Origin of the sequence: Paracoccus alkenifer, assembly GCF_900108405.1 — a bacterium.
GTDB classification, from domain to species: Bacteria; Pseudomonadota; Alphaproteobacteria; order Rhodobacterales; family Rhodobacteraceae; genus Paracoccus; species Paracoccus alkenifer.
Window position 1 is genome coordinate 275,953 of sequence record NZ_FNXG01000001.1, and the last position, 114,296, is coordinate 390,248.

Annotated in this window: 100 protein-coding genes, 1 tRNA gene, 1 other RNA gene, 1 pseudogene and 2 riboswitches (2 of these 105 only partly in view); of the genes and pseudogenes, 38 read left to right on the plus strand and 65 right to left on the minus strand. The window is 66.9% G+C overall.

Annotated elements, in window-relative coordinates; all coding sequences use genetic code 11:
- On the plus strand, positions 1–21 hold the final stretch of the coding sequence (locus tag BLW83_RS01365) for a sulfotransferase family 2 domain-containing protein (protein ID WP_090844835.1). Its footprint begins 645 nt before the window's first position; 21 of the gene's 666 nt are visible here — the last part of the coding sequence; the start codon falls outside the window, past its left edge; it ends in the stop codon at positions 19–21.
- A gap of 64 nt (positions 22–85) precedes the next feature.
- On the opposite strand, the gene BLW83_RS01370 is transcribed toward BLW83_RS01365, so the two are convergent.
- Entirely contained in the window at positions 86–523 is a 438-nt protein-coding gene (locus BLW83_RS01370) for a Fur family transcriptional regulator (RefSeq protein WP_090844837.1), read from the minus strand.
- A 139-nt stretch (positions 524–662) separates the two neighbouring features.
- On the opposite strand from BLW83_RS01370, the gene BLW83_RS01375 reads away from it, so the two are divergent.
- From BLW83_RS01375 to BLW83_RS01395, 5 genes are all read left to right on the plus strand, one after another.
- Complete coding sequence (locus tag BLW83_RS01375) at positions 663–1,559, plus strand: metal ABC transporter substrate-binding protein (protein WP_090845825.1); 897 nt, start codon at positions 663–665, stop codon at positions 1,557–1,559.
- The gene (locus BLW83_RS01380) at positions 1,556–2,440 is read left to right on the plus strand and encodes a manganese/iron ABC transporter ATP-binding protein (RefSeq protein WP_090844839.1); all 885 of its coding nucleotides are present in this window, start codon (positions 1,556–1,558) and stop codon (positions 2,438–2,440) included. The genes BLW83_RS01375 and BLW83_RS01380 overlap by 4 nt, the downstream gene beginning before the upstream one ends.
- Entirely contained in the window at positions 2,440–3,294 is an 855-nt protein-coding gene (locus tag BLW83_RS01385; RefSeq protein ID WP_090844841.1) for a metal ABC transporter permease, read from the plus strand. Before BLW83_RS01380 ends, BLW83_RS01385 begins: the two co-directional genes overlap by 1 nt.
- Positions 3,291–4,127: a metal ABC transporter permease gene (locus tag BLW83_RS01390; protein WP_090844843.1), complete on the plus strand. Its 837-nt coding sequence runs from the start codon at positions 3,291–3,293 to the stop codon at positions 4,125–4,127. The genes BLW83_RS01385 and BLW83_RS01390 overlap by 4 nt, the downstream gene beginning before the upstream one ends.
- A 135-nt stretch (positions 4,128–4,262) precedes the next feature.
- Positions 4,263–5,471 carry an NnrS family protein gene (locus BLW83_RS01395; RefSeq protein ID WP_090844845.1) on the plus strand — a complete coding sequence of 403 codons (1,209 nt, stop codon included), beginning with the start codon at positions 4,263–4,265 and terminating at the stop codon, positions 5,469–5,471.
- Here the strand turns inward: BLW83_RS01395 and pqqE are convergent.
- The 7 genes from pqqE to rpsB all read right to left on the minus strand — a co-directional run bounded on the left by pqqE (position 5,468) and on the right by rpsB (position 10,678).
- Complete coding sequence (gene pqqE / locus BLW83_RS01400; protein WP_090844847.1) at positions 5,468–6,607, minus strand: pyrroloquinoline quinone biosynthesis protein PqqE; 1,140 nt, start codon at positions 6,605–6,607, stop codon at positions 5,468–5,470. The genes BLW83_RS01395 and pqqE overlap by 4 nt on opposite strands.
- A complete protein-coding gene (gene pqqD, locus BLW83_RS01405; RefSeq protein WP_090844849.1) occupies positions 6,604–6,888 on the minus strand; it encodes a pyrroloquinoline quinone biosynthesis peptide chaperone PqqD in 285 nt (94 codons plus the stop codon). Before pqqD ends, pqqE begins: the two co-directional genes overlap by 4 nt.
- Positions 6,885–7,631 (minus strand): pyrroloquinoline-quinone synthase PqqC, encoded by a 747-nt coding sequence (gene pqqC, locus BLW83_RS01410; RefSeq protein ID WP_245728567.1) that lies wholly within the window; start codon positions 7,629–7,631, stop codon positions 6,885–6,887. Before pqqC ends, pqqD begins: the two co-directional genes overlap by 4 nt.
- Positions 7,628–8,506, minus strand: coding sequence for a pyrroloquinoline quinone biosynthesis protein PqqB (gene pqqB / locus BLW83_RS01415; protein ID WP_090844850.1), 879 nt, complete (start codon positions 8,504–8,506; stop codon positions 7,628–7,630). The genes pqqC and pqqB overlap by 4 nt, the downstream gene beginning before the upstream one ends.
- A 9-nt stretch (positions 8,507–8,515) precedes the next feature.
- Complete coding sequence (pqqA, locus tag BLW83_RS01420; RefSeq protein WP_073066373.1) at positions 8,516–8,617, minus strand: pyrroloquinoline quinone precursor peptide PqqA; 102 nt, start codon at positions 8,615–8,617, stop codon at positions 8,516–8,518.
- Between the two features lie 285 nt (positions 8,618–8,902).
- Positions 8,903–9,790: a translation elongation factor Ts gene (gene tsf, locus BLW83_RS01425; protein ID WP_090845829.1), complete on the minus strand. Its 888-nt coding sequence runs from the start codon at positions 9,788–9,790 to the stop codon at positions 8,903–8,905.
- A 78-nt stretch (positions 9,791–9,868) separates the two neighbouring features.
- Positions 9,869–10,678 (minus strand): 30S ribosomal protein S2, encoded by an 810-nt coding sequence (gene rpsB, locus BLW83_RS01430; RefSeq protein WP_177172454.1) that lies wholly within the window; start codon positions 10,676–10,678, stop codon positions 9,869–9,871.
- Positions 10,679–10,913: 235 nt separating this feature from the next.
- On the opposite strand from rpsB, the gene BLW83_RS01435 reads away from it, so the two are divergent.
- Positions 10,914–10,990: transfer RNA gene (locus tag BLW83_RS01435), tRNA-Arg, on the plus strand.
- A 58-nt stretch (positions 10,991–11,048) separates the two neighbouring features.
- Here the strand turns inward: BLW83_RS01435 and BLW83_RS01440 are convergent.
- A complete protein-coding gene (locus tag BLW83_RS01440; RefSeq protein WP_090844854.1) occupies positions 11,049–12,485 on the minus strand; it encodes a helix-turn-helix domain-containing protein in 1,437 nt (478 codons plus the stop codon).
- Between the two features lie 131 nt (positions 12,486–12,616).
- Between BLW83_RS01440 and aceB the strand changes: the two genes are divergently transcribed.
- Positions 12,617–14,239, plus strand: coding sequence for a malate synthase A (gene aceB / locus BLW83_RS01445; RefSeq protein ID WP_090844856.1), 1,623 nt, complete (start codon positions 12,617–12,619; stop codon positions 14,237–14,239).
- 116 nt (positions 14,240–14,355) lie between these two features.
- Entirely contained in the window at positions 14,356–15,963 is a 1,608-nt protein-coding gene (locus BLW83_RS01450) for an isocitrate lyase (protein WP_090845833.1), read from the plus strand.
- Positions 15,964–16,055: 92 nt separating this feature from the next.
- Here BLW83_RS01450 and nrdF read toward each other — a convergent pair whose 3' ends face one another.
- From nrdF to nrdH, 4 genes are read right to left on the minus strand one after another with little or no spacing between them, the layout of a single operon-like run.
- Complete coding sequence (nrdF, locus tag BLW83_RS01455) at positions 16,056–17,027, minus strand: class 1b ribonucleoside-diphosphate reductase subunit beta (RefSeq protein ID WP_090844858.1); 972 nt, start codon at positions 17,025–17,027, stop codon at positions 16,056–16,058.
- Between the two features lie 9 nt (positions 17,028–17,036).
- Complete coding sequence (gene nrdE, locus BLW83_RS01460; RefSeq protein ID WP_090844860.1) at positions 17,037–19,172, minus strand: class 1b ribonucleoside-diphosphate reductase subunit alpha; 2,136 nt, start codon at positions 19,170–19,172, stop codon at positions 17,037–17,039.
- The gene (gene nrdI / locus BLW83_RS01465; protein ID WP_090844863.1) at positions 19,154–19,570 is read right to left on the minus strand and encodes a class Ib ribonucleoside-diphosphate reductase assembly flavoprotein NrdI; all 417 of its coding nucleotides are present in this window, start codon (positions 19,568–19,570) and stop codon (positions 19,154–19,156) included. Before nrdI ends, nrdE begins: the two co-directional genes overlap by 19 nt.
- Before the next feature lie 5 nt (positions 19,571–19,575).
- Positions 19,576–19,797, minus strand: coding sequence for a glutaredoxin-like protein NrdH (gene nrdH, locus BLW83_RS01470; protein ID WP_090844865.1), 222 nt, complete (start codon positions 19,795–19,797; stop codon positions 19,576–19,578).
- A gap of 94 nt (positions 19,798–19,891) precedes the next feature.
- Positions 19,892–20,081, minus strand: a riboswitch (cobalamin riboswitch).
- 303 nt (positions 20,082–20,384) lie between these two features.
- Between nrdH and BLW83_RS01475 the strand changes: the two are divergent.
- Positions 20,385–22,550 (plus strand): annotated as a pseudogene (locus tag BLW83_RS01475) (ribonucleoside triphosphate reductase).
- Complete coding sequence (locus tag BLW83_RS01480) at positions 22,537–23,178, plus strand: anaerobic ribonucleoside-triphosphate reductase activating protein (protein ID WP_090844870.1); 642 nt, start codon at positions 22,537–22,539, stop codon at positions 23,176–23,178. Before BLW83_RS01475 ends, BLW83_RS01480 begins: the two are co-directional and overlap by 14 nt.
- Before the next feature lie 64 nt (positions 23,179–23,242).
- On the opposite strand, the gene metE is transcribed toward BLW83_RS01480, so the two are convergent.
- Positions 23,243–25,567 (minus strand): 5-methyltetrahydropteroyltriglutamate--homocysteine S-methyltransferase, encoded by a 2,325-nt coding sequence (gene metE, locus BLW83_RS01485; protein WP_090844872.1) that lies wholly within the window; start codon positions 25,565–25,567, stop codon positions 23,243–23,245.
- 97 nt (positions 25,568–25,664) lie between these two features.
- On the opposite strand from metE, the gene BLW83_RS01490 reads away from it, so the two are divergent.
- Positions 25,665–26,555, plus strand: a complete 891-nt coding sequence (locus tag BLW83_RS01490; RefSeq protein WP_090844874.1) for a LysR family transcriptional regulator — start codon at positions 25,665–25,667, stop codon at positions 26,553–26,555.
- Here BLW83_RS01490 and BLW83_RS01495 read toward each other — a convergent pair.
- Positions 26,498–27,916 (minus strand): short-chain fatty acyl-CoA regulator family protein, encoded by a 1,419-nt coding sequence (locus BLW83_RS01495; RefSeq protein ID WP_090844877.1) that lies wholly within the window; start codon positions 27,914–27,916, stop codon positions 26,498–26,500. The genes BLW83_RS01490 and BLW83_RS01495 overlap by 58 nt on opposite strands.
- A gap of 118 nt (positions 27,917–28,034) precedes the next feature.
- Here BLW83_RS01495 and BLW83_RS01500 point away from each other — a divergent pair, with 118 nt between their 5' ends.
- From BLW83_RS01500 to prpB, 4 genes are read left to right on the plus strand one after another with little or no spacing between them, the layout of a single operon-like run.
- Positions 28,035–28,436 (plus strand): acyl-CoA thioesterase, encoded by a 402-nt coding sequence (locus tag BLW83_RS01500; RefSeq protein WP_090844879.1) that lies wholly within the window; start codon positions 28,035–28,037, stop codon positions 28,434–28,436.
- Positions 28,433–29,947 (plus strand): MmgE/PrpD family protein, encoded by a 1,515-nt coding sequence (locus tag BLW83_RS01505; protein ID WP_090844880.1) that lies wholly within the window; start codon positions 28,433–28,435, stop codon positions 29,945–29,947. Before BLW83_RS01500 ends, BLW83_RS01505 begins: the two co-directional genes overlap by 4 nt.
- Positions 29,944–31,116, plus strand: a complete 1,173-nt coding sequence (gene prpC, locus BLW83_RS01510) for a bifunctional 2-methylcitrate synthase/citrate synthase (protein WP_090844882.1) — start codon at positions 29,944–29,946, stop codon at positions 31,114–31,116. The genes BLW83_RS01505 and prpC overlap by 4 nt, the downstream gene beginning before the upstream one ends.
- A gap of 1 nt (position 31,117) precedes the next feature.
- Complete coding sequence (gene prpB / locus BLW83_RS01515; RefSeq protein WP_090844884.1) at positions 31,118–32,029, plus strand: methylisocitrate lyase; 912 nt, start codon at positions 31,118–31,120, stop codon at positions 32,027–32,029.
- Positions 32,030–32,095: 66 nt separating this feature from the next.
- On the opposite strand, the gene BLW83_RS01520 is transcribed toward prpB, so the two are convergent.
- From BLW83_RS01520 to BLW83_RS01570, 11 genes are all read right to left on the minus strand, one after another.
- Positions 32,096–33,043 carry a DUF6925 family protein gene (locus tag BLW83_RS01520; RefSeq protein WP_090844886.1) on the minus strand — a complete coding sequence of 316 codons (948 nt, stop codon included), beginning with the start codon at positions 33,041–33,043 and terminating at the stop codon, positions 32,096–32,098.
- On the minus strand, positions 33,040–33,771 hold the full coding sequence (locus BLW83_RS01525; protein ID WP_090844888.1) for an ABC transporter ATP-binding protein: 732 nt from the start codon (positions 33,769–33,771) through the stop codon (positions 33,040–33,042). Before BLW83_RS01525 ends, BLW83_RS01520 begins: the two co-directional genes overlap by 4 nt.
- On the minus strand, positions 33,768–34,748 hold the full coding sequence (locus BLW83_RS01530; RefSeq protein ID WP_245728568.1) for a FecCD family ABC transporter permease: 981 nt from the start codon (positions 34,746–34,748) through the stop codon (positions 33,768–33,770). Before BLW83_RS01530 ends, BLW83_RS01525 begins: the two co-directional genes overlap by 4 nt.
- A complete protein-coding gene (locus tag BLW83_RS01535; RefSeq protein ID WP_245728569.1) occupies positions 34,745–35,584 on the minus strand; it encodes an ABC transporter substrate-binding protein in 840 nt (279 codons plus the stop codon). Before BLW83_RS01535 ends, BLW83_RS01530 begins: the two co-directional genes overlap by 4 nt.
- Positions 35,578–37,488 carry a TonB-dependent receptor plug domain-containing protein gene (locus tag BLW83_RS01540; RefSeq protein WP_090845834.1) on the minus strand — a complete coding sequence of 637 codons (1,911 nt, stop codon included), beginning with the start codon at positions 37,486–37,488 and terminating at the stop codon, positions 35,578–35,580. Before BLW83_RS01540 ends, BLW83_RS01535 begins: the two co-directional genes overlap by 7 nt.
- A 127-nt stretch (positions 37,489–37,615) precedes the next feature.
- Positions 37,616–37,811: riboswitch (cobalamin riboswitch) on the minus strand.
- 155 nt (positions 37,812–37,966) lie between these two features.
- Positions 37,967–39,031, minus strand: a complete 1,065-nt coding sequence (locus BLW83_RS01545; protein WP_090844892.1) for an ABC transporter ATP-binding protein — start codon at positions 39,029–39,031, stop codon at positions 37,967–37,969.
- 16 nt (positions 39,032–39,047) lie between these two features.
- The gene (locus BLW83_RS01550; RefSeq protein WP_090844894.1) at positions 39,048–40,775 is read right to left on the minus strand and encodes an ABC transporter permease; all 1,728 of its coding nucleotides are present in this window, start codon (positions 40,773–40,775) and stop codon (positions 39,048–39,050) included.
- 71 nt (positions 40,776–40,846) lie between these two features.
- Entirely contained in the window at positions 40,847–42,157 is a 1,311-nt protein-coding gene (locus BLW83_RS01555; RefSeq protein WP_245728570.1) for an ABC transporter substrate-binding protein, read from the minus strand.
- A 173-nt stretch (positions 42,158–42,330) separates the two neighbouring features.
- A complete protein-coding gene (locus BLW83_RS01560; protein WP_090844898.1) occupies positions 42,331–43,614 on the minus strand; it encodes a sigma-54-dependent transcriptional regulator in 1,284 nt (427 codons plus the stop codon).
- Positions 43,586–45,592 (minus strand): ATP-binding protein, encoded by a 2,007-nt coding sequence (locus BLW83_RS01565; protein ID WP_245728571.1) that lies wholly within the window; start codon positions 45,590–45,592, stop codon positions 43,586–43,588. Before BLW83_RS01565 ends, BLW83_RS01560 begins: the two co-directional genes overlap by 29 nt.
- The gene (locus BLW83_RS01570; RefSeq protein ID WP_090844902.1) at positions 45,589–46,800 is read right to left on the minus strand and encodes an ABC transporter substrate-binding protein; all 1,212 of its coding nucleotides are present in this window, start codon (positions 46,798–46,800) and stop codon (positions 45,589–45,591) included. Before BLW83_RS01570 ends, BLW83_RS01565 begins: the two co-directional genes overlap by 4 nt.
- 131 nt (positions 46,801–46,931) lie before the next feature.
- Between BLW83_RS01570 and BLW83_RS01575 the strand changes: the two genes are divergently transcribed.
- The 8 genes from BLW83_RS01575 (at position 46,932) to pdeM (ending at position 56,276) form a co-directional block, all read left to right on the plus strand.
- A complete protein-coding gene (locus BLW83_RS01575) occupies positions 46,932–47,273 on the plus strand; it encodes a zinc ribbon domain-containing protein YjdM (protein ID WP_090844904.1) in 342 nt (113 codons plus the stop codon).
- Between the two features lie 193 nt (positions 47,274–47,466).
- The gene (locus BLW83_RS01580; RefSeq protein ID WP_090844906.1) at positions 47,467–48,576 is read left to right on the plus strand and encodes a helix-turn-helix transcriptional regulator; all 1,110 of its coding nucleotides are present in this window, start codon (positions 47,467–47,469) and stop codon (positions 48,574–48,576) included.
- A gap of 107 nt (positions 48,577–48,683) precedes the next feature.
- A complete protein-coding gene (locus BLW83_RS01585; protein ID WP_143042710.1) occupies positions 48,684–49,331 on the plus strand; it encodes a transferrin-binding protein-like solute binding protein in 648 nt (215 codons plus the stop codon).
- Between the two features lie 8 nt (positions 49,332–49,339).
- A complete protein-coding gene (locus BLW83_RS01590; RefSeq protein ID WP_090844909.1) occupies positions 49,340–50,395 on the plus strand; it encodes a hypothetical protein in 1,056 nt (351 codons plus the stop codon).
- Positions 50,396–50,568: 173 nt separating this feature from the next.
- On the plus strand, positions 50,569–51,564 hold the full coding sequence (locus BLW83_RS01595; RefSeq protein WP_090844911.1) for a ligase-associated DNA damage response exonuclease: 996 nt from the start codon (positions 50,569–50,571) through the stop codon (positions 51,562–51,564).
- Positions 51,561–53,111, plus strand: a complete 1,551-nt coding sequence (locus BLW83_RS01600) for a cisplatin damage response ATP-dependent DNA ligase (RefSeq protein ID WP_090844913.1) — start codon at positions 51,561–51,563, stop codon at positions 53,109–53,111. The genes BLW83_RS01595 and BLW83_RS01600 overlap by 4 nt, the downstream gene beginning before the upstream one ends.
- Positions 53,108–55,510, plus strand: a complete 2,403-nt coding sequence (locus BLW83_RS01605; RefSeq protein WP_090844915.1) for a ligase-associated DNA damage response DEXH box helicase — start codon at positions 53,108–53,110, stop codon at positions 55,508–55,510. Before BLW83_RS01600 ends, BLW83_RS01605 begins: the two co-directional genes overlap by 4 nt.
- Positions 55,497–56,276, plus strand: a complete 780-nt coding sequence (gene pdeM, locus BLW83_RS01610) for a ligase-associated DNA damage response endonuclease PdeM (protein WP_090844918.1) — start codon at positions 55,497–55,499, stop codon at positions 56,274–56,276. Before BLW83_RS01605 ends, pdeM begins: the two co-directional genes overlap by 14 nt.
- A 98-nt stretch (positions 56,277–56,374) precedes the next feature.
- Here pdeM and BLW83_RS01615 read toward each other — a convergent pair whose 3' ends face one another.
- The 5 genes from BLW83_RS01615 to BLW83_RS01635 form a co-directional block, all read right to left on the minus strand.
- Positions 56,375–57,502 (minus strand): acyl-CoA dehydrogenase family protein, encoded by a 1,128-nt coding sequence (locus BLW83_RS01615; RefSeq protein WP_090845836.1) that lies wholly within the window; start codon positions 57,500–57,502, stop codon positions 56,375–56,377.
- A gap of 227 nt (positions 57,503–57,729) precedes the next feature.
- Positions 57,730–58,281 carry a sarcosine oxidase subunit gamma gene (locus tag BLW83_RS01620; protein WP_090844920.1) on the minus strand — a complete coding sequence of 184 codons (552 nt, stop codon included), beginning with the start codon at positions 58,279–58,281 and terminating at the stop codon, positions 57,730–57,732.
- 13 nt (positions 58,282–58,294) lie between these two features.
- Positions 58,295–61,285, minus strand: a complete 2,991-nt coding sequence (locus BLW83_RS01625) for a sarcosine oxidase subunit alpha (RefSeq protein WP_090844922.1) — start codon at positions 61,283–61,285, stop codon at positions 58,295–58,297.
- Positions 61,282–61,593: a sarcosine oxidase subunit delta gene (locus BLW83_RS01630; protein WP_090844924.1), complete on the minus strand. Its 312-nt coding sequence runs from the start codon at positions 61,591–61,593 to the stop codon at positions 61,282–61,284. The genes BLW83_RS01625 and BLW83_RS01630 overlap by 4 nt, the downstream gene beginning before the upstream one ends.
- Before the next feature lie 38 nt (positions 61,594–61,631).
- On the minus strand, positions 61,632–62,885 hold the full coding sequence (locus tag BLW83_RS01635; protein ID WP_090844926.1) for a sarcosine oxidase subunit beta family protein: 1,254 nt from the start codon (positions 62,883–62,885) through the stop codon (positions 61,632–61,634).
- A gap of 98 nt (positions 62,886–62,983) precedes the next feature.
- On the opposite strand from BLW83_RS01635, the gene BLW83_RS01640 reads away from it, so the two are divergent.
- The gene (locus BLW83_RS01640) at positions 62,984–64,045 is read left to right on the plus strand and encodes a GlxA family transcriptional regulator (protein ID WP_090844928.1); all 1,062 of its coding nucleotides are present in this window, start codon (positions 62,984–62,986) and stop codon (positions 64,043–64,045) included.
- A 97-nt stretch (positions 64,046–64,142) separates the two neighbouring features.
- On the opposite strand, the gene BLW83_RS01645 is transcribed toward BLW83_RS01640, so the two are convergent.
- The 3 genes from BLW83_RS01645 to BLW83_RS01655 all read right to left on the minus strand — a co-directional run bounded on the left by BLW83_RS01645 (position 64,143) and on the right by BLW83_RS01655 (position 65,920).
- The gene (locus BLW83_RS01645) at positions 64,143–64,811 is read right to left on the minus strand and encodes an adenosylcobinamide amidohydrolase (protein ID WP_245728572.1); all 669 of its coding nucleotides are present in this window, start codon (positions 64,809–64,811) and stop codon (positions 64,143–64,145) included.
- Positions 64,812–64,889: 78 nt separating this feature from the next.
- The gene (gene zapA / locus BLW83_RS01650) at positions 64,890–65,252 is read right to left on the minus strand and encodes a cell division protein ZapA (protein WP_090844930.1); all 363 of its coding nucleotides are present in this window, start codon (positions 65,250–65,252) and stop codon (positions 64,890–64,892) included.
- The gene (locus BLW83_RS01655) at positions 65,252–65,920 is read right to left on the minus strand and encodes a hypothetical protein (protein ID WP_177172455.1); all 669 of its coding nucleotides are present in this window, start codon (positions 65,918–65,920) and stop codon (positions 65,252–65,254) included. Before BLW83_RS01655 ends, zapA begins: the two co-directional genes overlap by 1 nt.
- A 304-nt stretch (positions 65,921–66,224) precedes the next feature.
- Between BLW83_RS01655 and ileS the strand changes: the two genes are divergently transcribed.
- A complete protein-coding gene (ileS, locus tag BLW83_RS01660; protein ID WP_090844932.1) occupies positions 66,225–69,149 on the plus strand; it encodes an isoleucine--tRNA ligase in 2,925 nt (974 codons plus the stop codon).
- A 194-nt stretch (positions 69,150–69,343) separates the two neighbouring features.
- On the plus strand, positions 69,344–69,511 hold the full coding sequence (gene rpmG / locus BLW83_RS01665) for a 50S ribosomal protein L33 (RefSeq protein ID WP_011750518.1): 168 nt from the start codon (positions 69,344–69,346) through the stop codon (positions 69,509–69,511).
- A 191-nt stretch (positions 69,512–69,702) separates the two neighbouring features.
- On the opposite strand, the gene BLW83_RS01670 is transcribed toward rpmG, so the two are convergent.
- From BLW83_RS01670 to BLW83_RS01680, 3 genes are all read right to left on the minus strand, one after another.
- A complete protein-coding gene (locus BLW83_RS01670; protein WP_090844934.1) occupies positions 69,703–70,299 on the minus strand; it encodes an inner membrane-spanning protein YciB in 597 nt (198 codons plus the stop codon).
- Between the two features lie 19 nt (positions 70,300–70,318).
- Positions 70,319–72,715: an ATP-dependent helicase gene (locus tag BLW83_RS01675; RefSeq protein WP_090844936.1), complete on the minus strand. Its 2,397-nt coding sequence runs from the start codon at positions 72,713–72,715 to the stop codon at positions 70,319–70,321.
- Between the two features lie 75 nt (positions 72,716–72,790).
- Entirely contained in the window at positions 72,791–73,768 is a 978-nt protein-coding gene (locus BLW83_RS01680) for a TerC/Alx family metal homeostasis membrane protein (protein WP_245728573.1), read from the minus strand.
- Between the two features lie 149 nt (positions 73,769–73,917).
- Between BLW83_RS01680 and BLW83_RS01685 the strand changes: the two genes are divergently transcribed.
- Together BLW83_RS01685 and folE2 are read left to right on the plus strand one after the other, a co-directional pair.
- Positions 73,918–75,084, plus strand: coding sequence for an aminotransferase class I/II-fold pyridoxal phosphate-dependent enzyme (locus BLW83_RS01685; protein WP_090844938.1), 1,167 nt, complete (start codon positions 73,918–73,920; stop codon positions 75,082–75,084).
- 6 nt (positions 75,085–75,090) lie between these two features.
- Positions 75,091–76,134, plus strand: a complete 1,044-nt coding sequence (gene folE2 / locus BLW83_RS01690; protein WP_425433928.1) for a GTP cyclohydrolase FolE2 — start codon at positions 75,091–75,093, stop codon at positions 76,132–76,134.
- Positions 76,135–76,182: 48 nt separating this feature from the next.
- On the opposite strand, the gene rnpB is transcribed toward folE2, so the two are convergent.
- Together rnpB and BLW83_RS01700 are read right to left on the minus strand one after the other, a co-directional pair.
- Positions 76,183–76,567: RNase P RNA component class A (gene rnpB / locus BLW83_RS01695), an RNA gene on the minus strand.
- Positions 76,568–76,651: 84 nt separating this feature from the next.
- Positions 76,652–77,668, minus strand: a complete 1,017-nt coding sequence (locus BLW83_RS01700) for a DUF1223 domain-containing protein (protein ID WP_245728574.1) — start codon at positions 77,666–77,668, stop codon at positions 76,652–76,654.
- Between the two features lie 222 nt (positions 77,669–77,890).
- Between BLW83_RS01700 and acnA the strand changes: the two genes are divergently transcribed.
- Positions 77,891–80,665, plus strand: a complete 2,775-nt coding sequence (gene acnA, locus BLW83_RS01705; protein WP_090844944.1) for an aconitate hydratase AcnA — start codon at positions 77,891–77,893, stop codon at positions 80,663–80,665.
- A 102-nt stretch (positions 80,666–80,767) separates the two neighbouring features.
- On the opposite strand, the gene ggt is transcribed toward acnA, so the two are convergent.
- The 10 genes from ggt to yajC all read right to left on the minus strand — a co-directional run bounded on the left by ggt (position 80,768) and on the right by yajC (position 89,133).
- On the minus strand, positions 80,768–82,579 hold the full coding sequence (ggt, locus tag BLW83_RS01710) for a gamma-glutamyltransferase (protein ID WP_090844946.1): 1,812 nt from the start codon (positions 82,577–82,579) through the stop codon (positions 80,768–80,770).
- Between the two features lie 211 nt (positions 82,580–82,790).
- On the minus strand, positions 82,791–83,339 hold the full coding sequence (locus tag BLW83_RS01715; RefSeq protein WP_090844947.1) for a DsbE family thiol:disulfide interchange protein: 549 nt from the start codon (positions 83,337–83,339) through the stop codon (positions 82,791–82,793).
- Positions 83,332–83,478: a heme exporter protein CcmD gene (ccmD, locus tag BLW83_RS01720; protein ID WP_177172456.1), complete on the minus strand. Its 147-nt coding sequence runs from the start codon at positions 83,476–83,478 to the stop codon at positions 83,332–83,334. Before ccmD ends, BLW83_RS01715 begins: the two co-directional genes overlap by 8 nt.
- Complete coding sequence (locus BLW83_RS01725) at positions 83,475–84,200, minus strand: heme ABC transporter permease (RefSeq protein ID WP_090844951.1); 726 nt, start codon at positions 84,198–84,200, stop codon at positions 83,475–83,477. Before BLW83_RS01725 ends, ccmD begins: the two co-directional genes overlap by 4 nt.
- Positions 84,201–84,241: 41 nt before the next feature.
- Complete coding sequence (gene ccmB, locus BLW83_RS01730; RefSeq protein WP_073066634.1) at positions 84,242–84,898, minus strand: heme exporter protein CcmB; 657 nt, start codon at positions 84,896–84,898, stop codon at positions 84,242–84,244.
- A 193-nt stretch (positions 84,899–85,091) separates the two neighbouring features.
- Positions 85,092–85,730, minus strand: a complete 639-nt coding sequence (gene ccmA, locus BLW83_RS01735) for a heme ABC exporter ATP-binding protein CcmA (RefSeq protein WP_090844953.1) — start codon at positions 85,728–85,730, stop codon at positions 85,092–85,094.
- Between the two features lie 18 nt (positions 85,731–85,748).
- Positions 85,749–86,105: an Mth938-like domain-containing protein gene (locus tag BLW83_RS01740; RefSeq protein WP_090844955.1), complete on the minus strand. Its 357-nt coding sequence runs from the start codon at positions 86,103–86,105 to the stop codon at positions 85,749–85,751.
- Positions 86,105–87,100: a protein translocase subunit SecF gene (gene secF / locus BLW83_RS01745; protein WP_090844957.1), complete on the minus strand. Its 996-nt coding sequence runs from the start codon at positions 87,098–87,100 to the stop codon at positions 86,105–86,107. Before secF ends, BLW83_RS01740 begins: the two co-directional genes overlap by 1 nt.
- Before the next feature lie 13 nt (positions 87,101–87,113).
- Positions 87,114–88,778: a protein translocase subunit SecD gene (gene secD / locus BLW83_RS01750; protein WP_090844959.1), complete on the minus strand. Its 1,665-nt coding sequence runs from the start codon at positions 88,776–88,778 to the stop codon at positions 87,114–87,116.
- Between the two features lie 16 nt (positions 88,779–88,794).
- Complete coding sequence (gene yajC / locus BLW83_RS01755) at positions 88,795–89,133, minus strand: preprotein translocase subunit YajC (protein ID WP_090844961.1); 339 nt, start codon at positions 89,131–89,133, stop codon at positions 88,795–88,797.
- Between the two features lie 240 nt (positions 89,134–89,373).
- Here yajC and mazG point away from each other — a divergent pair, with 240 nt between their 5' ends.
- Entirely contained in the window at positions 89,374–90,180 is an 807-nt protein-coding gene (gene mazG / locus BLW83_RS01760; RefSeq protein WP_090844963.1) for a nucleoside triphosphate pyrophosphohydrolase, read from the plus strand.
- On the opposite strand, the gene BLW83_RS01765 is transcribed toward mazG, so the two are convergent.
- The 5 genes from BLW83_RS01765 to BLW83_RS01785 form a co-directional block, all read right to left on the minus strand.
- On the minus strand, positions 90,177–90,989 hold the full coding sequence (locus BLW83_RS01765; protein ID WP_090844965.1) for a sulfite exporter TauE/SafE family protein: 813 nt from the start codon (positions 90,987–90,989) through the stop codon (positions 90,177–90,179). The genes mazG and BLW83_RS01765 overlap by 4 nt on opposite strands.
- Before the next feature lie 176 nt (positions 90,990–91,165).
- A complete protein-coding gene (gene dusA / locus BLW83_RS01770; RefSeq protein WP_281245505.1) occupies positions 91,166–92,152 on the minus strand; it encodes a tRNA dihydrouridine(20/20a) synthase DusA in 987 nt (328 codons plus the stop codon).
- A gap of 78 nt (positions 92,153–92,230) precedes the next feature.
- Positions 92,231–93,055, minus strand: a complete 825-nt coding sequence (locus BLW83_RS01775; protein ID WP_143042712.1) for an SH3 domain-containing protein — start codon at positions 93,053–93,055, stop codon at positions 92,231–92,233.
- Positions 93,052–95,376 (minus strand): vWA domain-containing protein, encoded by a 2,325-nt coding sequence (locus tag BLW83_RS01780; protein WP_090844969.1) that lies wholly within the window; start codon positions 95,374–95,376, stop codon positions 93,052–93,054. Before BLW83_RS01780 ends, BLW83_RS01775 begins: the two co-directional genes overlap by 4 nt.
- On the minus strand, positions 95,373–96,350 hold the full coding sequence (locus BLW83_RS01785) for a hypothetical protein (RefSeq protein ID WP_090844971.1): 978 nt from the start codon (positions 96,348–96,350) through the stop codon (positions 95,373–95,375). Before BLW83_RS01785 ends, BLW83_RS01780 begins: the two co-directional genes overlap by 4 nt.
- A gap of 262 nt (positions 96,351–96,612) precedes the next feature.
- On the opposite strand from BLW83_RS01785, the gene BLW83_RS01790 reads away from it, so the two are divergent.
- Genes BLW83_RS01790 through BLW83_RS01800 form a run of 3 tightly spaced genes read left to right on the plus strand, consistent with a single transcriptional unit; the run spans position 96,613 to position 99,499 of the window.
- Positions 96,613–97,047: a putative pterin-binding protein gene (locus BLW83_RS01790; RefSeq protein WP_218139061.1), complete on the plus strand. Its 435-nt coding sequence runs from the start codon at positions 96,613–96,615 to the stop codon at positions 97,045–97,047.
- A complete protein-coding gene (locus tag BLW83_RS01795; protein ID WP_177172457.1) occupies positions 97,044–98,843 on the plus strand; it encodes a sensor histidine kinase in 1,800 nt (599 codons plus the stop codon). The genes BLW83_RS01790 and BLW83_RS01795 overlap by 4 nt, the downstream gene beginning before the upstream one ends.
- Positions 98,840–99,499, plus strand: coding sequence for a response regulator transcription factor (locus BLW83_RS01800; protein ID WP_090844975.1), 660 nt, complete (start codon positions 98,840–98,842; stop codon positions 99,497–99,499). Before BLW83_RS01795 ends, BLW83_RS01800 begins: the two co-directional genes overlap by 4 nt.
- A gap of 93 nt (positions 99,500–99,592) precedes the next feature.
- On the opposite strand, the gene BLW83_RS01805 is transcribed toward BLW83_RS01800, so the two are convergent.
- The 3 genes from BLW83_RS01805 to BLW83_RS15390 all read right to left on the minus strand — a co-directional run bounded on the left by BLW83_RS01805 (position 99,593) and on the right by BLW83_RS15390 (position 102,166).
- Positions 99,593–100,318 carry an alpha/beta fold hydrolase gene (locus BLW83_RS01805; RefSeq protein ID WP_090844977.1) on the minus strand — a complete coding sequence of 242 codons (726 nt, stop codon included), beginning with the start codon at positions 100,316–100,318 and terminating at the stop codon, positions 99,593–99,595.
- 260 nt (positions 100,319–100,578) lie between these two features.
- Positions 100,579–101,460 (minus strand): hypothetical protein, encoded by an 882-nt coding sequence (locus BLW83_RS15385; protein ID WP_143042716.1) that lies wholly within the window; start codon positions 101,458–101,460, stop codon positions 100,579–100,581.
- 61 nt (positions 101,461–101,521) lie between these two features.
- The gene (locus BLW83_RS15390; RefSeq protein WP_143042717.1) at positions 101,522–102,166 is read right to left on the minus strand and encodes a HupA family protein; all 645 of its coding nucleotides are present in this window, start codon (positions 102,164–102,166) and stop codon (positions 101,522–101,524) included.
- Positions 102,167–102,446: 280 nt separating this feature from the next.
- Between BLW83_RS15390 and thrS the strand changes: the two genes are divergently transcribed.
- The 3 genes from thrS (at position 102,447) to BLW83_RS01825 (ending at position 106,553) form a co-directional block, all read left to right on the plus strand.
- Entirely contained in the window at positions 102,447–104,399 is a 1,953-nt protein-coding gene (thrS, locus tag BLW83_RS01815; RefSeq protein WP_090844982.1) for a threonine--tRNA ligase, read from the plus strand.
- A 360-nt stretch (positions 104,400–104,759) separates the two neighbouring features.
- Positions 104,760–104,966, plus strand: coding sequence for a cold-shock protein (locus BLW83_RS01820; protein ID WP_090844984.1), 207 nt, complete (start codon positions 104,760–104,762; stop codon positions 104,964–104,966).
- Positions 104,967–105,083: 117 nt separating this feature from the next.
- Positions 105,084–106,553, plus strand: a complete 1,470-nt coding sequence (locus BLW83_RS01825) for a class I adenylate-forming enzyme family protein (protein ID WP_090844986.1) — start codon at positions 105,084–105,086, stop codon at positions 106,551–106,553.
- A gap of 27 nt (positions 106,554–106,580) precedes the next feature.
- Here BLW83_RS01825 and BLW83_RS01830 read toward each other — a convergent pair whose 3' ends face one another.
- Complete coding sequence (locus BLW83_RS01830) at positions 106,581–106,943, minus strand: hypothetical protein (protein WP_177172458.1); 363 nt, start codon at positions 106,941–106,943, stop codon at positions 106,581–106,583.
- Between the two features lie 171 nt (positions 106,944–107,114).
- Between BLW83_RS01830 and BLW83_RS01835 the strand changes: the two genes are divergently transcribed.
- On the plus strand, positions 107,115–109,349 hold the full coding sequence (locus BLW83_RS01835) for an adenosylcobalamin-dependent ribonucleoside-diphosphate reductase (RefSeq protein WP_090844991.1): 2,235 nt from the start codon (positions 107,115–107,117) through the stop codon (positions 109,347–109,349).
- 53 nt (positions 109,350–109,402) lie between these two features.
- Here BLW83_RS01835 and BLW83_RS01840 read toward each other — a convergent pair whose 3' ends face one another.
- From BLW83_RS01840 to BLW83_RS01870, 7 genes are all read right to left on the minus strand, one after another.
- Positions 109,403–110,980 carry a GMC family oxidoreductase gene (locus BLW83_RS01840; RefSeq protein ID WP_090844993.1) on the minus strand — a complete coding sequence of 526 codons (1,578 nt, stop codon included), beginning with the start codon at positions 110,978–110,980 and terminating at the stop codon, positions 109,403–109,405.
- A gap of 12 nt (positions 110,981–110,992) precedes the next feature.
- On the minus strand, positions 110,993–111,535 hold the full coding sequence (locus BLW83_RS01845) for a Twin-arginine translocation pathway signal (protein WP_090844995.1): 543 nt from the start codon (positions 111,533–111,535) through the stop codon (positions 110,993–110,995).
- A 74-nt stretch (positions 111,536–111,609) separates the two neighbouring features.
- Positions 111,610–112,005 (minus strand): VOC family protein, encoded by a 396-nt coding sequence (locus BLW83_RS01850; protein WP_090844997.1) that lies wholly within the window; start codon positions 112,003–112,005, stop codon positions 111,610–111,612.
- A gap of 67 nt (positions 112,006–112,072) precedes the next feature.
- Positions 112,073–112,438, minus strand: a complete 366-nt coding sequence (locus tag BLW83_RS01855; RefSeq protein ID WP_090844998.1) for a ribbon-helix-helix domain-containing protein — start codon at positions 112,436–112,438, stop codon at positions 112,073–112,075.
- A 55-nt stretch (positions 112,439–112,493) separates the two neighbouring features.
- Positions 112,494–113,087, minus strand: a complete 594-nt coding sequence (locus tag BLW83_RS01860; protein WP_090845000.1) for a DUF488 domain-containing protein — start codon at positions 113,085–113,087, stop codon at positions 112,494–112,496.
- Complete coding sequence (locus tag BLW83_RS01865) at positions 113,087–113,296, minus strand: hypervirulence associated TUDOR domain-containing protein (protein ID WP_090845002.1); 210 nt, start codon at positions 113,294–113,296, stop codon at positions 113,087–113,089. Before BLW83_RS01865 ends, BLW83_RS01860 begins: the two co-directional genes overlap by 1 nt.
- Positions 113,297–113,355: 59 nt before the next feature.
- Positions 113,356–114,296: the 3' portion of an acyl-CoA synthetase gene (locus BLW83_RS01870; protein ID WP_090845004.1), read on the minus strand. Its footprint extends 940 nt past the window's final position; 941 of the gene's 1,881 nt are visible here — the last part of the coding sequence; its start codon lies beyond the right edge, outside the window; it ends in the stop codon at positions 113,356–113,358.

Below are 114,296 nucleotides of genomic sequence, written 5' to 3' on the forward strand. Positions count from 1 at the left end.
GATCCCGAGGCCGGGGGCTGAGACGCAAGGACGGGGGCCAGCCCCCGCGCCCCCGGGGTATTTGCACCAGAAAGAAGCCCTAACCCTAACCTTGGCCCTGCCCCGGCTTGCGGATGCGGCGGGCGCGGATCAGGGTGTTCTGGCTGACGATTTCATAGCCCAACCGGTCCAGAAGTTCGCGGCGCAGGCGGTTGATCTCGTCGCAGGAAATCTCGATCACCTCGCCGCTGTCGATGTCGACGATGTGGTCATGTTCGGCCGCCGGGGTGATTTCATAGCGCGCCGGTTCGTTTTCCAGCGACAGCTTGCGGATCAGCCCGGCCTCTTCCAGCGCCGAGAGCGTGCGATAGACGGTGGCCAGCGCCACGGAATCGTCGACCGCCCGCGCCCGCGCCAGCAGCTCGTCCGCGTTCGGGTGGTCGGCCGAGCCCATCAGGATCGACAGCAGCACCATGCGCTGCGGCGTGACCCGCAGCCCCGCATCGCGCAGCGCCTGCGCGAAATCCGTCGTCTCTGCGCCCATCGCCCCCTGACCCTTTGCTTTCCGTCCTGTGCTGTAGCCGGTCCCGGCGGCACAATCAAATGAGAATGGGTCTCATTCGCCTTGACAGTTGCGAATGCGTTGCATTTACATGATGCGGGAACAGCAGAAAGGATTCTTCATGACGGGGCGGATGGCACTGGCGGCGGCACTGGCGATGCTGGCGGGCACGGCCGCGGCCGAGCCGATCAAGGTCGTGACCAGCTTTACGGTGATCGCGGATATTGCCCGCAACGTCGCGGGCGAGCGGGCCGAGGTGGTCTCGATCACCCGTCCCGGCGCCGAGATCCACGGCTATTCGCCGACGCCGCGCGATCTGGTGGGGGCGCAGGGGGCGGATCTGGTGCTGTGGAACGGGCTGAACCTTGAGCTGTGGTTCGAGCAGTTCCTGCGCAACCTGCACGATGTGCCCGCGGCCGTGGTCAGCGAGGGCATCGAGCCGCTGTCCATCGCGGGCGGCGAATATGACGGCAAGCCGAACCCCCATGCCTGGATGGGGTTGGACAACGCGATGATCTATATCGGCAATATCGCCAGCGCGCTGTCCGAACGCGACCCCGAAGGCGCTGCCGATTATGCCGCCAACGCGGAACGCTATAAATCCGAGCTGCGGGCCGCCATCGAGCCGCTGCGCGCGCAGATCGCCGGGATCCCCGAGGACAGGCGCTGGCTGGTCAGCTGCGAGGGCGCCTTTAGCTATCTGGCCCGCGACATGGGGCTGCACGAGCTGTTCCTGTGGCCGATCAATGCCGACCAGATGGGCACGCCGCAGCAGGTGCGCCACGTCATCGACACGGTGCGCGCCCATGATATTCCGACGGTGTTTTGCGAAAGCACCGTCAATGTGGCGCCGGCCCGGCAGGTGGCGCGGGAAACCGGGGCGCTTTACGGCGGGGTTCTGTATGTGGACAGCCTGTCCGAGCCGGACGGTCCGGTGCCCAGCTATCTTGAGCTGCTGCGCGTGACCTCGCAGACCATCGTGGACGGGCTGGCGGCGGGGATCGAGGCGCAGCGATGAACGACGCAAGCACCGCGCAAGGCGCGCAGGGGATCGCCGCGCAGGACGTGACCGTCACCTATCGCAACGGCCATACCGCCCTGCGCCACGCCAGCTTTACCACGCCGCAAGGCACCATCACCGCGCTGGTGGGCGTCAACGGCGCCGGAAAATCGACGCTGTTCAAGGCGATCATGGGGTTTGTCCCGCTGGCGGCGGGCCGGATCGCCCTGCTGGGGATGCCCGTGGCCGAGGCGCTGCGCCGCAATCTCGTGGCCTATGTCCCGCAGGCCGAAGAGGTCGACTGGTCGTTTCCGGTGCTGGTCGAGGATGTAGTGATGATGGGCCGCTATGGCCATATGGGGTTCCTGCGCCGCCCCCGCGCCGCCGACCGCGCGGCGGTGGACGCGGCGCTTGCCCGCGTCGGCATGGCTGACCTGCGCCACCGCCAGATCGGGGAACTGTCCGGCGGCCAGCGCAAGCGGGTGTTCCTGGCCCGCGCGCTGGCGCAGGACGGCCGCGTCATCCTGCTGGACGAACCCTTTACCGGCGTCGATGTGCAGACCGAGGACCAGATCATCGCGCTTTTGGGCGAGCTGCGCGACGAAGGCAGGGTGATGCTGGTGTCGACCCACAACCTTGGCTCGGTGCCCGAGTTCTGCGACCGGGTGGTGCTGGTCAAGGGCACGGTGCTGGCATACGGCCCGACCGCGACGACATTCACCCGCGAGAACTTAGAGCGCGCCTTTGGCGGGGTGCTGCGCCACATCACCCTGGGGGGCGACGCACTGCATGACGACGACGACCCGCGCCATGTCACCATCCTGACCGACGACGAACGCCCGCTGGTCCATTACGACGACCGCACCCATGTGCGAGAGATCGGGGGGGCAGAGCCGTGATGCTGCTTGAGCCCTTTGCCTATGGCTACATGACCAACGCGATGTGGGTCTCGGCGCTGGTGGGCGGCGTCTGCGCGTTCCTGTCGGCCTATCTGATGCTCAAGGGCTGGTCGCTGATCGGGGACGCGCTGTCGCATTCGGTGGTCCCCGGGGTGGCCGGCGCCTATATGCTGGGGCTGCCCTTTGCGTTGGGGGCGTTCATTTCCGGCGGGCTGGCGGCGGCGGCGATGCTGTTTCTGTCCGAGCGTTCGGGGTTGAAACCCGACGTGGTGATCGGGCTGATTTTCACCGCGTTTTTCGGGCTGGGCCTGTTCATGGTGTCGCTGAACCCGATGGCGATTTCGGTCCAGACCATCACCATGGGCAATATCCTGGCCATCGCGCCGGCCGACACGCTGCAACTGGTGGCGATTTCGGTGGTCTCGCTGACGGTGCTGCTGGCGAAATGGCGCGACCTGATGGTGGTGTTCTTTGACGAGACCCACGCGAGATCCATCGGGCTGCGGCCGCGGCTGCTGCGGGCGGTGTTCTTTACGCTGCTGTCGGCGTGCATCGTGGCGGCGATGCAGACGGTGGGGGCGTTTCTGGTGATCGCGCTGGTGGTGACGCCGGGGGCCACCGCCTATCTGCTGTGCGACCGGTTTCCGCGGCTGATCGCGCTGTCGGTGGCCATCGGCACGGGGACCAGCTTTCTTGGCGCCTATATCAGCTATTTTCTGGACGGCGCCACCGGCGGCGTCATCGTCTGCCTGCAAACCGCGCTGTTTCTGACCGCATTTGTCTGGGCGCCGAAACACGGGCTGCTGGCCGCCCGCGCCCGCGCCCGCGCCGCCACCAAGGAGCCGCTGCCATGACCGAGACCCTGCTGCTGCCGTTCCAGTTCCCCTTCATGCAGAACGCCTATCTGATCGCGCTGATCGTGGCGGTGCCGACCGCGCTGCTGTCGTGTTTCCTGGTGCTCAAGGGCTGGGCGCTGATGGGGGATGCGGTCAGCCACGCGGTGCTGCCGGGGATCGTGCTGGCCTATATCCTGGGCCTGCCGCTGATCCTTGGCGCATTCGCCGCCGCCATGCTGACCGCGGGCGCCACCGGCTATCTGACGGAAAACAGCCGCATCAAGCAGGACGCGGTGATGGGGGTGGTGTTTTCGGGCATGTTCGGGCTGGGGATCGTGCTTTACACGGCGATCACCTCGGACGTGCATCTGGACCATATCCTGTTTGGCAACATGCTGGGGGTGGGCGCGGGCGATCTGTGGACGGCGCTGGCGATCGGGGCGGTGGTCTCGGCCGGGTTGCTGGCGTGGTGGCGCGACCTGATGCTGCACGCATTCGACCCGGCGCAGGCGCGGGTGTCGGGGCTGTTTGTGGGGGCGCTGCATTACGGGCTGCTGACCGCGCTGTCGCTGACCATCGTCGCCACGCTTAGCGCCACGGGACTGATCCTGGCGGTGGGGCTGCTGATTTCCCCCGGCGCCATCGCGTTTCTGCTGGTGCGCAGCTTCGGGCGGATGCTGGCGGTGGCGGTGGCGGTCAACGTGGCCTCGATGCTGGCGGGGGTGCATCTGAGCTTTTACCTCGACAGCGCGCCGGCGCCGACGATCATCCTGATCCTGACCGCCGCGTTCATCGCAGCCTTTGTCCGCCGCACGCGGCTGATCCGCCGGGCTCAGGCGCATCCGGGCTGACCGCCTCGGCTTCGGGCGGTCACAAATATCCTCGGGGGTGCGGGGGCAGACAGCCCCCGGCTCCGGCCGCGCCACCGCGACCAGCCTTTGCTGCCCCGCCCTTCCATTCCCCGCCGCACCCCCTATCCTGCGCCCATGGCAAAGCCCCCTCCGCGCCGCGCCGGCGGCATTCCCCGCGGGCTGGACCACGACGGCCCGGCGCTGTTTTCCTATGGATTCCGCCCGTTCTTTCTGGGCGGAGCGGTGTGGGCGGTGCTGTCCATGGCGCTGTGGGTCGCGGCGCTGTCGGGACTGGGTGCGCCGGGGGGCGCTTACGGTGCCGCCCATTGGCACATGCACGAGATGCTGTTCGGCTTTGCCCCGGCGGTGCTGTGCGGTTTCCTGATGACGGCGGTTCCGAACTGGACCGGGCGGATGCCGGTGTCGGGGCGGCCACTGATGGCGCTGGCGGCGCTGTGGCTGGCGGGGCGGCTGATCCTGACCTTTCCGCCGCCGACCGCTGCGCTATGGCCGGCGGTCCTGCTGGAATCGCTGTTCCTGCCGCTGATGGCTGCGCTGTTTCTGCGCGAGATCGCGGCGGGACGGAAATGGCGCGACCTCAAGCTGGTCGGGCTGGTGGCGTTGATCGCGGCGGCGAATCTGTGGTTTCACGCGGCCGTATTGACGGGGGCCGACCCGCGCCCGGCCGCGCGGGCGGCGGTGGCGGGATATGTGGTGCTGATCCTGATCATGGGCGGGCGGCTGGTGCCGAGTTTCACCCGCAACTGGCTGGCCCGAAACCGCCCCGGCCCGGTGCCGGCGCCGCTGGACGGGTTCGACCGCGCATCCGTCGCGCTGTCGGTGGCAGCGCTGGCGCTGTGGGTGGCGTGGCCGGAAACCCGCGCCACCGCCGGGGCCTGCACCCTTGCCGCCGCGGTGAACCTGCTGCGGCTTTCGCGCTGGCGCGGCTGGCGGGCGTGGGCTGAGCCGATGGTCTGGGGGCTGCATCTGGGCTGGCTGATGGTGCCGCTGGGCTTTGCCGCGCTGGCGCTGGCCGCGCTTGGCGGGCTGACGCAGGCCGGCGCGCTGCATGTATTCGCCGCCGGCGCCATCGGGGGCGAGATGCTGGCGGTGATGACCCGCGCCACCCGCAGCCACACCGGCCGCGCGACCGAGGCGAGCCTGCCCACGACGCTGGCCTTCCTCGCCATCGCGGCCTCGGCGCTGCTGCGGGTCGGGGCTGAATTTGTCGCCTGGAACACCCTGATCGCCGCCGCCGGCACCGCCTGGATCGCCGGGTTCACGCTTTACATCGCCGAACATGCGCGGATGCTGCTGGCCGCCCGCAAGCCGCGCGGGCGCTAGGCCCGCCCCATCCGCCGATAGACGAAATCGGGCGGCGGGGCCGAAGATTCCGCCGCGATGATCGCGTCAAGCCGCGCGCGGTGGGGCGAATGGCGGCAGACCGGGTCGGTTGCCCGCGCGTCGCCCGCGATCGCCATCGCCTGGCAGCGGCAGCCGCCATAGTCGATGTCGCGGCGCTCGCAGCTTTGGCACGGCTCGGGCAGCCAGTCGGTGCCGCGAAAGGCGTTGAAGGCCGCGCTTTCGTTCCAGATCTGCGCCAGCGGGGTCGTGCGCACATTGTCAAAGCTGAGCCCCGGGATCGTCGCCGCCGCATGACAGGGCAGCACCGTGCCGTCGGGGGTGACATTCAGCCCGGTCGAGCCCCAGCCGTTCATGCAGGCCTTTGGAAAATCGGCGAAATAATCGGGGGGAACAAAGTCGATGGCCAGTTTCCCCGCATAGTCGCGCCGCGCCTGCGCAACCACGCGCTTGGCCTGATCCACCTGTTCGCGGGTCGGTTGCAGCGCGGCGCGGTTCTTCAGCGCCCAGCCCTGAAACTGCACGCAGGCGATCTCGATCCGCCGCGCGCCCAGGCGGTGGGCCAGCGCGATGGTCTGCGCCAGATCGCCCAGATTATGCCGGTGCATCACCGCGTTGAGGGTCAACGGAAACCCGATGCGGGCGATCTCGGCCGCGACCTGCATCTTGCGGTCGAACCCGCCGCGATAGCCGCCGACGAAATCCGCGATCCCGGCGGTGATGCCCTGCACCGACAGCTGCACATGATCCAGCCCGGCCGCGTCCAACTCATCCAGCCGCGCACCCGTCAGCCCGATCCCCGAGGTGATCAGGTTGGTATAAAGCCCCGCATCCCGCGCCGCCGCGACGATGGCCACCAGATCGGACCGCGAGGCGGGTTCGCCCCCCGAAATATGCAGCTGCAACACCCCCAGCGCCACGGCCTGGCGGAACACCTCGGCCCATTCGGCGGTGGTCAGCTCGCTGTCGCGGGCGGAAAGCTCCAGCGGGTTCGAGCAATAGGGGCAGGCGAGCGGGCAGCGGTGGGTCAGTTCGGCCAGCATCGCGAGCGGTGGCACCGGGGTCGGGCGCACGGGCGCCGCGTCGGTTGAAAGTGCGGGTTGCGGAACTGCGGTCATGCGACCTCCACCAGCCGCTGCGCGGCCATGTTGCCCAGAAATTCGATCACGTCGGCCTGGATCACCTCGACCGGGGCGGCGTAGCGGTCGGCGAGCGCCGCGCTGATGCTGGCGATGTCGCGGGTGCCGTCCACCTCGGCCAGAACCGCGTGGCCGACCGGGTCCAGCATCAGCGCGGTTTCGGGGCCGAGCAGCACCTCGACGCCCCGCACCCGGTCGTGGTGCAACCGCACCCCGCGCGGCAGGAACGGCCGGTCAAGGGGGGTCAGCGCGCCGGTCATCCCAGCAGCCCTTCGCCGGACCGCCAGCCGCCGGGGGGGATGCAGCCGGGGGCGACATAGGCCGAATAAAGCGCGTCAAGCTGCGCCCACAGCACATCGGTCTTGAACACCAGCGCGGCGGCGGCCATGTCCTGCTGCTCGGCGGTGCTTGCGTGATCCAGCACCCAGCCAAGGCCGAAGGCCACGTCCTTGGGCGCCTCGGTCAGGCGGTGCTGGAAATAGCTGATCGTCTGCGGATTGGCGAAGTCGTAATGCGCCAGCAGCCCGGCGATGCGCTGTTCGTGGATCGCGGGCGCGAAAAGTTCCGTCAGCGACGAGGCCACGGCCGCCAGCAGCGGCTGGTCGCGGACATAGCGCACATAGGCATCGACCGCGAAGCGCGTGGCCGGCAGCACGCCCCGGGTCGAGGCGACATAATCGGGGTCGAGCCCCACGCCTTCGGCCAGCCGCAGCCAGCGCCAGATGCCGCCGGGGTGATCCTCGGTGCCGTCGTGATCCTCGATGCGCGAACGCCACGCTCGGCGCAGCGCCGGGTCGTCCACCCGCGACATGAAGGCCGCGTCCTTCATCGGGATGCGCGACTGGTAGTAATAGCGGTTGATCACCCACGCCCGCACCTGGTCGATATTGCAGCCGCCCGAGTGCAGCAGCGTGTGGAACGGGTGCTTGTCGTGATAGCGTTCGGCGCCGATGCGGCGCAGCCGGGATTCAAGGGCGGCACGGTTCGGGATGTGGTCGTTCACGGGTCGATCTCCATTCCGTCATGGGCCAGTTCCCAGCCGGCGGCAGTCAGCCGGGCGCGTTCGGGCGAGCCGGGTTGCAGCACCGGGTTGGTGTTGTTGATATGGGTAAAGACGCGGCGCGCCCGCAGCCCGGCCAGCCGGGCGATGCTGCCTTGCGCGCCGTCCATCGCCAGATGCCCCATGCGGGCGCCGGTCTTGGCGCCGGTGCCGCTGCGTTCCATGTCGTCGTCGGCCCAGACGGTGCCGTCGAACAGCAGCAGGTCGGCGTCGGTCAGCCGGTCCAGCAGCGCGTCGGTGATCGCCGCGCAGCCGGGGATGTAAAAGGCGCAGCGGCCCGCGTGATCAAGCCGCAGCCCCACGGTCTGTTCGCCCATCAGCGCGGTGTCGGGTTCGCCATCTTCCTGCCACAGCGCCACCTTGCCGGGGACGGCAAAGGCGGTGACGGTCAGGCCCGGCAGCGGCTGGAAGGGCTGGTCCAACCGGATCGGCGCGCTTGTGACGTGATCTGGGTTCAGCACCCGAAAGATCGGCTGGTCGAGGATCGCCAGCGTGGACGGGGTGGCGTAAATCGTAAACGGGCTGTTTTCGCGCAAGCTGAGCAGCCCCGCGATATGATCCACGTCGCCATTGGTCAGCACCACCGCCCGCAGCGGGCTGCCGCGCAGCCCCTGCGGCACCAGCCCGCAGGCGGGCAGTTGCGCGCTTATGTCGGGTGATGCGTTCAGCACCACGGTTTCGCCCCCCACCGTCACCGCGACCGAGGATTGTGTCATCGGCGCAATCCGCCCCATGCGCGCGTCACGGCAATTCGGGCAGCCGCAATTCCATTGGGGCAGCCCCCCTCCGGCGGCCGCCCCAAGAATCTTCAGTTTCACTGTGGACGGTCAGAGAACGTCGCGGGCGTCGCGATCATCCTCGGCCGGACCATACATGTTAATTTCCATCCCGCATCTGACTTCGCGGGCGATCGGTTTCGACCAAGCCATGCGTCACCTCCTCCGTTGTCGCATCCGGGATGAAGATTGGAGGCGAGGGCGGGCAAGTCAACGCTGCGGGGCGGGGTGTCCGCCTTTGGTCGCAAGAGGCGGCGTGGGTGCGGGGGGCGCGGCCGGAGCCTCCGGCGGGGATATTTGGGGACAGAAGATGGCACAGGCGCAACCGGAGAGGGCGGCGGGCGATGCAGGGGCGGCAGTCAGCCGCGCGACCAATGCCGGGCACGAAAACGGCCGGCCCCGCAAGGGACCGGCCGGATGTCATGGCAGAGGGTTTGTTCAGGCGCCTTGCAGGGTCTTGGCGACCTCGGCGGCGAAGTCTTCCTCTTTCTTTTCGATGCCTTCGCCGACGGCGACGCGGGCGTAGCCCGTCACCTCAAGCCCCGCGTCGGCCGCGGCCTGCGCCACGGTGACGTCCGGGTTGATGACGAATTTCTGGCCCAGCAGCGTGACTTCCTCGAAGAACTTCGACATGCGGCCGACGATCATCTTTTCGATCACCGCATCGGGCTTGCCGGATTCGCGGGCCTGCTCGGTCAGAACGGATTTTTCACGCTCGACCAGCGCCGGGTCCAGATCGGCCTCGGACAGCGACGCGGGCGAGGTCGCCGCGATATGCATCGCGATCTGCTTGCCCAGTTCCTGCGCCTTGTCCACATCGCCCTTGAGCGCGACCAGCACGCCGATCTTGCCCATGCCGGGGGCGGCGGCGTTATGGACGTAGGACACGACGTGATCGCCCTGCACCGCAACCATCCGGCGCAGCGTCATGTTTTCGCCGATGCGGGCGATGGCGTCGGTCAGCACTTCGCTGACCGGCTTGCCGTTCAGGGGCGCGGCGGCCAGTGCCTCGGTCGAATCGACCGACAGCGCGGTCTGGGCGATGTCGCCGACCATCGTCTGGAATTCGGCGTTCTTGCCGACAAAGTCGGTTTCCGAGTTCACCTCGACGGCGACGCCCTTGCCACCCTCGACGGCGACGGCGACCAGACCTTCGGCGGCGATACGACCGGATTTCTTGGCGGCTTTCGCCAGGCCCTTGGTGCGCAGCCAGTCGACCGCAGCTTCCATGTTGCCCGAGGTTTCCTGAAGCGCCTTCTTGGCGTCCATCATGCCGGCGCCGGTCGCTTCGCGCAGCTCTTTCACCATCGCAGCCGTGATAGCCATGGTCATCTCCTTGCTTGAACGGGTCAGGCGGGGAATGCCCCCGCCTGCGTGTAATTGGTGCCTGCGGCCGGGTGGGGCTCAGGCGTCGACGGCGCTGGCCTGTTCCTCGGCGGCGGCGGCGGCCTCGTCTCCGGACAGATCGTCCAGCTCCTCGACCGGCAGCTCGGCCAGCGCGCCCAGATCGACGCCGGCGGCGCCCATCTGCGCGGTCATGCCGTCCAGCGCGGCACGGGCCACCAGGTCGCAATACAGCGCAATCGCACGGGCCGCGTCGTCGTTGCCCGGGATCACATGCGCGATGCCCTTGGGCGAGCAGTTGGTATCCACGATCGCCACGACCGGGATGCCCAGCTTGTTGGCTTCCTGAACCGCGAGGTCTTCCTTGTTCACGTCGATCACGAACAGCAGGTCCGGCAGGCCGCCCATGTCGCGGATGCCGCCCAGGCTGGCCTGCAGCTTGGCCTGCTCGCGCTCCATCCCCAGGCGTTCCTTCTTGGTCAGCCCTTCGGCGCCGCCGGCCATCTGCTCGTCGATCTGCTTGAGCCGCTGGATCGACTGCGAAACAGTTTTCCAGTTGGTCAGCGTGCCGCCAAGCCAGCGGTGGTTCATGTAGAACTGCGCGGATTGTTCCGCGGCATCGGCCACGGCGCGCTGCGCCTGGCGCTTGGTGCCGACGAACAGCACCCGCCCGCCCCTGGCGACGGTATCGCGGATCACCTGCAGCGCCTGGTCCAGCAGCGGGACGGTCTGGGTCAGGTCGATGATATGGATGCCGTTGCGGTCGCCATAGATGTATTCAGCCATGCGCGGGTTCCAGCGCTGGGTCTGGTGGCCGTAGTGAACGCCAGCTTCAAGCAGCTGACGCATGGAGTATTCGGGAAGCGCCATGTCCATGTCCTTTCCGGTTTGCGCCTTGGGCAAGGGATCAGGGGTGGCCCCCAACCGGTGGACCTGAACGGATGTCTCCCGTCCAAGGCCCGCCCTTGCCTGTGAAGTGCGCGCGATATAGGCGCAATCGCCGCCGCTTGCAAGTCCGGGCCTGCGCGCCCCCTGCCCCCCTGCCCTCTGTCCTGCGAGAATACGGCTTGCGGGCGGCGGGCGCTTGCCCTAAACGACCCGGACGGCACCCGTAGCTCAGCTGGATAGAGTGCTGCCCTCCGAAGGCAGAGGTCACAGGTTCGAATCCTGTCGGGTGCGCCATTTCCCTTGCAGATCAGTCGATTGCGGCCGGGAGCTCGCTGCCCGGGGGGTGCGATGATCAGTCCTGTTCGAACTGGAAGATGGCGAGGCTTCTTTCGCGCTCATTCACCCGCAGGCGGCGATTGATGGGGGCGTGTGCGCGCGCGGCGCAGTCGTTGCGTTCGCAAAGATAGCAGTTCAGGCCGATGTCCACCGGCCGCAGCCGCCCCGGATCCATGCCGTCGGCATAGACAAGCCGCGGCGCATAGGACACGTCGCAGCCCAGCCCGATCGCCAGTCTTTGCGCGGGCCGGCCATGGGTGCCGCCCGCCCGCGTCACCGTGCGCGCGATCGAGAAATAGCTGGCGCCCTCGGGCATGCGGATGATCTGGGTCTGGACCTGATCGGGCGTCTCGAAAGCGGCGTGGATGTTCCACAGCGGACAGGTGCCGCCAAAGCGCGAAAACGGGAAGCGACCCGCGCTGAACCGCTTGGTCATGTTGCCCGCCCGATCCACCCGGACGAAAAAGAACGGGATGCCGCGTGCGCCCTGGCGTTGCAGGGTGGACATGCGATGCGCGACCTGTTCGAAGCTGGAGCCGAAGCGGTGGGACAAAAGTTCGATGTCGTAGCGGGTGGATTCGCAGGCGGCCAGAAACCGGCCATAGGGCATCAGCAGCGCGGCGGCAAAGTAGTTGGCAAGGCTGACCCGCATCAGCGAAACGGCCGCAGGATCGCTCAGCCGCGCCTCATCCACCAGCCGGGCCATCGCGCGTTCCTGTTCCAGCCGGGCCAGCAGCACGCCGATCTGAAAGCGCCGGCTGGACTGGCCCAGCAGCTCTGACAGCAGCAATTCCTTGCGATGCAGGTCGAAACGACGCAGCTGCTCGCCCATGACCTCGGCAGGCAGGATGCGCACGCGGATGCCATGCGCGGCCAGCCGCGCGGTCAGCGCCACATGCGGCTCGTTGCGGTGCAGACCCAGCTCGTCGGCCAGCGCCTCGGCCGCGCGGTCCAGCGCGTCGATATGGTTGCGCCGGTCGTAGAACCAGCCGCGCACCGCCTCGACCGGGCGCGAGGTTTCGGCCAGAACCTCGACCTTGTCGCGGTCGGTCATCGGGTTGTCGTCGGCCTGCGGGCGCAGCAGCATCTCGCGGTAGCGGTCGTGCAGGCGGACGACCGCGGCGGCCAGCCGGGGCGAGGCTTGCAGCACGGCCTCGACCTCGGCCCGCGGCAAGCCGGCCAGATCAAAGGCCGGATCCTTCAGCGCCGCCCCGAACCCGGCGGCCAGCTGGGCATCGGTCGTGGGCGCCAGTTCCGAGATGTTCAGGTCGTAAACCTCGGCCAGCTTCATCAAGAGCCGCGCCGAGGCCGGGCGCTGGTCGGATTCGATCAGCGTGATGTAGCTGGCCGACACCCCGAGTTCCGCCGCCATCTGCGCCTGGGTCAGGCCAAGCGAGGCGCGCAGCACGCGCAGCCGCTGACCGATGACAAGCTTTTCGACGCGCGGAGCCATGTGACAAAACCTTACAAAATGACAGGCGAAATCCGACAGGACTTACAGACACACCCTTTGCTGCAAGGATCATACTGCACATGCAGCATGACATTACTAGTGTGACATAAACCGAATCCCCGGAGGATGACATGCCGCTAGACCGCCCGTCCAACAGCCTGCCCCCGATCGTGCTGCAAAGCCCCCCCGACGCCGAGCGTGTCCTGACCGCCGAGGCGCTGGCTTTCCTTGCCGAGCTTCAGGCGCGGTTCGCGCAACGGCTCAACGCGCTGATGGTGGCCCGCCAGCGCCGGCAGGAACGCATCGACCGCGGCGAATTGCCCGATTACCTGCCCGAGACCAGAAATATCCGCCAGGGCACATGGGAGGCCGCGCCCCTGCCCCCGGTCCTGCGCGACCGCCGGGTCGAGATTACCGGCCCGGTCGATCGCAAGATGATGATCAACGCGCTGAATTCGGGCGCCCGGGTCTTCATGGCGGATTTCGAGGATGCGACCGCGCCCAGTTTTGGCAACATCATCGCCGGCCACGTCAACATGCTGGACTATCGCGACGGCGTGCTGGAATTCGATGATGCGAAAACCGGCAAATCCTATCGCGTCGGCCCCGACCCGGCGCTGCTGATCATCCGCCCCCGCGGCCTGCACCTGCCCGAGGCGAATGTGCTGATCGGCGGCCAGCCGGTGTCGGCGGCGCTGTTCGACTTTGGCCTGACCATCTTTCATTGCGGCCGGGCGCTGGCGGCGACGGAACGCGGACCGTTCTATTACCTGCCCAAGCTGGAAAGCCATGACGAGGCGCGGCTGTGGAACGACATCTTCCTGTTCGCGCAGGAAAGCGTCGGGCTGGCGGCGGGCACGATCAAGGCCACCGTCCTGATCGAGACCCTGCCCGCCGCCTTTGAGATGGACGAGATCGTCTGGCAGCTGCGCGACCATATCGCCGGGCTGAACTGCGGTCGCTGGGATTACATATTCAGCTATATCAAGACGTTGCGCAACCATGGCGCCTATATCCTGCCCGACCGGGCCGAGGTGACGATGGACCGCGCCTTTCTGGCCGCCTATGCGGCGCGGCTGGTCAAGGTCTGCCACCGCCGCGGCATCCACGCCATGGGCGGGATGGCCGCACAGATCCCGGTCAAGGGCGACGCCGCCGCAAACGAGGCCGCCTTTGCCCGCGTCCGCGCCGACAAGCTGCGCGAGGTGCAGCTGGGCCACGACGGCGCCTGGGTCGCGCATCCCGATCTGGTGCCGGTGGCGCGCGAGGTCTTTGACGCCGAGATGCCGGGCCTGAACCAGATCCGCAAGCCGCGGCAGGAATGGCGGGTCGAGCCGGCGATGCTGCTGAAACCGCACGAAGGCCGGATCACCGAGTCGGGCGTCAGGACCAATATCTCGGTCGCTATCGCGTATCTGGCCCAGTGGCTTTCGGGGCGCGGGGCGGTGCCGCTGGGCAACCTGATGGAGGATGCCGCGACCGCCGAAATCAGCCGCGCGCAATTGTGGCAATGGCGGCGCCACGGCGCTGCGGTGGAACTGGACGGCGGCGGCGAGCGGCGGCTGACGGCCGAATGGCTGGGCGAGCTGGTGCAGGCCGAAATCGCGGCGATCCTGGAACGCCTTGGTCCGGGCGGCTTTCACCGCGGCCATTACGCCAGCGCCGCCCGCATCGTTCAAGAGGCGGTGATGGCCGAGGTGCTGCCCGATTTCATCACCGTGCCGGCCTATGACGTGCTGAACGCGCTCGACTGATGGACCCGATCCGCACGCTTTCTCCCTTTGGCGGGCCGCTGCCGGCCGAAAGCTTTCCCTCTGCCGCGCCCGCGAGCGGCGCGGCGCTCAACCCCGATCCCCGGAAAGGACGATCCATGACCCGCAAGACCTATGCAGAACTGCGCGCCGAGCTGTCCGCGCGCTACCCCTCTGGCCAGACGGCCGGCGGAGTCTCGGTCGACGACATCGTGCAGCTCAAGCTGCAAAACAGCTATGACACCCATCTGGACATCGCCCGCGACATGGCCGGCGTCATGCGCGCCGACATGGCGGCCTATGATGCGGATACGTCGAAATTCACGCAAAGTCTGGGCTGCTGGTCGGGCTTTCACGCCCAGCAGATGATCAAGGCGGTCAAGCGGCTGCGCGGCACGACCAAGGGCACCTATGTCTATCTGTCGGGCTGGATGGTCGCCGGGCTGCGCAACCGCTGGGGCCACCTGCCCGACCAGTCAATGCACGAAAAGACCGCGGTCGCCGACCTGATCGCGGAAATCTACACCTCGCTGCGGCAGGCCGACGAGGTGGCAATCAACGACCTGTTCAAGGCGTTGAAATCGGCCACGACCGAGGACGAACGGGCGCAGGTGATCGCCGCGATCGACGGTTTTGAATCCCATGTCGTACCGATCATCGCCGACATCGACGCGGGTTTCGGCAACGAACATGCGACCTATCTGCTGGCCAAGGAACTGATCAAGGCCGGGGCCTGCTGCCTGCAAATCGAAAATCAGGTCTCGGACGCCAAGCAATGCGGCCACCAGGACGGCAAGGTCACCGTCCCGCGCGAGGATTTCATCGAAAAGCTGCGCGCCTGCCGGCTGGCGTTCGAGGAACTGGGCGTGGACGATGGGGTGATCGTCGCGCGCACCGATTCACTGGGCGCCGGACTGACCCAGAAGATTCCGGTTTCGCAGGCCCCGGGCGATCTGGCGGCGGAATACATCAAATGGCTCAGGACCGAGCCGATCTCGGACGCCAACCCGATGGCCGAGGGCGAGTTGGCGATCTTCCAGAACGGCCAGTTCGCCAAGCCCGTCCGCCTGGCCAACGGGTTGTTCCCGTTCAAGGAAAACACCGGCCGCGCGCGGGTGATCGAGGATTGCATCGCCAGCCTGAAACATGGCGGCGCCGATCTGCTGTGGATCGAGACCGACACGCCGAATGTCGATGAAATCGCCGGCATGGTCGCGGAAATCCGCAAGGAAGTGCCGGATGCCAAGCTGACCTATAACAACTCGCCCAGCTTCAACTGGACGCTGAACCTGCGAAATCAGGTGCGCGCACAATGGCTGGCCGAGGGGCGGATCGCGGCGGCGGACTATCCCGAGGGCGTGGATCTGATGAAGGCTGATTACGACGCGACCGAATTGGGCCTTGAGGCCGATGCCCGACTGCAACGGTTCCAGACCGATATCTCGGCCCGCGCCGGCGTGTTCCACAACCTGATCACGCTGCCGACATTCCATCTGACTGCCAAATCGGTGGATGAATTGTCGCGCGGCTATTTCGGCGACGAAAAAATGCTGGCCTATGTCAAGACGGTCCAGCGCGAGGAAATCCGCCGCGGTATTTCGGCGGTCAAGCACCAGCACGAAGTCGGCTCGGATCTGGGCGACACGTTCAAGGAAATGGTTTCGGGCGAACGCGCGCTGAAAGCGGGTGGCACGGCCAATACAATGAACCAGTTCGCCGCCGAGTAACCCCGATCTGCCGGCCACGCCCGCTTTGGGTGGATTCGGTCTGATAGGCCGGCAGTGCCGCCCCTTTCCACTCGAAAGGGGCGGCGTCTTTTTCAGAAATCCCAATCGTCATCCTCGGTCGCGACGGCCTTGCCGATCACGTAGCTTGAGCCTGAGCCGCTGAAGAAATCGTGGTTCTCGCTGTCAGGCGACAGGGCGGCGAGGATCGCGGGGTTCACTTCGGAGACCTGGGGCGGGAACAGCGCCTCGTAACCCAGATTCATCAGCGCCTTGTTGGCGTTGTAATGCAGGAAACGCTTGACGTCCTCGGTCTGGCCGATGCCGTCGTAAAGTTCCTCGGTGTATTTGGATTCGATGTCGTAAAGATCCAGCAGCATCGCAAAGGCGAAATCCTTCAACTCGGCGCGCTCGGACTCGGGCAGTTTTTCGGTGGCCCGTTGGTATTTATAGCCGATGTAATAACCATGCACGGCCTCGTCCCGGATGATCAGGCGGATCAGGTCGGCGGTATTGGTCAGTTTCGCACGGCTGGACCAATACATCGGCAGATAGAACCCCGAATAGAACAGAAAGCTTTCCAGAAACACCGACGCGATCTTGCGTTTATTCGGCGTCTCATGGGCCTTGTATTCATCGACGATCATCCGCGCCTTGGCTTGCAGATGGGGATTTTCCTCGGACCAGCGAAAGGCCGCATCCACCTCGGGGGTGGAACACAGCGTCGAAAAGATCGAGGAATAGGACCGCGCATGCACCGCCTCCATAAAGGCGATATTGGACAGAACCGCTTCCTCATGCGGGGTCTGCGCATCGGGCATCAGCGAGGGCGCGCCCACAGTGTTCTGGATGGTATCGAGCAGCGTTAATCCGGTAAAGACGCGGATGGTCAATTCGCGTTCGGCCGGGGTCAGCGTGGCCCAGCTAGGCACGTCATTCGACAGCGGGACTTTTTCCGGCAGCCAGAAATTGACGGTCAGGCGGTTCCAGACCTCAAGATCTTTTTCATCCTGAACCCGGTTCCAGTTAATCGCCTTGAGAACGGTTTTCGGGGGCATGTCTTTCATCTTCATTCCTCAAAGCGAACAGGAAACGCAGCCTTCGACCTCGGTCCCCTCAAGGGCCATCTGGCGCAGGCGGATATAATAGATCGTCTTGATTCCCTTGCGCCAGGCGTGGATCTGGGCGCGGTTGATGTCGCGGGTGGTGGCCTCGGCAGGAAAGAACAAAGTCAGCGACAATCCCTGATCGACATGTTCGGTCGCGGCGGCATAGGTGTCGATGATCGCCTCTGGTCCGATCTCATAAGCGTCCCGATAATATTCCAGATTGTCGTTGGTCATGAAGGCAGCGGGGTAATAGACCCGGCCGATCTTGCCCTCTTTGCGGATTTCAACCTTGGAAACAATCGGATGGATCGAGGATGTCGAGTTGTTGATATAGCTGATCGAGCCAGTCGGCGGCACCGCTTGCAGATTGCGGTTATAAAGCCCGTGGGCCATCACCAGATCACGCAGCTTTGCCCAATCCTCGCGTGTAGGCAGGGCAAAATCCTGGAACACGGCCTTGACCACATCCGATTCCGGCAGCCAGTCGCGGGTGATGTATTTGTCAAAGAACGAGCCGTCGGCATATTTTGATTCCTCGAACCCCTTGAAGCTGCCACCGCGTTCCTGCGCAATCAGGTTCGAGGCCCGGATTGCGTGATAGGCAATGGCTGCAAAATAGATCGAGGTAAATTCGATTCCTTCGGCACTGCCGTAATGGATCCGCTCGCGTGCCAGAAACCCGTGCAGGTTCATCTGGCCCAGTCCGATCGCGTGACTTTCGTCATTTCCCCGACGGATCGAAGGCACGGAATCGATCGCGGACATATCCGAAACCGCCGTCAAGGCACGCACGGCGATTTCCACCGTGCCGCCTAAATCCGGCCCATCCATCGCCGCCGCGATATTCAGTGAACCGAGGTTGCAGGAAATATCCGTGCCGAGATGATCATAGGACAGATCTTCGTGATAGGTGCTGGCCTCATTCACTTGCAGGATTTCCGAACACAGGTTCGACATGGTGATGCGACCCTTGATCGGATTGGCGCGGTTCACCGTATCCTCGAACATGATATAGGGATAGCCGGATTCAAACTGGATTTCCGCCAGCGTCTGGAAAAACGCGCGTGCGTTGATCTTGCGTTTCTTGATGCGCTTGTCATCGACCATCTCGTGATATTTCTCGGAAACCGAAATCTCCGAAAACGGCACCCCATAAACCTTTTGCACATCATGCGGGGAAAACAGATACATGTCCTTGTTTTCCTTGGCGAGATCAAAGGTGATGTCGGGCACCACCACGCCAAGCGACAGCGTCTTGATGCGGATCTTTTCATCGGCGTTTTCACGTTTCGTATCCAGGAAACGCAAGACATCCGGATGATGGGCATTCAGATAGACCGCGCCCGCCCCCTGCCGTGCGCCAAGCTGGTTGGCGTAGCTGAAAGAATCTTCAAGCAGCTTCATCACCGGAATGACGCCAGAGGACTGGTTTTCGATTCCCTTGATCGGCGCGCCGGCTTCGCGCAGGTTGGTCAGCATCAGGGCAACGCCACCGCCGCGTTTCGACAGCTGCAACGACGAATTGATGGCGCGGCCGATGGATTCCATGTTATCCTCGATCCGCAGCAGGAAACAGGAAATCAATTCGCCTCGCGATTTCTTGCCCGCATTCAGGAACGTCGGCGTCGCCGGCTGAAATCGGCCCGAGATGATTTCATCCATCAGCCGCAGGGCCAGATTCTCATCCCCTTGCGCCAGCGCCAGCGCGACCATGACCACGCGATCCTCATAGCGTTCCAGATAGCGCTGCCCATCACGGGTTTTCAACGTGTAGCTGGTGTAATACTTGAATGCGCCAAGAAAGGTCGGGAAACGGAACTTGCGCTTATAAGCCTCATCCCAGATCCTTCGCTGGAAGTTGCGGGAATACTGGTCGAGAACCTCGGATTCGTAATATCCCTCTTCCAGCAGATACCCCAGTTTTTCGTCGAGACTGTGAAAGAAAACCGTGTTCTGGTTGACATGTTGCAGAAAATACTGCCGCGCCGCTAGACGGTCGGCATCAAAGCGGATGCGCCCTTCGGAATCATAAAGATTCAGCATTGCATTCAGGGCGTGATAATCCAGCCCCTGCATGTCCTTGGCTATGCCGTCGTCAAGCATTCGGTCCCCCAGAATTCAGCAAGTCCCGCGCGCACGCGGTCAATATCGGTGTCGGTGCCGGCCAGTTCGAACTTGTAAAGAACCGGAACAGCGCATTTTTCGGAAATGATCCGGGCCGAAAGCCCATACATCCGGCCGAAATTACGATTGCCCGTGCCGATCACCCCCCGGATCCATTTGCGCCGCATCGGATCGTTCAGAAAACGGATCACGGATTTCGGCACTGCTCCGCGCCCCTCGCCATCGGCATAGGTGGGGCAGATCAGCACAAAGGGGCGCCGGGGCTGCGGCATCGGGCCGTCGCCCCGCATCGGCAGGCGCGCCGCCGGCAATCCCAGCCGCGCGACAAACCGTGCGGTATTGCCCGTCGCCGAAGAAAAATAGATGATCTCGGGCATGGACGTCAGGCCAGCTGGCCGATCATGTCGGGGCGGAAACCCGCCCAATGCGCCTCGCCCGCGACCACCACCGGCGCCTGCCGATAGCCGAGCGAGGTCACCATCTCTAACGCCGCCGAGTCCTCGGTCAGGTCGATCACGCTATAGTCGATGCCGCGGGCGTCCAGCGCGCGGGTGGTCGCCGTGCACTGCACGCAGGCGGGTTTGGAATAGACGGTGATGGTCATGCCTGTGGCCCTTGATCTATCTGATGGCAGGCCAAGGCACGTCGGGCGGGCCGCGGGGCCACCCGTGATCACGCACCCCGCGCCCGCCGCACGGTTTCGTCTCGACGTCGTGGCAGGTCTCCTGGCTTGTGGGTCACAGCTGCTGCCGGCCTTCCCGGGGTCTCTCCCCAGTGGTTTTCCGGCTTTGCTCGCCACTTACAGTTGCGGGGGCAGCGCCGGCATCGCACCGGCTTCCCTTTTCACCTTCGAGTCGCCCCGAAGGAACCATGACACCAGCATTTGGGCCACCTGGATGAGGCTTGTCAACATATAGTTGCCGGCCAGAGCCTCATGGTGGCCATCGGTCGGGGCACCGCGATGCCTGCGGCAGGATGCGACAGCAAGGATGGGCCGGCGCGTTCCGCGATCGCCCAAGACCGCGGGTGCTGGTTGCGCCCATATGACGCACGACATGGCGCTTGCGCGCTCGGCAAATCCGGAACACCACATATAGTGTTACAGCCGCCGATACGGCCCATATGTAGCCTTAACTTCTGACTTTCCCGCCACTTGGCCCAGGTTCCGCAAAGGATGATGTCGTGAGCACGATGCCGCCTCCTATCCGAATCCTCAAACGCAACGGGGAAACGCAGCCCTTTGATGTTTCCAGAATCCAGACGGCGCTGCGGCGCGCGGGACAGGCGGCGCAGCAATTCGGCGCGGTCGAGGCGGGCGCTCTGGCCGAGCGCGTCCTTGGCCATATTCCCGCCGGCGCCACCCCCGGTGTCGAGCAGGTGCAGGACATCGCCGAAAGAGTGCTGATCGAGGCCGGGTATCTGGACACCGCTCGCGCCTGGATCGCCTATCGGGGCAGCCGCGCCCGCGCCCGTCGGGACAACAAGACGCTGGTCGATGTCGGCGCCTCGATCGACGAATATCTGGACCGCTCGGATTGGCGCGTCTCGGCCAATGCCAATCAGGGCTATTCGCTGGGCGGGCTGATCCTGAATCTTTCCGGCAAGGTGGTGGCGAATTACTGGCTGTCGCATCTTTATCCGCCCGAGGTCGGCGAAGCCCATCGCGAGGGCGACATCCATATCCACGATCTCGATGTATTGTCGGGTTATTGCGCCGGATGGTCGCTGCGCAATCTGCTGACCGAAGGGTTGAACGGTATTCCCGGCAAGGTGGAATCCGGGCCGCCGAAACATCTGTCCTCAGCTATGGGACAGGTGGTCAATTTCCTTGGCACGCTTCAGAACGAATGGGCGGGGGCGCAGGCGTTCAGTTCCTTTGACACCTATATGGCGCCCTTCATCCGCAAGGATGCCATGGGTTATGATCAGGTTCTGCAATGCATGCAGGAAATGATCTATAATCTGAACGTGCCGTCCCGCTGGGGCACGCAGACCCCGTTTACCAACCTGACCTTTGACTGGACCTGCCCCGAGGATCTGCGCGACGACATCCCGCTGATCGGCGGTCAGGCGATGGATTTCACCTATGGAGAATTGCAGTCCGAAATGGACATGATCAACCGCGCCTATATCGAGGTGATGACACGGGGCGACGCCAAGGGCCGCGTCTTTACCTTTCCCATTCCGACCTACAATATCGCCGAGGATTTCCCCTGGGACAGCCCCAATGCCGATCTGCTGTTCGACATGACGGCGAAATACGGGCTGCCCTATTTCCAGAACTTCATCAATTCGGAACTCAAGCCCAACATGATCCGGTCCATGTGCTGCCGACTGCAACTGGACCTGACCGAATTGCTGAAACGCGGCAACGGCCTGTTCGGCAGCGCCGAGCAGACCGGCTCGATCGGGGTGGTCACGGTGAACTGCGCCCGGCTGGGTTACGTCCATCGCGGCGACGAATCGGCACTGCTTGCCCGGCTGGACGAGTTGCTGGACCTTGGCCGCACAAGCCTGGAAATCAGGCGCAAGACCGTGCAACGGCTGATGGATGAGGGGCTTTACCCCTATACCCGCCGCTGTCTTGGCACCTTGCGCAACCATTTTTCGACGCTGGGCGTGAACGGCATCAATGAAATGATCCGCAATTTCACCGGCGACCACGAGGATATCACCACCGAATGGGGCCACGCATTCGCCCTGCGTTTTCTCGATCATATCCGGGCGCGGATCACCAGCTATCAGAGCAATACCGGCACCATGTTCAACCTTGAGGCAACGCCCGCCGAGGGCACGACCTATCGTTTCGCCAAAGAGGACCGCAAGCGTTTCCCCGGCATCCTTCAGGCCGGCACCGACGAAAACCCCTATTACACCAATTCCAGCCAATTGCCGGTCGGCTTTACCGACGATCCGTTCGAGGCGTTGGAACGTCAGGACGATCTGCAACGGAAATACACCGGCGGCACGGTGCTGCATCTTTACATGGGATCGCGGCTGAGTTCGGGCGAGGCCTGCAAAAAGCTGGTCCGGCGCGCCCTGTCCCGTTTCCGCCTGCCTTACATCACGGTGACGCCGACATTCTCGATCTGTCCGTGCCACGGCTATCTGGAGGGAGAACATCCCTTCTGCCCGAAATGCGACGAGGAAATCCTCGCATCCAGGCGGCAGGCCGCCGCATCCTGAAAGGAAAACGACATGAACGACATGCAGCTGACCGACGACGAACGCCAGCCCTGCGAGGTCTGGACCCGCGTGATGGGGTATCACCGCCCGGTGGCCTCGTTCAACCGCGGCAAGCAGGGCGAACACAAGGAACGCCTGTTCTATCAGGAATCGCGGCTTGCCAGCGCCTGACATCCGCATCGGCGGCCTGACCCGGATGTCGCTGTGCGACTGGCCGGGTCAGATCGTGGCCACCCTGTTCACGCAGGGTTGCCCGTGGGATTGCCATTATTGCCACAATCCTGAACTGATCCCGGCCGATGTGCCGGGCAGCACCTCCTGGGCCGAGGTCCGGGCATTTCTGCACAGCCGGCGCGGGCTGCTGGATGGGGTGGTGTTTTCGGGCGGAGAGCCGATCCTGCATCGCGGCCTGCCGGATGCGATGCGCGAAATCCGGGGGATGGGGTTCGCGGTCGGGCTGCATACCGGCGGCGCCTATCCGCGGCGGCTGGCGCGGGCGCTGCCGCTGGTGGACTGGATCGGCTTTGACGTGAAATCGGCCTTTGCGGATTATGCCGCGATCACCGGCGTGCCGGGCAGCGGCGACAAGGCGCGCGAAAGCCTGCGGCTTGTGCTGGCATCCGGCATCCTCTGCGATATCCGCACAACCGCATCCGAACGCTGGCTGGACCAAGACGCGCTGGCCCGGCTGACCGCCGATCTGGCCGCTTTGGGCACCGAAACCCGCTTGCAATCTTTTCGGACCGAGGGTTGCCGGATGGACCGTCTTCCAGCCGCGAGAATGGCGCCGAGCGGCTGAATCGCCATCAGCAAAGCGACCGGGCGGGAATTTCCCGCCCGGCCCGACGCCAGTTCACCGCAGATCAGTGCGTGCCGCAACCGCAGGCTGCAACGGCCCCCTTACCGCCTTCGACCGGCAACGGCGCAAGGTCGCCCTTGCGCATCGCCCGGGCCGCCGCGACGAGGTTGCGCAACGCGGCCTCGGTCTCGGGCCAGGCGCGGGTCTTCAGCCCGCAATCGGGGTTCACCCACAGCCGCTCCGCCGGGATGACGCTGGCGGCCTTGCGCAGCAGCGTGACCATATCGGCCTCGGGCGGCACACGCGGCGAATGGATATCCCAGACGCCCGGGCCGATCTCGTTCGGATACTCGAAATCGCCAAAGGCCGTCAGCAGCTCCATGTCCGAGCGCGACGTCTCGATCGAGATCACATCCGCATCCATCGCGGCGATGGCGGGCATGATGTCGTTGAACTCGGAATAGCACATATGGGTGTGGATCTGGGTCTCGTCGCGCACGCAGGCCGCCGACAGCCGGAAGGCATCCACCGCCCATTGCAGATAGGCATCCCAGCCGGCGCGGCGCAGCGGCAGCCCCTCGCGGATCGCGGGTTCGTCGATCTGGATCGCCCCGATCCCGGCGGCCTCAAGATCCGCCACCTCGTCGCGGATCGCCAGCGCGATCTGCCTGGCCGTGTCCGCGCGGGGCTGGTCGTCGCGCACAAAGGACCATTGCAGGATCGTGACCGGCCCGGTCAGCATCCCCTTCATCGGGCGATCGGTCAGGGATTGCGCAAAGGCCGACCATTCCACCGTCATCGGCCGGGGCCGCGACACATCGCCAAAGATCAGCGGCGGCTTGACGCAGCGCGAACCATAGCTCTGCACCCAGCCCAGCCGGGTAAAGGCATAGCCGGCAAGCTGTTCGCCGAAATATTCCACCATGTCGTTGCGCTCGAACTCGCCATGGACCAGCATGTCGAGACCCAGCGCCTCTTGCCGGCGGATGCAGGCTTCGGTTTCGGCCTTTAGAAAAGCCTCGTAATCGGCATCCGACAACAGCCCCTTGCGGTGGTCGGCGCGGGCGCGGCGCACCTCGGCGGTCTGCGGAAACGAGCCGATGGTGGTGGTGGGAAAGCCGGGCAGGTTCAGCCGCGCCGCCTGCGCCTTTTGCCGCGCGCCATAGGGCGAATGACGGTCGAGATCGGCCCGGGTGACGGCGGCGGCGCGGGCCTTGACCTGCGGGTCATGGATGCGCGGCGAGGCACGGCGCGAGGCCGCCGCCGCGGCATTGACCGCCAGTTCCGCCGCCACATCGGCGCCGTTCAGCGCGCGGGTCAACGTCACCACCTCGGCCAGTTTCTGCACCGCAAAGGCCAGCCAGGATTTCATCTCGCCGTCCAGCCCGGTCTCGGCATCCAGATCGAACGGCACATGCAGCAGCGAACACGAGGGCGCGATCTGGATACGATCCTTGCCATGGGTTGCGGCGGCGTCTTGCGCCAGCTTCAGCGCCTTGGCCAGATCGGCGCGCCAGACATTGCGCCCGTCGATCAGACCCAGCGACAGCAGCTTGTCACCGGCCTTCGCCAAAGCCTGCGCCGCCTGTCCGGGCGCACGCACAAGGTCCAGATGCAGCCCCGCCACCGGCAGCGACAGCGCCAAATCCAGATTGTCGTCCAGCGCGCCGAAATAGCTGGCCAGCATCAGTTTCGGCCCGTTTCCCTCCAACCCGGCATAGGCGCTGCGCAAGCCGCGTGCCTGCGCATCCGACAGGTCGGTGACAAGGATCGGCTCGTCGATCTGCACCCAATCCGCCCCGGCCTCGGCCAACCGCCGCAAGACGCCGGCATAGATCGGCAGGATCGCCGGCAGCAGCGCCATGGGATCGACGCCGGCATCCTTGGCCTTGCCAAGGCTGAGCCAGGTCACCGGCCCCAGCAGCACCGGCCTTGTGTGGATGCCCAGCGCCCGGGCCTCAAGAAACTCATCGACCGGCTTTTGCGAGGCGAGGCGGAAATTCTGCCCTTCGGTGAATTCCGGCACGATATAGTGATAGTTGGTATCGAACCACTTGGTCATTTCCATCGCGGGCGCGTCGCTGGTGCCGCGCGCCATCGCAAAATATTGCGCCGGGGTGACCGTCTCGCCCGACGGACCAAAGCGGTCGGGCACCGCGCCCAGCATCGCGGTGGTGTCCAGCACCTGATCGTAAAAGGAAAAATCGTTCGAGGGGATCACGTCCAGCCCGGCATCACGCTGGATCCGCCAGTGCAGCGCGCGCAGCCGCGCGCCTTCTGCGGCCAGTTCCTCGGCCGAGAGGTTGCCTTTCCAATGCGCCTCGACGGCGGTTTTCAATTCGCGCCGCGCGCCGATGCGCGGAAAGCCAAGATTTGCTGCAATCACCATGTGGTCCTCCGGGAATGCGGTTTGCGGCGGAACCTACGGGCTGGCGCTCATGATCAGAAATGGTATTGTTTCACCTATTCATGAGCGAGATTCATCAATGCTTGACCGCCAGCATCTGGCCATCCTGCGCGAAGTGGACCGGATGGGTTCGCTGACCGCCGCCGCCGACCGGCTGAACCTGACGCAATCGGCGCTGTCCCATACCATGCGCAAGTTTGAGGACCGCCACGGCATCAAGGTCTGGGTAAAGGAAGGCCGCGGCCTGCGCCTGACCCAAGCGGGCGACTATCTGCTGGCGCTGGCCGGGCGCGTCCTGCCGCAGATCGACCACGCCGAAAGGGTGCTGGCCGAATTCGCCAAGGGTGCCCGCGGCTCGTTGCGCGCGGGGATGGAATGTCACCCCTGCCAGCAATGGCTGATGCGGGTGGTGGCGCCCTATCTGGCGGCGTGGCCGGATGTGGATCTCGACCTGCGCACCGCCTTTCGCTTTGGCGGGATCGGGGCGCTGCTGGGGCATGAAATCGACCTGCTGATCACCCCCGACCCGCTGGACCTGCCCGGCATCCATTACACGCGGGTTTTCGATTACGAGCTGGTCCTTGCCGTGCCCCGGGCGCATCCTCTGGGCCAAGTCGCCCGACCGTCGGACCTGACCGGCGAAACCCTGATCACCTATCCGGTCGAGCCCGAGCGGCTGGACGTGTTCACCCGGTTCCTCGTGCCCGGCAATTGCCTGCCGAAACGCCACCGCACGGTCGAGACCACCGAGATGATGCTGCAACTGGTCGCCGCCGGGCGCGGGGTCAGCGCGGTGCCGGACTGGATCCTGCGCGAAGAAGGTGCGGCGCTGCCGGTGCGGGCCGTGCGGCTGGGCAAAGGCATCGCCAAGGGGCTGCATATCGGCCTGCGCCGCGGGGACGAGGCCATCGACTATATCGCCGGGTTCCTGCGGCTGGCCGCGACCGCGGGCCCCTCCGCCCCGGAATAGGGGGCAAAGCGCGCCTCGCCGGCGCTGGCCGCCAGCGGGCGTCCCACCATCGGAAAGGCGCGCTGCGGGCAGGCGGGGCGTTCGCAAACCTTGCAGCCGGGGCCGATGGGGGTGACCGTCTCGGGGTTGCGCAGATCAAGGCCGCTTGCATAGACCAGCCGGTCGGCATGGGCCAGGTCGCAACCCAGCGCCACCGCAAAGGTCTTGACCGGCGCGCCGAAACCGCCCTGCCCGCTTTGCACCATCCGCGCGATCCACAGATAGCTGCGCCCGTCGGGCATCTGGGCAACCTGCCGCAGAATCTCTCCGGGGCGCGCGAACGCCTCGTAGACGTTCCACAGCGGGCATGAGCCGCCGATGCGCGAGAAATGGAAATCGGTCGCCGACTGGCGTTTCGAGATGTTTCCGGCCCGGTCCACCCGGATGAAAAAGAACGGCACCCCGCGCGCATCCGGGCGTTGCAGGGTGGACAGGCGGTGGCAGGTGGTCTCGAACCCCACGCCGAAGCGCCGCGCGATCAGGTCGATGTCATAGCGGGTGGCCTCGGCGGCGGCCAGAAAGGCGCGATAGGGCAGGATCAGCGCACCGGCGAAATAATTGGCCAGCCCGATGCGCAGCAGCGTGCGCGCATCGGTTGCCAGCGCCGGATCGTCCGACAGCCGGTCGATCACCTCGCCCTGTTCCAGAAAGGCCAGCTGCGTGGCGATCTGAAACCCCATCTGGCCGGGGTTCAGATGCGGGGCCAGATGCAGGATGCGCGCGCCCGGGTCATAGCGGCGCAACGCCTCGCCCGCGTCTTGCGCGATGCGGATGCCGTGGCGTCCGGCCAGCCGGTCGATCAGCCCCGCCGCCATCCGCCCGGCCGGCAGCGCGTCGCCGATCGCCTCGGCGGCGGAGTCCAGTTCCGCCACATGGTTGCGACGTTCATAAAACCAGTCGCGCACGGCCTCGAACGCGGCGGGCGTGGTGCCGGGCGATTCGATGCTTCCCGCCAGCAGGTCGGCGCGCTCGGCGGTTTCGCGCAATCGGCGCTGCATGGCGATGATGCTGCGCGCGACCTCGGGCATGTTGGCGGCCAGTTCGCGCAACTCGGCCTGCGACACCCCCGTGCCCTGATCGGCCAGCGCCGCGCGCAGGTCGGTAATCAGCCGCGCCTCATCCGCGTCCGAGAACAGCTGCACGTCCAGCCCAAAGGCGGCGTTCAGCCGCAACAGCACCGGCACGGTCAGGGGCCGGGCGTTCTGCTCGATCTGGTTGAGATAGCTGGGGCTGATTTCCAGCGCCCGGGCCAGGGCCGCCTGGGTCATGCCGCGTTCCTCGCGCAGGCGGCGCAGGCGGACGCCCATGAATATCTTGCTCATCTTCGCAACCTTCGCAATTCGCAAGAGGAACCTTGGCAATCCTGCGCTAATTCAGCAGTTTATCACGGTATTCGGGTTGTGAAAAGGTCGCCTTGCAAATGCTGCGAAGGTTCCCGCCATGCCATCCGAGACCCGCCTGATCGAGATGATCTTTCCCGAGGCCGCGAACCATTACGGGACGCTGTTCGGCGGCAACGCGCTGGCGTTGATGGCCAAGGCGGCCTTTGTCGCGGCCACCCGCCATGCCGGCATGTCGGTGGTCATGGCGCGGTCCGAACGCGTCGATTTCGCCACCCCGATCCGCGTCGGCGAGATGCTGGAGCTGGTGGCAAGCGTCACCCGCACCGGCCGCAGCTCGATGACGGTCGAGGTCGCGGGCACGGCCGGCGCCCCCGGAATTTCCCCTTATCGCCCCGTGCTTTCGGGCCGGTTCGAGATGGTGGCGGTGGATGCGGACGGGCGCCCCCAACCCGTGATGCAACCCGCCGCAGGACAGATACACGAAAGGAACGAGACATGATCACCCATGACGTGCGGACGTATAAATCCGCCGAACACCTGCCGCGCCAGGACCAGCTGGCATGGAAAATCGCCGAGGTGGCCGCCGATCCGATCGCGGTCGATGCGGATGTGACCGAGATGATCATCAACCGGATCATCGACAACGCCGCCGTGGCGGCGGCATCCGTCGCGCGCCGCCCCGTGGCCTCGGCCCGGGCGCAGGCGCTGTGCCACCCGATGGCACCGGGCGCGACGGTGTTCGGGCTGGCCGATACCCGCGTTTCCCCCGAATGGGCGGCATGGGCCAACGGCACGGCGGTGCGGGAACTGGACTTCCACGACACCTTCCTTGCGGCCGATTATTCGCACCCCGGCGACAATATCCCGCCGATCCTTGCCGTGGCGCAGCATACCGGCAAATCGGGGGCCGACCTGATCCGGGGGCTGGCGACCGGCTATGAGATTCAGGTGAATCTGGTGCGCGGCATCTGCCTGCATGAGCACAAGATCGACCATATCGCCCATCTGGGGCCGTCGGCGGCGGCGGGCATCGGCACGCTGCTGGGCCTGCCCGTCGAAACCATCTATCAGGCCGTGCAGCAGGCGCTGCATGTGACCACCACCACCCGCCAGTCGCGCAAGGGCGAAATCTCCAGCTGGAAAGCCTTTGCCCCCGCCTTTGCCGGCAAGATGGCGATCGAGGCGGTGGACCGGGTGATGCGCGGCGAGGGCGCGCCCAGCCCGGCGTGGGAGGGCGAGGACGGTTTCATCGCTTATCTGCTGTCCGGCCCGAACGCCCGCTATCATGTGCCCCTGCCGGGCAAGGGTCAGGCCAAGCGCGCGATCCTTGATACCTATACCAAGGAACATTCGGCGGAATACCAGTCTCAGGCGCTGATCGACCTTGCCCGCAGGATGGGGCCGCAGATCGGCGATCCGGGCCAGATCGACAGCGTCGTCATCCATACCAGCCATCACACCCATTATGTGATCGGCACCGGCGCGAATGATCCGCAAAAGATGGACCCCAAGGCCAGCCGCGAGACGCTGGACCATTCGATCATGTATATCTTTGCCGTCGCGCTTGAGGACGGCGGCTGGCACCACGAACGCAGCTATGCGCCCGAGCGCGCCAACCGCCCCGAAACCGTGGCGCTGTGGCACAAGATCAGCACCGTCGAGTATCCGGAATGGACCCGCCGCTATCACGCCCATGATCCGGCCGAAAAGGCGTTCGGCGGCCGCGTGGTGGTGACGCTCAAGGACGGTCGGGTGATCGAGGACAGCCTTGCGCTGGCCGATGCCCATCCCGACGGCGCCCGCCCCTTTGTGCGCGAAAACTATGTGCAGAAATTCCTGACCCTCTCGGACGGGATCATCGCGGCGGCCGAGCAGCAGCGTTTCTTGCAGGCAGCGGCGGCGCTGGCCGAGCTGAAAGCCGGCGATCTCGCCGCGCTGAATTTCACCGTGAACGCCGACCGCCTTGGCGCACCGCGCCCGCAAGGCATCTTTGACTGGGGGGCAAAATGAGCGGGACCATCATCAAACCCAAGAAATCCGTGGCGCTTTCGGGCGTGGTCGCCGGCAACACCGCGCTGTGCAGCGTCGGGCAATCCGGCAACGACCTGCATTACCGCGGCTTTGACATCCTCGACATCGCGGAAGCCTGCGAATTCGAAGAGGTCGCGCATCTGCTGGTCCACGGCACCCTGCCCAGCGCGCCCGAACTGCGCGCCTACAAGGCGAAACTGAAGGCGCTGCGCGGCCTGCCCCGCGCGGTGCGCGAGACGCTTGAGGCGATCCCCGCCGCCGCCCATCCGATGGACGTGCTGCGCTCGGGCGTCTCGGCGCTGGGTTGCGTGCTGCCCGAGGCCGTCGATCACAACATCCCCGGCGCGCGCGATATCATCGACCGGCTGATCGCCGCGCAAGGCTCGATGCTGCTTTACTGGCACCACTACGCGCAGAACGGCCGCCGGATCGAGGTCGAGACCGGGGACGACACCGTCGCCGGGCATTTCCTGCATCTGCTGCACGGGCAACCCGCGACCGGGGCCGAGGTGCGGGCGATGCACACCACGCTGAACCTTTATGCCGAGCATGAATTCAACGCCTCGACCTTTACCGCCCGCACCATCGCGGGCACCGGCTCGGACGTCTATTCCGCCGTGGCCGGGGCCATCGGCGCCCTGCGCGGACCGAAACACGGCGGCGCCAACGAGGTCGCCTTTGAAATCCAGAAACGCTACGACACCCCCGACGAGGCCGAGCTCGACATCCGCGCCCGCATGGCCGCGCGCGAGGTCATCATCGGCTTTGGCCATCCGGTCTATACCATCGCCGATCCGCGCAACGTGGTGATCAAGCGGGTGGCAAAGCAGCTATCTGACGCCGCCGGGTCTACAAGGATGTTCGATATCGCCGAACGGATCGAGACGGTGATGATGCAGGAAAAGCGGATGTTCCCGAATCTCGACTGGTATTCGGCGGTCTCCTATCACCTGCTGGGCGTGCCGACGGCAATGTTCACCCCGATCTTCGTCATCGCCCGCACCGCCGGCTGGGGGGCGCATGTGGTTGAGCAGCGGCAGGACAACAAGATCATCCGCCCTTCCGCCAATTACATCGGCCCGGACAACCGCGCCTTTACCCCGATCGACAAACGCGGCCTGCTGCCCGCGCCGCAGCACGAGGTCTGAGATGCCCTATCTGATCGCAGACGACCTGCCGCAGGCCCCGGCGGGCCAGCGGTTTCGCGCCGCGCTGACCCGCCCCGGCATAATGCGCCTGCCCGGCGCGCATAACGGCATGGCCGCCTTGCAGGCCAGGGCGGCGGGGTTCGAGGCGCTGTATCTGTCCGGCGCCGCGATGACCGCCAGCATGGGCCTGCCCGATCTGGGCATCATCACGGTCGATGAGGTGGCGTTTTTCATCCGCCAGATCGCGCGGGCCAGCGGCCTGCCGCTGCTGGTCGATGGCGATACCGGCTACGGCGAGGCGCTGAACGTCATGCACATGGTGCGCGTGTTCGAAGAGGCCGGCGCGGGCGCCGTGCATCTTGAGGACCAGCTTTTGCCGAAGAAATGCGGTCATCTGAACGACAAGAAGCTGGCATCGGCGCAGGACATGGCCGCCAAGGTCGCCGCTGCCGCCCGCGCCCGGCGCGATCTGGTCATCATCGCGCGCACCGACGCGGCCGCCAGCGAGGGCATCGAGGGCGCGGTGGCGCGCGCGAAGCTTTATGTCGAGGCCGGTGCCGATGCGATCTTTCCCGAGGCGCTGACTAGCGTCGAGATGTTCCGCGAAATCCGCGCGGCCCTGCCCGGCGTGAAACTGCTGGCCAACATGACCGAGTTCGGCCGCACCCCCGCCCTGACCGCGCAGGAATTCGAGGATCTGGGCTATGACATGGTGATCTGGCCGGTCTCGTCGCTGCGCGTCGCCAACAAGGCGCAGGAAAAGCTTTACGCCACGCTGGCCCGCGACGGCGCCACCACCGCGATGATCCCCCAGATGCAGACCCGCGCCGAGCTTTACGAGGTGATCGGCCTCAACAGCTTTGAGGCGCTGGACGCGAGCATCGCGCAAAGCGTGCTGCCGACGGTCTCGTGACCCGGGGCCATGGCCCGGAACCGGCGGCATCGGGCCAGGCTGCCCGCTGCCGCCGCGCCACCGGCTTTACCCTGCGGATGCCAGCTTTCGCTCAAGATCCCAGACGCGGGCTGCGTGACGAAGATGCCGGCCCTGCGGCGGCACGCTGCCCTCGGGCAATTCATCGGCGTCGATGACCGGGCCGCCGCTGTCATGTGTCGCACCCCCGGCCAGGCTTGCCCGCAGCGCCGTTACCTCGGCCGAGCGATGCGCATCCATCAGCTCGGCGTAATGGCGCCATGTCGCCTTGCAGAACGGGCGCTCGGTCCCGTCGGGCAGCGAGAAAGGCGACGCCGGATGAAGGGATGCCACCGGCAGAAATCCCTCGGGGATCGGGGTGTTGGCTGAATGGGTCCGCCCTGCGGCAAGCAGTTTCGGCAGCAGATGCGTGTGCGGGCCATCAGGGCTTTTCCAGCCGGTATCCGGGCCGCCGATCTTCTGATAGACCTCGACCCGCCCGGCGGCGGTCAGGGACACGCGGTGCGGATGCTTGCCAAGGATCATCGCAGAGGCCGAGTTCTGCGGGTCGAAATAACCGCGCCCCTCGTTGGCGCGAAGCTCTGCGATCAGCTCGGGGTCGCGGGTGCGCACGCAAAAGCGGACATTCTTCTGTTCCAGGCCGCCGTCGAAAATGATCATGTCCCGGTCCTCGGGGCGGATCGCGTCTTCATCCACCCCGATCTCGGTCAGCCCCTTGCATTGGGGAACCAGCGCCTCGGCCTCGGGCAGCAGGAATTCGACATGGCGAAAGAAGCGCTCGGATTTGGTCGAGGGCATGTCCCAGGCCAGCGCCGTCAGCCCCTCGGTCCGGTCAAACCGGATGCCGCCGCGCGGGGTGAACCAGCCAGCATTGCGATCGGCCGGCAAGGCCGGGGCATCGCCCGGCCAGCGGATGAATTCGCAAATGGCGCCAAAGCTGCCCATCGACCAGCCGGTGATCTCGTCGCTCAGCCAGCGTTCCAGCGTTTCCTTCATGCCTCGTCCTCCAGTTCTGCAATGGTCCATCCTGCGCCGTGTCTGAGCACGGCGACGCCGAAAACCTCGCGGCAAAGCTCTTGCGTCAGCACCGTCCCGGGCGGTCCGTCGGCGCGGATTTCCCCTTGGTCAAGCACGATCATGCGGGTGCAATAGCGCGCGGCCAGGGGCAGGTCGTGCATGGTCGCCAGCACCGCATCGCCCGCATCGGCCCGCGCCCGCAGCAGCTTTGCGGTCCGGATCGACTGCGCAGGGTCAAGCGCGGCACAGGGTTCGTCGGCCAACAGCAGCGGCGCGCCCTGCGCCAGCGCACGGGCCAGCAGAACCCTTGCGCGCTCGCCCCCCGACAGACCGGGAACCTGACGACGCGCAAATGCGGCAAGGCCCAGTCGCTGCGACAGGGCGCGCGCCTGGGCCATCCCGTCGCCGCGGTGATCGGGGTTTGCGCGCCATCCCAGCGCGACCAGCTCCTCGACCGCGATCGGCCAGACCAGCTCGCGTTCCTGCGCGAGATAGGCGACATGGCGCGGCCGCGCGGTGATGGGCAGCGCGGCAATCGAGCTGTGCCCGGCGGCCGGCAGCAGGCCAAGGGCGGCGCGCAAAAGCGTGGTCTTGCCCGCGCCGTTCGGGCCGACCAGCCCGACGAATTCACCTGCGGCAAGCGCAAGATCCGTGGGCCCGAGCCTGCGACCGACCGCCAGCCCCCTTAGCGTCAACAGCGCCGTCATGCCTCGCGCCCCCGCGATTTCCAGATCAGGTGCAAAAACACCGGCGTCCCGATCAGCGCGGTCAGCACGCCCAGCTTCAGGTCGCGCCCCGGCAGGATCACCCGCACGGTGATATCGGCCGCCAGGATCAGCGCCGCGCCCCCGACGGCCGAGGGCACAAGCAGGCGCGAGGGCAGCCCTCCGGTCGCCCGCCGCAGCAGATGCGGCACGACAAGGCCGACAAAGCCGATCATGCCGGCGACCGAGGTCGCCGCGCCGCTCAGACAGGCGGTGCCGAAAATCAGCATCAGCCGCAGCCGGCGGACATCCACCCCCATCGAGACTGCCGTTTCCTCGCCCAGCGACAGCGCGTCCAGCCCCTTGCGCGACGACCAGATCAGCAGGGCGCCCAGCGCAAGGATCGGCAGTGCCACCACGACATGCTGGAACGAACGGTCCGCCAGAGACCCCATCATCCAGAACATCATCTCGTTGGCGGCAAAAGGGTTTCTGGACAGATTCAGCGCAAGGCTGACCATGGCGCCCGCAGCCGCCGACAGCGCCACGCCCGACAGGATCAGCGTCGTGGTCCGCGCGCCGGGGCCGGACAGCGCAAGCAGCAGCAGCACCGACAGCGCCGCCCCGGCAAGCCCCGCCAGCGGCAGCGCCATCGGGAAAACCGCGGCGAGGCCAGTTTGCAGGGCCAGCACCGCCCCCAGCGCAGCAAAGGCCGAGGTGCCGACGATCCCCGGCTCGGCCAGCGGGTTGCGCAGGAACCCCTGCAACCCCGCTCCGGCAAGGCCCAGCGACGCGCCGATCAGCACCGCCAGCGCCGCCCGCGGCAGGCGCAGTTCCTGCATCACCAGCACGACAAGCGGATCGCCCGCGCCCAGATAGCCGCGAAGGCTGTTCCAGAAGCCGACGTTCCCCGACCCCACGAAAAGCGATGTGGAAAACAGCAGCGCGCAGAGCGCGCTCAGGGCCAGGATCAGCCTCACAGCCCGGCCCCTGCCCGCGCGGCATCCTGAAGCGCGCGGATGGCGTTGACGGTCAGCGGCGTGCCGCAGCTCCATTCGGGCCGTGTCTCGGCTTGGGCGCGCGGCGGCGTCAGCATGGCTTCCAGCGCGGGATGGCGCAGCATTTCCTCGCCCCGGCTGTGGCCCTGATAGGTCTGTCCGCGCACCACCAGCCGAGGTCCGGCAAGGATCAGCGCCTCAAGCGGGATAACCCCGCCTGCGCCCATCCCCAGTCGGGGCGCGATATTTTCCAGCCCGGCCGTCTCGACGATCGTGTTGCCCAGCGAACCCGCGCCCGAGGTGAAGCCCGAGGAATAGTAGATCGCCGTCTCGGGGCGGACGGGGGGCGCGGCCGCGGCGATCTGCGCCAGCTCGGCGTCCATCTGCGCGACCAGCGCCTCGGCCCGCGCCTCGCGGCCAAGGACGCGCCCCATCTGCCGCAGGTTGGCGCGGATATCGTCCAGCGAGTTTTCCGGCTCGAAGATCTCGACGCGGTGGCCAAGACGGGTCAGCATGTCCACGGTCACCCGGGTCGTATAGCGGCCCGCCAGCACCAGATCCGGCCGCAGAAAGGCGATTTCCTCGGCCAGGCCATGGTTGACCGGCAGCGTCTCGGCCTGGGCCACCATGGCCGAGGCCATGGGATCGACGGCCAGATAGCTGACCGAAACCAGCTGCCCCGGCGCCGCGACCAGCATCGCCAGCTGGTCGGTGCACAGGTTCATCGACACCACCCGCTGCGGCGGCGCGGCATCGGCCGCACCCCCGAGCCAGAGGCCAAGCGCGATGCACCCGGCCTTGGCCAGATGCCTTACCACCTGGCCTCAAGCCCGACATAGGCGGTGCGGCCCTGACCGTAATAGCCCCAAGCCTCGGAATATTCCTTGTCGAACAGGTTCACGATGCGGCCTTGCAGCCGGATTTCGTCGTTCAGGTCGTAATGCGCGGCAAGGTTGACGGTGGTGAAGCCCGGCAGCTTGCTGGTCGCGGGGCTGGGGTTTTCATCGCTCCAGACGTGGTTGAACCACTCCATGTCATAGGTGCCGCTGACATGGCGGATGTCCACCGACGCCAGCCCGCGCCCTGCGGCGAACCCCTGGCTTGCACGCAGGCCAAGCTGGTGGCGCGGGGCGCGCACGATCGGCAGGCCGCTGGCCTGGGCCGCATCGACATAGGTATAGTCGGCACCCAGCGACAGCGTGTCGGTCGCCTGCATGGTCACGCCCAGCTCGAACCCCTTGCGGGTGCTGGTGCCGGGCGCGTTCTCCGCGCTCGTCGCGGTGCCGGTGATCATGTCGTCGATCTTGCTTTGAAAGACCGTGAATGTGGCCAGCCCGCGTCCACCCGCGAACCCCAGATCGGCACCCAGCTCATAGTTCATGCTGCGCGCGGGCTTCAGGTCGGGGTTCCCTTCCCAGACGCCCGGAACATAGCCGTATTGCTGGAACATGGTCGGGTTGACATGGGCGCGGCCGGCCGCGGCCCGCAGCCGCAGATCCTGCCCCGGCACCTGCCATGCCGTTGCAAGATTCCAGGTTGTCGCATCACGGAACACGTCGTTGAATTCGCGCCGGACCCCGGCCTGCACCGAGACGCCATCGGCATAATGGCCCTGGTATTCCAGCGCCACCGCATGGGTGTCGCGTTCATAGGTGCCGCCGGGATAGTAGGTAGAGCGATAGGTCTCGCGCTCGGTTTCGGCGGCAAAGATCAGCTTCTGGTCGGCGGTGCGGGCGTCAGACCCGTCCAGCGCATAGCTGCCGGTATAACGCAGGCTGCGGCGGGTCGAACGGTCATTGGAACTGGCCACGCCCGCATTGAAATTCCGGGCGTCCTGATTCATTCCCGAAAACACCAGCCGGCTGTGCAGCCTGCCGTCCAGCGCCCCGGCCTCGAGCCAGAGCGAACCATAGGTCTCGTCCCGCTTGGCGGTCAGCGGCGCGTCCACCTGATAATCGCGCGGATCCGCCACCGGCGAGGTGGTGGCGTCATAGCCGTATTCCTGCCAGCTGCGGCGCAGGGTGAAACCGGCGGTCACCTGGTCGGTCAGCTCGTACGAGCCGTTCAGCACCGCGGTGGTGGTGTCGTTGAAATCCTTGTCGCCGCCGCTGCGCGAGTCGTCCTTGCCGTCGATATTGCGGGCAGACAGCGAAAAGCTCAGCGCCCCGCGCTCGCTGCGCTGGCGGATATAGGCCGACGCCGCGCGCGTGCCCAGCCCGCCGACCTCGACCGCGCCGCCATAGGACAGCCCCGGCTTGCTCGCCTGCCGCGTGGTGATCGAGATCACCCCGGCGGCAGCGTTCGAGCCGTAGATGGTCGATTGCGGGCCGCGCAGCACCTCGATTCGCTCGACATCTGCAAGGTCCATGCCGGTGAACAGATACGAGCCGCCGCTGGGCGAGTTCGCCTCGACCCCGTCGATCAGCACCAGCACATGACTGAATTCGCTGCCCCGGATGCGCACTTGCGTATAGCTGTCGCCGGTCGAGGTGACCGCCACCCCCGGCACCCGCCGCAGGGCATCCTGCACCGAGGTCACGCCGGCAGCAGCCATGTCCTCGGCCGTCAGCACGGAATAGGACCGCGCATAATTCTGGGCAGCCAGCGGCGTCAGCCCACCCGAGATGACGATTTCGTCCAGAAGGATCGAATCCTGCGCATTGGCGGAAACGACCGGCATCGCGGTAGCGACGGCCAGAATGCAAAGCGACGAGAACCGCATGGTTCCCTCCCCGAAAGGCCCGGCGGGCCACATGACAATCTGCCTGTGGGGATTGTTTGCACCCCGCAGACGGTTCCAATCGTCACCGCTGCGGAATAGCCGCTCCTCGGACGCGCCCCGCGCCGCGGATGGGTGAGTGTCGGCGGCAGGTCTCCTGACTTGCGGGTCATCGCTTCGGCCAGCCTTCCCATGCCTGTCGGCACAGTGGCGTAATGGCCGTCGCTCGCCGCTTACAGTTGCGGGGGCAGTCCGGGATTTGCCTTCAGGCGCACCCGATTCCCGTATTAAGCCGCTTGCGCGGCACCACGACAGCTGGCTTCTGCGACACAGGCGCGTCGTCTGTCAAGACTGCTTTGCGATACATGGGGAAAGGCCGGGCCGCCGTGTCTGCGGGACATGGAATGCCGATCGCCCCGCATCAGGCGGGGCTGCCGGGGCAAGTGCCGGCGGGCGTTACGGGCCGGGGGGCGCGTAGGTGCTAGTCCGCCAGCAGCGGCGCGCTTTGGCTGTCGATGGACAGCGACACCGCCGCGCCCTCGTCGTAAGGTGGCGGGCCAGAGGAATGCAGCGTATCGACGATGATCTGTCCGTCGGGGGTATCCACCAGATAGCGGATCTGGCTGCCCAGGAATTCACGATGCGCGACCGTGCCCATGATGTCGCCGCCCGACGCCGCGATGCGGATATTCTGCGGGCGCAGCACGATGCGGTTCACGTCGGCGGCGGGTGCAGCGGCGGGTGCAGCAGCGGGGGCGACAGGCAGGCGCTGGCCCGCCTCGGTCACGAAATCCGCGCCCTGCATGGCGCCCTTGAGGATGTTCGCCGTGCCCAAAAACCCCGCGACAAAGGCGTTTTCGGGGTGGTCGTAAAGCTGCTGCGGGGTGCCGATCTGCTGGATCACGCCGCGGTCCAGAACCGCCATCCGGTCCGAGGTGGTGTTCGCTTCTTCCTGGTCATGCGTCACGAAGATCGTGGTCAGCCCCAGCTTGCGTTGCAGGGCCAGCAATTCGCGCCGCATCTGGACCCTGAGCGCGGCGTCGAGGTTCGACAGCGGCTCGTCCAGCAGCAGCACCTGCGGCTCGATCGCGATGGTCCGGGCCAGAGCGACGCGCTGCTGCTGGCCGCCGGAAAGCTGCGCGGGCATCCGGTCGGCCAGATGCAGCAGCCCCACGGTTTCCAGCGCCTGCTCGACCCTGGGGCCGATCTCGCGCGCGGGCATCCGGCGTTCCTCAAGCCCAAAGGCCACGTTGCGGCGCACGGACATGTGGGGCCACAGCGCATAGGACTGGAACACCATGCCCACGTTGCGTTTCCACGGCGGCAGCGCTGCGATGTCGCGGTCCCCGATCAGGATGCGCCCGCGCGGCGTCGGGCCGAAACCGGCAATGGCGCGCAGCAGCGTCGATTTGCCCGAACCCGAAGGCCCGAGAAAGGCAAAGAACTCGCCCGGCTCGATCACCATGTCGATGCCTTCCAGCACCTTGGTCTCGCCAAAGGACAGATGCAGATCCTCGATGCGGATTCCGGCTTTCGTCAGTGTCATCTGTGTTCTCCGAAATTCAGGGCCGGTCGGCTGTCATGGCCTGGCGGGCACGCTCGCGCTCGATGATGCGCTGCGACAGATAACTGCCAAGCGCCACGATCACGACCGCAAGGATGCCAAGCGCCGCGCCCGGTCCGCGGCCGGCGGGCGACTGCATGTAAAGATAGATGCCGTAAGCCAGCGGCGCGTCCGAGGACCGCCCCACCAGCATGATCGTGGCCGACAGCTCGACCGCCGCCGTGGCAAAGCTGGTGACGAACCCGGCAAGAATGCCGCCCGTCATCAGGGGCACCACGATCCGCCGGATGGTGCTGGAGCGCGAGGCGCCAAGGCTTTCGGCCGCTTCCTCAAGCGACAGCGACACCTGTTGCAGCGCCGCCATGCAGGCGCGCAGCGCATAGGGCAGCCGCCGCACCGCCAGCGCCACGATGATGATGCCCCAGAAACTCGACATCTGGCCCAGCCCGAAAGGCAGCTGGATGCCGTGGAACATGCGCAGATAGCCGATGCCCAGCACAACGCCGGGCACGGCCAGCGCGGCGGTCGCCATATAGTCCAGCCATTTGCGCCCCGGCAGCCCGGTGCGGATCACGATATAGGCGATGGCCGTGCCCAGGATCACGTCGATCACGGCCGCCGATCCGGCGTAGATCAGCGTGTTCCACACATATTGTGAGGATTGGGTAAAGATGGTGCCGAAATGCTGCAAGGTGAACCCGTCTGGCAGCGGCGAGAACGACCAGATCGTCCCAAAGGCCAGCAGCAGCAGCCCGATATGGGGCGACAGCACCATGGCAAGGATCAGCAGGATCACGCCCCATGCCAGCCATTTCTCGCGCGGTTTCAGGTCGCGCCGCGACAGGCCGCCTCCGCCTTTCTGGACGGTGGCGTAATCCTTGCCGCGCATGAACAGGAAGGACGCCCACAGCGAGAACACCGAAAACGCCACGAGGATAAAGGAAATCACATAGCCCATCGGATCGTTGATCCCGACCCCGGTGATGCGCAGATAGGCTTGGGGCGCCAGCATGTTGTTGACGTTCAGCAAAAGCGGCGTGCCCAGGTCGTCGAACACCTTGATGAAGACCAGCGCCGCCCCGGCCAGATAACCCGGCATCGCCAGCGGAAACACGATGCGGCGGAACATGCGTATCCCGTGCGAGCCGAGGTTCTGCGCGGCTTCCTCCATCGAGCGGTCGATGTTGCGCAGGCTTGCGGACAGGTTGATCAGGATAAAGGGGAAATAATGGATCGACTGGACCAGGATGACGCCGTTCAACCCCTCCATAAAGGGGATGCGAAAGCCGAAATGCTGGTTCAGCAGCAGGTTGATGGAGCCGTTGCGCCCGAACAGCAGCGACATCGCCACCGCGCCGACAAAGGGCGGCATGATCAGCGGGATGATCCCCAGCGCCTGAATTGCCGCCGTGCCGGCAAAGTTGAAGCGGGTCGTGATATAGGCCAGCGGCAGCGCAATCAGCGTCGCCAGCACCACCGACATGGCCGAGACATAGAACGAGTTCGCAAAGCTTTCGCGAAACAGCGTGGTGTTGAAGAAATCCTGAAAGTTTTGCAGCGTGAAGACGCCGGTGCGGGCATCCAGAAACGCCACATAGATCACCTGCGCCACCGGCAGCACCAGAAACGCCATCAGGAAGATCGCGATCAGGATCCCCGCGACCGCCGCACCCGACAGGCGGGGGAACAGCGTGAAGCCGCGCGATGGGGTGGTTGTATCGGCCATGATATCCTCGCAGCGTGTGGATCCCGCGCCGCCGGGCGGCGCGGGATCGGTTCAGGAAACGGGCACGCGGTTCATTTCAGCGCGGCTGCCTGATCGGCCAGTTTTTTCGCCTGCCGATAATTTTCGACGGCAAAGCGATCCCATTCCTGTTCGATCTCGGCCTGACGACCCACCACCTCGGTGTCGGGATCCGCGCGCGAGATGGTAAAGGCGCCGGTAAAGGACGCATCGAGCGACTGCTCGGCGTTGATCGGCATCGCCTCGACCAGCGCGCGCGCCTCGGCGATCAGGGCCGCTGCCTCGTCGTTGCCGCTGTCGGCATGTGCGGCCTCGGCCTTTTGCACGGCGGACACAGCGGCGCGCAGATCATCCATGCGATAGGTGACCAGCACGTCGAACAGCGAATTCACCAGAGTGTAGCGCGCGCCTGACACGTCCACGTCGAATTCAATCGCACCGGGGGCGAAATCCTCGGAAAACGGGTTCGGAAAGTTTTCCGGCGCGTCCGCATAGGCCTCGGGGTTGACCGGCAGGCGCATGATGGCGGGGTTCAAAAGCACCTTCTGCCCTTCGGGGGACAGCAGGAATTCGACGAATTTCACCGCCCCCTCCTCGTTCGGGGCATTGGCCAGCACGCCGATATTGGCGGGCACGATGGCGGTCACGCTGGGATAGACCAGCTCGACCGGAAAGCCGCTGGCCTTGGACGCCAGCCCGAAAAAGTCGATCACGATGCCGAAACCCGTGGCGCCGGAATTGACCGCATCGGGCACGCCGAAGCTGCGTTCCGTCACGGTGTTCATGTTGCCCGAGATCCATTTCCACGTCGCCCAGCCTTCGTCCCAGCCCTCGCCCTGCAACAGGGTTTCGACGGTCAGATGCGTGGTGCCCGACCGCGAGGGCGAGGACATCGCGACATGGCCGTTGTATTCGGCGCGCTTCAGGTCGTCCCATTCCTCGGCCACGGGCAGGTCGTTGGCCTGCACATAGCGGGTGTTATACATGATCCCGTAGCCCGAGGCGGCAAATCCGTAATAGCTGCCGTCGGGATCGTTGATCGGATAGCCGCCGATCTGGTCGGGGATGCCTTCGGACTGCACATCCACCTTGGCCAGCAGCCCTTCTTCCTTGAGCACCTCGAACGCATCGGGGGCCGAGGCCCACATCAGGTCGATGGTGTTGGCGCTGCGGGTTTCCTGCAAATGCGACACTGCGGCGTTGGTGTTGCGGCTGACCACCTCAAGCATGGTGCCGGGGTGGGCGGCCTCGAACGCCGCCTTGAACGGATCGGTCAGATCGCGCGGAAACGAGGTCACGACCGTCACCGTATCGGCAAAGGCGGCCGCCGAAGTCATCAGCAGCGCAAGGGCGCTGAACGTCATGGTTCTTTTCATCTTGTCCTCCCACAGGTGCCAGACACGCGCGGGGACACCCGGCACATGAATGGCGCACAAGGACTGTGCCCGAGCAGAGCCCCGCTTTCAACTATTTGTTTTGCCTGAATGTTTTGGGTCAATTGTGACACGGGGACGGGTCGAAATCGACCCGTCCCGCTTTATCCCAGCCCCAGATGGCGCAACCGCAGGTATAGCCGCTTGCGCGGGATGCCCAGAAGCGCGGCGGCCTCGGCCTTGCGGCCGCCGGTCTCGATCAGCGCGGATTGCAGCAGGCGGGACTCGAATCCCTCCATCGCTGCATCATAGCCCTGCCCCGGCGCCTCGGCCGGGGCGCCTTGGGTGGGCAGGCTGGTGTCCAGCCCGATCACCAGCCGCTCGGCCAGGTTGCGGGCCTCGCGCACATTGCCGGGCCAGTCGTGCAGGGCGATGCGGCGGCGCAGGGCGCTGTCCACATGGGGTTTGGGCAGGTCGTGGCGGGCGGCGGCCTCGGCGGCGAAATGCGCGACCAGCAGCGCCGCGTCGTCCTCGCGCTCGCGCAGGGGCGGCAGGGGCAGCGTGGCGTTGAAGCGGTGGAACAGGTCGGCGCGCAGCCGCCCTTGTGCCGCCAGCGTATCGGGCGGGCGCTTGACGCTGCCAAGGATGCGCAGATCGACGGGCCGGGGGGCGGCGCCCAGCGGGGTGATCTCGCGCTGTTCCAGCACCCGCAACAGGCGGACCTGCAAACCGTCGGGCATGGATTCGAGTTCGTCGAGATAAAGCGTCCCACCCTCGGCCCGCGCGATCAGCCCGGGGCCGTCGCCCGCGCCGAACAGCCCGCGGTCCACCTCGGCCTCGTTCAGCGCTCCGCAGTTGATCGCGACAAAGGGCGCCGCCCCGCGCGGCGACAGATCATGCAGCAGTCGCGCCGCCAGTTCCTTGCCGGTGCCGGTTTCGCCCGCGATCAGCAGATCGACCTGCACGCCCGCAAGCGCCCGCAGCCGCTGGCGTAATTCGCACATCACCGGGGACCGCCCGATCAGGCGGTCGTCCATCCGGGCCTCGATCCCGGTCTGGCGTAGGCGCAGGTTTTCCAGATGCAGGTCACGCATCGCCTGCGCCCGTTTCAGCACGTCCAGCATCAGTTCGGGCTGACAGGGTTTTTCCAGAAAATCATGCGCCCCGCCCCGCATGGCGCGGATCGCGGCGGGAACATCGCCATGGGCGGTGATCAGGACAAAGGGAACCTCGGGCGCGATCTTGCGGACCCGGTCCAGGAAATCCAGCCCCGACAGGCCCGGCATCCGCAGATCCGACAGGATCACCCCCGGAAAATCGGGCGAAAGCGCTGCCAGCGCCGGCGCCGCGGCGTCAAAGACGTGGGTGCGAAAACCGGCAAGCTCCAGCGTTTCGGCGGTGGCCTGCCGCAGGTCGTCGTCATCCTCGACCAGCATCACTTCGGGCATGTCGATCCCCTTTCTGCCAGCGGTTCAGCCGCAGCCGCACCTCGGCGCCGCCCTGCGGGTGCTGCTCGATCTCGAGATGCCCGCCCATGTCCTGCATGACATTGAACGCGATGGAAAGCCCCAGGCCCAGCCCCTTGCCCGGCTCTTTCGTGGTGACAAAGGGATCGGTCAGCACCAGCCCGCTCTGACCGCCCAGGCCCACGCCATTGTCGCGGATCGACAGCATGACCGGATCGCAGCCCGACAAGCCGATGCGGATCAGGCCGGGATCGGCCGCCCCCTCGCGCGCGGCGATGGCATCCAGCGCATTGCCGAGGATGTTCAGCAACACCTGTTCCAGCAGGATTTCATCCCCCGCCACCGCCAGCCCGCCAAGCTCGGCACATTCGACCCCCACACCTTCGCCGCGCAGCCGGTGGTCCAGCAGTTCCAGCGCCGCCTGCACCGGTTCGTGCAGCGCGACGCGGGTGTTGCGATGGGCGGATCGGCGGGCGATGCGGCGCAGATGGCCGATGGTGCGGGTGATCCGGTCCAGCAGCGCCTGGATCCGCGCAATGGCGGGGCGGGTATCGGGATGGGCCGCGCCCAGATTGTGCAGGCGGTGTCCGATGGCGGCCAGCGGCTGGTTGATCTCGTGGCTGATCGCGGCGGACATCTGCCCCAGCGCAGCCATCTTGCCGGCCTGCACCAATTCGCGCTGCGTCATCCGCAGCCGCTCCATCGCCTGCTGGCGTTCCAGAACCGAGGCGCGAAAGACATCGACCGCGCGCGCCATCTCGGCGATCTCGTCGCCGCGCGCCGTCTCGGGGATCCGTCCGGGCAAGGCGGAATCCTCGCGGGCGATCCGGCCCAGATCGGCCGAAAGCGCCTCGATCCGCAGCAGGATGCGGTTATGGACGAACACCGCCAGAATGGCGGCAGTCGCGACCCCGCCCAGCAGCGTCACCAGCCCCAGCCACAGCGAGCCGCGCATGATCGCGGTCGCGGCCGCATCGGCGCGGCGCTGCGCGCCGACCCGTTCGGTCCGGCCCAGGTCGGTCAGCTGCGACTGCATCCCCGCAAGGGCGGATTGCGCGTGATGCAACCGGGCGACGGCGGCGCGGTGCAGTTCCAGCCGCTGTTGCTGGCGCACAAATACGCTGTCCCCGCCCGAGGCAAACGCCTTGAGCCGCTCAAGCGCCTGCGACAGCAGCGTAATGTCGACCCGTTCCGGCAGATTCAGCTGCGCCAGCGCCAGCCGGTCCAGCGTATCGCGGCCAAGCGCGGCGGTCTGGTCCAGCGCATCGCGGCTGTCGGCCGAGCGCGCGTGCAGCAACAGCGCGGTCAGCGTCGCGGCCTCGGACCCGATCTGCTGCATCCGGTCGCGCAGCAGCCAGTCCTGCGACAGGCTTTGTTCGGCGACGGCGCGGGTGTCGGGGTCGGTGTTCACGACCAGCGCCGCCAGCTGCGTATCCATGTTGAAGGACAGGTCGCTGAGAATCCCCTGCACCTGATCCTGCACATCCGCGTGGATCCAGCGCAGATCGGTTCCCGCCCGCGTCTCATCCTGCGCGTGCCGGGTCAGATCGGCGCTGATCCGGCCAAAGCCGGTCAGGGCGCGGCGCAGCTCGCGTTCGGCCGCCTCGATCCCCGCGCGGGTCAGGGCGCGTTCAGGCGCCGCCAGCAGCACGGGCGAGGCCAGCACGGCCTCGACCCCTTGGGACGCGTTGCCGATTGCCTGTTCCATCCGCGCGGCGGGCATGGCGGGATCGGCAACCACCTGCATGGCCAGCGCCGCCAGCTCGCCGGTGGCCTCGGCCAGTTCGCCCGCCAGCGCCACCGCCGGGATGCGGTCCTGCGCCAGCACGCGAAAATCGCGTTCGGCCCGCAGCATCACCATCATTCCCACCGCCAGCACCCCGCCCGCGACGATCACCACAAGCACCAGCGCCGCCAGCAACCGCCCCCGGATCGAGCCGCGCGGGTGCCGGCCGATCACCGCGGCTGCTCCAGCCTGCGGATCAACGCCTCGGCGTCGCGCAGGATGGTGTGCGAGCGCTCGGCCCATTCCAGCAGCGTTTCGCGGTCCTGAGGCGCAGAGCGCGCCTGATGTTCCGTCAGCGGCATCCAGGTCAGCAGGCGCCGGATGCGGGCGCGTTCCGGCGGCAAAGCCTGTTCCAGCGCCCGCAGGCGACGCCACAGCTCGCGCCGCAGCAGCAGGTCGCGGGCGACGAACGCCTCGAACAGCTGCTTGACCTCCCAGTAGCGGCGGGCGGCCAGTTCCGGGTCGTAGCGCGACCAGCTGAAATTCAGCGCCGCCCGCACCTCGGGGTGCAGCGATTGCGCCAGCTCGGCGCGGATGTCGGGATCCACCGGAATGCGGCGAATGTCGGACCGCAGCAGGATGCGCTGCCCCTCGGGGGAAAGAACGAAATCCATAAAGGCGGCCGCGGCCTGGGGCCTTGTGCCGCCCCGCAGGGCCGCGATCCGCGCGGGGATGATGATGACCGGGCGGCCATAGCGGAAAACCAGCCCGCGGTCGCTGCGGGTCAGCGCCAGAAAGTCGATGGTCAGACCGATCGCGAAATCGCCGCTCTCGACACCTTCGAGCACCCCGAAGCTGCGCGCCGAGATGGTGCTGAGCTGCCCGGCCAGTTCCAGAATCCACGCCCAGCCAGCCTGCCAGCCCCGGTCCTGAAGTATGGTTTCAAGCAGGGAATGCATGGTGCCCGACCGCATCGGATGCGACATGGCGATGCCTTGGGCAAAGGCGGGGTCCAGCAGGTCGTTCCAGTCCTGCGGCACCGGGCCGTCCCGAGGGCCGCGCCATGTCCAGCCGACGGCGGACCACGCGAAATCCGCATGGGGGCCGTGCCCCAGGTCGATCAGGCGCCCCGCCTTGTCCAGCACCGCAAAGGCTTCGGGCGCCGAGGCCCAGAACAGGTCAAAGCGCCGGTCGTTCCCCGCCAGAACCTCGTCCACGGCGGCATGGGTGTTCTTGTTCAGGACGCGGATGCGGATGCCGGGATGGCTGCGCTCGAACGCCTCTTGCAGCGGCTGGACCACATCGGCCTGATACGAGGTGATGATCCGCAGCTCATCGGCCGGCGCGTTATCCGCGGCAGCGGCGGCGACAAGCAGGGCCAGCGCCCACAGCACGGCGGCCAGCCCGGTGATCGCGACGCATGTCTGACCTGGCCGACGCATATCCCCTCTCCGATGCGGGATTGTTGCATTGTTGCCCTGCGCTGGGCAACCGACCCCGCGCCGACCCCGCACTGGCCCCGCGCCGGACAAGGCGTCTGGCCTGCCGCCGGTGATTTCAATATGAACCGGCCATGACCGATATGTTGCCTCCGTGCCCCGCGTGTTCCTCTGTCTACAGCTATCAGCTGGACGCCCTCCTGGCCTGCCCGGAATGCGGCCATGAATGGCAGCCCGGCGCATCCGAAGATGCCGCGCCCGAGGTGCGCGACAGCGTGGGCAACGTTTTGCGCGACGGCGATACGGTGACGGTGATCAAGGATCTCAAGGTCAAGGGGTCGTCCTCGGTCGTCAAGGTGGGCACCAAGGTCCGCGGCATCCGGCTGGTGGACGGCGATCACGACATCGACTGCAAGGTTCCGGGGATTGGCCAGATGGGGCTGAAATCCCAGTTCGTAAAGAAGGTTTCCGACTAAGCCCGCCCCCGGCGGCCGTGCCCGCGCGATGGCGTTTGACGCCCCGGCCGGCGCATAGGCATACCGATCTACCTACGGGAATATGCTGACCGGGCTTGACAGGAATCGGCCCCTCGCCTTTCCTCAAGTATCGGACCTGACTGCTTTTCCCTGAACGGCTCCGGCCCGCCCGGAGCAGAGCGGAGCCCGTCCCATGAGCCACCGTATCGCCGCCCCCGCCGAAGACGTGGATGCGCTGGTGGACGGGTTCCGGGCCGCGGCGCTGTCGGCGCTGCTGGGCGAGACCGGCTGGGCGGATTGTCTGGCGCTGCTGGCGCGGGATCTGCCCGGCGGCAATGTCTCGATGTTCGTGCAGACGGATCGCAACCAGCCGCTGCCCTGCTATTTCGTCACCGAAGACTTTGACGAGATCATGCAGCTTTACCTGCGTGACTTCAGCGCCATCAACCCGCTGTGGCCCGCCGATCCCTATGCCGAGGAAGGCCGCGCCACCGCCGATATCGAGACCCTGCCCCGCGACCAGCTTGAGCGCACGGCGTATTATCAGGAATTCGCGCGACATTATCCGCTGCGGGCCACCGCCGGCATGGTGATCGCGCCCCGCCCCGAGGAATCGGCCGCGATCACCCTGAACATGGCCAGCACCGACCCCGGCGACGTGCTGCGCGCCCGCGACCGGCTGGCCCGCGCCTGGTCGGTGCTGCGGCAGGTCGTGCGCCATTATCGGCTGCTGGGCGAACGAGCCTGGACCGCGCAAGGGCTGGCCGCGCAGCTTGAGGCGGCGGGGTGTGAATTGCTGGTGATCGGGCAGGGACGGGCGCTGCGCTTTCGCGCCGGTCCCGACCACGGCGCGGCGATGCACCGCTGCGACCCGGTGTCGGGGGCGCTGCGGCTGACCGATGCCCGCGCGGATGCCGCGCTGGGCGCGCTGCTGCGCAGCGACCATGGCGGCCGCAACATGGTGCAGCTTGACGACGCGCGCGCGCAACTGACGCTGGTGCGCCATCAGGGCGATGCCGAAACGCGGCTGTTCTGCGGGCCGACGGTTTCGGTGCTGATCGACCCGCGCCGGGGGTTGTCCGGACAGCAGCGCCTGAACATGATGGTGCGCCGCTTCGGCCTGACCCATGCCGAGCGCCGCGCGCTTGAAGGTATCGTCGCCGGCCACGGCATCGACGAGATGGCGCGGCTGCACGCGCTGTCCCCTGAAACCATCCGCAGCCAGGTGAAAAGCCTGCTGGCGCGGACGGAGACCGGCTCGCAACTGGAGCTGCTGCGGCTTTACGACCGCTCGACGCGCTGAAATCCGCCGATTTTCACCCGCGCGGGTGAAGACAGAATGTCGCGCCGTGGGCTGTAATCGGACCCGGGCCGTTGCCCGTAACGATTGCGATTCATGGAGGAAATCCGATGCCGTTAACCAGAGCCGACGGTCCCGCCCTCGCCGTCATCGCCGCCTTCCTGCTGTCGGGCTGCATGGGCAGCAGCAGCGGGTCCAGCAGCAGCCCGCCACCCGGTGGCGGCGGTGGCGGCGGGGGGCCGCCCGGACAGACATTTGACGCTCATGACCCGGAGGCGGTGGCGATGGATGGGCGCGTCGCGGCCATGTCCGAAACCCAGGCCATGCCTACCTCCGGCCAGGCCAGTTACGACGGCTATGCCTTCATCGAGATGAGCGAGACCGGCCAGAATGTCCGGCCCGGCGATGCGGGTTACGAGGCCGCGCTGGGCCAGATGGCGCTGACCGCCGATTTTGCCGGCGGGGGTGTGACGGGCCGTATCCACAATGTCGGGGTCGAGGATGGGCCGACGCTGGGCGGCCAGCTGGACATCAGCAACGGCCAACTTAGCGGCAACGGGCTGAGCGGCAAGGTCACCGGGACACTGACCGGCAGCGATCTTGGTGACGTGACCGCCGATCTTGACATGAACGGGACGTTCCGGGGTGATGGCGCCGCTGCCGTGGGAGGCAACTTTACCGGCGATGTGACCTTTGGCGGCGGAGGGGTGCTTATCGTCGGCGGCGATAGCGGTTTCGTCGCAGAACGGTCGCCCTGACCCCCGGAATGCGCCGCGTTCGCACCATCGGCTGGCGGGGCATTGCCCTCGCCGGCCTGCTGCTGCTGGCGGGCCAGCCGGCGGCGACCGAGCCGCTGGACCGGGTGCAGGCGGCGCTGCTGTCCGGCTCAACCCGGCTGGCGGGTTTTGCGCTGATGCGCGACCGCCCGGCGGGCGGTGGGCCGCTGCTCGCCCGGCTCATGCAGGCCGAGGGGATGTTGCACGACGGGCGCAACGGGCCGGTGCTGCTGTGGCGAGGGGTCTCGGTGCGGCCGGTGCTGCGCTGGGATGACAACATCAACGGCGGGATTGCGGGCGACACGATCTCGGTCGGCGGGCTTGACCTGACGGTCGATGCGGCCAGCCGCGCCCGCGGCGGGCTGGTCGTGGGGGCAGCCGCCTCGGTCGGGGCGCGGTATCGGCTGGCCCCGGGGCGGGTGATGCGGCTGTCGGCGCAGGCCATGGCGGTGCACGCGCCGCGCCACGACCTTTGGCGCGGCGAGGCGGCGGCCGAGGCCTGTATCGCGCAGGCACTGCCGGGCTGGCGGTTTCTGGACGCCTGCGCCGGGCATTCGCTGGCCCGCAGCGATCTTTCCGACGCGAACCTGTCCTGGGCCGGGCTGCGCGGCACCGGGCATTTCGAGGCGGCGGGCGGGCTGCATGCGCTGTCGTTGGGCCTGCGCCAGACCTGGCGCGACGACTATGCCCAGGGGTTCCTGGATCTGTCGCTGGACAGCGCGCTGCCGCGGATCGGTGCGCTGGGGCTGCATCTGTCGGTCGGCGAAGCCGTCGCCGGGCACAATGCCATCCGCTATCGCGCCGGGGCGTCCCTGACCCGGCGGGTCGCCGGGCGGCGGGTGTCGCTGGGCCTCGACTGGCAGCGAGAGGAAGGCTCGGCCATCTTCGGCACCCCGCGCCGGGATGCGCTGCACACGCTGGGGGTCGAGGTCGAGCTGTCGCCGCGGCTGATGCTGCGGCTGGCCGGGCAGCGCCGGTCCTCGACGATCGCCATGTATGACGAAAACCGGCTGATTCTGGACATCGGCTGGCGCCCGCGGCGATAGGCGGCGATGATCGCACGCGTCGCTGCGGGGAACTGCCGCCCCGCAGGCTCCGTTTCCGTCAGGTGACCGCAACGGAGGATCGCGATGACCGATGCCGGCGCCCCGGGCCCCCTCATGCCGGGCAGGCTGCCCGCCGACCGCCCCGCCATGGGCGACGGGGCGCGCCCCCGGCCATGACCCCCCGCCCCGACAATATCCTCTGCCCGACCGAGGCCGGGCTTTACTGCCCGCCGGGCGATTTCCACATCGACCCGCTGCGCCCGGTGCCGCGTGCGCTGATCACCCACGGCCATTCCGATCATGCCCGCCCCGGCCACGGCGCGGTGATGGCCACGCGCCAGACGCTGGACATCATGGCGATCCGCCATGGCGAGGATTTCGCCGCCAGCCGGCAGGCGGCCACAGGCCCCACCCGCATCGGCGGCGTCACCGTCAGCTTTCATCCCGCCGGGCATGTGCTGGGTTCGGCGCAGATCCTCATCACCCCGGATCGCGGCCCGCGCATCCTGGTCTCGGGCGATTACTGCCGGACCCCGAACCCCACTTGCCTGCCGTGGGAACCCGTCGCCTGCGATGTGTTCATCACCGAGGCCACATTCGGCCTGCCGGTGTTCCATCACCCCGACCCCTTGGTCGAGGCCGGGCGGCTGCTGGCCAGCATGGCCGAGTTTCCCGACCGCCCGCATCTGGTCGGCGCCTATGCCCTGGGCAAGGCGCAACGGATGATCGCGCTGGCCCGGGCCGCCGGCCATGACGCGCCCATCGCCATTCACGGCGCCTTGCAGCCTCTGTGCGATTACCATGTCGCGCAGGGCATCGGGCTTGGCCCGCTGGTCCCGGCGTCAGATCCGGGCGGCGCGCGGCTGATCCTCGCCCCGCCCTCGGCCTTTGCCTCCCCCTGGGTGCAGCGGTTCCGCGACCCGGTGCTGGCCTATGCCTCGGGGTGGATGACGGTGCGCGCCCGCGCCCGCAGCCGCGGGATCGAGCTGCCGCTGGTCATCAGCGATCACGCGGACTGGCCGGCGCTGACCGCCACCATCCGCGAACTGGCCCCGCAAGAGGTCTGGATCACCCACGGGGCCGAGGACGGGCTGCTGCGCTGGTGCGAGCTGAACGCCATTCCCGCCCGCCCGCTGCGGCTGGTCGGCTACGAGGACGAGCCGGAATGAAAGCCTTTGCCCGCCTGCTGGAACGGCTGGCATTTACCCCCGGCCGCAATGCCAAGCTGACCATCCTGTCGCATTACCTGCACGACACCCCCGACCCCGACCGGGGCTGGGCGCTGGCGGCGCTGACCGGGACGCTGGATCTGCGGCAGATGTCGCCCAGCCTGCTCAAAGGACTGGCGGCCGAGCGGGTGGACGCGCAGCTTTTCGCGCTGTCTTATGATTTCGTCGGCGATCTGGCCGAAACCATCGCGCTGATCTGGCCAGCCGAGCCGGCCACCGGCCCCGAGGTTTCCCTGTCGCAGGCCGTCTCGCTGCTGCGCGAAACCGGCAAGCTGTCGCTGCCCGGCGTGATCGCGGGGCTTCTGGATATTTTGACCCCGCCCGAGCGGCTGGCGCTGTTGAAACTGGCCACGGGCAATCTGCGGGTGGGGGTGTCGGCCCGGCTGGCGCGTGTCGCGCTGGCCATGGGCAGCCCCCGTTCCGTGGACGAGATCGAGGAAATCTGGCACGGGATGCAGCCGCCGTTCCTGCCTCTTTTCGCGTGGCTGCGGGGCGGCCCGCTGCCGCCGCCCGTTGCCGCGCCGTTCCGCCCGGTGATGCTGTCCACCCCGGTCACGCCTGCCGAACTGGCGGCGCTGGACCCTGCCGACCATGTGGCCGAATGGAAATGGGACGGGATCCGCGTGCAGGCGGTGTCCGAGGGTGGCCAGCGCCGGCTTTATTCCCGCACCGGCGAGGAAATCGGCGCGGCCTTTCCCGACCTGCTGGCCGCGATGGATTTCGAGGGCGCGCTGGACGGCGAATTGCTGGTCCGGCGCGGCGACGACATCGCCCCCTTTGCCGATCTGCAAAAGCGCCTGAACCGCAAGACCGTCGGGCGCGCGCTGCTGCAAAGCCATCCGGCGGCGCTGCGGCTTTACGACATGCTGACCTGGCAGGGCCGCGATCTGCGCCCGCTGCCGCTGACCGAGCGCCGCGCCGCGCTTGAGGCCGCATCTCTGGACCCCGCCCGCATCGACCTGTCACCGCTGCTGCCGTTCACCTCGTGGGATGACCTGGCCGCCCTGCGCGCAGCCCCCCATGCGGCGGTGATCGAGGGGGTGATGATCAAACGCCGCGATGCGCCCTATCTGGCCGGGCGCCCGCGCGGCCCGTGGTTCAAGTGGAAACGCGACCCGATGGTGGTCGATGCGGTGCTGATCTATGCGCAAAGCGGGCATGGCAAACGCTCGGGGTTTTTCAGCGACTTCACCTTTGGCCTGTGGGACGGGGGCGATCTGGTCCCGGTCGGCAAGGCGTATTTCGGCTTTACCGACGAGGAACTGCGCGAGCTGGACCGTTTCGTGCGCAAGAACACCACCCGGCGTTTCGGCCCCGTGCGCCAGCTGGCGCCGAAACTGGTCGTCGAGGTGGCGTTCGAGGGGCTGAACGTCTCGACCCGCCACCGCTCGGGGCTTGCGATGCGGTTCCCGCGCATCGCCCGCATCCGCTGGGACAAGCCCGCGGCCGAGGCCGACCGGCTGGACAGCCTGCGGGCGATGCTGTGACCGGCCTGCCCCCGCTGTTCGCCGACTGGTTCGCCGGCCACGGCTGGCAGCCCCATCCCCACCAGCTTGCGCTGCTGGGGGCTGCGCAGGATACGCTGCTGATCGCCCCCACCGGCGGCGGCAAGACGCTGGCGGGGTTCCTGCCCTCGCTGGTGGAGCTGCATCTGACCGGCGCACGGGGGATGCACACGCTTTACGTCTCGCCGCTCAAGGCGCTGACGGCGGATGTGGCGCGCAATCTGGCGCGGCCGATCGAACAGATGGGGCTGGCGATCCGCTTGGGCGACCGCACCGGCGACACCCCCGAAAGCCAGCGCCGCCGCCAGCGCGCCGACCCCCCGGAAATCCTGCTGACCACCCCGGAATCGCTGGCGCTGATGCTGTCCTGGCCCGAGGCGCCGCGGCTGTTTTCCGGGCTGCGCCGGGTGGTGCTGGACGAATTGCACGCGCTGGCGGAATCGAAACGCGGCGACCAGCTGATGCTGGGGCTTGCCCGCCTGCGCCACCTTGCGCCGGGGCTGGCCGCCACCGGCCTGTCGGCCACGGTCGAGGATCCGCAGGCGCTGGCCCGCTTCATGGGCGGGGCGGCGGTGATCGAGGCGGACCCCGGCCCCGCCCCCGACATCGCGTTGCTGCCCACAAGCCGGCCGCCGCCATGGTCCGGCGGCGGCGGGCGCCATGCGGTGCCCGACGTGCTGGACGCGGTGGCGGGCGCGCGCACCACCATCATCTTTCTCAACACCCGCGCGCAGGCGGAGCTGTTCTTTCAGGCGATCTGGGCCGCCAATGACGACAACCTGCCCATCGGGCTGCATCACGGCGCCTTGTCGCGCGAGGCCCGCCTGCGGGTCGAGGCCGCGATGGCCGCGGGCGCCCTGCGCGCGGTGGTGGCCACGTCCAGCCTTGATCTCGGCATCGACTGGGGCGATGTGGATCTGGTGATCCAGGTCGGCGCGCCGCGCAACATCAAGCGGCTGGTGCAGCGGATCGGGCGCGCCAACCACCGCTATAACGCGCCGTCCCGCGCCCGTATCGTCGCCGCCAACCGTTTCGAGGTGATCGAATGCGTCGCCGCGCTTGAGGCAGTGCGCGCGGGCGATCTGGACGGAGAGCCGCGCGGCCCCGGCCCGCTTGATGTGCTGATCCAGCATATCCTGCTGACCGCCTGCGCCGGCCCCTTTGATGCCGACCGGCTTTATGCCGAGGTTCGCAGCGCCGGCCCCTATGCCGCCCTGAGCCGCGCCGATTTCGATGCCTGCATGGATTTCGCGGCCACCGGCGGCTATGCGCTGCGCGCCTATGACCGCTGGCAGCGGCTGGTTCTGCGCGACGGATGCTGGCAGTTGCGCGACCCCCGCAGCGCCCGCGACCTGCGCATGAATATCGGCACCATCACCGAGTCCGAAAAGCTCAAGGTCCGCCGCCGGGGCCGGGGCGGTGCCACGCTGGGCGAGATCGAGGAAAGCTTTGCCGCCAGCCTGACCCCGGGCGACAGCTTTCTGCTGGGCGGGCAGGTGCTGCGCTATGACCGGCTGCGCGAACTGGTGGTCGAGGTCACCCCCGCCCCCGGCCGCGAGCCCAGGATCGCCGTCTACTCGGGGCTGAAATTCGCCACCTCGACCGAGCTTTCCCAGCGGATGCTGGCGATCATCGCCGACCCGAACCGCCACCGCGACCTGCCCGCGGACATCCGCGCCTGGCTGGAGCTTCAGGCCGAGGTCAGCGCCCTGCCCCGCCCCGGCACCCTGCTGTGCGAGACCTTTCCCCGCGCCGATCGCTGGCATCTGGTGATCTACGGCTTTGCCGGCCGCAACGCCCACCAGACGTTGGGGCTGCTGGTCACGCGGCAGATGGAAAACGCGGGTCTTGCGCCGCTGGGGTTTCTGGCAACCGACCACGCGCTGCTCGTGACCTCGCTCGGCCGGGTGGGGGACGCCGCATCGCTGCTCAGCGCACCGACGCTGGAACAGGGGCTGGACGACTGGCTGGCGGCAAGCTCGCTGATGAAACGCAGCTTTCGCGCGGTGGCGACCATCGCCGGGCTGATCCAGCGCAACCGGCCCGGCGCGCGCAAGACCGGGCGGCAGGCGACATTTTCCAGCGACATCATCCACGACACGCTGCGCCGCCACGACCCGGACCATATTCTGTTGCGCGCCACGCGCGAGGAAACGCGCCGCGGGCTTGTGGATTTCGACCGCATCTCTGAAATGCTGCTGCGCAATCCCCATATCGAGCTGCGCCAGCTTGACCGGGTGTCGCCGCTGGCCGCGCCGCTGCTGCTGGAAATGGGCCGGGTCCGGCTGGGCGGCTCGGGCCACGAAAGGCTGGCGGAAAAGATGGCGCAGGATCTGATGGCGGCTGCGGGACTGGACAGGCTGACGAATGACAAGGGCTGAGACATTTCCCGGCCACCCCCTGCGCTTTGCGGGCGAGGATTTCATTGCCCGGATCTCGGGCGCGCTGTGGTGGCCGGCGGGGCGGATGCTGATCGTGTCGGACCTGCATCTGGGCCGGTCCGAGCGTTACGCAAGGCGCGGCGGGCCGCTGCTGCCGCCGTGGGAGGTCGCCGATACCCTGGACCGGCTGGCCGCCGAGATCGCGGCGCTGGACCCTGCCACCGTGGTGTCGCTGGGCGATGCCTTCGACGACGATCATGCGGCCGGGGCAATGGCCCCCGAGGCATTGGCGCGGATTCGCGCGCTGGCCGCGGGGCGCGACTGGCTGTGGATCAGCGGCAACCACGACCGCAACGCCCCCGGCCCCGGTTTCCCCGGACGCGGCGCCGGCTGTGTTCACGGCCCCTTCACCCTGCGCCACGAAGCTGGCCACGGGGCTGGGCCGGGGGCTGGGCCGGGCGCCGGGCCGGAGCCGGCGCGGGGGCCGGACATCTCGGGGCACCTGCACCCGGCGATCCGGCTGGCCGGCCGCAGCTGGCGCTGTTTCGCGCTGGGACGGGAACATCTGATCCTGCCGGCCTTTGGCACCTATACCGGCGGGCTGGACATCCGCGACCCCGTATTCCGCAGGCTGGCAGGCGGCGGCATCGCCATCGCCTGCTCGCCCCGAAACATCACCGTCCCGATCCCCGCCGGCACCCGCGCCGTTGACGGATTGCCCGCACCGCGGCCGGCCGGCGCGGGGTGGTCCGCGGACGGGTGGTGACGCAGCAGCGGGCCGGCGTCCGGCCTTGCAGACGTGCCGTGCCGTCCCCCCGGTCGCCTTTACCGCGTCGCCGTCACCGCATTACAGGTGGCCGGCGCCTAGAGATTGCGGGCGATGACCAGGCGCTGCACCTCGCTGGTGCCTTCGTAGATCTGGCACACCCGCACGTCGCGATAGATGCGCTCGACCGGGTAATCGGCCAGATAGCCATAGCCGCCATGGATCTGGATCGCCGCCGAACAGATTTTCTCCGCCATTTCCGTGGCGAAAAGCTTGGCCATGCTGGCCTCGGTCAGGCAGGGCTTGCCGGCCTCGCGCAGCATGGCCGCGCGCAGCATCAGCAGCCGGGCCGCGTCGATCTGCACCGCCATGTCGGCCAGCTTGAAGGCCACGGCCTGATGCTCGATGATCGGCCGGCCAAAGGTGATGCGTTCGCGCGCATAGGCCAGCGCGGCCTCATAGGCGCCACGCGCCATGCCGATCGCCTGCGCGGCGATGCCGATGCGCCCGCCTTCGAGGTTCGACAGCGCGATGCGATAGCCCTGCCCCTCTTGGCCCAGCAGGTTCTCGGCCGGCACCCGCATCTCGGTGAACGCCAGCGCGCAGGTGTCCGAGCCGTGCTGCCCCAGTTTCCGCTCGACGGAAACCACCTCGTATCCGGGGGTGTCGGTGGGGACGATGAATGCCGAGATGCCTTTCTTGCCGGCCGAGGCATCCGTCACCGCGAACACGATCACCACCTGCCCGTTCTTGCCCGAGGTGATGAACTGCTTGGCCCCGTCGATGACGTAATGATCGCCCTCGCGCCGCGCCTTGGTGCGCAGGTTCGAGGCGTCCGAGCCGGCATGGGGCTCGGTCAGGGCAAAGCCGCCGATCCATTCGCCGCTGGCCATGCGGGGCAGGAAACGCGCCTTCTGGTTTTCGGTGCCAAAGCGCAGGATCGGCACGCAGCCGACCGAGCTGTGCACCGACATGATGGTGGAACAGGCCCCGTCCGCCGCGGCGATTTCCTCAAGCGCCAGCGCATAGGCGACCATGCCGGTTTCCGAGCCGCCGTGGTCCTCGGGCACCAGCATTCCCAGAAAGCCCAGCTCGCCCATCTCGGTCAGCTCGTCACGCGGAAAGCGGTGCTCGCGGTCGCGCAGCGCCGCGCCGGGCGCCAGCCGGTCTTGTGCAAATTCGCGCACGGCGTCGCGGATCTGTTCCTGTTCCTCGGTCAGCATCATGGCTTCCTTTTCATGCACCGCCCGCCGCAACCACCCGGCGCCAACGGTCCCGATGGCGATAATTTCCGGTTTGGACCTAAGCACATGCGCAGGCGTCTATCCAAGCCTTGATGGAGGTTCCCGCCGGCGCAAAGGGCGGCGCGATCCTGCCCCGCCCCCTTCGGCGCGGCGCCGCGGGCTGGTTCGACGCCGAAAACACCGTCGTCGCAACTGTCCTGATCCACGCGTCAGGCGGGTTCCGCCGCCAGTTCGCGCGCCCCGATGCCCATAAGGCGGGCCAGATGCGGGGCAAAGCTGTTCCAGATATCCATGCGAAAGCTGTTTTCCCCGTCGCGCCACAGCACCACGGTGGCGCCGTCGAAAACGGTGCGGCGGCCTTCGCCCACCGGGATGGTGTCGATGTCGCGGGGACAGGCCAGCGTCAGCAGGTCGGCCGCGCGGGGGCCTTGGATCCGCAGCGTGAGCTCGCGCGCCGAGATGTCGACAAGGCTGTGGGGGTGGTCCACCCCCGCGCCGGCGGCCAGCAGGCCGGCCACGGCGTCGGCGGGGGTCAGGATCGTCCATTCGTCGGGGCCAAGGCAGATCGCCTCGATCCCGCCGCCCGCTGCCCGCTGCCCGATGCGGGTGGGCAAGCTGACGCCAAGCGCCGCCCCAAGCGCCGGCAGCGCGGCTTTGCGGGCGCGTAGCGACAGGCGGCCAGCCGCGGGCTGGACGGCGACCCGGGCGGCGGGGGTGTCCACCAGAACGCCGGGGGTCAGCGAGGAAATTTCCATGCTCATCTTTGCCTCTGCGTCAGATTTTCAGGCGGGTGTTTTCGGGATCGACAAAGACCGTCCCGGTGATTTTCGCGGCGATGGTGCGGTCCGGCATGGGGATATGGACCACCTCGCCCATGCGGTCATGCCCGCCCTCGACCAGCGCCAGCGCGATGGGCCGGCCCGCAGCGTCCGAATGATAGGAGGAGGTCACATGCCCCACCATCTTCATCGGGATCGGCTGGTTCGGGTCGAACACGATCTGCGCCCCTTCTTCCAGCTTGCTGCGGTCCTCGGTCAGCAGCCCGACCAGCTGCTTGCGGCCCTTGGCGGCAAGGTCGGGGCGGGCAAGGCCGCGCTTGCCGACGAAATCGGGTTTTTTCTTGCCGACCGCCCAGCCCATGCCGGCGTCATAGGGGGTGACCGTGCCGTCGGTGTCCTGGCCGACGATGATATAGCCCTTTTCGGCGCGCAGAACGTGCATGGCCTCGGTCCCGTAGGCCACGATGCCGTATTGCTGGCCGGCGTCCCACAAGATCTCCCACAGCTTGCGGCCAAGGGGGGCGGGCACGTTGACCTCGAACCCGATCTCGCCGGTGAAGCTGACGCGGAACAGCCGCGCCGGCATCCCTGCCACGGTGCATTCGATGCAGGCCATATGCGGAAAAGCGTCCTCGGTCAGTTCCACCCCCTCGACCAGGGGCGCCAGCAGTTTCGCCGCATTCGGGCCGTTCAGCGCGATGGTGGACCATTGCTCGGTGGTCGAGGTCAGCCACACATCCAGATCGGGCCATTCGGTCTGAAGGTAATCCTCCATCATGTTCATGACCCGCGCGGCGCCGCCGGTGGTGGTGGTGACGTGGAAACGCCCCTCGGCCATGCGGCCGATCACGCCGTCATCGCGGATATAGCCGTCATCGCCCAGAAGCAGGCCGTAACGGCAGCGCCCGACGCCCAGTTTCGCCCAGGGGTTGGTATACATCCGCTCCATGAAGGTGACGGCATCGGGGCCGACGACCTCGATCTTGCCCAGCGTCGAGGCGTCGAAGATGCCGACGCTTTCGCGGGTCTGGCGACATTCGCGGCGGACGGCGGTGTCCATATCCTCGCCCGGCTGCGGGAAATAGCGCGCCCGGCGCCATTGGCCGACCGGCTCGAACACGGCGCCATGCGCCTCGGCCCAGGGGTCGATCGGGGTCTTGCGCGTCACCTCGAAATGGGCGCCGCGCTGATAGCCGGCAAAGGCGCCAAAGGTGGTCGGCGTATAGGGCGGGCGAAAGGTGGTCAGCCCGACCTGCGGCGCGGGCCGGCCAAGCGCGTCGGCGGCGATGTTCAGCCCGTTGATGTTCGACATCTTGCCCTGATCGGTCGCCATGCCGTTGGTGGTGTAGCGCTTGACATGCTCGATCGAGCGCATCCCTTCGCGCACGGCCAGCCGCAAATCCTTGGCGGTCACGTCGTTCTGGTAATCGACGAAAGCCTTGGCGCGGCCGGGATTGCGGTCGGTCGGCAGTTCCTTTTGCGACACACCGCTGCCGGGGCGGTCGTTTTCCACCGAGACCGCGGCGGGATTGCCGGGGTGGCCAAGCGCGGCGGCGACCTCGCGCCCGCGCGCGGCGCCGTCCGTCAGCGCGGCCTCGATCCCCCACAGCCCGCGGCCGGCGCCGGCGATCACGCAAGCCTCGCGCGTCTCGTGGGGCAGGAAAGTGGTCAGATCGTCGTCCCAGGCCAGTTTCCCCTGCGTGTGCGAAAACAGATGCAGCGAGGGCGTCCAGCCCCCCGACATCAGCAGCGCGTCGCAGGTGATCTGCTGGCCCGCGCCGACCGCCGCGCCGCTGACCGGGTTCACCCGCACGCCGCTGACCCGCAGCCGCCCCGAGGTCGCGGTGACGGTATGCGACAGCCTGACCGGGATACCCAGCGCGCGCGCCTGATCCATCAGATCGTCGCGGACATGGGGGCGGGTGTCGACGATGGCCTGCACCCGCGCGCCGGCCTCTTGCAGGTCAAAACCCGCATACCAGGCGCTGTCGTGGCTGGTCACCACCACCGGCGCATTGCCGACCTTGACGCCGTAGCGGTTCAGATAGGTCTGCGCCGCGCCCGCCAGCATCACGCCGGGGCGGTCGTTGCCGTGGAACACCAGCGGCTTTTCCAGCGCGCCCTGCGCCAGCACTACCTGGCGCGCGCGCACCCGCCACATCCGTTCGCGCGGGGTGTCGGCAGGCAGCGAGGGCAGGTGATCGGTCACCCGCTCGCACAGGGCCAGCATGTTGTAATGATAATAGCCGATGGCGGTGGTGCGGGTCATGATGCGCACGCCCGCGGCTTTCAGCGCCGCCAGCTCATCGTCCAGCCAGTCCCATGCGGGAAGGCCGTCGATCCGCGCCTGCGGTTCGGACAGCAGCGAGCCGCCGGGTTCCGCGTTCTCGTCCACGATGACGATCCGCAGCCCCTCGGCCATTGCCGCCCGCGCCGCCGCCAGCCCCGCCGGCCCCGCCCCCACGATCAGCAGATCGCAATGCAGATAGCGCGAGGCATATTGGTCGGGATCCGCCTCGGTCGGGGCTGTGCCCAGCCCGGCCGCGGCGCGGATGAAGGGCTCATAGACCTTGTTCCAGAAGCTTTTCGGCCACATGAAGGTCTTGTAGTAGAACCCGGCCGAAAACAGCATATAGGCCGCGTCGTTGACTGCGCCCACGTCCCATTTCAGGCTGGGAAACTTGTTCTGCGAGGTGGTTTCCAGCCCCTGCCAGATTTCCTGCATGGTGGCGCGGGTGTTCGGCTCGAACCGCCCTGCGCCGCGGCTGGTGCCGATCAGGGCGTTCGGTTCCTCGGACCCCGCCGCGATGGCGCCGCGCGGGCGGTGATACTTGAACGACCGGCCCATCAGGTGAACGCCATTGGCCAGCAGCGCCGAGGCGACGCTATCGCCCTGCGCGCCGCGATAGCTGCGCCCGTCAAAAGTGAAATCCACCGGGCGCGACAGATCCACCCGGCCACGGCCGGGAACGCGATACTGGCTCATTTCCGGTCCTCCGACGCTGCGGTCAGGGTTTCCAGTGCGGGGCGGGGCTGGCCGGCCGGATAGGTGGTCAGGAACCGGTCGCTGACCGTATCGCGCACCGCGTTGAAAAACCGCCCGCAGCCGTGGAAATGCCGCCAGCGTTCATAATGCGGGCCGCGTGTGTTGCTGCGGATGAACAGAAAGCCTTGCCAGTCGTCGTCGGACAGGGCCGAGGGGTCGGGCGGACGGATCACATGCGCCTCGCCGGCATAGGTGAATTCGGCCTCGGGCAGGGTTTCGTCGCAATAGGGGCAATGAATCAGCAGCATGGAGAGCTATCCTTAATGCGCAATTGGCGTGGCGCGCATCAATGCGCGACCGCGGCGGCGGCGGCCTCGTCGATCAGGCGGCCGGTGCGGAAACGGTCCAGCGTGAAGGGCGCGTTGATCGGATGCGGCTCGTCCCTGGCGACGGTCCAGGCCAAGGTATGCGCGGCGCCGGGCGTCGCCTTGAAGCCGCCGGTGCCCCAGCCGCAATTCACATAAAGACCCGGCACCGGCGTCTTGCCCAGAATGGCCGAGCGGTCCGGCGTCACATCCACGATGCCGCCCCATTTGCGCAGCATCCGCATCCGGTTGAACATCGGAAAGATTTCCACGATGGCCGCGATGGTGTGTTCGATCAGCGGCAGCCCGCCGCGCTGGGAATAGCTGGTATACTGGTCGGTGCCCGAGCCGATCACCAGCTCGCCCTTGTCGGATTGGCTGATATAGGCGTGGACCGCGTTCGACATCACCACGCAGGGAAAACAGGGCTTGACCGGCTCGCTGACCAGCGCCTGCAACGGATAGCTTTCCAGCGGCAGCCGCACGCCGGCGCTGTCCATCACCACCGATGTGTTCCCGGCCGCCGACACCGCCACCTTTCTCGCGCGGATAAAGCCCCTGGCCGTGTCCACCCCCGCAACCGAGCCGTCCGCGTTGCGCCTGATCGCCGTGACCGGGCAGTTCTGGATGATGTCGACGCCCCGCGCCGCCGCCCCGCGCGCATAGCCCCAAGCCACCGCGTCATGGCGCGCGGTGCCGGCGCGTTCCTGCAACGCGCCGCCCAGCACCGGATAGCGGGCATTGGCGGAAATATTCAGCGGCGGGCAGTAGTCCTTGCATTCCTGCGCGCTCAGCCAGCGGTTGTCGACGCCGTTCAGCCGGTTGGCGTGGATATGGCGCTGGAAACTTTGCACGTCATGCACGTTATGGGCCAGCATCAACACGCCGCGCCGCGAATACATGACGTTGTAGTTCAGCTCCTGGCTGAGACCTTCCCACAGATCCACCGCGTGATCGAACAGCCGCGCGCTTTCGTCGTAAAGATAGTTCGAGCGGATGATGGTGGTGTTGCGCCCGGTGTTGCCGCCGCCCAGCCAGCCTTTGTCGATCACCGCCACATTGGTGATGCCGTGTTCGCGGGCCAGGTAATAGGCCGCACCCAGCCCATGCCCGCCCGCGCCCACGATCACCACGTCGTATTCCGCCTTTGGCTGGCTTTCGGGCCATTGCTCGGTCCAGTGCCTGTGCCCGGTCAGGGCGTTCCTTATCAACGAGAATGCGCTGAAGCGTGTCATGTTCCGGGTCGCCGACTGTCAGGGGTTTGCCGCAAATCTACTCTGGAGCGGCGCCGGGGAAAGGAATATATACGCCACAAGGATTGAATGATTGCGACATGACCCAAGCCGCCCACCCGCCCCGCAAACGGCTGCGCATCGGTTTCCTGCTGGCCGACCGCTTTACCCTGTCGGCCTTTGCCAATTTCGTCGATGTGCTGCGGCTGGCCGCGGACGAGGCCGACAAGTCGCGCCCGATCCTGTGCGACTGGTCGGTGCTGTCGCATGACCAGTCCCCGATCCGCTCAAGCTGCGGCATCCGCGTCCAGCCGGACACAAGGCTGCGCAACGGCGGCGGCTATGATTATCTGGTCGTCGTCGGCGGGCTGATCGGCGACTATCGCCCGATCAGCGACGAGGCGCTGGACCATATCCGCCGCGCCGCCGCCGCGGGCGTGCCGCTGATCGGCCTGTGCACCGGCGTGTTCATCCTGCAAGAGGCCGGGCTGCTGCAAGGCTATCGCTGCTGCGTCAGCTGGTTCCACCATCAGGATTTCCTTGACCGTTTCGACAGCGAGACCCCGGTCTCGGACCAGATCTTCGTGATCGACCGCGACCGGATGACCTGTTCGGGCGGGCATGGCGCGGCGCATCTGGCGGCGTTTCTGGTCCAGCGCCATATCGGCCGCTCTGCGGCGATCAAAAGCCTTAACATCATGATGATCGACGACGCGCTAAGCGCCGATCGCCCCCAGCCCGGCCAGCAGCCGGGCCCAAGGGCCAGCGATCCGCTGGTCCGCCGCGCCATCCTGCGGATGCAGCAGAACATCGAGATCCCCCGCACCGTCGACGAGCTGGCGCGGGAACTGGGCGTCGCGCGCCGCACGCTGGAACGCCGCTTTTGCGCCGATCTGAAATGCTCGCCGCGCAAGGTCTATCTGGACCTGCGCCTTGACCGCGCGCTGCTGCGGCTGCGTTCGACCGGGGACACGGTGACCTCGATCGCGCTGGCCTGCGGGTTCTGCGACGCGCCGCATCTGGTGCGCAGCCTGAAAGCCGAGCGAGGGCTGACCCCGACGGAATACCGGCAGGCGCAGGCCGGGGACGGGAGCGCGAGCGGGGGCGCGCACTATGCGGCGGGGGTGCTGCGGCCGGCGTCCGCGCCGGCGACGCTGGCCTGACCGCGCGGCGGTTTTGCAGGATCGCGCCGGTTGCGGCCAGTATCCGGGACATCATCCGGGTCATCTCCGGCTCGGCCCGGCCCGCAATGTGGCGCGATCACGCGTCGGCCGGGCAATCCGCCACATGGTCGGGCGGCACATGCCCATGCGCCGCCACCCAGTCGCGGGCGCCGGCCAGCACCGCGTCATGCACCGCACGGCCCAACGCCTCGCCCAGTTCGGTATGCAGCCCGGCATAGGCCGTGTCGCCTGCGTCGCAGGCCAGCGCGATGCAATCCGTGCCGGTGCCGGTTGCCGCCCCCGCCGGCAGCGCGATCGCGGCGGTCAGCACCGCCAGCGTGCGGGCCTGGGCGGCGATGGTCAGCGCCTCGATCATCGCGGTCTCGGACAGCCCCGCCTCGATCAGGATCGCGAGGTTGATGGTGCCGTAGCCGGACGAGGGCGCCGGCCGACGGTGGCCCACGCGCTCGGCATTGCCCAGCCCGACGGTGGCGAGGCAGCACACCGGGCCGTGGCGCCGGACCCGGTAATGGCGCAGCGCGCGCGAGGTCATCATGCAGACCGAATCCCGCTGCCAGGTCGCCTGCAACTGGCCCTCCAGCCAGCGATGCGCATCCAGTCCCGGCGGCAGATCGGCATTGCGCAGCTCGCGCATCAGGATGTGGCGCGCGGTGCGAAAGCCGGGATTATGCGGCGCAAAGGACAGCACCCGACGCGGGCGGCCCAGATCGGCGACCAGCCACGGAGGCGTGAGGCTCAGCTGCAACGAAACCCGCCGGTCAAGCAGATTGATGCCATGTCACCATGCACTTGCGGGACGAAGCTCATGCGACCTCAAACCCGCTCATCCCTCAAGCGCTTCTTCGGCGCGGTCGGCAAGGGCCTCGGCGCGGGCGGCGATTTCGGCCATGGCCTCGGCGATGCCCGAGGGGATCACCGGCACCTCGATGCGCGGCGGGTTGGCCTTGATGCGCGCCAGCTCGCGCTCGGCGGCGGCGGCGCGGTCCTCGGTCGCGGACATGCGGTCAGCCAGCATCAGCCCGGCCAGCAGCAGCAGCCGCGGCTCGGGCATCCGGCCGGCCTGATCAAGGATCGCCCGCGCCTCGGTATCCAGCGCGGCGGCGGCGCGGCGCAGCAGCCGTTCCTCGCCCTCTTGGCAGGCCAGCTGATATGCCTTGTGGCCGATGTTGAATTCGACGGTGGGCATCAGCGTGGCTCCTGTGGGGGGGATTCGTCGGGGTCATCGGGGGCGTCTTCGGGCAGCGGATCCTCGTCATGGGCGATTCCTGGCGGCAGGACCGCATCGGCGGCGCGGTCCTCGGGCAATTCATCCTGCGCGCCAAGGTGCAGCCCGGCGGGAGGCAGCGCCGAGGGCGGCAGCCCGGCGGGATCCGCGGCCACCGGCGCCGGCGCGACCGCCAGCATCCGGTCCAGAGCGTCCAGAATTTCACCCATATGGGCGATTTCCGCGGCACGGGCGGCGCGCAGGGCCGAAAGCTCTGCCTCGAGCGCCTCAAGCGTGGCGGCGGCGCCGTCCTGCCCCCAGCCCTCGGGCACGCCCGCCGCCGTGATCAGGCGGCGGTTGGCGGCGGAAAGCGCGTCATTGGCGGCGGCAAGCTGCGCGGCCTCGGCGCCGCTGTCGGTCAGCCGCTGATGCGCCTGCGCCAGTTGCGCGCGCATCGCCTCTAGCGTCGCGGCCTGCCGGTCGTGCAGCGCGGCGATGTCGGGCGCGACCGCGGCGGGCGCCGGGGCCGCGCCGGCATCCGGCCCGGCTGCGCCGATTTCACCAAGGCGGCGCGCGGCACGTTCAACCGCGTGGTCCATGCGATCAAGGGCGGCGATCAGACGCCGCTCGGCGGCGGAAAGGTCTTTCATCACGAAACGATCCCCATGCGTCGGCCCCAATGCGTCGGTTCCGTCATCGCAAACACCGGCCCGCGATACAAGCAGCCTGCACCGCCGACCGGCGACAGACCGCCTTTTGCACCCCCTTTTGCGCCGCCCGCCCGACCCCGCTTGTCGCCACGCCGGGCGCTACCTATAACGCGGCCCATGTGTCCAGCGGCCGGAATATTCCGAATTAGTCGCCCGGTGGCGTAGGAACGCGCCACCGGGTTCCTTGACGCCTATTGTCCCGCACGCATATGCGCCCGCCGCTTCCGACCAAGGAAAACCGCCGATGACCGCCCAGACCACCGATTCCACCGCCCCCGACTATCGCGACAGCGTGTTCCTGCCGCAGACCGATTTCCCGATGCGCGCCGGCCTGCCGCAGCGCGAACCGGAATGGCTGGCCCGCTGGGAACGGATCGGCATCTACGACCGGCTGCGCGAGCGCGCCGGCGACCGGCCGCTGTTCGTGCTGCACGACGGCCCCCCCTATGCCAACGGGCATCTGCATATCGGCCACGCGCTGAACAAGGTGCTCAAGGATTTCATCGTGCGCAGCCGGCAGATGATGGGCCATGAATCGCGCTATGTGCCGGGCTGGGACTGCCACGGGCTGCCGATCGAATGGAAGATCGAGGAACAATACCGCGCCCAGGGCCGCGACAAGGACGCCGTGGATGTGGTCGAGTTCCGGCAGGAATGCCGCCGCTTTGCCGAAGGCTGGGTGGATATCCAGCGCGAGGAATTCAAGCGGCTGGGCGTCACCGGCAAATGGGACGATCCCTATCTGACCATGGATTACCACGCCGAGGCGGTGATCGCGGCCGAGTTCATGAAGCTGCTGATGAATGGCTCGCTTTACCAGGGGTCGAAACCCGTGATGTGGTCGCCGGTCGAACAGACCGCGCTGGCCGAGGCCGAGGTCGAGTATCACGACATCACCAGCCACCAGATCTGGGTGGCGTTCCCGGTGGTCTCGCAACGCGACTTCGCGCCGCTGGACGGCTGCATGAGGACCGACCTGCTGGGCGCCTCGGTGGTGATCTGGACCACCACGCCATGGACGATCCCGCAAAACCGCGCCGTGGCCTATGGGCCGGGCATCGCCTATGGGCTGTATGACGTGACCGGCAAGGGCGCCGTGCTGCTGGCGGATGCGCTGGCCGAGCAGGTGTTTACGGCCGCGAAACTGGAACCCGACAGCTGGCGGCGGCTGCGCGATGTGGGCGCGGATGAGCTGGCCTCGCTGGTGCTGGCCCATCCCTATCGCGGGATCGAGGGCGGCGCGGGCGAATGGGACGCCGACATCCCGGTGCTGCCCGGCGATCATGTGACCGAGGACGCCGGCACCGGCTTTGTCCACACCGCCCCCAGCCACGGCGACGACGACTATCAGCTGGCGCTGAAATTCGGCCTGGTCCTGACCCATAACGTGCTGCCCGACGGCAGCTATCGCGCCGATCTGCCGGTCTTTGGGGGGCAGGCGATCCTGACCGCCGATGGCAAGGAAGGCCCCGCGAACGTCAGCAACATCAAGGCGCTGGCCGGGCAAGGTGCGCTGTTTGCCAAGGGCAAGATCAAGCATTCCTATCCGCATAGCTGGCGGTCCAAGGCGCCGGTGATCTATCGCAACACGCCCCAGTGGTTCGCCGCCATCGACCGCGAGCTGAGCGACGGCATGGATGATTACGGCCAGACCATCCGCGCCCGCGCGCTGACCTCGATCGACGCGCTGGTGGAATGGACCCCGCAGACCGGGCGCAACCGCATCCATTCCATGGTGGAAAACCGCCCCGACTGGGTGCTGTCGCGCCAGCGCGCCTGGGGGGTGCCGCTGACCTGTTTCACCAAGCGCGGTGCACGGCCTGACGACGCCGATTTCCTGCTGCGCAGCCACGAGGTGAACACCCGCATCCTCGAATCTTTCCAGGAGCATGGCGCAGATGCCTGGTATCGCGACGGTTTCAAGGAACGGGTGCTGGACGGCATCGTCGATCCCGCCGATTACGACCAGGTGACCGATGTGCTGGATGTGTGGTTCGATTCCGGCTCGACCCACGCCTTTGTGCTGCGCGACCGTGCCGACGGCACCCCCGACGGGCTGGCCGATTTGTATCTGGAGGGCACCGACCAGCATCGCGGCTGGTTCCAGTCCTCGCTGCTGCAAGCCTGCGCGACGCGGGGCCGCGCGCCCTATCGGGGCGTGCTGACCCACGGCTTTACGCTGGACGAAAAGGGCATGAAAATGTCCAAGTCGCTGGGCAACACCACCGCCCCGCAAGAGGTCATCGACCAGTATGGCGCCGATATCCTGCGGCTGTGGGTGGCGCAGTCGGACTATACCGCCGACCTGCGCATCGGGAAGGAGATCCTGAAAGGCACCGCCGACGCCTATCGCCGGCTGCGCAACACCATGCGCTTCATGCTGGGGGCGCTGGACGGGTTCTCGGACGCGGAACGGATCGACCCCGCCGAGATGCCGGAACTGGAACGCTGGGTGCTGCACCGGCTGGCCGAGCTGGATCAGCGCGTGCGCGAGGGTTACGCCGCCTATGATTTCCAGGGGGTGTTCCGGGCGCTGTTCGATTTCGCCACCGGCGACCTGTCGGCACTGTGGTTCGACATCCGCAAGGACTCGCTTTACTGCGACGCGCCCGCCAGCACGCGGCGGCGGGCGGTGCGCACGGTCATGGACCTGCTGTTTCACCGGCTGACCCTGTGGCTGGCGCCGATGCTGCCCTTTACCTGCGAAGATGTGTGGCTGTCGCGCCTCCCGTCCGAGGATGACAGCGTGCATCTGCATGATTTCCCGGCAACGCCGGCCGAATGGCTGGACCCGGCGCTGGCGGCGAAATGGGACGCCCTGCGCCGCGCCCGCCGGGCGGTGACCGCGGCGCTGGAACTCAAGCGGGCCGACAAGACCATCGGCGCCAGCCTTGAGGCCGCGCCGGTGGTCCATGTCGAGGACGCGGGGCTGCTGGCGGCGCTACGCTCGGTCGATTTTGCGGATGTCTGCATCACCAGCGCCATTCAGCTGAGCGCCGACCCCGCCCCGCCCGAGGCATTCCGCCTGCCCGAGGTGCCGGGCATCGGCGTGGTCTTTGCGCAAGCCCCCGGGCAGAAATGCCAGCGCTGCTGGAAGATCCTGCCCGACGTGGGCAGCCACGCGCATGAGGCCAGCTGCGCCCGCTGCGACGCGGTGCTGGCGGGCTGAAGCGGCGTCTGGGCCGGGGCGCGCGGCCTGCGCGCGCCCTGCCCCGGCGCGACCGCAAAAACCCCGCGAAAACCGGGGGGATTGCGGCAGAATCCGGTTGACTCGGCCGGGCATGTGCTTAAAAGGCAGGCTTCACAGGATTTCACGGGGTTCTCGGACGGCCAAAGGCCCGCCCCGAAGCAGGAGCAGGACCAATGGCGAAGCCGACGACGATCAAGATCCGGCTGAACTCGACCGCGGGCACCGGGCATTTCTATGTCACCAAGAAAAACGCCCGGACCATGACCGAAAAGATGACGGTCAACAAATACGACCCCGTTGTGCGCAAGCACGTCGAATACAAGGAAGGCAAGATCAAGTAAGATCGCGCCGTTCCGCAAGGATCAGGACCGCGCCCGGCAGCTCGCCGTGGCGCGGTTTTCTTTTTGAAAAGGGGGGCTTTGCCCCCCGGCGCGTGGCGCCACTGCCGTGGCCTTGCTCGCTGAAAACAGTCCACCGGACTGTTTTCCGGGCGCTTGCAAGCCCCCAGGATATTTCTGGACAGAAGATGCCCTTAGCCGGCGTCGGAGTTGGAATCCTCGGTCGTGTGGCGGGCGAACAGCGGCGCGTTGGCGGCGAAGAAGCCCAGGGTCAGCAGGATCAGCCCCACGGTCTTGAACAGCACCCAGGTGGTGTCGGACTGGGTGCGCCAGATCGTCTCGTTCAGGGCGGCGAGGCCGAGGCAGAACCAAATCAGCCGCGTGGTCAGGATGCGCCAGCCCTCGGGCGACAGGGGCAGCGCCTCGCCCATGGCGGCGGCCAGCCAGTTGCGGCGCAGCGCCACCCCGGTCGCCAGCAGCGCCGCGAAGATCAGGTAGATCAGCGTCGGCTTCATCTTGATGAAGCGGGGGTCGTTCAGCCAGATGGTCAGCCCGCCGAACACCACCACCACCGCCAGCGTCACCAGCTGCATCACCGACAGCGTGCCCGTGCGCGCCCAAAGGATCCAGTTCGCCGCCACCGTCAGCGGCACGAACACCAGCGTGGCAAGGATCAGCCCGGGGTAGTCCTGCCCCCACAGCGTGACGGTCTCATTACGGTAAAGCACGAACACGGCGAGGAACACGACCAGCGGCCCATAATCGAGCAGCGTCTTGAGCTTGGGGGACATGGGCGGTTTCCTTGCTGGTTCAGAACGGCACGTCGTCGGGCGTCACGTCCGGGGCGGCGGTGGCGGCGGGCTGGACATAGTTCGCCTTGACGGTCTTGAAACCGGCGGGGAACTGGATCGTCAAGGTATCCTCGGCGATGCCCATGATGCTGCCGGTGCCGAATTTCTGGTGAAACACCCGGTCGCCCACCGCGAAACGCGCCGCGGGTTCGGCGTCGATGATGATGGGGGCGCGGTGGACCGGCGCCGGGCGGGCGGCTGCGCGGTCCTGCATCCGCTTCCATCCCGGCGAGTTGTAGACATCGGCGTGCGAGGCGCGGTCGTGCATCGACGATTGCGCAAAGGGCTGCGCCGCGGCCCCAAAGCCGCCGTTGTAAAGCCCGGGGGGCGTCAGCACCTCGACATGATCCTCGGGCAGTTCGTCGATGAAGCGCGAGGGCAGCGAGGACTGCCATTGCCCATAAAGCCGCCGGTTGCCGGCAAAGCTGATCGTGGCCAGTTCCTCGGCCCGCGTCAGGCCGACATAGGCCAGCCGGCGTTCTTCCTCGAGGCCCTTCAGCCCCGATTCGTCCATGCTGCGCTGACTGGGGAACAGCCCGTCCTCCCACCCCGGCAGGAACACGATGGGGTATTCCAGCCCCTTGGCGGCGTGCAGCGTCATGATCGACACTTCCTCGGCCTGCTCGCCCTCGGGCGTGTCCATCACCAGCGCCACATGTTCCAGAAAACCCTGTAGATTGTCGAATTCTTCCAGCGCCTTGACCAGTTCCTTGAGGTTGTCCAGCCGGCCCGGCGCGTCGGGCGATTTTTCGTTCTGCCACATCTCGGTATAGCCGGTTTCGTCCAGGATCCGCTCGGCCAGATCGGTATGGCTGGCGCGGCTGTCCAGCGCATCGGCGTGGAAACGCCCCATCTGCTCGACCAGCTGCCGCAGCCCGGCCGCGCCCTTGCCGGACAGCGCCCCTGCCGCCAGCGCGGCCGCCGCCCCTTGCAGCAGCGACAGGCCGCGGTCGCGCGATTCGCGCTGGATGGTCTGCAACGCCTTGGGGCCCAGCCCCCGGCGCGGCGTGTTCACGATACGCTCGAACGCGAGGTCGTCGGTGGGGCTGACCGCCAGCCGGAAATACGCCATGGCGTCGCGGATTTCCTGGCGTTCGTAGAAACGCGGGCCGCCGATCACCCGATAGGGCAGGCCGATGGTCATGAAACGATCCTCGAACGCCCGCATCTGGTGGCTGGCGCGCACGAGGATCGCGATGTCGTTGAGGCTGCGCTGGCCGATAGAGTGGCGGTGGCCGCCGTGGAACGCCTCGATTTCCTCGCCGATCCAGCGGGCCTCGGCCTCGCTGTCCCAATGGCCGATCAGGCGGATTTTTTCGCCCTCTTCGGCCTCGGTCCAAAGCTCTTTCCCAAGCCTTCCCTTGTTGGCCGCGATCAACCCCGAGGCGGCGGCAAGGATATGCGGGGTTGAGCGATAGTTCTGTTCCAGCCGGATCACCTGCGCACCGGGGAAATCCCCCTCGAACCGCAGGATGTTGCCGACCTCGGCCCCGCGCCAGCCATAGATCGACTGATCGTCGTCGCCCACGCAGCAGATATTGCGGTGCCCCTGCGCCAGCAGCCGCAGCCACAGATATTGCGCGACGTTGGTGTCCTGATATTCGTCGACGAGGATATAGCGGAAACGCTCCTGCCACTGCGCCAGCACGTCCGGATGCGCCTGGAATATCATCACGCAATGCAACAGCAGGTCGCCGAAATCGACGGCGTTCAGTTCCAGCAGGCGGCGCTGATAGGCGGCGTATAGCGCGACGCCGCGACCGTCATAGGCGTGGCTTTCGCCCGCCGGCACGCGCGCAGGCGTCATGGCGCGGTTTTTCCAGCCGTCGATCAGCCCGGCAAGCTGCCGCGCGGGCCAGCGCTTTTCGTCGATGTTTTCGGCAGAGATCAGCTGTTTCAGCAGCCGGATCTGGTCGTCGGTGTCCAGAATCGTAAAGCCGGGCTTGAGATGCAGCGTGCCGTCGCCCACCAGCTCGGCATGGCGGCGCAGGATCTTGACGCTGATCGAATGAAAGGTGCCCAGCCACGGCATCCCCTCGACCGTTTCGCCCAGCAGCCGGGCCACGCGGTCCTTCATCTCGCGCGCGGCCTTGTTGGTGAAGGTGACGGCGAGGATGCGGCCGGGCGTGGCGCGGCCCTGCATCAGCAGATGCGCGATGCGGGTGGTCAGGGCGCGGGTCTTGCCGGTGCCGGCGCCCGCCAGCAGCAGCACCGGCCCGTCCAGCGTTTCCACCGCCAGCCGCTGCGCCGGGTTCAGCCCGTCCAGATAGGGCGAGGGCCGCGGCGCCATGGCCCGCTGCGACAGCGAGGGGCGGGAGGCGGCCTCAAAGGCGTCGTGATCGTCGAACTGGCTCATGCCCCGCAACATAGAGAAGCCGCGGGCCGCTGCAAAGCCCGCGTTCCTATTCCGTTCGCTTTTTGCACGGTTCGGTTACTGCCGGGCGGGGGCTTGGCGGGCCAGCGACAGCGCCACGCCCACAGCGAGGATGGCGAATGTCACCCCAAGCGACAGCGCGGCGGGGATTTTCTCGATCCCCAGCGCCTCGGCCACGACCACCTTGCCGCCGATAAAGATCAGCAGCACCGCCAGCGCCGGCTTGAGCGCCCAGAACCGATGCAGCACCGCGGCCAGCGCGAAATACAGCGCCCGCAGGCCAAGGATGGCAAAGATGTTCGAGGTATAGACCAGATAGGGGTCGGTGGTGATCGCAAAGATCGCCGGCACCGAATCGACCGCGAACACCACGTCGGCGAACTCGATCGCCACCAGCGCCAGGAACAGCGGCGTCACGAACAGCCGCAGCCGCCCCGAATCGTCGGGCTGGCGCACCACAAAGCGATGGCCGACGAAATCATCCGTCACCCGCAGGTTGCGCCGCAGCCAGCGCAGCATCCGCCCGCCCGTGGCGCCCGTCGCGCCGGGGGCATGGTCGCCCCCGCCCAGCAGCATCCGCGCCCCGGTCACGATCAGGAACGCCGCAAAGACCAGCAGCACCCAGTCGTAGCGCTGCACCAGCGCCGCGCCGAAACCGATCATCACCGCACGCAGCACGATCACCCCCAGGATGCCCCAGAACAGCACCCGGTGTTGCAGATGCCGCGGCACCGCAAAGGCGCCAAAGATCGTGGCGATGACAAAGATATTGTCCATGGCCAGCGATTTCTCGACCACGAAGCCGGTCCAGTATTCGACGGCCGCGCCCGCCCCCATCTGCGCCCAGACAAAGCCGCCGAACCCCAGCCCGATGGCGATGTAGAATGCCGACAGCAGCAGCGACCTGCGCACGCCGATTTCCTGCCGGCCGCGGTTCAGCACGCCCAGATCCAACGCGAGCAGCACCAGCACCAGCGTCAGGAAAACCGCCCACATCCACAGGGGCTGGCCAAGAAACAGGAAAGAAAGCTCCACGGTGATCTCCGACGGATGTTGCGTGATGCGACCGACATCACGATCCGCACAGATCGCCAGAGGGGCCCGGTCGGTTGACCATCTAGGGCGTTGGTCGCAGCCGTCAAGGAGCGATTGCGCTTTATTTGCGACAGGCGTATGCGACGAACATGCCAGATCGTCCGCTTCACCCCCGCACCCGCGCCGTCCACCACGGCATCCGCCGCAGCCAATACGGCGAAATGGCCGAGGCGCTGTTCCTGACCCAGGGCTTTGCCTATGACAGCGCCGAACAGGCCGAGGCAAGGTTCCAGCACAGCGGCCCGGACGAATTCATCTATGCCCGCTACGGCAACCCCACCAGCCGTATGTTCGAGGACCGGATGGCCAGCCTCGAAGGGACCGAGGACGCGTTTGCGACTGCCTCCGGCATGGCGGCGGTCAACGGGGCGCTGATGGCGGTGGCCGCACCCGGCAAGCGGATCGTCGCGGCGCGGCAGCTGTTCGGGTCGTGCCTCTATGTGCTGGACCTGCTCAAGAAATTCGGGGTCGAGGTGGTGCTGGTGGACGGCACCGACCTTGACCAGTGGCGGGATGCGGTGACGCCGGGGACGGCGGCGGTTTTCCTTGAAACCGTGTCGAATCCCACGCTTGAGGTGATGGATATCGCCGCAATCGCCGAGATCGCCCACGCGGCCGGCGCGCTGGTCGTCGCCGACAACGTCTTTGCCACGCCGGTGTTCAGCCGCGCGGTGGAACTGGGCGCCGATGTGGTGGTCTATTCCACCACCAAGCATGTGGACGGCGGCGGGCGCGCGCTTGGCGGCGTGATCTGCGGCAGCCGCGATTTCGTGCGCGGCATGGCGGAACCCTATCTCAAGCACACCGGCGGCGCGATCTCGCCCTTCAACGCCTGGATCATGCTGAACGGGCTGACCACCATGGATCTGCGGGTCCGCGCCATGGCCGATGCCGCGCTGGCGGTGGCCGGCGCCTTGCAGGACGCGGGGCTGCGGGTGATCTATCCGGGGCTGCCCGAGCATCCCCAGCACGCGCTGGCGATGCGGCAGATCGGCTCGGGCGGGACCATGATCGCGCTGGATCTGGGCACGAAACAGGCGGCCTTTGCGATGCTGGACCGGCTGCGGCTGGTGTCGATCTCGAACAATCTGGGCGATGCCAAGTCCATCGTCACCCACCCCGCCACCACCACCCACCAGCGCCTGCCCGAGGCCGAGCGCCTGACGATGGGCATCGGCCCCGGGCTGGTCCGCCTGTCGGTGGGGCTGGAACATCCCGACGACCTGATCGCCGATCTGCTGGGCGCGCTGGCGTAAGCCGCGATCCGGCGGATCAAATGTGCAAGGCTCTGGCCTTTTGCGGCCCGAGCCCCATATTCGGCCTGCGTTCCTGAAAGACCTGCCATGACCGAACACCGGCCGCCCCCTGCTATCCCTCCCGCGCTCAGCCGCGAATACCCGGGTGATTTCCGGGTGGACGAGGCTTACCGCGCCACCCTGCCCGACCTGCAAAATGGCCCGGCCAGCCTGATCGTCGGCGCCCGCAAGGCGATCCAGCATGTGGGGATTTCCAATTTCCGCCTGCCGATCCGCTATCGCCGCAAAGAGGGCGGCGAGATCATGCTGGAAACCAGCGTGACCGGCACCGTCAGCCTGGAGGCCGACCGCAAGGGCATCAACATGAGCAGGATCATGCGGTCCTTTTACGCCCATGCCGAGAAACAGTTTTCGCTGGGGGTGCTGGCGGCGGCGGTCAGCGACTACAAGGACCATCTGGACAGTTTCGACGCGCGGCTGCAAATGCGGCTGTCCTATCCGATCAAGGTCGGCTCGCTGCGGTCAGGGCTTGAGGGCTGGCAGTATTACGACATCGCGATGGAGCTGATCGACCAGGGCGGGCAGCGGCTGCGGGTGATGCATTTCGACTATGTGTATTCCTCGACCTGCCCCTGTTCGCTGGAGCTGGCCGAACATGCCCGCACGGCAAGGGCGCAGCTGGCGACGCCGCATTCGCAACGCTCGGTCGCGCGGATTTCAGCGGTGATGCAGGGCGACGACAAGCTGTGGTTCGAGGACATGGTGGCGCTGTGCCGCCGCGCCGTCGCCACCGAGACGCAGGTGATGGTCAAGCGCGAGGACGAGCAGGCGTTCGCGGAACTGAACGCCGCCAACCCGATCTTTGTCGAGGACGCGGTGCGCGCCTTTGCCCACGAGTTGGAAACCGACCCCCGCATCGGCGATTTCCGCGTCATCGCCAGCCATCAGGAATCGCTGCATTCGCATGATGCCGTCAGCCTGCTGACCGAGGGGCCGACATTCGCGCAGGCCAGCCTTGATCCGAATATTTTTGCCGGGCTGCGGGTCTGACCTGACCTCAACCATTGCATCAGATATCTGGTTCAAGCTGTTGAAAACACGCGCGGATGGCCTGTAAGCCGGGTTCTGTCCGGGGGCTTGCGCCCCGTGGATGACCATTCCTCTGGCCCCGCCGTTGCCGACGGGATCTAGCTGCCAACCCGGATCTGCTGGGGCGCAGGCGGCCCTGCGGGGTTGCCCCCGCGCGCGATCCCTATTCGGCATTGCTCCTGGTGGGGCTTGCCTTGCCGGTCCGGTTGCCCGTCCCGCGGTGGGCTTTTACCCCACCGTTTCACCCTTGCCCCGCACAAGGCGGGGCGGTCTGTTCTCTGTGGCGCTTTCCCTGGGGTTGCCCCCGCCGGGCGTTACCCGGCACCATGCCTGCATGGAGCCCGGACTTTCCTCGACCGGCGCAAGCGCCGCCCGCGGTCATCCGGCCATCCGCGCGTGCGGGTGATATGCGCAGCCCCGCGCGCCGGGTCAAGATGCTGCGCATCACGGATATGCGGCCGCGCGCCGGCACGCGGGATCAGTCCAGCCGCACCGCCGCCAGAATCGGCCCCGGCCGCCCCGCCCCCAGCGCCTGCTGGACCAGCAGCGCGTGGCTGGTGTCGTCGGGAAAGCGGTCGTCGGCATCGACGCCGGCGCGGATGGTCAGGCGCAGCGGCGCGCGGGCGGGCCAGTGGGTCAGCACCTCGGCCCCGACCACCACGTTGCGGTATTCCAGCCGCATCCCGCGGTTTTCCCCGGCCCCGACCTGCACGCTGCGCCGGGGCAGAAAGCGGATCAGCGTCACCTCGACCCCGCCCGGAATCGCGGCGCGGGGGGTCAGCTGGATCACATGGGCCGCGCCCTCTTCAGTTGCGGTCAGCATCACGGCCGAGGGGCGGGCCGCGTGATCCTCGATCACCGCTTGCAGCGCGGCGCGGCCCAGACCCAGCAGCGTGTCGTGGCCGTCGACGATGATCTGCGGAGTGTAGACGCCGCGTTCGCCGGCAACGGCGGCATAGCCCTCTTGCCTTGCGGTGTGGGCGGGGCTGGCAAAGCCGTCGGTCCAGCCCAGATAATCCCAGTAATCGACATGCCAGGTCAGGGCCAGCACCCCCGGCGCATCGGCCAGCCCCGCGATCAGCCGGTCGGCGGGCGGGCAGGACGAACACCCCTGCGCGGTGAACAATTCGACCACCACCGGCGGCCCGCCCAGCATCCTCTTGCGCGCCCCTGTCGGCGGGGCGGCGGCCAGGGGCCCTGTCCCGGCGCCCGTCGGCGCCAGCGAGAATCCGCCCACAGGCGCGGCCTTGGCGGCACCCGAGGGCGCCTCGATCACCCCGATACCGGCGGAAAGATCGGCCCCGGCTTCTGCCCAGCCCCCGGCCTCGGCCCCGACCTCGGGACCGGGCGCGTCCATCCCCGCCTCGGCGGTCGCCGTTTCCGTCTGCGCCATGGCGGCGGGCGCGGCGGTCAGCGCCAGGGCCAGCCCAAGCGCCTGCGCCAATCCCGAAAGCCGCCGCGGCATGTTTCGCGGAACCCGATGAAGAACTGCCATTGTCATTGCCTTGGGATTAGGTCAGCCAGGGCCGATCCGCCAAATCAACGCTTCGTTAGCGGGTCTGCGCGCGAGTTGAGACTTGCAACCCCCTGCGTATTTGTATACCGTGGCATACAACTCGCCACCACCCCTTTGCTCACCCCGCGCTTGCACCAGGGGGGTGAGTCGGGGCAATCGGGGCGTTGCCAGCCACCTTGTTCACATGAGGACGCACAGCCCATGCCGATCGTCACCGGAACCGACACCGCCAAGACCCGCCGCGACCTGACCGTCGCCGGGCAGAAAGTCTCGTATTACTCGATTCCCGCCGCCACCGAGGCGGGTCTGGGCGATTTTTCCCGCCTGCCCGCCGCGCTCAAGGTCGTGCTGGAAAACATGCTGCGCTATGAGGACGGCGGCTTTACCGTCAGCGTCGACGACATCAAGGCGTTCGCCGACTGGGCGCAGAACGGCGGCAAGTCCGACCGCGAAATCGCCTATCGCCCCGCCCGCGTGCTGATGCAGGATTTCACCGGTGTGCCGGCGGTGGTGGACCTTGCCGCGATGCGCGACGGCATCAAGGCGCTTGGCGGCGATGCGCAGAAAATCAACCCGCTGAACCCGGTCGATCTGGTCATCGACCACTCGGTCATGGTCGATGAATTCGGCAACCCCCGCGCCTTTCAGCGCAACGTCGATCTGGAATACGCCCGCAACATGGAACGCTATCAGTTCCTGAAATGGGGTCAGGGCGCGTTCAACAACTTTCGCGTGGTGCCGCCGGGCACCGGCATCTGCCACCAGGTCAACCTTGAATATCTGGCGCAGACCGTCTGGACCGACACCGACCAGACCGGCGCCACCGTCGCCTATCCCGACACGCTGGTCGGCACCGACAGCCACACCACCATGGTGAACGGGCTTGCGGTGCTGGGCTGGGGCGTCGGCGGGATCGAGGCCGAGGCCGCGATGCTTGGCCAGCCGATTTCCATGCTGATCCCCGAAGTCGTGGGCTTCAAGGTCACCGGGGCGCTGCGCGAGGGCGTGACCGCCACCGACCTGGTGCTGAAAGTCGTCAAGATGCTGCGCGACCACAAGGTCGTCGGCAAGTTCGTGGAATTCTACGGCCCCGGGCTGGACAACATGCCGCTGGCCGACCGCGCCACCATCGCCAACATGGCCCCCGAATACGGCGCCACCTGCGGGTTTTTCCCGGTCGATGCGGAAACCCTGCGCTATCTGCGCCAGACCGGCCGCGACGAGGACCGCATCGCGCTGGTCGAGGCTTACGCCAAGGAAAACGGGTTCTGGCGCGACGAGAATTACGACCCGATCTATACCTCGACCCTGCAACTGGACCTGGGCGACGTGGTGCCAGCGATTTCCGGCCCCAAGCGCCCGCAGGATCACGTGGCGCTGGACGAAGCCGCGCAGACCTTTGGCGAATATATCGACGGTATCCGGGTGGCGCCTTCGGCCCCCGCCGGGCAGAAATCCGAGATGACCGAGGAAGGCGGCGCCCCCGCCCCCGCCCATATCCCGGGCGGCAACCGCAAGCGCGGCCTGACCTGCACGCTCAACGGTGAAACCTTTCAGCTGTGCGACGGCTCGGTGGTGATCGCGGCGATCACGTCCTGCACCAACACCTCGAACCCCTATGTGCTGATGGCCGCCGGGCTGGTGGCGAAAAAAGCGCATGAGCTGGGGCTGACCCGCAAGCCCTGGGTCAAGACCTCGCTGGCGCCCGGTTCGCAGGTGGTGGCCGAATATCTGGAAGCCGCCGGGCTGCAACAGCATCTGGACGCGCTGGGGTTCAACCTGGTGGGCTTTGGCTGCACCACCTGCATCGGCAACTCGGGGCCGCTCGAGCCCGAGATTTCCAAGGCGATCAACGACCACGATCTGGTGGCGGTATCGGTGCTGTCGGGCAACCGCAACTTCGAGGGGCGGATTTCCCCCGACGTGCGCGCCAACTATCTGGCCAGCCCGCCGCTGGTCGTGGCCTATGCCATCGCCGGTGACATGAACATCGACATCACCCGCGAGCCGCTGGGCAAGTCCAGGGACGGGCAGGACGTCTATCTGAAAGACATCTGGCCCAGCAGCGCGGAAATCGCCGAGCTGGTCGACACCATCGTCACCCGCGAGATGTTCATCGAGAAATACGCGGACGTGTTCAAGGGCGACGAGCGCTGGCAGGGGGTCGAGGTCACCGACAGCGAAACCTATGACTGGCCGCCGGAATCGACCTATATCCAGAACCCGCCCTATTTCCAGGGCATGAGCCGCGAGCCGGGGGTGATCTCGGACATCTCGGGCGCGCGCGTGCTGGCGGTGCTGGGCGACATGATCACCACCGACCACATCTCGCCCGCCGGGTCGTTCAAGCCGACCACCCCGGCCGGGAAATACCTGACCGAGCGTCAGGTCGCGCCCAAGGACTTCAACAGCTACGGCTCGCGCCGCGGCAACCACGAAGTGATGATGCGCGGCACCTTTGCCAATATCCGCATCCGCAACGAGATGCTGGACGGGGTCGAGGGCGGCTATACCAAGGGCCCCGACGGGCAAGAGACCTCGATCTACGATGCCGCCATGGAATATCAGGCGCAGGGCGTGCCGCTGATCGTGGTGGGCGGGGTGGAATACGGCGCCGGCTCCAGCCGCGACTGGGCTGCCAAGGGCACCAACCTGCTGGGCGTCAAGGCGGTGATCGCCGAAAGCTTCGAGCGCATCCACCGCTCAAACCTGGTCGGCATGGGCGTGGTCCCGTTCGAGTTCACCGGCGGCGACAACCGCAAGACGCTGGGGCTGACCGGGGCCGAGGTGATCTCGATCACCGGGCTGGCGGGGGATTTCAAGCCGCTGTCGCTGGTGCCGGCGGTGATCCGCTATGCCGACGGTTCGGAAAAGACCGTGCAGTTGAAAGCCCGCGTCGATACCGAGGTCGAGATCGAGTATCTCAAGAATGGCGGCGTGCTGCATTACGTGCTGCGCAACCTCGCCAAGGGCTAAGCCTGACGGCAGCGCAAAAGCAAACCCCGGCCGCTGCGGCCGGGGTTTTTCGTTGCGGGTTCGTGGTGTGGCCGGGCGGCTCAGCCGCCGATGGCGCGGGTCTCAGCCGCCGATGGCGATGCCTTCGCGCCGCGGATCGGCGCCGCCCTGCAAGCCCTCGGGCGCAATGACGATGGATTGCAGCCCCGAGGTCTGGGCGCTGTCCTCGTCCAGCTCGAACCCCAGCGCGGCCAGTTCCGCGGCCAGTTCGGGGGCGCGGCCCGGCTCGACCTCCATCTTGCCGAACCGGTTGAGGATATTGGGTGCCGCCACCGCCTGCTGCGGGTCCATGCCCCAGTCAAGCTGCGCGATGATCGTGCGGGCGACATAGCCGATGATCCGGCTGCCGCCCGGGGAACCCACCACCATCGCGGGCTTGCCGTCCTTCATCACGATGGTCGGGGCCATCGAGGACCGCGGCCGCTTGCCCGGCGCCAGCGCATTGGCAATCGCCGCGCCCGCGTCGTCATGGGTGCGGAAGGAAAAATCCGTCAGCTCGTTGTTCAGCAGAAAGCCATTGGTCATCAGCCGCGCGCCGAAACCGTTTTCGATGGTGGTGGTCATCGACAGCGCGTTGCCGTGGCTGTCCACGATCGAGATATGCGTGGTCGAGGGCAGTTCCAGCGATTCGTCCTGTCCCCACAGCGCGGCGTGGGTCCAGCCCGGCGCGCCGGCGGTCACCTCGGGCAGGCTGTCGTCGCCGGCCAGCAGCTCGGCCCGCTTGGCCAGATAGGCCGGATCGACCAGCCCCGCAGTCGGCACCGGCACATGATCGGGGTCGGCCATGTAGCGCTCGCGGTCGGCAAAGGCCAGCCGCGAGGCATCGCCGATCAGCCGCCAGCTTTCCGGGCTTTCCGCCCCCAGCGCGGCCAGGTCATAGCCGCCCAGCATCCCCAGGATCTGCCCCACCGTCAGCGCGCCCGAGGACGGCGGCCCCATCCCGCAGATGTCATGCGCGCGGTATTCGACGCAGACCGCCGGGCGCTCGATCACCCGATAGGCGGCCAGATCGGCGGTCGAGAGCAGCCCGGGATTATCCGTCGCGCCCCGCACCGTGGCGGCGATGCCCTCGGCAATGGGGCCGCGATAGAACCCGTCCGCGCCCTGTCGGGCCATCACCCGCAACGTGTCGGCATAGCCATGGTTGGTCAGGATCTCGCCCGCCCGGACCGGCTGCCCGCCCGGAAAGAAATAGTCGCGGGTGGCGGGGTCGCCCTGCAACGCCTCGCCCTCGCCCGCGACCAGCTCGGCCAGACGCGGAGAGACCGGGAACCCCAGCTCGGCCAGCCGGATCGGGTCGTCGAACAGCCCGGCCCAGTTCATCCGCCCCCAGCGGCGATGCGCCTCTTGCAGCAGCGCCGGGGTGCCGGGTGTGCCGACCGAGCGGCCGCCGACGACGGCCTCCATGAACTTCATCGGCTGGCCGTCGGGGCCAAGAAACAGCGTCGGCGTGGCGTCGCGGGGCGCGGTTTCGCGCCCGTCCAGCGTGGTCAGCGCGCCCGTCGCCGCGTCATACCAGACAAGGAACGCGCCGCCGCCAAGACCCGAGCTTTGCGGCTCGACCAGCCCCAGCACCGCCTGCACCGCGATCATTGCATCGGCGGCGCTGCCGCCCTGTTCCAGCACCCGCGCGCCCGCATCGGCCGCCAGCGGATGCGCGGCGGCGACCATCCAGTCCTTGCCGGTCACGGCGCGGCCCTCGGCCTTGGTGGCCAGCGCGGCCTGCGCCGCCTCGCTCAGCGGACCAAAGGCGGCAGCCGGCGCTGCGGGCGCGGTCTCGGCCTCGGGCGCGACGGCGTCGGCCGCCTGCTGGGCCGCGGCCATCTGCACGCTGCCCAGCAGCAGCGCCAGCAAGGTCATTCCGTATCTGGTCATGGCTTTCCCCTCCTCCTGCAACTCGTGCAGGCAGAGTGGCCCGCACCACCCTATCGTTCAACGGGAAATGTCGGACGGGGGCTGTCTGCCCCCGCGAGGCCTTCGGCCTCTTCCCCCGAGGATATTTCAAAACCGCCCGAAAAGCCTGTGCTTCGGGCGGTTCATAAATATCCTGGGGGAGTCCCGAAGGGGCGGGGGCAAAGCCCCCATCTTACCGACCCGCGGCCAGCGCCTTGTCCAGTTCGGGGCGGAAGCGGTTGGTATAGTCCTCGCGCACCAGCGGGCCGGCGTGGCGGTGCAACACGCGGCCTTCGTTGTCGAGGATGAAGGTTTCCGGCGGCGCGGTCACGCCCCATTCGATCGCAGTGCGCCCCGACGGGTCGGTCCCCAGCTTTGCATAGGGATCGCCGTGCTCGGACAGAAACCGCAGCGCCGCGGGTTCCGGATCCTTGAGGTCGATGCCGACCACGGTCACGCCGTCTTCGGCGGCAAGGGCGGTCAGCGTGGGGTGTTCTGCCCGGCAGGGCGGGCACCAGCTTGCCCAGAAATTGACCAGCACCACCCCGTTGCCGCGCAAATCGGCATCGGTCAGCTGGGTCTTGCCGGGCAGCGTGGTCCCCGACACCGGCGGCGCCTGTTGCCCGATCAGGGTCGAGGGCAGCGCATTCGGATCATCGCGCCCCATGCCCCACATGAACATCGCCGCCAGCCCGGCAAAGATCAGCGGCGGAATCACGGCAAGCGGGGAAATCCTAGCCACGGCGCTCGACCTCCTCCAGTGCGCGGCGGGCGCGGGCGCCGGCGGCCAGCGTCTGCACGATCAGCCCGACAATCAGCGCCGCGGAAATCCCCCAGGCGGTCAGCACCGGCACGGCATAGCGGCCCAGCTCAACCATCATGCGCGCACCTCTCGGGCCAGCAGCGCGGCGGTGCGGCGGCGGCGGATCTCGGTCCGGGTGCGCAGCAGCAGCAGCGTCAGGAACAGCAGAAAGAACCCCGCCATGCACAGATACAGCGGGTATTTATAGACCGCGCTCATCCGCTCGCCCGGGGCGATGGACAGCGAGGCGCCCTGATGCAGCCCCTGGTTCCAGAAATTCACCGCATAGCGCGACAGCAGCGCAAAGACCGAGCCGACAAGGCACAGCACCCCGGTCAGGTCGGCGGCGCTGTCGGGGTTCTCGACCGCGCCCCACAGCGCCATGTAGCCCAGATAGAACAGGAACAGAATCAGGAACGAGGTCAGCCGAGGATCCCATTCCCACCAGGTGCCCCACATCGGCTGCCCCCACACCGCGCCGGTGACCAGCGCGACCAGCGTCATCACCGCACCGATGGGGGCGGCGGCGCGGGCGGCCAGCGCGCTGACATGGTGGCGGCGGACCAGCCAGATCAACGACGCCACCAGCATCATCACCCAGATATTGATCGCCATCATCGCGGCCGGCACATGCAGGAACATGATCTTGACGGTGGCGCCCTGCTTGTAGTCCTCGGGCGTCAACCAGCCCCACAGCAGACCGGCGGGCAGGCTGACCGCGGCCGCCGCGGCAACCCACGGCAACACGGCGCCGGATGTGCGCATGAACTTGACGGGGTTGGCATATTCCCAGATCGACATGGCATTCCTCTAGCCCGGCAACAGCGCGCCGTGAAGCCCCATTACCGCAAGTTGACCCGCAGGGCACCGGCTGCGGCGAAAGGTATCGCCGCCAGCACCGCCATGGTGATCCCGGCCAGCAGCACCAGCGGCGTGGTGCCGTCGCCGCCGGCGGCACCGCGGCGCACCGCCTCGGCCCCGAAGATCAGCGTCGGCACATATAGCGGCAACACCAGCAGCGACATCAGCAGCCCGCCGCGGCGCAGCCCCACGGTCAGCGCGGCGCCGAACGCGCCCAGCATCGACAGCGCCGGCGTCCCCAGCGCCAGCGCCGCCACCAGCCACGGCTGCGCGGCGCCGGGCAGATGCAGCAGGATGCCGAACACCGGCGCGGCGGCGACCAGCGGCAGGCCGGTGGTGATCCAGTGGGCGGCGGCCTTGACCAGCACCGCGCCTTCCAGCGGCAGGGGGGCGGTGGCCAGCAGGTCAAGGCTGCCGTCCTCCCAGTCCAGGGCAAAGATGCGGTCAAGCGACAGCAGGCAGGCCAGCAGCGCCCCCACCCACAGGATGCCCGGCGCGATCAGCGCCAGCGTGCCGCCCTGCGGCCCGACGCCGAACGGCACCAGCGTGCAGACGATCAGAAAGAACGCGAGTCCCAGCCCGAATCCCCCGCCCGCCCGGGTGGCCAGCCGCAAGTCGCGCATGAGCAGGGCGATCATGCGCGACTCCTTTCAGTTGCTCTTGCAGGAATATCCCAGGGCGCGCGAAGCAAGCGCGGATCGGCAGGCGCGCAGGACATCCCACGTCCGGCTGGATGCCCCTCCAACCCTTCTTCGGGCGGTTCATAAATATCCTGCGGGGGTGCGGGGGTGCAAAACCCCCGCTGCGACGGTGACGCCGGCACGACCGCGATCATCCGAATGCCTCGTCGAAACTGGCGGGGGCGCGGCTGCGCAGGGGGGCGCCCACGGCGCGGAAGGGGCCAAGGTCCAGCACCTGCGCCTCGGGCAGGCCAAGGTCGATGTGTGTCGCCATCAGCGCCGCGCCGCCCTGCGCCAGATGCCCGCGCACTGCATCCGCGAACAGCGCGACCGAGCCCGCGTCCAGCGACACGGTCGGCTCGTCCAGCACCCAGACCCTGCGCCCGGTGACCAGCAGCCGCGCCAGCCCCAGCCGGCGTTTCTGCCCCGCAGACAGCATCGCCGCCGGACGCTGGACCAGCGCGCCCAGATCCATCGCCTGAATCGCGGCGGCAATGGGGGGGCCGCCGAACACCAGTCGCCAGAATTCAAGGTTCTCGGCCACGGTCAGCGCGGCCTTGAGCCCGTCGGCATGGGCGGCATAGGCAATAGCGTCGGGGTCGGCCTCGACCTGACCGGCGGCGGGGGGTTGCAGCCCGGCGACGGTGCGCAAAAGCGTGGTCTTGCCGATGCCGTTCGGGCCGCGCAGGATCAGCGCCTGCCCGGCGGAAAGCGTGAAATCCACCCCCTCGACCGCGCGGCGCCCGCCGCGCGAGACGGCAAGCCCCCGGACGCTGAGCAGCGGCTCCATCACGCCCGCCCGCCCCGCCTAGACCGGGATCAGCGCGCAGGCCACGCGCCGCCCCTCGGCCAGGGTCAGGTTGTAGCAGCGCGCGGCGGTGGGGCTGGTCATCGGCTCGACCCCCAGCCCGGCGTCCTCAAGCACCTGCACCAGCGCGCGCGGCGGGTGCGAGATCTGCGCACCCAGCCCCAGAAACAGCACATCCACCTGCCCGGCCAGCGCCAGCAGCGCGGCGGCGTCGTCCAGCCCGCCCCAGTCCTGCGGACCCGAGGCGGTGACGATCAGCGCCGAGCGATGGACCTGACCGCCGACCCGAAAGAACCCCGGCCCATAGCCGTCGACCGGGGTCGCGCCGCCATAGTCGGTGTCCTGCATCTCGGCCATCAGGGTGCGTCCCGGAAAGGCGAGCCCGCCAGCTCGTCCAGTTCCTTTTTCTCGCCGCGCACCGGCTTGTCCCAGTCGCGGCGCACGCCCAGCGACAGCACGATGTTCTTGGCCAGATAGACGGTGGAATAGATCCCCACGCCGACCCCCCAGAACATCGCAAAGACAAAGCCGCGGATCACGTCGCCGCCCCAGATCAGCATCGCCCCCAGCGCCAGCGCCGTGGTGACGCCGGTCATCACCGTGCGCGACAGGGTTTCGTTGACGGTCAGGTTCATCACCTCGATCAGGGGCATGGATTTGAACTTGACCAGGTTTTCCCGCAGCCGGTCGAACACCACCACCGTGTCGTTGACCGAATAGCCCAGGATGGTCAGCAACGCCGCGATGGTGGACAGGTCAAAGCGGATCTGGAACGCCGCAAAGATGCCCACCGTCAGCAGCACATCGTGGATCAGCGCCACCACCGCGCCGACCGCGAACTGCCATTCGAAACGCATCCAGATATACAGCAGGATGCCAAGCGCCGCCGCCCCCACCGCGTAAAAGGCGGTCTTGATCAGCTCGCCCGAGACCTTTGGCCCGACCGATTCGACCGAGGCGAACATCACCTGCGGGTCGATCTGTTTCAGCGCGGCCTCGATCCGGTTCAGTTCCTCGGGGGTGACCGATCCGGTCTCGCCCTCGGTGCCGATGCGGATCTGGGCGACGTGGCGGTCGGGGCCGAAGGTCGGGTCAAACACCTCGGTGATCGACAGGTCGGACAGGTTCAGCCCGCTCAGCGCCTCGCGATAGTCCGAGACCTCGAAGGCGTTCGAGCTTTCGGTGCGGATCGTGGTGCCGCCCTTGAAGTCGATGCCAAAGTTCAGCCCCATCGTCACGATCAGGATGACCGAGACGATCATCCCCACGATGGACACGCCGTTGGTCAGCCAGCGCCAGCGGAAAAAATCGATGCTGGTTTCGTCGGGGACGAGTTTCAGACGGAATGCCATGTCGTTCGTCCCCTTACAGAACCAGCGTCTTGGGTTTGCGCCATTCCAGCCAGATGACGATCATCAGCCGGGTGAAATAGATCGCCGTAAAGACCGAGGTGACCAGCCCGATGGTCAGCGTCACCGCAAAGCCCTTGACCGGCCCCGACCCCAGAAAGAACATCACCAGCGCCGCGATGAATGTGGTCAGGTTGGCGTCGATGATCGCGCTCATCGCCTCGCCGAAGCCGTCGTTGATCGACTTGACCACGGATTTGCCGCTGCGCAGTTCCTCGCGGATGCGTTCATAGATGATGACGTTGGCATCGACCGCGGTGCCCACGGTCAGCACGATGCCGGCGATGCCGGGCAGGGTCAGCGTTGCCCCGATCGCCCCCATCACCGACAGAATCAGGATCACGTTGGTAATCACCGCGACCGAGGCGAACACCCCGAACAGCCCGTAGCTGGCGATCATGTAGCCGACGACCAGCACCGTGGCGATCATCGCCGACTTGCGGCCGGCGTCGATGGAATCCTGCCCCAGCTCGGGGCCGATGGTGCGTTCCTCAAGGAATGTCATCTCGGCCGGCAGGGCGCCGGCGCGCAGCAACACCGCCAGCTGGTTCGATTCCGTGACATCCATCGCGCCCGAGATCTGCCCCGAGCCGGTGGTGATCGCCTGCCGGATCACCGGGGCCGAGATCACCTGGTTGTCCAGCACGATGGCAAAGGGCTGCCCGACATTGGCCGAGGTATAGGCCCCGAACCGCCGCGCCCCCTGCGGGCCGAACCGGAAATCGACCGAGGGCGCGCCGTTCTGGTCGAACCCCGGGCGGGCGTCGGTCAGATCCTCGCCGGTGACCACCGGGGCCTCGGCCAGCGTGTAATACACCCCCGGCTCGTCCAGCGAGGGCACGATGATATTGCCCAGCCCCGGCGCGGCGTCGGGGTCCGAGCCGCGCCCGATCACCGGGTTGAAGGTCAGTTTCGCAGTGGTGCCGATCAGCGCCTTGAGTTCCTCGGCCGAGCCGATGCCCGGCACCTGGATCAGGATGCGGTCCTTGCCCTGCCGCTGGATGGTGGGTTCGCGGGTGCCGACCTCATCCACGCGGCGGCGCACGATTTCCAGCGACTGCTGGATGGTGCGGTCGTCGGTCGCGGCCTTTTCGGCGGCCGACAGCTGCACGATCAGCGTGTTGCCCCGCGCGGTGATGTCAAGGGTGGACCCCCCTGCCCCGGTCAGCGAGGCCACCGGCGCCGCCAGCTTGCGCGCGATTTCCACCGCGCGGGCCATCTGGTCGGGGTTGCCGATCTCGACCAGCAGCTGGTCGGCCGGGCCCTTGACCCGGCGCACCGGGCCGATCACGTCGCGGCTTTGGGCCAGATCGTCGCGCAGTTCCGGCCACAGCGCCGTCATGCGCGAGGCATAGACCTCGGCGGTGTTGACCTCGCCCAGCAGATGCGCGCCGCCGCGCAGGTCCAGCCCCAGCGCCACCAGCGACGAGGGCAGCCAGCCCGGCCATTGTGCGCGGGCTGCGGCCTGTTCGGGGCTTTCGAACCCGGCGCGTTCGGCCGCGACCACCGCGTCGTTATGGGTCTCGACCCGCTGATAGAACAGGTTGGGCATCGCATAAAGCAGCCCCAGCAGAATCACCCCGAGGATGGCGATGCGTTTCCAGGCAGAGATCTGAACCATGCGCGCGGCCGCCTGCTCAGCTGTTGGCGGCGGCGGGGGCGCCGGCCCGGTCAACCACCTGCGCGATGGTCGCACGGACCACGCGGATGCGCACGCCCTGCGCGATCTCGACATCCACATCGTCGTCGCGCACGGCCACGACCTTGCCGAAGATGCCGCCCTGCGTCACCACGTTGTCGCCTTTTTTCAGCGCCGCGACCATGGCCCGATGCTGGGACATCTTCTTTTGCTGCGGACGCATGATCAGGAAATACATGATCACGAAGACCAGGATCAGCGGAATGAACTGGGCGAATGCAGCGCCGCCGCCGGCGGCGGGGGCCGCGGCCTGGGCATAGGCAGGGGTAATCAGCATGAAGGCGCGGTCCTTGTGCAGGTTCCTGTCAAGACCCGGCGGCAGGGGCCGCGGGCCGGATTGGCGCAGAACCTAGTCGCGCGCCCCCGGCTTGTCCAGAAATCCCGGCGCCTGCCGCCGCCGCCTCCGGCCGGGGTTTGCGCGCAGCCCGTTCACGATCCCGGCATCCGCCCGCGGTGGACTTTCCGGCCGACCTCGTGTCTTTTTCCGCAACGCGTTTCCGACAACCAAAGGCACCCCATGCCGCACACCCCCGACGCCTGCGCCGAAACCCGGCGCCTGATCGCCATCATGGCCGCGCTGCGCGACAAGCAGACCGGCTGCCCCTGGGATATCGAACAGGATTTCGCCTCGATCGCCCCCTACACCATCGAAGAGGCGCACGAGGTCGCCGACGCCATCGCCCGGCAGGCTTGGGACGAATTGCCGGGCGAATTGGGCGACCTGCTGCTACAGGTGGTGTTTCACGCGCAGATGGCATCCGAGGCGGGCATGTTCGATTTCGCGGATGTGGCGCGGGCGATCTCGGACAAGCTGGTGGCGCGGCATCCGCATGTGTTCGGCGACGAATCGCGCGACAAATCCGCGGCGCAGCAGGTGCAGGACTGGGAAGCGATCAAGGCGCAGGAACGCGCCGCCCGCGCCGAACGCGGCGTGTTGCAAGGCGTGGCGCTGGGGCTGCCGGCGCTGACCCGCGCGATCAAGCTGCAAAACCGCGCCGCCCGCGTCGGCTTTGACTGGCCGGGCCCCGCGCAGGTGCTGGACAAGCTGGCCGAGGAAACGGCCGAGCTGGTCGAGGCGCAAGCAGCCGCCGACCCCGCCCATCTGGCCGAGGAATTCGGCGATCTGCTGTTCGTGATGGCCAATCTGGCCCGCCACCTGCACATCGACCCCGAAGAAGCCCTGCGCGCCGCGAACGCCAAGTTCACCCGCCGCTTCCAGTCGATCGAATCGGCGCTGGCCGCACAGGGCCGCCGCCCCGAGGATTCGACGCTGGATGAAATGGACGCGCTGTGGGACGCCGCCAAAGCGGCAGAAAAAACCTAAAGCAGCGCCTTGCGCAGCATGTTCAGCGCCACCGCCATCAGAAACAGCGCAAACAACCGCTTGAGCAGCCGCGGATTGGCCCCATGCGCCAGCGTGGCGCCCAAGGGCGCGGTCAGCAGCGTCATCGCGATCACGATGCCGAACATCGGCAGGTTGACCGAGCCGACGGTGCCCGGCGGCGCCTCGCGCGCGGGGACAAACAGAAAGCTCAGCACCGAGGGCAGCGCGATCACCGCCCCGAACCCGGCCGCCGTCGCCACCCCCCGGTGAATGGGCCGCCCGTGCAGGGTCAGCATCGGAACCCCCAGCGAGCCGCCGCCGATCCCCAGCAACACGCCGATCAGCCCGATAGCTCCGGCCATTCCGGCCCGGCGCGCGCCGGTGGGCGGGGCCTCGGCCAGCCGCCACTCGGCCCGGCTGACCAGCATGAAACTGGCGACCACGAACACCAGCACCGCAAAGATCAGCTGCAATTCGCGCGTGCCCAGCCGCGACACCAGCCAAACCCCGACCATGGCGCCCAGCATGATCCAGGGCGCCCAGTGACGCAGGATTTCCCACTCCACCGCGCCCTTGCGGTGATGCGCCAGCACCGAACGGATCGAGGTGACAAAGATCGTCGCCAGCGACGTCGCCAGACAGATCTGCATCACATCCGGCCCGCCATAGCCGGCCGCGGTCAGAATCGCCATAAAGGCCGGAACCAGCACGATCCCGCCTCCGACCCCCAGCATCCCGGCCAGGATCCCGGCAAAACCACCGGCCAGCAACAGCGCGGCCAGATAGGGCAACATGGTGGTCAGGGTCATGGGAACCTCATGGCATCAAACCGCCCGCCCATAACGCGCCCGGCCCGGCGATGCCAGCGCCGCCCCGCCTCGCCCCCCCTCGTCGGGTAAAGACATTTCTTCATCACGAAAATATCCTCCGGGGGATCGTCGTATACGACGATGGGGTGGAAAACCCCCGCTTGCGGCGCCGCCGCCTATGCGGCGTCGCCCTGAACCGCCGCCAGCGCCGCATCGTATTCCGCCAGCCCGCCAGAGGCACCCCGCTCGGACAGGATCCGCCGCCATGCGCGCGCGCCGGGGCGGCCGTGGAACAGCCCCAGCATGTGGCGGGTGAACTGATGCATCCGCCCGCCGGATTCCAGATGCCGGGCGATCATGCCGCGCATCTTTTGCGCCACCTGCAACGGGTCGGAAAACGCAGGCGCATCGCCCCACAGCGCGTCCGCCTGCCCCAGGATCGCCCATGGCTCGTGATAGGCCGCGCGCCCGATCATCACCCCGTCCATCACCGCCAGCTGCGCTCGCGCCTGATCGAGCGAGCCGATGCCGCCGTTGATCGACAGATGCAGCGCCGGAAAGGCGGTCTTCATCGCATGGACCAGCGGATAGTCGAGCGGCGGGATCTCGCGGTTCTCGCGCGGGCTCAGCCCTTGCAACCAGGCCTTGCGGGCATGGATGATGACGCGGCGCACGCCGGCCTGTTCCAGCATGGACAGAAATTCCGGCAACACCTCGGCCGGATCCTGATCGTCGACGCCGATGCGGCATTTCACCGTCACCTCGACCGGGCTGGCCTCCTGCATCGCCGCCACGCAATCGGCCACCAGCGCCGGGGTCTTCATCAGCACCGCCCCGAAACAGCCCGACTGCACCCGGTCGCTGGGGCAGCCCACGTTCAGGTTGATCTCGGCATAGCCACGATCGCCCGCGATCCGCACCGCCTGGGCCAGCTGGGTCGGCTCCGAACCGCCCAGTTGCAGCGCCACCGGATGCTCGGCCGCGCCGTGGTCCAGCAGCCGCGCCCGGTCGCCGTGGATCACCGCCGGCGCGGTGATCATCTCGGTATACAGCAGCGCCCGGCGGCTGAGCAGCCGGTGAAACCGGCGGCACGCCCTGTCCGTCCAGTCGATCATCGGCGCAACCGCCAATAGCTGACCCTGATCCAGCCTCATTTCCTGCATGTCTTCAAACCACCGGGCACAAGCGCCCGCACTCTGCATCACGAAAGCGCGCCATTTGCCAGTGGCAGGGTCAGGAAATCACGGATAGGACCAGCCGTCATGCTCGACGCGAAAGATGCGCAGCGGCGCCTCGGGCCGTGTCGTATCGGGGCGGATATAGAACACCGCCCGCTGTCGCTGGCCGAAATTGGTGAAATCGACATTGATCGTGATCATGCCCCGCAGCATGGGAGCGTCGGGATCCGGGACCGGCTCGGCAATCGTGCCGTCAAAGTCCTGCGCACCATAAAGCGGATGCGCGCCGACCTGCCCCGAGGCCAGCCATGCCACGATGTCCGCGGTGAAATACTCATCCGCCACGGAGGCATCGAACGGGCCGGGAAGCGAGCTGTTTTCGGACTGGAACTGCCGCTCGTAGACCTCGCGCACCAGATCCACCGCCTGAGCGACCGGATCGACACCCGCAACCGCCGCATAGGGCTGGTGCCCGGCACCTGAGGTGGCAGGACGTCCATGGGCCACAGGCTCGGTGCCGTCGGGGGTGATGAACCGCTGCGCCACCCATCCGGCCTTGCTCATCGAGGCACTGCGCATCAGGCACCAGCGCTGCGGCAGCGCGTCGATCTGCGCCTGGGTCAGGCGTTGATAATGCGCGTGGGTATGGAACGGCACGCAGGTGATTTGCTGCATCCCGCGCTCATCATGGGCAAAGGTCTCGATGACGGGGTAATTCGTGCCCGGCCCCATGCGCGCGTTCAGGTGGTCGCTTGCGGAAACCCCGGTGACGCGCCACGCATCCGGGCCGTGTCCGTCGATTTCCGCCCGGGCCGGCACGGCGGCAAGCACAAGGCCGACCGTCACGGCAGCGGCCCTTGCGGCGGGCAGGACAGGGGTCCGTCTCATGGTTTCACCTCTATGATCGAACGGCCAAGAACCTTGCGGTTGGTGATGTCCAGAAAGCGCAGCTCGTAGCGGCCCGGGTCCGGGGGCAGGGTAATTTCCAGATTGTCGCGGCCAGTGATGCTTTCGGCACTGATCCAGCTGAAATCCGCCTGATCGGCGCGGGCAAAGGCGACGCGCCGATCACCCGCCTCGAGCCCGCTGTTCCAGGTAATGGTAATGGTTTCACCCGGTTTGCCGGTCTTGGGAACCTCCAGCCCGGCACCGTCATCCATCGGCGCGTCGGCGGCAAGAACCTCGACCGGATGGCGGGCCATGACCCGGCGTTCACGTTCCAGATGATAGCGGATCTCGTAAAGCCCGGCATCCGGGGGCGCGGTCATTTTCCCCTCGGACAGGTCGCCGACACGTATATAATCCCCATAATCGTCGTCCTTGGTCCCGGCCGGAACGATGGTGATATAGTCGCGGGGATAGATCGCCCCGTCCCAGTGCAGCGCCATTTCCGTGCCGGCCCGGACCTTGTCGGGACCGCTGACGGTGACCTTGCCCTCGACCACCTCGACCGGGGCGGCCGCCAGCACGCGCCCGCTGCCCTCCATCTGAAAGCGGACTTCGTGCAACCCGGGTTCGGCGGGGGCGCGCAGGCTGCCCTCGGACTTGTCGGCGATGCGGTGGTAATCGGTATAGGCGCCGGCCTTGGCCCCCATGGGCACGATGGTGACGTAATCGCGAGGATTCAGCCCCTCGGCCTGCCAGCTGACGGGGAAAACCGAGCCGACCACCACCTGATCGGGGGCAGTCACCGTAACCTTGGCGTCCACCACCTCGATCGGAGTGGACGCCAGCACACGCCCGCTGCCCTCCATCTGAAAGCGGACTTCGTGCAGCCCGGGTTCGGCGGGGGCGCGCAGGCTGCCCTCGGACTTGTCTGCGATGCGGTGGTAATCGGTATAGGCGCCGGCCTTGGCCCCCATGGGCACGATGGTGACGTAATCGCGAGGGTTCAGCCCCTCGGCCTGCCAGCTGACGGGGAAAACCGAGCCGACCACCACCTGATCGGGGGCAGTCACCGTGACCTTGGCATCGACCACCTCGATCGGAGTGGACACCAGAACCTCGCCCGTCCCCTCTGTCTGCATCCGCACCTCGTGCAGCCCGGGTTCGGCGGGGGCGCGCAGGCTGCCCTCGGACTTGTCGGCGATGCGGTGGTAATCGGTATAGGCGCCGGCCTTGGCCCCCACGGGCACGATGGTGACGTAGTCGCGGGGGTTCAGCCCCTCGGCCTGCCAGCTGACGGGGAAAACCGACCCGACCACCACCTGATCGGGGGCCGTGACGGTGGCTGCTGGGGGCTCTGGCTGCGGCGGCGCGGGGGGAAAGGTCACATGCGCCTCGCGCGCGCTTTGGGGCGAAAACATGTTCCGGGTCTGCGAGGATATGTCATGGAGCTGCGAATGCACCGTCACCTCGTACTCGCCAAAAGGCAGCTCGACAGTAAAGGGATTGCCGGTGCCCTGCTGGACAACGCCCTGATCGCGGCTGGAAATATCCCAACGCACCACGTCCGGCACCAGCGGCAGGGGCTGCGCCAGCGCCTGCCAGCCCCAGACCGGCCGGTCCCCGCCCCCCGCATCGCCGATATGGGCGGCAAAGGTGAATGTCCCGGCCACCGGCGCGGCGACGACCTGTTGCAGCGCCTCGGTCAGTTCCCGGGCATTGTCGGCGGTCAGGAAACGCCCGCCGGTTTCCTCGGCGATACATTGCATCTGCATCAGGGCCTCGGCCTCGTCCTTGACGTCAAAGCCGATGACATGGGCGGTAAAGTCGATGCCCGACCGGGCCAGCGCCCGCGCGGCCGCGCAGGGGTCGGGGTTGCAGGTCTCGATCCCGTCCGAAACCAGAATGACCGTAGCGGCCTGTTCCGTGTGGCGCAGCGCCTCGGCGGCGGCGATGACGGCATCGGTCATCGGGGTCATGCCGCGCGGGTTCAGTTCATTGACGATCTTGATGATCTCGGGCGCGGTGCCCGGCGCCGGGCTGATGACGGTCTGGATATCGCTGCATTGCCCGCGTTCGCGATGGCCATAGACGACAAGGCCCAGATCCTGCCCGGCGGGGAAATCGGCCAGAATATCCGCCACCACCTCGCGGGCGATGGTGATCTTGTTCACGCCGTCGATCTGGCCCCACATCGACCCCGAGGCATCCAGCACCAGCACGGTGCCGGGGCTTTCCTGCGCAACGGCGGGCAGGCTGGCAAAGCCAAGGGCTAGCGCCGCGACGGCGGCTTTCAGACCGGCGGCTTTCAGAAACAACGTCATGCGATTTCCCCCTGCGACGCAGCCGGAGCGATGCGATCACCGGACATCCGCCCCTTGAGCTTGCGGAAATGCGAGGACATCTGTTCAAGCCTGGCGTCCCATTCGGGGTCCGGCCGCTGGCCCTCGATCGTGCGGAAATAGACCTGCATCAGACAGGCGACGGCAAAAGGTTCCAGCAGGGCAGCCTTGACCGACCACGCAAACAGCAGCGCAAAGACAACGCCGCCCGCCGCCCATGCGCCGGGCATCAGATAGACGACCAGTGCGGCGGGCGCGAGCATGACCACAAACACCAGCAGGCTGAGCGCATAGACGATGACGGCCAGCCACGCGGCGTTTTTCAGCATCACCTTGTAATTCTGGCCGTAAAGCACCAGCGCCTCGCGCGCCGAGGCCCAGGGATCGGTCGCGCCGGTGCGGATGGCGTGGGCAAGGATGACCTCGTCGATAAAGCCGACCGCGACCCTTAGAAAACCATGCAGCAGACCCGCGAGCTGCTGCGCGCCCGGAACCGGCAGGATGGTCAGGATGCCGCGCACCAGGCCGGTGATCGCGCGGATCACCCCCCTGACCAGCTGGTCGACGACAAACAGCAGGCTGGCCTGCGCAAAGCGCTGTTTGACCACCGCGGTGGCGTGGGTGATCTGCGACCTGCCCGCGGGCATGGGCCGGCCGTCGATCAGCTCGACCAGAACGGCGATATGCCCGGCCTTGACGATATAAAGGATATATTCGCGCGCCCAATACATCAGCGCCCCGAACAGTCCAAAGCCGGCCACCCCGCCCCACAGGGTGGAACTGGCCCGAAACCCTTCGTCACCAAAGCCGCCGACCCCGTAACCGATGCCCGCCCCGGTTCCGGTGACCAGCACATAGCCAAGGGCGATGCCGAAATAGACCACCATGCGCAACACGACGAACGGCAGCGTCCGCCCCATCATTGCCAGCGCCCCGCCGATGCTGAAATCCCACATATGCCTCACCCGATATTTCCGCCCCGGGTGTCTAGCAACGGACAGGCAGCAGCGCCCCGTTCATTTGAACAGGGACATGTAAAAAAATCGCGCTGTAGTTGAGATGTTGTCGATTTCAGCTAAAAGAGGGGGCAGCGGAAGGAAGCCGCCGAAAATCGGTCGCAAGATGGAGCAAAGCGGTTTGAGACGGCTTGTCCTGGCTGTGCTGGGCTGTGTGTGCGCCGGGTTTCCGGCCCTGTCCCAGGTGGATGATCCTGCCCGATTGCCGCCTGCGACATCGGCGCCGGTCCTTGAGGTGCGGGGCGCGGTTTCACGGACCAACGCGGATGGCGCGGCGGTTTTCGACATGGAGATGCTCAAGGCCCTGCCCCGCGCGCGGCTGGACACCACCACCGCCGTCACCGACGGCATCCGCCGGTTCGACGGTTTTCTGATGCGCGACCTGCTTGATCTTGTCGGGGCGCAGGGCACCACAGTCACGGCACGGGCGTTCAACGACTATGCAATCGACATCGCGATAGAGGAATTCGACCGCTTCGACGTGGTCGTGGCCTATGAGATGGACGGCAAGGCGCTTGTGCCGTCGGACAAGGGGCCGCTGTGGATCGTCTATCCCCGCGATCAGCATACCGAGCTGCGCGACATCCGTTACGATTATCGCTGGGTCTGGCAGCTGCGATGGCTGGAAATAGAATGAAAAACGCGGCCGGCGCGATATTCGGCATAGTCCTGCCCGTGCTTGCCATCGTCATTTTCATCGCCCTGCTGGCGTTTTCGCTGATGCGGCTGTCCACGATCGAACGCGACATGCGTATTGAGGCGACGCAGAACATGCTGTGGGTGATCTCGCGGGCGCATCTGTCCAGCCTTCAGCTGGGCGAAATGGTCGGCGCCGCCCCCGCGCAACAGGACCGGGCGCAGCTGGATCTGCGCCATGATGTGTTCCTCAGCCGGCTGGCGCTGCTGGACGACGGGCCGCAACGCCGCCGGATGCAAGAGCTCGGCTTTGCCGATGCGCTGGACAGCCTGCGCGGCAAGCTTCCCGAACTGGCATCGCTTCTGGCGCGACTTGCGCCACAAGACCCGCCGCAGGTCCGCGCGATCCTCGGCCCCTTTAATGCCGCGCTTGCGGATGCCGCCAACAGGGCGATGGTGGCCGAATGGGACGATCTGGGCAGCAGGCTGGATGCGACCCGGGCGCAGATCTGGCAGATCATCGGATCGCTTGTCGGCATATCGCTGGCGGGCGCCGTTCTATGCGGGAATTTCCTGGTGGCGACCAGAAACGCGCGCCGGCGGACACGGCTTCTCAACAAGGAAAAGGCGCTGTCCGGGCTGTTGATCGGATCAAGCGGCGAAGGCATCGTGGCGGTCGATACAGCGCGGCGCTGCACGGTCTGGAACGACGCCGCCGAACAGCTGTTCGGCCAGCGCGGCGCCGATGCCCGCGGCCGCACGCTGGCCGATATATCCGGCTTTTTTCAGGTGGATGCAGTCAAGCAGATAATCGACACGGCCATTGACGGGCGCCCGGCCACGCTGTTCGACCAGCCGTTTTTCCCGCCGCATCAGGCCGCCTCGCTTTATCTGGACCTGCGCTGCTTTTCCTTGCGTGACGGCCCGCGGATCATCGGCGCGATCCTGCTGATTTCGGATGTGACCGCACGGCGGGACGCGCAAAAGGAAATTGCCGATCACCGCGACCGGCTGGAACAGCTTGTCGAGGCCCGCACCCGCGAACTCGACGCCGCCCTCAACCGTGAACGGGCGACGGCCGAGCTTTACCGCAATTTCGGCACGATGATCTCGCACCAGTTCCGCACGCCCCTGGCCATCATCGATTCCGCGCTGCACCGCCTGATGCGCCGCCGTGACCAGCTGACGCCCGACGAGGTGCTTGAGCGGGGCGGCAACGCCCGCCAAGCCATCGCCCGCCTGACCCGTCTTGTCGAAAGCACGCTGGACGCCGCCCGGCTGGATGCAGGCCAGATTGAGGTCCGCAGCCGGCCCTGCGACCTGCGCGGGATCATCGCGCAGATATGTTCCGACCAGACGGGGGGACGCGAATTTCTGGTCCGGCCCTGCGGCGATGATCCGGTGATCGCCAGTTGCGATCCGGTCCATGTCGAAAACATCCTGACCAATCTCGTTGCCAATGCGGTGAAATATTCACCTGCCGGGACTCCGATCCTTATCGAGCTTGCAGCTGAGGGCGCACAGGTCGAATGTGCGGTCACCAATCAGGGCACGCTGGAAAACCCCGCCGAGCAGGACCGGCTGTTCGAGCGTTATTTCCGCGGCAGCAACGCCGAGGGCCGCCCGGGCATTGGCGTCGGGCTTTACATGGCAAGGATGCTGGCGCGGCTGCAAGGGGGCGACGTGCTGCTGCGCAACCCCGATCCCGGCACGATCCGCCTTGCCCTGCTGCTTCCCCGTGCCGGGCAGCGTCCGGGCGATGCAAGACCCAGCCCCGCCGAGATGGGGGCGACATGACCGGCTGTCCGCTGACGGCGCCAAACCCTCCGGTCATTCTTTGCATCGAGGACGAGATGCAATTGCGCCGCGACATCGCCGATGAGCTGGCCGAGGCCGGCTATGCCGTGATCGAGGCAGGCAGCGGCGCCGAGGCCATTGGAATTCTGGCAAAAACCCACCCCGATCTGGTTCTTTGCGATATTTCGATGCCCGGCCTGTCGGGCTATGATGTGCTTGACGCATTAAGGGAACAGGACGCGGCTCACGCGGAAATCCCCTTTGTGTTCCTGTCGGCCCTTGCCGATCCGCGGCAGGTCGTCGACGGCAAGCGGCGGGGCGCGGATGATTATCTGGTCAAGCCGATCGACTATGATCTTTTGCTGGCGACAATCGAGGCAAGGCTTCGCCAGATCAGGCGCATCCGCTCGGGGCGATCCGATTTTTCCGCCGCAGGCCCGCCGGATTTCGCGACTGTCTTTGGGATGACACAATCGGAATCCCAGGTCACGTCCCTGCTGATACAGGGCAAGTCCCTGATGCAGATTGCAAATGAGCTTGCAGTCTCGCGCACGACCGTCGCATTTCATTTGCGCCATATCTTTCAGAAAACCCGGACCAATCGCCAGGCCGAGCTGGTTTCCCTGCTTTTACAGGGCCACCTGCCCATAGAGTGACGGCGCCCTGTCAGAGGTTTGTGAAAATCGGCTTGATCGGGCCAACCCGCCCTGCGCGCGCGGATCAGGCCCGGGATGTGTCAGGCGCCTGTTTCAGATCCCGGCCACCGCATCGCGGATCAGCGCCAACTCGGCCGGCGCGCTGAAACGGTGGTCGGCGCCGCGCACCAGCGTCAGGCGGATGTCCGGCCCTTCGGCGTGGTCCAGCAGCCGCAGCGCATCCGCCATCGGCACATCCGCATCCGCGGTGCCTTGCAGAAAGCGCACCGGCATCGGCAGCGCAAGCGGCGTGGCAAAGACGCTGTGTTCGTCGCCCTGCCGGAACAGGCGCCGGGAAAACACGTAATCCTCGCCATAGTCGCTGGGCCGGGCCACGCGCCCGTCACGCGCCAGCGCCGCGAGGTCGGCGTCGGTGAATTCATCCTGCATCCGCCGGGTGAAATCCGGCGCCGCGGCGATGGTGACCAGCCCGGCCCACCGCTCGGGGCGCTCCCGCGCCAGCAGCAACGCCAGCCAACCACCCAGAGACGAGCCGACCAGCACCTGCGGCCCCGGCGCCAGCGCGTCGATCAGCTCGCGCGCGTCCTGCAACCAGTCACCAATGCCGAAATCCTCGACCGCGCCGCCGCTTTGCCCGTGCCCGGACAGGTCGAACCGCAGCATCGCCCGCCCCTGCTCGCGGCACCATGCCTCAAGATCGACGGCCTTGGTCCCGCCCATGTCCGACTTGAACCCGTGCAGAAACACCACGCCCGCACCGGGCCCCCGCCCCTCGACCCGCTCAAACGCCAGCCGCCGCCCCGTCGCCGCCTGAAACATCTCGAACTCCTTTTTTTCGTCGGCCCCGAAAGACTGACAAGTGCCGCAAGAAAATAGCATCCGGCCCGGATGTAAAGGGATATTACAGACCGTCGCTCAACGCAGTCGCAACAGGTCGAGATTTACGTCCAATATCGTGAACTGGTCGTCATGAAAACTGTTGGATGCTTCATTTCTCACCCTTCCGATGCGCACGCCCAATACATCGGAAAGCCGCGCCGACACTACAACTCCGCGCAGTGTTTCCTTTCTTGGTTCATTCAGAAAGCTGCCCCCCGCCGGTTTTCCTGAAATATGGATGCTTCGTATCTGCGCCTACCAACCATTCTGGCGGCAGAAATCTGGAAAGATTCCCGTCCGGAAAAAATCCCTTCAACGCCTTCGGAAAGCTTTATCCGCCCGCTTAGCAGCATGGCGTTACCCAGCAAAACCTGGTGCTGGTAGGTGACAGAGTTCTGGAAATAATCAATCCCGCTGTCTATCGCGGATCGCATGATCGTCAACTGGCTGCTGTTTACGTATGACCCCACGGAATACGCGCGAGACATGCCGAAAGAAAGTGATTTTTCGCTGCGGGCGCTAAGTTTGGTGACCGACCGCTCTGCGGCGGCGCAGGCAAATGCGCGCGACGTGGCTGAAAGAAAATAATTCAAACAGGGTTGCAACGCATATTCCCATTTATCGTAATCGGCATCGATAGCATGAACATAGCGCGCGGTATGATCGAAATGCAGGGAAATTCTTTTTGACAGGCCCCATACATGATTTCCACCTAGCGATGCACCAGCGACCGCGGCTGATTTTCGTCGAAATCTCTCGTCGACAAGAAATTCCAGACCCCCTATTGCAATCGCGTCATTGGCAAATCCGTTGTTGGCATTTGCGTCATAGGCCAGAATTGGCCGCAATGACCAGCTTGACGAGCGTCTAGCGGGTCGAGAACTTCCATAACCTTCATGATAAGCAAGCCGCCCCGCCAGCTGCCAGATCTCAGGATGTGCAATATCGGCGGACAGCAATTCCTGCTTCATGAGTGTTGGCGCAATCGACAATTGATCGCGGGTCCAGGCCTCTGCCCGGTGCAGGTGGCCGGTGGCAAAAACGATTGCGAGGATGGTTAAGATAATACGCATTTCACCCACGCACACTCAATGAAAAAGACCGGCGCAACAAAGCGCCGGTCGGTGATAGAAAATGCCAATTTTACTCCAGCTTCATGACTCCGCTAAGCCATGGCAAGCTACCCCCGCCCGAATTTCCGGAATCGATCTGACCGGTAATTTGCCCTTCGACAATTTCGCCATGATCACCCCGGAATATGCCGTTCACACTACCGGAAACGTCATAATTCTGGCCCGAAGCGTTTATCTCGCCCACCAAGGCGGCCTCATATTCAGCGCCCTGAATTACACCGCCTTGGAAAATCAATTCTCCGAAAATCGGGGTGGCGCCTTGCGGCTGAAAATTATAGAATCGGCCTGAAACAGTAGAGTCTCCGAAGTTTGCCTGCATCTCTGCGGAGGACGCGAATACCGGGCTTCCGGTTATAGCCGGACTGCCAAAGACTGCGGCGCCACTATAGGTTGCAGTGCCGCCCGCAGGCAACTGGGCGGCGTCCGTGGGATGGTGATCCGCAAGATGTATCTGGGTAAACTGATCATACAAGCCGGCGAACGATCCGGGGACATTGTCGTTGTTGCCGCCGCCGGCACTACTGCCGCCGCCGCTGGAACCCCCGACACCACTACCTGCACCGCTGCCGCTCGAGACGCCGCCTTCACCACCGCCGTCGCCGCCACACGCGCCCAGGAACGTCACCGCAGCGAGCAGGCACACAAGATACTTCATCACCAGATCCTGATTTTCCTCCAGATTGCGATGGATATACCAGTGATTACATTAAATTAGTATGAACCCGCGGCCCGCGTGCGCAGTTTGGCCGCGATGTTGCAGAAATATTTCTTAATGCATTTTGTCATGAGCGCCTTCTGCGGGCTATCGCCGCAGGCTGCAACACCGCCACTCCGCACCCCTTGGCCACATTGACAGCAGCCGCCCCAGCCTGCAAAGCGGGCCGATAACCCGCAACCGGGCGTTCCGTGGGCGCCAGACCGACGAGGAGCCGAACATGGCCGACCAGATTTCCCTGACCTTTCCCGATGGCAGCGTGCGCGACTATCCCGCCGGGACCACGGCGGCGCAGGTCGCGGCCTCGATCGCGCCCAGCCTGGCCAAGAATGCGATCAGCGCCACGCTGGACGGGCAGCATATCGACCTTGCCTGGCCGCTGACCGAAAACGGCACCATCGCCATCAACACGATGAAGGACGCCGCCCCGGCGCTGGAGCTGATCCGCCACGACCTCGCCCATGTCATGGCGCGGGCGGTGCAGGAGCTGTGGCCCGACGTCAAGGTCACCATCGGCCCGGTGCGCGATTTCGGCTGGTTCTACGACTTTGACCGCGAGGAACCCTTTACCCCCGACGACCTTGGCGCCATCGAGACGCGGATGAAACAGATCATCGCCGCGCGCGATCCCGTGCGCACCGAGGTCTGGGACCGCGCCCGCGCCCGCGCCCATTACGAGGCGGCGAATGAGCCCTTCAAGGTCGAGCTGCTCGACCGCATCCCCGAGGGCCAGCCGATCCGCATGTATTGGCACGGCGACTGGCAGGATCTGTGCCGCGGCCCGCATCTGCAATCGACCGGGCAGCTGCCGGCCGATGCCTTCAAGCTGACCCATGTCGCCGGCGCCTATTGGCTGGGCGACAACACGCGCCCGATGCTGCAACGCATCTATGGCGTGGCGTTCCGCAACCGCGACGAGCTGAAGGCTCACATGCACATGCTGGAAGAGGCCGCGAAACGCGACCACCGCAAGCTGGGCCGCGAGATGGACCTGTTCCACATGCAGGAAGAAGCCCCCGGCCAGATCTTCTGGCACCCCAACGGCTGGGCGATCTACACCACGTTGCAGGACTACATGCGCCGCCGCCAGCGCGCCGGCGGCTATGTCGAGGTCAACACCCCGCAGGTGGTCAGCCGGAAATTGTGGGAAGAATCAGGGCACTGGGAAAACTATCAGGAAAACATGTTCATCGTCGAGGTGGACGAGGATCACGCCAAGACCAAGACCATCAACGCGCTGAAGCCGATGAACTGCCCCTGCCACGTGCAGATCTTCAACCACGGGCTGAAATCCTATCGCGACCTGCCGCTGCGCATGGCAGAATTCGGGTCATGCGCGCGCTATGAACCCTCGGGCGCGCTGCACGGGATCATGCGGGTGCGCGGCTTTACCCAGGACGACGCGCATATCTTCTGCACCGAGGACCAGATCGAGGCCGAGACCAGGAAATTCATCGAGTTTCTGGCCGCGATCTATGCCGATCTGGGCTTTGAAGGCTGGCGCATCAAGCTGTCCACCCGCCCCGAAAAGCGCATCGGTTCCGACGAAAGCTGGGACCGGTCCGAGGCCGCGCTGGGGAACGCCTGCCGCGCCGCGGGCCATGATTACGAGCTGTTCCCCGGCGAGGGCGCGTTCTACGGTCCCAAGCTGGAATTCGTGCTGCGCGACGCGATCGGCCGCGACTGGCAATGCGGCACGTTGCAGGTGGACCCGAACCTGCCGGAACGGCTGGACGCGGAATATGTCGGCGCCGATGGCGCGAAACACCGCCCGATCATGCTGCACCGCGCGGTGCTGGGCAGTTTTGAACGTTTTATCGGCATCATGATCGAGAACTCGACCGGCAAGCTGCCGTTCTGGCTGGCGCCGCGGCAGGTGGTGGTGGCCTCGATCGTGTCGGACGCCGATGATTACGTGCATGAGGTGGCGGCGGCGCTGCAAGCCGCCGGCATCCGCGCCGAGGCCGACATCCGCAACGAAAAGATCAACTACAAGGTGCGCGAGCATTCGGTCGCCAAGGTGCCGGTGATCATGGCGGTGGGGATGAAAGAGGTCGCGGACCGCAGCGTCTCGATCCGCCGGCTGGACCGGCAGGGTTCGCAATCGCAGCCGCTGGATGCGGCGCTGGCCGCGCTTGCGGCCGAGGCGACGCCGCCCGATCTGCGCGGCTGATCCGGGGTTTCGGCGCGGTGCGGGCGGCGCTGTGGCAGGGGGCTGTCTGCCCCCCGTCGCCTGCGGCGACTCCCCCCGAGGATATTTGGGACCGCCCGAAGCGCAGTTGAAAAGCAGCGAACGCGGCAATGGCCGGGCCCGCCCGGCTTGAAGCCCGCGGCTGGCGGAAAAGCGCGCGTCGGGCGGTTTCGCCGCGGTTGCGCCTTAAATCTGCGCTTGCGTTCGCCCGCGAATCGTTCATCCTCGCTTGCGCGTGAGCGATACTTTCTACCGCCTCCCTTCACGGGGCAGCCGGACTGCGAAAGGGCTGCTCGGCCCGGACGGCAATCTCGCCGCCGGGATACTGAAGGAGACAGGGTCATGGCGACCGGCACCGTCAAATGGTTCAATGCCACCAAGGGCTACGGCTTTATCGCGCCCGACGATGGCGGCAAGGACGTGTTCGTCCATATTTCCGCGGTTGAGCGTGCGGGGCTGACCGGCCTGAACGACAACCAGAAAGTCCAGTACGAGCTGCAATCGGGCCGCGACGGCCGCGCCTCGGCGTCGGATCTGCAACTGCTTTGACCTGAGGGCTGCGGGGCTTTCGACCGCGCGACGCAACGGCCTGCGGCGACGCGGGCCGTTTTCTTTGGCGACACATCATCGCCGCGCCTCGGCGCTTTCTTTCATGCTGAACCCGCCATGCAGAATTTCAACCTTGCCGAACATGTCCTGAACGCGGGGCTGGCCACGCCGGACCGGCTGGCGCTTGCCGTGATCTCGCCCAGCCGCGCCGACCGCTGGTCGCATGCCCGGCTGCGGCAGGCGGTCCTGGGGGTGGCGGCGGGGCTGATCGGGCGCGGGCTGCGGCCCGGCGACCGGGTGTTGCTGCGCATCGGCAACGAGCCGGCGTTTCCGGTCGCCTATCTGGCCTGTATCGCCGCGGGCATCGTGCCGGTTCCGACCTCGGCCATGCTAACGAGCGCCGAGATCACCCGCATTTCCGAAGACATCCGCCCCGCGCTGGTCATCGCCGGCAAAGGCGTAGCCCTGCCCGCCGGCGACACGCCGCAGCTGCCGGTCCGCGATCTGGCCGCGATGGAATCCCTGTCCCCCGCCGATTTCCAGCGCGGAGACCCCGAGCGGCTGGCCTATATCGTCTATACCTCGGGCAGCTCGGGCCGGCCGCGGGCGGTGATGCATGCGCATCGGGCGATCCTGGCGCGGGCGATGATGTTTCAGGGCTGGTATGGGCTGCGCGCCAGCGACCGACTGCTGCACGCGGGGGCGTTCAACTGGACCTTCACGCTGGGCACCGGGCTGATGGACCCCTGGACCGCCGGCGCCACCGCGCTGATCCCCGCCGACGGCACCGCGATCGAACAGATCCCGCTGCTGGCCCGCCGTCACGGCGCCACCATCATTGCCGCCGCGCCGGGGGTATTTCGCCGGATGCTGCGCGCCGATTGGGACGCGCTGCCCGAGCTGCGCCACGGGCTGGCCGCGGGCGAGCGGCTGGACCCCGAACTGCGCCGCCAGTGGCAGGCACGCACCGGCACGGACCTGCACGAGGCGATGGGGATGTCGGAATGCTCGACCTTTCTGTCCGGCTCGCCCGACCGCCCGGCGCCCGAGGGCTCGGCCGGCTATCCGCAGGCGGGGCGGCGCGTCGCCGTGCTGTCACCCGACGGCCAGCCCCTGCCCGCAGGCGAGCCGGGGGTGCTGGCCGTGCATCGCCGCGATCCGGGGCTGTTTCTGGGGTATCTGGACCAGCCCGCTGAAACCGCAGAAAAATTCCTGGGCGACTGGTTCCTGACCGGCGACCTGGCGGTCGCGGCCGGGGACGGAGCGATTTCCACCTTGGGCCGCGCCGACGACATGATGAACGCGGGGGGCTATCGCGTGGCCCCGGCCGAGGTCGAGGACGCGCTGGTCCCCGTTCCCGGCGCGGGCGATGTCGCGGTGACCGAACTGCCGGTCGCCGGCGGCGCCTCGATCATCGCGGCCTTCTGGACCGGTCCGGCCACGGCGGACGCCCTGCGCGAGGCCGCCGCGACCTCGCTCGCCCGCTACAAGCAACCGCGCGAGTTCGTCCGCATCGACGCCCTGCCCCGCACGCCCACCGGCAAGATCAACCGCCGCGCGCTGCGCGACGCCTATCGGCCGGGATAGGCGCGGCACGCCCTGGGCCGGGCGCCGTCAGTCGGCAAAGCTTATGGCGTCCACCGGGTATTCCACCAGCGCCTGCAACGGCTGGTCGCCGTCCTCGGCAAACGCGAACACATGCAGCGCGTCGTTTTGCAGCACCAGCCGGCAGAACCGCCCCTCTTTGGCCAGCACGGCCGGGCATTCGGCCAGATCGGCGTGTTCCACCGTCGCCTCGAACACCTCATAGGTCAGCACCGCCATCGGCCGCACCCGCGGCGCGTCATGGTGGATCGCGCCCGAGACGCCGGCGGTTTGCGGGCCGGTCTTGACCTCGCCGGGGCTCGAGGCCAGCGCGGCGCCGCCCAGACAGGCGGCGACCCCGGCAGCAAGGGCAATCTGGGAAAACTGGCGCATTTCGGTCACTCCGTCCGAATCATGGTGATCTTATCTGATAGAAATGCTTGGTCATTGCCATCCAAAAATTGTCGCAGCCCGGCGCGACGTGATTCCCCGCCGCCACGCTTGCCCTGCAAGCGGGATGGGTGCATGACAAGACCCCGTCTTCAGACCACAGGATGCCCCCGGATGAACCGCTTCGCCGCCCCTATCGCCGAACAGATCTGGGACATGAAATACCGCCTGCGCGGCGCCGATGGCCGGCCGCTGGACGGCTCGGTCGAGGACAGCTGGCGCCGCGTCGCCCGCGACCTTGCCTCGGTCGAAACCGACCCCGCCGCGTGGGAGCCGCGATTCTACGCCGCGCTTGAGGATTTCCGCTTTCTGCCCGCGGGGCGCATCATGGCGGGCGCGGGCACCGGGCGCGCGGTCACGCTGTTCAACTGCTTTGTCATGGGCACCATCCCCGACAGCATGGGCGGCATCTTCGACGCGCTGAAAGAGGCCGCGCTGACCATGCAGCAGGGCGGCGGCATCGGCTATGATTTCAGCACGATCCGCCCCCGCGGGGCCGAGGTCAAGGGCGTGGCCGCGGATGCCTCGGGGCCGCTGTCGTTCATGGATGTGTGGGACGCGATGTGCCGCACGATCATGTCGGCGGGGTCGCGGCGCGGCGCGATGATGGCCACGATGCGCTGCGACCACCCCGACATCGAAAGCTTCATCGAGGCCAAGCAGGACGCCGCCCGGCTGCGCATGTTCAACCTGTCGGTGCTGGTGACCGATGCCTTCATGGCGGCGCGGGATGCCGATGCCGACTGGCCGCTGGTGTTCGGCGGCCAGGTCTATCGCACCATCCGCGCCCGCGAGTTGTGGGACCGGATCATGCGCGCGACCTATGATTACGCCGAGCCGGGGGTGATCTTTATCGACCGCATAAACCAGATGAACAACTTGGGATATGCCGAAGAAATTGCAGCGACAAATCCCTGTGGCGAACAGCCGCTGCCGCCCTATGGCGCCTGTCTGCTGGGGTCGATCAATCTGGCGCGGCTGATCCGCGACCCGTTCGGCCCCGAGGCCGGGATGGATCTTGACGCGCTGGACGAGCTGGTGGCGACCGCCGTGCGGATGATGGACAACGTGGTCGATGCCTCGCGCTTTCCGCTGCCCCAGCAGGCGGCCGAGGCCCGCGCCAAGCGCCGCATCGGGCTGGGCGTCACCGGGCTTGCCGATGCGCTGATGATGGTGGGTTTGCGCTATGGCGCACAGGGTGCCGCCGACGCCACGCGGCTGTGGATGCACCGGATCGCGCGCGCCGCCTATCTGGCCAGCGTCGATCTTGCCCGCGAAAAGGGCGCCTTCCCGCTGTTCGACGCGGAACGCTATCTCGCATCCGGCTTCATGCAAAAGATGGACGCGGATGTGCGCGAGGCCGTGCGCGCCCACGGTATTCGCAACGCGCTGCTGACCAGCGTCGCGCCCACCGGCACCATCAGCCTTTACGCCGGCAACGTCAGTTCCGGGATCGAGCCGGTCTTTGCCCATAGCTACACCCGCAAGGTGCTGCAAAAGGACGGCACCCGGACCGAGGAAGAGGTGGTCGATTACGCCGCGCAGCTGTGGCGCGAGCGCATGGGCGACGCGCCCTTCCCCGACTGGTTCGTCGATGCACAGGTGCTGGACCCGCTGGACCACGTCGCCATGCAGGCGGCGGCGCAGGAATGGGTCGACAGCTCGATTTCCAAGACCATCAACTGCCCCGTGGATATTTCCTTCGAGGCGTTCAAGGACGTGTATCTGGCCGCGTGGGATCAGGGCTGCAAGGGCTGCACCACCTATCGCCCGAACGAGGTCACGGGGTCCGTGCTGTCGGTGGACAAACCCGCCCCCGCCCCCGCCGCGCCCGAGCTGCTGGCCGAGCCGATGGACCGCCCCGTCGCGTTGGACGGCGCCACCTACAAGCTGAAATTCCCCGGCAGCGAACACGCGATCTACATCACCGTGAACGACATCGAGGAGGCCGGCCGCCGCCGCCCGTTCGAGGTGTTCATCAACTCGAAGAACATGGAACACTATGCTTGGACCGTGGCGCTGACCCGGATGATTTCCGCGGTATTCCGCCGCGGCGGCGACGTCGGCTTTGTGGTCGAGGAACTCAAGGCCGTGTTCGACCCCCGCGGCGGCGCGTGGATCGAGGGGCGCTATGTCCCCTCGATCCTCGCCGCGATCGGCGGCGTGATCGAGCGCCACATGATCGCCATCGGCTTTCTTGCCGGCGAGGGCGCGGCGCCGAAATCGGACCCGGTGGCAGGCGCCGCGGTCGTGGCCGGCCCCTCATGCCCGGCCTGCGGCGTGCCGGGGATGCGCATGATCGAGGGCTGTCTGACCTGCCCCAGCTGCGGCCATTCCCGCTGCGGCTGAGCGAAAAAGGGGGCGCGACCGGCACGCCCCCTTTCCTTGCTTGAACAGACGCTTCAGAGCGCGCCTTTTTCCATTTCAGCCGCAATGAACTCGGCCTGACGGATCGCCAGCGCAACGATGGTCAGCGTCGGATTTTCCGCGGCCGAGGTGGTGAACTGCGACCCGTCCGACACGAACAGGTTGGGCACGTCATGTGACTGCCCCCATTTGTTCACCACGCCGTCACGCGGATTTTCCGACATGCGGTTCGTGCCCAGGTTGTGGGTCGAGGGATAGGGCGGCGTCGGCATCACCCGCGTGGCCCCGGCCGCGCGATAGATGCGGTCGCCCACCGCATAGGCGTGGTTGCGCATGGCGATGTCGTTGGGGTGGTCGGTGTAATGCACGTCGGGCACCGGCAGGCCGTATTGGTCCAGCGAACTGCGGTTCAGGGTGACGCGGTTCGTTTCCTGCGGCAGATCCTCGCCCACGATCCACATGCCGGCCATGTTCTCATACCCCTCCATGGCCGAGGTAAAGGCGCGGCCCCAACCGCCGGGGTCCATGAACGCCGCCATGAACGGGATGCCCAGCGACAGGGTTTCCAGCTCATACCCGCCGACAAAGCCGCGGTCTGCGTCGTGATGGGCCTCGTCCTGCACGATGCCGGCCATGGTGGTGCCGCGCCACATCCGGACCGGGCGCTCGAAGATGCCATAGACCGAGCCGGTCATGTGGCGCATGTAGTTGCGCCCCACCTGCCCCGAGCTGTTGGCCAGCCCGTCGGGGAACCGCTCGGACGCCGACGCCAGCAGCAGCCGCGGGCTTTCGATGGAATTGCCCGCCACCGCCACGATCCGCGCCTGCTGGAACTGTTCGGTCCCGTCGGCGTCGATATAGCGCACGCCGGTCACGCGGCCGTCGTCGTCATGCTCGATCCTGGTCGCGTGGCAGCGGTCGCGCACTTCCAGATTGCCGGTGGCCTCGCCGCGCGGGATGTCGGTATAAGCCGACGACCATTTCGCCCCGAACTTGCAGCCCTGAAAGCAGAAACCCGTCTGCTGGCAGGCCGGGCGCTCGTCATATTCGACCGAGTTGATCGCCATATGCCCGGTCGAGACCTTGCTGTAGCCGACCGCCTTGGCGCCTTTTTCCAGCACCAGATAGTTGTTGTTCCCCGGCAGGCCGGGCCAGTCGTTGGTGCGCGTCACCCCCAGTTTTTTCTCGGCAAGGTCGTAATAGGGTTCCAGATCGGACAGGGTGATCGGCCAGTCCAGCAGATTGGCCCCGTCCACGTTCCCATAGGTCGTGCGCGCCTTGAATTCATGTTCCTGGAACCGCAGCGAGGCCCCGGCCCAGTGGATCGAGGTGCCGCCCACCGCCTTGACGATCCACGCCGGCAGGTTGGCGAAATCGCGCGCCACCCGCCAGTCGCCCGATGTGGTGCGCATGTCGCCCCAGCTGAGCTGCGCGAAACTGTCCCATTCGTCGTTGATGTAATCATCGGGCAGGTAACGCCCGCCGGCCTCCAGCGCGACGACCTTGACGCCTTTCTGCGCCAGTTCGTTGGCCAGCACGCCGCCGCCCGATCCCGTGCCCACGATGACGACGACCGAGGCGTCGTCATGGTCGAATCTTGCCACGTCCACCATGTCGTTTCCCCCTTACAGCCAGTCGATGTCGTTGAAGCCGCGGTCGATGTAGCCGCCCTTGGAAAAGCTTTCGCCTTCGTAGCCAAAGACCGGCCAGACCTCTTTCTGGTTGTAAAGCCCGGTCACCAGCCCGGCGCGGATGGTCTGGAAAAACGGCCCATGCTCGATCATGCGCAGCATCTCCACGCGGTCGGCCTCCCAGCCTGCGGCCAGATAGCTGTCAAAGCCGCGGCTTTGCGCCAGCTGGTTCAGCGCGGCCACGCCCTGCTCGATCAGCTCGGCGCTGTCGGCGGAATCGTAGCCCTTGACTGCGACGGCATAGAAGCGGTCGGGGATACGGTCATGCGGGTAGATGTCGCGCGCCATCTGGATCAGCGTCGCCATGGTTTCCGGCTTCAGCGCCGTGGTTTCCAGCGCCCAGGCCGCATCGCGCGCGGCGACAAAACCCGCGCCCACCACCAGCGCCGCCCCGGCCGCAAATCCGCGCGCCAGCAGGCCGCGACGGGTCAGCCCTCTGACCGCAGGGCCAGAGGGGGAAATATCGGTGTCGTTCATGTCAGTCCTCCCTGAATTGGTGGCCGCCCGCGCATTGTCCCCCGCGGGCTGGCTGCCGATCTTGCGCCCGGTCGCTACAGGTAGCGGCCGCCGCGGCGCAGAACCTCGATCTCGTAGCCGTCGGGGTCCTGGATAAAGAAGAACCGGGCCAGCACGGTGCCGCCCGGGGCGAAATCGACCAGCTTGCGGGGATTCAGCCCCAGCGCAGTCAGCCGCGCGTGTTCGGCGTCGACATCCTCGACCGAGATCGCCAGATGCCCGTAGCCGTCGCCCAGATCATAGGGTTCCTCGCGGCCCTTGTTGATGGTCAGCTCCAGCTCAAAGCCGGATTCGGCGTTGGCCAGATACACCAGGGTGAAACTGTCGAAATCCAGCCGCTCGGCCACTTTCAGCCCAAAAGCCGCGCCGTAGAACGCGACCGAGCGCGCCTCGTCCAGCACGCGGATCATCGAATGAATCATCTTGGCCATGCAGCGTCCTTCCACAGTTCGTCATGCGAATACTGGGACGGGTCCGCCGCAGCCGGGTAGCATCATCCTACGACGCGGGGATTTCCATCGCCCCCGGCAGGGTGGCCCCGCGCGGCGCCGGCGGGATACCCACCACCTGCCGGGCCGCATCGCGCATCCGCCGCGCGCCGCTGCCCTGCATTTCCAGCTGCACCAGACAGGCGCAGCGCAGAAGCGAGGTGAAGTTCACCGGCTCTCCGTCCAGTTCCAGCACCTCGGATTGCAGGGTGGACAGGAAACCGGGGGTGGAACACCCCTCGTCCTGCGCGATCCGGTCGATGATGTCCCAGAACGCCTGTTCCAGCCGGATCGAGGTGCTTTGCCCGTTCAACCGCAGCTTGCGCGTCACCGGCTGATAGCGGCGCGGATCCTGCCGCGCATAGATTTCGCACATGACGGATTCCCCCCTTTTTGCGGGGTCAGGCTAGCACGCCGCGCCGCAAGCGCCACTACTGCGGCGCGGATTTTCGGTCCGCGTCTGTCGGGGGCGCATCTGCCTGTGCGCCGGGCGCGGGCTGCGGATAGATCACCTTGCCCTCGGGGGTCAGCCGGGCGCCGGGCGTGGCCGAGGCCGGGGTGATCTGCCCCAGATCCATCAGGTGATCGACGGCATGGCCGTTCAGCAGCAGGTAATCGGTGATGATGCGGCGATGACAGCGCCACCACACCGCCTCGGAACACATCAGCGCCAGCCGCCGGTCGCGGCCCAGCCGCAGGACATGGTCCAGCGCCTCGGCAAAGCGGCCGCCCAGCGCGTAATCGGCGTAATTGTGAAAGCTGCGCAGTCGCCACATCGCGTTCAGATCATCCGGCACCCCGGGCTGGCGGGGGCGGCGCCCGCCCAGCGCCGGGCAATGCAGATAGCCGATCTGCATCTCGGCCAGCACGCCCGGCAGGTCGTCGATGTTGAACTGCGGATTGGCGCGCGAGCGGGGAAAGCTGCGCACATCGACCACCATCGCCACCCCGGCCTCGCGCAGCATCCGGGTAAAATGGTCGAGGCTGCGGTTGGAATGGCCGATGGTGGTGAACTGCGCCACCATCAGCTGATCCTTGTCAGCGCGCCCCCCTTGTGGGCGGCGATATGGTCGGTCTTGTCGCTTTTGATTTCATATTGCGGGTCGTCGCGGGACGCCCGGTGGCGGTGGCCCTTGTAGTCGAAATCCTGGTGATGGACCTTGACGATCCGGCCGGACACGCGCCCGGCCTCGGAATTCCAGCTGACGTGATCGCCGACGGAAAAATCTGCCATGACACCCTCCTGTCAGGGTCAATTCCGCGTCGGCGCAAGAGTTCCGGCCGGGGTTCCTGTCACGCCCAGTCCCAGGGCACCGTATAGCTGCCCAGCCGGGCGCGCACGGTATCCTCGTCGGTGTCCGGGGTGCGGGCGATGCGGGCGGTCAGGCCGCGCTTGCGGTCCTCGAACACCTCGGAGACATGAGCGCCGCTGTCGGCCAGCGCCGCATCCAGCACCCGCGCGATGGCCAGGCGGCGCAGTTCCGGCTTGAACACCTTGCCGACCGCGGTGACGGGCAGTTCGGGCAGGATCTCGACATGCTTGGGGATGGCGGCGCGTTCGTGGATATGGTCGCGCGCATGGGCGGCCAGCGCGTCAACGGTGACCTCGGCCCCCTCGCGCAGCTGCACATAGACGCAGGGCAGCTCGCCCGCAAAGGCGTCGGGCTGGCCGATGGCGGCGGCGCCGACCACATCGGGGTGGGACAGCAGCGCCTGTTCGATCTCGGCGGGGTCGATGTTGTGGCCGCCGCGGATGATCAGATCCTTGGCGCGGCCGGTGATCCACAGATAGCCGTCGGGGTCCAGTCGGCCAAGGTCGCCCGTGCGCAGGAACCGCCCCTCGGCGAACAAATCGTGGTTCTTGTCCACCTCGGTATAGGTCGAGCCCTCGAACACGCCGGGGTTGGCGACGCAAATCTCGCCGATCTCATCGGTGGCGCAATCCTGATATTCGCCGTTGACCCGGCGCAGGATGCGCACGGTGGTATAGGGCAGCGGAATCCCGACCGAGCCGACTTTTTTCAGCCCGTCCACCGGGTTGCAGCTGACAAGGCAGGTGACCTCGGTCAGGCCGTAGCCCTCGGCGATCTCGACCCCGGTGGCGGCCTTGAAGCGGTTGTAAAGCTCGACCGGCAGCGCCGCCGAGCCGGAAATCGCCGTGCGCAGGCTTGAGACATCGGCATCGACCTTGCGCTGCATCAGCGCGGTGATGGCGGTGGGGACGGTGATCAGGA

Excerpts from the sequence above, each read along its gene's own strand:
- secF (WP_090844957.1), bottom strand. The coding sequence starts at position 87,100 with ATGGCATTCCGTCTGAAACTCGTCCCCGACGAAACCAGCATCGATTTT.
- rpsB (WP_177172454.1), bottom strand. The coding sequence starts at position 10,678 with ATGGCGCTTCCCGAATACTCCATGCGTCAGCTGCTTGAAGCTGGCGTT.
- BLW83_RS01840 (WP_090844993.1), bottom strand. The coding sequence starts at position 110,980 with ATGGTGGACGTGGCAAGATTCGACCATGACGACGCCTCGGTCGTCGTC.
- nrdH (WP_090844865.1), bottom strand. The coding sequence starts at position 19,797 with ATGACCATCACCGTCTATTCCAAACCCGCCTGCGTGCAGTGCACGGCG.
- secD (WP_090844959.1), bottom strand. The coding sequence starts at position 88,778 with ATGGTTCAGATCTCTGCCTGGAAACGCATCGCCATCCTCGGGGTGATT.
- pqqD (WP_090844849.1), bottom strand. The coding sequence starts at position 6,888 with ATGACCGGCGCGCTGACCCCCCTTGACCGGCCGTTCCTGCCGCGCGGG.
- BLW83_RS01865 (WP_090845002.1), bottom strand. The coding sequence starts at position 113,296 with ATGGCAGATTTTTCCGTCGGCGATCACGTCAGCTGGAATTCCGAGGCC.
- rpmG (WP_011750518.1), top strand. The coding sequence starts at position 69,344 with ATGGCGAAGCCGACGACGATCAAGATCCGGCTGAACTCGACCGCGGGC.
- ccmA (WP_090844953.1), bottom strand. The coding sequence starts at position 85,730 with ATGGAGCCGCTGCTCAGCGTCCGGGGGCTTGCCGTCTCGCGCGGCGGG.
- BLW83_RS01700 (WP_245728574.1), bottom strand. The coding sequence starts at position 77,668 with ATGGCAGTTCTTCATCGGGTTCCGCGAAACATGCCGCGGCGGCTTTCG.
- BLW83_RS01555 (WP_245728570.1), bottom strand. The coding sequence starts at position 42,157 with ATGACGTTCAGCGCCCTTGCGCTGCTGATGACTTCGGCGGCCGCCTTT.
- tsf (WP_090845829.1), bottom strand. The coding sequence starts at position 9,790 with ATGGCTATCACGGCTGCGATGGTGAAAGAGCTGCGCGAAGCGACCGGC.
- BLW83_RS01500 (WP_090844879.1), top strand. The coding sequence starts at position 28,035 with ATGCCATCCGAGACCCGCCTGATCGAGATGATCTTTCCCGAGGCCGCG.
- BLW83_RS01625 (WP_090844922.1), bottom strand. The coding sequence starts at position 61,285 with ATGAGCCAGTATCGCGTTCCCGGCCGTGGCCGGGTGGATCTGTCGCGC.
- BLW83_RS01585 (WP_143042710.1), top strand. The coding sequence starts at position 48,684 with ATGCCGTTAACCAGAGCCGACGGTCCCGCCCTCGCCGTCATCGCCGCC.
- BLW83_RS01675 (WP_090844936.1), bottom strand. The coding sequence starts at position 72,715 with ATGAGCCAGTTCGACGATCACGACGCCTTTGAGGCCGCCTCCCGCCCC.
- BLW83_RS01835 (WP_090844991.1), top strand. The coding sequence starts at position 107,115 with ATGAACCGCTTCGCCGCCCCTATCGCCGAACAGATCTGGGACATGAAA.
- BLW83_RS01600 (WP_090844913.1), top strand. The coding sequence starts at position 51,561 with ATGAAAGCCTTTGCCCGCCTGCTGGAACGGCTGGCATTTACCCCCGGC.
- BLW83_RS01545 (WP_090844892.1), bottom strand. The coding sequence starts at position 39,031 with ATGACACTGACGAAAGCCGGAATCCGCATCGAGGATCTGCATCTGTCC.
- BLW83_RS01845 (WP_090844995.1), bottom strand. The coding sequence starts at position 111,535 with ATGAACGACACCGATATTTCCCCCTCTGGCCCTGCGGTCAGAGGGCTG.
- BLW83_RS01550 (WP_090844894.1), bottom strand. The coding sequence starts at position 40,775 with ATGGCCGATACAACCACCCCATCGCGCGGCTTCACGCTGTTCCCCCGC.
- thrS (WP_090844982.1), top strand. The coding sequence starts at position 102,447 with ATGGCCGACCAGATTTCCCTGACCTTTCCCGATGGCAGCGTGCGCGAC.
- BLW83_RS01805 (WP_090844977.1), bottom strand. The coding sequence starts at position 100,318 with ATGTTTCAGGCGGCGACGGGGCGGCGGCTGGCGTTTGAGCGGGTCGAG.
- ccmB (WP_073066634.1), bottom strand. The coding sequence starts at position 84,898 with ATGATCGCCCTGCTCATGCGCGACTTGCGGCTGGCCACCCGGGCGGGC.
- acnA (WP_090844944.1), top strand. The coding sequence starts at position 77,891 with ATGCCGATCGTCACCGGAACCGACACCGCCAAGACCCGCCGCGACCTG.
- BLW83_RS01540 (WP_090845834.1), bottom strand. The coding sequence starts at position 37,488 with ATGCGGTTCTCGTCGCTTTGCATTCTGGCCGTCGCTACCGCGATGCCG.
- aceB (WP_090844856.1), top strand. The coding sequence starts at position 12,617 with ATGCCGCTAGACCGCCCGTCCAACAGCCTGCCCCCGATCGTGCTGCAA.
- BLW83_RS01380 (WP_090844839.1), top strand. The coding sequence starts at position 1,556 with ATGAACGACGCAAGCACCGCGCAAGGCGCGCAGGGGATCGCCGCGCAG.
- BLW83_RS01575 (WP_090844904.1), top strand. The coding sequence starts at position 46,932 with ATGACCGATATGTTGCCTCCGTGCCCCGCGTGTTCCTCTGTCTACAGC.
- BLW83_RS01855 (WP_090844998.1), bottom strand. The coding sequence starts at position 112,438 with ATGTGCGAAATCTATGCGCGGCAGGATCCGCGCCGCTATCAGCCGGTG.
- pqqA (WP_073066373.1), bottom strand. The coding sequence starts at position 8,617 with ATGGCTTGGTCGAAACCGATCGCCCGCGAAGTCAGATGCGGGATGGAA.
- BLW83_RS01825 (WP_090844986.1), top strand. The coding sequence starts at position 105,084 with ATGCAGAATTTCAACCTTGCCGAACATGTCCTGAACGCGGGGCTGGCC.
- yajC (WP_090844961.1), bottom strand. The coding sequence starts at position 89,133 with ATGCTGATTACCCCTGCCTATGCCCAGGCCGCGGCCCCCGCCGCCGGC.
- BLW83_RS01640 (WP_090844928.1), top strand. The coding sequence starts at position 62,984 with ATGACCCAAGCCGCCCACCCGCCCCGCAAACGGCTGCGCATCGGTTTC.
- BLW83_RS01570 (WP_090844902.1), bottom strand. The coding sequence starts at position 46,800 with ATGCGTCGGCCAGGTCAGACATGCGTCGCGATCACCGGGCTGGCCGCC.
- mazG (WP_090844963.1), top strand. The coding sequence starts at position 89,374 with ATGCCGCACACCCCCGACGCCTGCGCCGAAACCCGGCGCCTGATCGCC.
- ileS (WP_090844932.1), top strand. The coding sequence starts at position 66,225 with ATGACCGCCCAGACCACCGATTCCACCGCCCCCGACTATCGCGACAGC.
- nrdE (WP_090844860.1), bottom strand. The coding sequence starts at position 19,172 with ATGCTTGACGACGGCATAGCCAAGGACATGCAGGGGCTGGATTATCAC.
- BLW83_RS01495 (WP_090844877.1), bottom strand. The coding sequence starts at position 27,916 with ATGAGCAAGATATTCATGGGCGTCCGCCTGCGCCGCCTGCGCGAGGAA.
- dusA (WP_281245505.1), bottom strand. The coding sequence starts at position 92,152 with ATGCAGGAAATGAGGCTGGATCAGGGTCAGCTATTGGCGGTTGCGCCG.
- prpB (WP_090844884.1), top strand. The coding sequence starts at position 31,118 with ATGCCCTATCTGATCGCAGACGACCTGCCGCAGGCCCCGGCGGGCCAG.
- BLW83_RS01615 (WP_090845836.1), bottom strand. The coding sequence starts at position 57,502 with ATGATGCTGACCGAGGAACAGGAACAGATCCGCGACGCCGTGCGCGAA.
- BLW83_RS01830 (WP_177172458.1), bottom strand. The coding sequence starts at position 106,943 with ATGCGCCAGTTTTCCCAGATTGCCCTTGCTGCCGGGGTCGCCGCCTGT.
- BLW83_RS01800 (WP_090844975.1), top strand. The coding sequence starts at position 98,840 with ATGACCGGCTGTCCGCTGACGGCGCCAAACCCTCCGGTCATTCTTTGC.
- BLW83_RS01560 (WP_090844898.1), bottom strand. The coding sequence starts at position 43,614 with ATGCCCGAAGTGATGCTGGTCGAGGATGACGACGACCTGCGGCAGGCC.
- BLW83_RS01785 (WP_090844971.1), bottom strand. The coding sequence starts at position 96,350 with ATGTGGGATTTCAGCATCGGCGGGGCGCTGGCAATGATGGGGCGGACG.
- BLW83_RS01780 (WP_090844969.1), bottom strand. The coding sequence starts at position 95,376 with ATGACGTTGTTTCTGAAAGCCGCCGGTCTGAAAGCCGCCGTCGCGGCG.
- pqqE (WP_090844847.1), bottom strand. The coding sequence starts at position 6,607 with ATGACCGCAGTTCCGCAACCCGCACTTTCAACCGACGCGGCGCCCGTG.
- BLW83_RS01395 (WP_090844845.1), top strand. The coding sequence starts at position 4,263 with ATGGCAAAGCCCCCTCCGCGCCGCGCCGGCGGCATTCCCCGCGGGCTG.
- BLW83_RS01385 (WP_090844841.1), top strand. The coding sequence starts at position 2,440 with ATGCTGCTTGAGCCCTTTGCCTATGGCTACATGACCAACGCGATGTGG.
- ggt (WP_090844946.1), bottom strand. The coding sequence starts at position 82,579 with ATGACCAGATACGGAATGACCTTGCTGGCGCTGCTGCTGGGCAGCGTG.
- BLW83_RS01590 (WP_090844909.1), top strand. The coding sequence starts at position 49,340 with ATGCGCCGCGTTCGCACCATCGGCTGGCGGGGCATTGCCCTCGCCGGC.
- BLW83_RS01450 (WP_090845833.1), top strand. The coding sequence starts at position 14,356 with ATGACCCGCAAGACCTATGCAGAACTGCGCGCCGAGCTGTCCGCGCGC.
- metE (WP_090844872.1), bottom strand. The coding sequence starts at position 25,567 with ATGGTGATTGCAGCAAATCTTGGCTTTCCGCGCATCGGCGCGCGGCGC.
- BLW83_RS01670 (WP_090844934.1), bottom strand. The coding sequence starts at position 70,299 with ATGTCCCCCAAGCTCAAGACGCTGCTCGATTATGGGCCGCTGGTCGTG.
- BLW83_RS01490 (WP_090844874.1), top strand. The coding sequence starts at position 25,665 with ATGCTTGACCGCCAGCATCTGGCCATCCTGCGCGAAGTGGACCGGATG.
- nrdI (WP_090844863.1), bottom strand. The coding sequence starts at position 19,570 with ATGCCCGAGATCATCTATTTTTCTTCGGCGACGGGCAATACCGCACGG.
- BLW83_RS01725 (WP_090844951.1), bottom strand. The coding sequence starts at position 84,200 with ATGTCGATCTGGGAATATGCCAACCCCGTCAAGTTCATGCGCACATCC.
- BLW83_RS01635 (WP_090844926.1), bottom strand. The coding sequence starts at position 62,885 with ATGACACGCTTCAGCGCATTCTCGTTGATAAGGAACGCCCTGACCGGG.
- BLW83_RS01370 (WP_090844837.1), bottom strand. The coding sequence starts at position 523 with ATGGGCGCAGAGACGACGGATTTCGCGCAGGCGCTGCGCGATGCGGGG.
- zapA (WP_090844930.1), bottom strand. The coding sequence starts at position 65,252 with ATGCCCACCGTCGAATTCAACATCGGCCACAAGGCATATCAGCTGGCC.
- BLW83_RS01740 (WP_090844955.1), bottom strand. The coding sequence starts at position 86,105 with ATGGCCGAGATGCAGGACACCGACTATGGCGGCGCGACCCCGGTCGAC.
- BLW83_RS01525 (WP_090844888.1), bottom strand. The coding sequence starts at position 33,771 with ATGACGGCGCTGTTGACGCTAAGGGGGCTGGCGGTCGGTCGCAGGCTC.
- BLW83_RS01860 (WP_090845000.1), bottom strand. The coding sequence starts at position 113,087 with ATGGTGGCGCAGTTCACCACCATCGGCCATTCCAACCGCAGCCTCGAC.
- BLW83_RS01630 (WP_090844924.1), bottom strand. The coding sequence starts at position 61,593 with ATGCTGCTGATTCATTGCCCCTATTGCGACGAAACCCTGCCCGAGGCC.
- BLW83_RS01685 (WP_090844938.1), top strand. The coding sequence starts at position 73,918 with ATGCCAGATCGTCCGCTTCACCCCCGCACCCGCGCCGTCCACCACGGC.
- BLW83_RS15390 (WP_143042717.1), bottom strand. The coding sequence starts at position 102,166 with ATGAAGTATCTTGTGTGCCTGCTCGCTGCGGTGACGTTCCTGGGCGCG.
- BLW83_RS01520 (WP_090844886.1), bottom strand. The coding sequence starts at position 33,043 with ATGAAGGAAACGCTGGAACGCTGGCTGAGCGACGAGATCACCGGCTGG.
- BLW83_RS01440 (WP_090844854.1), bottom strand. The coding sequence starts at position 12,485 with ATGGCTCCGCGCGTCGAAAAGCTTGTCATCGGTCAGCGGCTGCGCGTG.
- BLW83_RS01580 (WP_090844906.1), top strand. The coding sequence starts at position 47,467 with ATGAGCCACCGTATCGCCGCCCCCGCCGAAGACGTGGATGCGCTGGTG.
- ccmD (WP_177172456.1), bottom strand. The coding sequence starts at position 83,478 with ATGATGGTTGAGCTGGGCCGCTATGCCGTGCCGGTGCTGACCGCCTGG.
- BLW83_RS01775 (WP_143042712.1), bottom strand. The coding sequence starts at position 93,055 with ATGAGACGGACCCCTGTCCTGCCCGCCGCAAGGGCCGCTGCCGTGACG.
- BLW83_RS01375 (WP_090845825.1), top strand. The coding sequence starts at position 663 with ATGACGGGGCGGATGGCACTGGCGGCGGCACTGGCGATGCTGGCGGGC.
- prpC (WP_090844882.1), top strand. The coding sequence starts at position 29,944 with ATGAGCGGGACCATCATCAAACCCAAGAAATCCGTGGCGCTTTCGGGC.
- nrdF (WP_090844858.1), bottom strand. The coding sequence starts at position 17,027 with ATGAAAGACATGCCCCCGAAAACCGTTCTCAAGGCGATTAACTGGAAC.
- BLW83_RS01850 (WP_090844997.1), bottom strand. The coding sequence starts at position 112,005 with ATGGCCAAGATGATTCATTCGATGATCCGCGTGCTGGACGAGGCGCGC.
- BLW83_RS01620 (WP_090844920.1), bottom strand. The coding sequence starts at position 58,281 with ATGAGCATGGAAATTTCCTCGCTGACCCCCGGCGTTCTGGTGGACACC.
- BLW83_RS01595 (WP_090844911.1), top strand. The coding sequence starts at position 50,569 with ATGACCCCCCGCCCCGACAATATCCTCTGCCCGACCGAGGCCGGGCTT.
- BLW83_RS01820 (WP_090844984.1), top strand. The coding sequence starts at position 104,760 with ATGGCGACCGGCACCGTCAAATGGTTCAATGCCACCAAGGGCTACGGC.
- BLW83_RS01505 (WP_090844880.1), top strand. The coding sequence starts at position 28,433 with ATGATCACCCATGACGTGCGGACGTATAAATCCGCCGAACACCTGCCG.
- BLW83_RS01765 (WP_090844965.1), bottom strand. The coding sequence starts at position 90,989 with ATGACCCTGACCACCATGTTGCCCTATCTGGCCGCGCTGTTGCTGGCC.
- BLW83_RS01390 (WP_090844843.1), top strand. The coding sequence starts at position 3,291 with ATGACCGAGACCCTGCTGCTGCCGTTCCAGTTCCCCTTCATGCAGAAC.
- pdeM (WP_090844918.1), top strand. The coding sequence starts at position 55,497 with ATGACAAGGGCTGAGACATTTCCCGGCCACCCCCTGCGCTTTGCGGGC.
- BLW83_RS01655 (WP_177172455.1), bottom strand. The coding sequence starts at position 65,920 with ATGAAAGACCTTTCCGCCGCCGAGCGGCGTCTGATCGCCGCCCTTGAT.
- BLW83_RS01795 (WP_177172457.1), top strand. The coding sequence starts at position 97,044 with ATGAAAAACGCGGCCGGCGCGATATTCGGCATAGTCCTGCCCGTGCTT.